The organism is Dehalococcoidia bacterium, assembly GCA_041653995.1.
In the GTDB taxonomy this organism is placed as follows: Bacteria; Chloroflexota; Dehalococcoidia; order GIF9; family UBA5629; genus CAIMUM01.
Genome location: JBAZEK010000004.1, coordinates 1 through 115,343, shown reverse-complemented (window position 1 = coordinate 115,343; position 115,343 = coordinate 1). Strand labels below are relative to the sequence as shown.

The following is a 115,343-nucleotide window of genomic DNA, read 5'->3' as shown; positions in this document are numbered from 1 at the left end:
TATCGGACTTCCATAAGCTGCACCACAAAGTGTTTTCCGTTAGCGCCGGAGACCAGCCGGTGGAGTTCGTTTACTGGAGGATCAAGGCCATCGGAAAACTGCTTAAGACGGATTTCCCGGCAGCGAAGGCCGTTTCAGGCGCAGCAAAAAGCAGCGGTACCAGGAAAGCCTATTTCAAGGAGCTCGGAGGCATGGTCGATACGCCCATTTATAAGGGGGAGGACCTGAAACCGGGCAACCACATATCCGCTCCGGCCATTATCGAAGAGCCGACAACCACCATACTGGTTATGCCCGGCTCCAGGGCATCCATCACAAAATACGGCAATTACCTGATTGAGATCGGGCAGTCTGCTAAATCGAACAAGAGTAAAAAATAATCCAGGAGGCCAATAATGAAGATACTTGTACTGGGCAGCGGGATCATCGGCGCCGGCGCGGTAAGGCAGCTGGTCAAATATAGCGACGCCGCCGTGGTCAATGCCGATATAGATCTGGCCAAAGCCGAAGCTGTGGCGGAAAAATATGGCAAGGACCGTGTCAAGGCCTGTCATTTGGACATCGACGACCATGCCGGCTTCGTGAAGTTTATTAAAGAGGAAAATCCGGATGTCGTGGCCAGCACCATCGGTCCCTTCTACAGGAATGCGGGCAAAGTATATAAAGCCTGCATAGCCGCCGGCAAGAACTGCGTGGATGTATGCGATGACATCGACGGCGTCAGCCAGGCCTTCGCAGTCGATGCTGAAGCTAAAAAGGCCGGCATCACCATCGTAAGCGGGCTGGGCGACAGCCCCGGCCTGACCAACATACTGGCTAAATACTGCTGCGATCAACTGGACAGTGTGGAAGATATCAATATCCTGTGGGTCGCCCCTTTAAGCGAAGTGGGTCTGGCGCAGTATTTCCACGGAATACACTGTTTCGCTTTTCCCCATCAGTATGTGAAAGGCAAACTGATCGACCTGGACGGCAAGGTCGACGTCGAGTTCGGCGAGCCGATTGGCAAGATCGAGTTGCTGTACTGCGACCATCCCGAGCCTTTTACGCTCCCGCGTTATATCAAAGGCGTGAAGAACGTGATCTGCGCCGGGGCTGTCTGGCCCGAGGTTCCCGGACTATCCATGTCGGCCATAGCCGGATTCAAGGACTACCTGATGCAACCGGTTAAGCTACGCGGCGCTGAGATAACCCCTATCGAAGTGCTCTCTCACATGGCATTCAACCTGGTGCAGAAGCAGATCGAGCAATGGAAAACGGAGGGCCGCGAGTACAGGTACGGCGGCACCATCATCGAGGTCAAGGGACTTAAAGGTGGCAAGAAGACGAAATTGACTTTCTCCGGTGTGGGTAAGGGGATGACCACCACACCGCGAACGCTGGTAACGGTGGCCAAGATGGTGGCTGCCGGCCAGGTAAAAGTAAAAGGAGCTTATGCGGCCGAGGGTTGCGTCGATCCGCAGGATTTCATGAAGGCCTTCAGCGAGGGCTTTGCCACCATAAAAACCATGCCTGCCGATAAGCCCGATGAATTCATCGTCGATATCGTGCCGGTTTAATTCATCTGCATACGTAAGAGGACGGGCCGCATGGCCCGCCTTCTTTATTTCATGTCGGGGTCGCCCATGCCGTGCTGTTTGAATTCCTGCGCGAGCTGGACGTAGGCCTGGTTGCCCGCCATGATGTATGCAAGCTTGTCATCGCTGAGCTGCTCTTTAACCTTGGCCGGGCTGCCCATGACCAGTGACCTGGGAGGTATCTTTGTATTGGGCGTAACCAGCGCGCCCGCGGCGATGAAGCATCTCTCCCCTACCTCAACGCCGTGTAGCAGGACAGCGTGTACGCCTATCATCGACCCGTCGCCAATGCTTTTACAGTGCAGCATTGCGCCGTGCCCGACCAGCACGTTCTCACCTATGACGCAGTCCCACGTATGGACGGTGCAGTTGTCCTCGATAGCGGAATTCCTGCCGATAGTGATGTTGCCGAAATCGCCGCGTATTACGGCGCCCGGCCAGACGCTGGCGTTCTCCCCTATTACGACGTCTCCCACAACATAAGCAGCCTCGCTGATAAACGCCGTGGGGTGTATTTGCGGCGTCTTGTCTTTAAAACTTCTGATCACGGGTCCTCCTGTGCGGCAAACGGGCATAGTTATTTTAGTCGGTGCCCGCACCTGGTGCATAAATGATAGCAGATAAATACCCATCGGTGGCAGCAACCTACCGACTGGAAATGCGGATGAATTGAGTTGTATGATTAGAGCACATTGAGATTCGATATGATTTATTTCCGGGGTGGCTGAGATATTAATAGGTGCTTGATATGGGCGGAGATTGTTAATGCAGGAGGTGTAAAGTTGGCTTCAGAAAATGCAACATTCAGGAGAGTCTGGATTGCCGTGCTGGTAATCCTGGGAATCGCACTGGTGCTCTGGTTGTGCTGGATATCTTTACCCGTGCTGATACCGTTCCTGGTGGGCATATTGCTGGCCTACCTGTTGTTCCCGCTGGTGACCTGGCTGGAGCGCATACTGCCGCCAAAAAGTAAAAGGAAGGCTTTTAAGAGAGTCATAGCGGTAATCATTGTGTTTGTCCTTTTTACCCTGTTGCTCATCGCATTCATCGTATATATCGGAGCCGCCATCGTCAGCGCTTCAACGGCGCTGGTGAGCAGGGCGCCTGAATTCGTCGATAACGCCATGGAGCAGGTCAACCAGTGGATGACCGTGATACAGACGACTGTACCGGCGGACACGATAACCACCGTCAAACAATCTATAACCAATGCCGGCCCCGCCATCAGCAAATTCATCCAGGACTTTATTGTGGGCAGTATAGCGGTCATCCCCTCCAGCATGCCGACCATACTGGGCTTTATTACCCTTCCCTTCTTCCTGATTTTCGTCCTGCTGAACTACGAGAGGTACGGGAAGTATTTCAACGAGATATTCCCGGCTAAAGTTGCCCGGCACAGCACTAAAATACTGACTATCTTCGGCACTCAGATGGGGCGCTACATCCGTTTTATGATTATCATGGCCGCCATCGAAGGCACTCTCGTGACCATCGGGCTTTTTATTGTCGGGATGGAGTACGCCCTGGCCATGGGCGCGGTGGCAGCCTTCACGCAGGTCATACCCATTATAGGTCCCTTCATCTCGGCGGCCGTCATCCTGCTGGTGACACTGGCGCTCAAGCCGGAGGCCATGTTGATGGTGTTTATCGTGCTGGCGGCGGCCTATTTGATCGTCATGGCGTTACAGGGATTGGTGCAGGAGAAGCACTTCCCTCTTGACCCGGGGGTGGTAATGGTGCTTATGACGGTCGGCGGCTTTATAGGTAGTTACTGGGGAATAATACTGGCACTGCCGGTGGGGGCGACGGTCTGGCAGATATATAAGTACTTCCGTGATGAATCCAAAGCGGATAAGCTGAAAACAGAGCAGACCTGAGCGGAAGCACTATTATTAGGATAGACGTGGAACTCAGTTTTAACTGCGGTGATCAGCGGCTACTGCAAGTAGCTATCGGGGCGACCGTTGAGCCCGCAGCAGTATGAAACCGCCCTGCTGGCCAGTCCGATGTAGCGATTGAGGTAGTAGTAGCGCCTGGTCTCGATAGTTATCAATTCGCCGCTGATCTCCTCTGCCACTGTTAAGACACCGTAACTTCGGTGCATGGCGGGAAAGCGGCCACAGACGCTGCCGGGATTGAAGAAGAGGATTCCATCTTCGACGGTGTTACGGGCGGAATGGGTGTGGCCGTAGAGGATGGCGTCCATCTTGCCGTCGAACTGAGTGAGAAGCCCCCATTTGAATCCAAAGGGAAAGACACAACCGTGCCCGTGTATGATGCCGACACGCTTATCACCTATCTCCACCAGGTCTTTCTCAGGCAGGCCCGGAATATGCGAATCATGGTTCCCGGCCACACCGTGGAAAACGCTGATCTCCTTGAGGTCATTGACAAGGTCTTCGGAATGAAAGTCGCCCAGATGAACCACCATATCCATCCGGGTAAGGGCATTTATTAAAGAAGACGGCAGTTCGCTGATGCGGTGGACGTGGGTATCAGATATTACACCTATTTTCATAATGGTTGATTATCATAGTCCGATGCCCGTGATAAGGGCTGAATACGCACACATTATAGCCTGTCCATGTAATGTTGTCCATCAAACTTAACTCTCGTAGCAGGATGGTATCGGTATGGTCATCCGTGAGATCCGGCGAGGTTTATACCCACCACGCCCGCTATGATAAGACCCATGGAGATTGCTTTGATCAGTGTAAATGGTTCTTTGAGCCAGAAAAGCCCGATCAGGGCGATGAGAAAGGTGCCGACACCCGACCAGATGGCATAGGCGAGGCTGAGATCAAGCTGTTTAACAGCGTAAGTCATCAAGGTAAAACTCAATCCGTAAAAAACGAAAATAAGCACTGAAGGGACCCATTTTGTGAACCCGTCGGAAAGCTTCAAACAGGTAGTTCCACAGACCTCCATACAAATGGCAGAAATAAGCAATACCCAGCTCATAGTTTCATCATCCTTATCAGCAATATTATGAGGGGATTATACATATATCATTGAGCTATTGCGAGGGGAGTGGTTACAGGATGAACGCGGAAGCGGTGACAATCACTGAGTGAAAGCGTATAATTTTTACCGTTTTGCGCTTATTTGATTATGAGGATGTACGTCGGTGATCATCAAGAACCGTGAAGAACTCATTACATCCGGTCAGCGCGCCAGGGCCATCGAGTTGATCGAGGCCGGCATCAGCCGGGTACTGCCCTCCAATCTGATGCGCGCTTCTGTGCAATATAACCGAAGGCGTAAACGGCTGTCCATCAATGGCCAAAGATATGACCTCTCGAAGGGCAGAATCTTTGTGGTGGGAGGAGGTAAAGCCTCGGGATCAATGGCGGCAGAGCTGGAAAAAATAATGGGTCCCGATTCCATAACCACCGGAATCGTCAACAGCAAGTCCGGCTGCGATGACCTGGGCAGGATTAGGGTCGTCAGAGCCGGGCATCCCGTTCCCGATGAAGCGGGTGTAAACAGCGTAAGGGAGATGCTGTCGATGAAAACCCGGTACGGCATCGGTAAAGGTGATCTGGTGATAAACCTGATATCGGGCGGAGGCTCCTCTCTGCTGCCCGGTCCCGTTAATGGAGTTACACTGGAGGATAAGCAGGCTGTTACACAGCTTCTTCTGAGATGCGGGGCCGATATCAGGGAAATCAACGCGGTGCGTAAACACGTATCGCTGATCAAGGGTGGTGGGCTGGCCCGCTTTTTCGCCCCGGCCCGGATCATTTCTCTCATAATCTCCGACGTGGTGGGCGATGACCTGGACGTGATTGCGTCGGGCCCCGCCGTGCCGGATCCGTCGACTTATCAAGATGCGTTTGATGTACTGCAGAAATACGACCTGCTGAACAAAGCGCCGCAGGCAGTTGTCGATTTCATACGCAGGGGCAGCGAAGGGTTGGAAGCGGAAACGCCCAAGAGGCTGCGTAATTGTAAAAATCACCTTATAGGGAATAATCGCATGGCACTGGAAGCTATGGCCGAGAAGGCCAGGGACCTCGGAATCAAACCGTGCATAATCACATCAAAAATGAGTGGCGATACCGTCGAATACGCTTACAGCATGGCTGCTAAAGTGGAGGAGGGCCAGTACAAGGGTTTCGGCGCCCTGCTGATCGGGGGTGAGACGACGCCGACGCTGCCCGAGCATGCCGGCAAAGGAGGCAGAAACCAGCATTATGCGGCAGTATCGATGCTGGCAATGCGGAAATATTCGTCACCCTGGGTGGTGGCCTCGGCCGGGACCGACGGCTCGGATTATCTGGCGGATGTGGCCGGCGCGATCGTAGACGATCGTTCCCTGGCTGCGGCTCAGACGGCAGGTCTGGACGTCGATGATTATATCGCCAGGTTCGACAGCAATACGCTTTTCACCAGAATGGGAAGGTCGTTGATTATTACCGGTCCCACGGGGACCAACGTGAGTGACGTTTTAGTTTACCTGCTCGGTTGAGACGGCCTTCTCCATGAAGCAGACCACAAAAGGCAGATGCTCGAATTGCTTGGCGCCGGTCTGAATGAAGCCCAGCGATTTGTACCAATCCTTTAAAATAGTCTGATTGTCTATCATACCCAGGGCGACTTTTATACCACCCCGGTCTTTTACATAGTCCAGCACGAATTCGGTTAGCTTCCTGCCATATCCGAGATGCCTGAATTGAGGCTTTACGGCGAGCCGGCCCAGGTAATAAGTGCCGCCCTCAGCTTTTTCGATGACCACAAATCCTATTTGGGCTCCATCCAGATAAAGGCCAAAAAAAGTCGCCCTTTTATGCAGCTCCAGCAATTGCTCACTGGTCGAGAAGAATGGATGGGTGGGCGCGTTCTCTCTGGTCAGATTGAACTCCCTGGCCACCGTGCCGAAGGCCTCCCGGATCACCTCGACGCTTTCCGCTATCTGGTCGTCGGTGGATATTTCCTTTATCTCAACCATACTACATTCAAGATTGCTTCGCTACGCTCAGCCGGTCATATTCAATTTATGATAGCCCTGCCAGTAGCGCCGATAGAGCCAGCCATGCTTGATTTTGGGCAGGGACTCCAGTTGCGCTCCCCAGTCGGCTACGATCTTCCTGGCCCGGCTGAAGTAGCTGTCGATGGCGGCCTGGTTCAAGGGAATGCGCTTCTCTTCGATGGCCTGGATCATCTCCTGCTCGTATTCCTGTATTTTGTGATGAGCAGCTTTCCGGGCTGCGGGGAAATGGTGTAGCGCTTTACGATGGATCTTTTCGGATTCCCACCAGTAGACTTCCGGGCTGTATTCGGCCCCGCCGTCCAGATAGCCAACCGGGCTGATCGTGCCGGAAGCGAAAATGGGGAAAAATGGACTGAGACAGGGATTGGAGGCGCCTGTAACATAGTAATACCGGCCTTTGCTGCTGACGTTTCCCACCATTGACCCCACCGTCTGGCTGCGCCGGATGAGCTTGTCGGCCGCATGCATGCATACCGTGCCGCCATGCTTATGCGGGAGAAAATCCTGCCTCCCACCATGATGGCGCAGGATGGCCATGAAATCAGCGGTCGTGAGGTCTCCTTTCTTCAGCGCCAGATTGTCCCTGGAGCAGATCTGCCTTGCTTTGCCCGCAGCGCCCCAGGTTATGATGGGATCCGAGTAGCATTTACGCAGGTTGAAGTCCGCCGCGCTTCTGCACCAGCCTTTTCTGACTGCATTTTCAATCAGTCCGGGCGATGCCGCGTCGAAGTCCTTCTCCAGCGAGAGAACGTTGGATATGCTCCAGTGGTCCGTTATCTTTTTCCAGGCCCACCATGACTTGACGCTTTCCAGCACATAGGCTTCGCGCTCATCGGCTATCAGCCAGCTGTTCATATAAAGGAACTTCTGGCGGTAGCCGCAGTTGCCGCCCTGACCGTGCTCCTCGAGCAGGCGGATAATGGTATCCATTGCCTCGCGCGCTGTCTTGCCCCTTTCCAGTGCCAGGCGCAGCAGGTCCATGCCGGTCAGGCCATTAGCGGAGGGTTTTTCACGCGTGAAAACGGCCTCATTGCCGATCATAACGCCGTATTCGTTGGCGCCCATCTCGGCGCCGTACATCCAGAACGGCTGTGAGAGCAGCACGCGTGCCGTTTCAGCAGCCTGCGGTATGGATATATAGGTACATTTGACCGTTTCGTCCGCCCTGTGCTGTTTGCGCGGGACGATGATAATATTCTGCACTTCATCAGGCTCCCGGTCGCTGTTCTTGCCGAAAAGTGTCACCCCTCCCCTGGTGGATGGGCCCAGGGCAACGATTGTGTCGCACATATGAAGCCACCTCCTTTTGGTTATCGCCGCTGCATCTTAGCAGAATGCCGACAGGCTTGACAAAAGACGGCAAGCTTCATAAAGTGGGATAACGCTTTTTTGCGATTTATGCGGAGGGAGTCTGAGATGGCGAATTTAAAGCAATTCTCGTTAGAGGGCAAGGTCACGGTGGTCACCGGCGCCAGCCGTGGTATAGGGCGCGCCACAGCGCTGGCCTTTGCCCGGGCAGGGTCCGATATCATACTGACCAGCCGCAAAGTCGAAGACCTGGAGAAAGCGGCCGCCGATATACGGGCTGAGGGCAGGCGGGCGCTGGTTATCAGCGCGCACCTGGGCAAGATGGCCGATGTCAAAAAGGTTGCCGATACCGCCAGGGCCGCATTCAGCCGAATCGATATTCTCATTAACAACGCGGGCACCAGCCCTATCTTCTCTTCATTCCTGGAGACCGAGGAAAGGCTGTGGGATACCGTGATGGGACTGAACCTGAAGGGGCTCTATTTCCTCAGCCAGGCTGTTGCGCGGGTAATGAAGGAACAGGGAGGGGGTTGTATCATCAACGTTTCATCCATCGACGGGTACCTGCCTGAGATGGACAACGGTGTATACGCTGTCAGTAAAGCCGGGGTTATCATGGCCACCAGGGTGATGGCCAGGGAACTGGCTCCCTGCAATATTCGGGTCAACACCATCGCGCCCGGATTTGTACACACAAAACTACTGGATTCCAGCTTTGAGGCGAGGGCCGGTCGACAGGAAGAATGCCGTAAAAGCATCCCCGTCGGTCGCATAGGTGAACCCGAGGATATGGTGGGCACTATGATTTATCTGGCCTCGGATGCCTCCAAATATGTGACGGGGCATACGGTCATAGTGGACGGTGGCCTGCTCTACGTTTAAGATTTTCCGGTGCCATTGAACTCAATGACGAGCATTGTGATATCGTCCGACTGTTCCGTGCCGCCGGCAAAAGTCTCGATATCCGCCCTCACACCGTGAATGATATCGACTACGTTCCTTCCGCACAGGTCGTTGAGACAGCTTAACAATTTAGCTTCGGAGTACAGCCGCCCCTGACTGTCCATGGCTTCGGTTACGCCGTCCGTATACATGACCAGCGTATCATGCGGTCTCATAGTATAGGTGTTTGATACGTAATTAGTGTCCGGCATAGCGCCCACCACCAGTCCTTTGGGCAGGCTGATATACTGGAATTCGCCGCCGGACGGACACAACAGCGGCGGATTATGGCCGCCGTTAGCGATGGTCAGTTCGCCGCTTTCGGTATCGAGCACCGCGCAGAGTCCGGTGAAAAACATGGAGGCCTCGTTGTCCGGATAGAGGGTATTGTTTACATTGAACAGCACACGGTCGGGCGAAGGCTCGTGCAGCGCTTCGGTTCGCAAGAGGGTTTTGCTGATGGCCATGAACAGGGCCGCCGGTATACCTTTACCGCATACGTCTCCGATGATCAGGCACAGTTTGGTGGGACTGATAAAGAAAAAGTCGTAGAAATCGCCACCTACCTCCCTGGCCGGCTGCATGGTGGCATAGAGGTCGAACTCCTCGCGGTCCGGGAAGGGCGGGAACAGCCGCGGCAGCATGCTGGTCTGGATTTCGGTGGCAACGCGCAGTTCGCTCTCAATCCTCTCCTTGGCGGAGGTCGTCTCCTGCAGGTCGCGGATGTAGACCTTAAGGTTCTCCGCCATTTTATTGAATGCCCCCGCCAGGTCCTGGATCTCGTCGCCGGTCGTGACAACCAGCCTGTGGTCGAGGTCACCCTGTCCTATGACCTGAACACCCCGATCCAGGGCTATGATGGGTCGCGTTATACGGCGGGCAAGCAGGTACGCTATTCCCGCTGCCGCTACGATAATACTAACCGACGCGATAATCAGGGTGGTCAGCAGTTCCCGGATCTGCCGGTTGATCTTATCCGAGAAGTCGGCAGTGGCGGTATCGATGCGTTCCCTGGTCGATTGCACCGGCGCGACTATTTCATCTATCGGCATGGCGATGCCGATCGACCAGCCGGTAGTTGAGATGGGGGCATAGGCTATGAACTTGTCGCTGCCGTCCAGCTGGCACCTGCCCACCCCCGCCATGCCGTCAACCATCTCCGCAGCTATTCGTTTCAACTCCGGATCTTTTGCGTTCAACAGGTTGCCGTTTTCAAAGGCCTCATCCCATTGCCCACCGGATACCTGCATACGGGGATGCGCGATGACATTGCCCTTGCTGTCGATAAGAAAAGCATATCCGTTCTTGCCGACCTGGGTGCCGATAATCTTCTGGTTAATAGTCTCAGTAGTGACGTCTGCGCCGACAACGCCTATCAACCTGCGCTTTTCATCGAATATCGGCCTGAAGCAGGTAACCTTCGGCTTGCCGCTGACCGCATCAATCACGGTATTGGTCCAGCCGCGCGCCCGGCTTTCCTTTGCTCGTAAATACCACTCGCGCTGCCGCGCGTCGAAAGTTGCGGGTATGTCCGTTGTCCAGGGATATATCTGCGTTATGCCGGATTCGGTACCCACGTAGAGCTGTGACAGGTTGTGGTCGGTCTGGAATACAGGAATATATATGCTGTTAAGGTTGGACAGCAGCCTGAGATCGGTGCTCACCGCTTCTGGCGTAACGCCCGGGGCCAGCGCGCTGACTGAAGCGGTGTAGATGGTATCCGGCTGTTCATCCTGAAAATATATGCGTCCGCCGGGGAAATCGTCAGGCCTTTCCCAGAGATCGGCTGTATAGCCGGCCACCAGCGCTGTTTCCGATTCCACCTTCTCGAAGAGCGCGTCGCTGATGACCGCTTGATCTATAGCCAGTGTCAGGAGCTGTTCCCTGGCCTGTTTCTCAAGGGCGGCGGTGCTGTCGCTGACGGCGCTGGCGCCTAAAGAGGCATTGCTCTCCAGCGCGTACCCGCCCATGTTGGCCATATTGCTGACGGCTACAGCTGATAGAAAAGTGAGTGAAAGAAGGGACAGCCCCAGCAGGATGAGAAGGATTTTACCTGTGATTTTCAGTTTGAATCTTGGCATCGGATTTATCATAACACAACGGCGCGATTATTTGAGGCGGCGTTCGTTGTATTCAACCACCATGCTGATCGCACGTGCTGCGCCGGGGAAAGTGTAGTAGAGCGCCACCTTCGAATTGATAAAACTCTGCAAGACCGGGAAGAGCTTACTATGCCGCTCGGGGATGACCGCGCTGTCGCAGACGAATGCCACCGGTTTGCGCGATTCGAGATATGCTTTAACAAGCGCCTCGCCCCACGTCATTACAATCTCCCAGGCCGGCGGTGGAAGCTGGCTGGGACGGAAGAAGCCCATGCAAAAATCGATGCCGTCCCATGCCGTGAGCACCTGTATGGCCCTGATCAGGTTGCTTGATTCCAGCATGTCCTGTGAGTAGTCTACCGGATTACGCAGCATATTCCCCGCCAGTTGCGAGAAGCTCATGAGCTCTTGCTGCACGTGATCCGGCAGCGGCGGCAGGCGCAAACCCTGGCGCTCGAAATCGTCTGTAAGTAACACGCTGGCGCCTCCGCCCAGGCCGATCAGCAGCGCATTTCTGCCGCCGGGGTCAGGCATGTAAGTGAGCGTGACCAGCACGTCCACCATTTCCTCGGCGGTGGAAGTTCGTATGACGTTGAACTGGCGGCAGAGCGCATCCCAGATATTGTCATCACCCGCCAGAGAAGCAGTATGGCTGGATGTTGCTCTGGCGCCGGCTTCGCCCAGACCTGATTTAAGCAGTATAACGGGCTTGCGCCCCGAGGCCCGGCCGAGAAGGCGAGCAAGACGCCGTCCGTCCTTTACCCCTTCCAGGTAGACGGCGATTATCGTGGTCTTGGGATCGTCGATCATATATTCTAGGAAGTCGCATTCATTGAGGTCGCAGGCGTTCCCGAAGCTGATTACTTTGCTGAACCTGATCCCCCGCCAGCCGGCCTCCCTGGCAACGTAGATTGAGTTGCCTCCGCTCTGGCTGATCAATCCTACGTTTCCGGCCTCTTTTTCAAAGCCTGTATCGTACGATAAGCGTGATTCCGGGCAATAGATGCCCATGCAGTTGGGGCCGATGATACGCACACCGGTCTCGCGCGAAAGCTGCGCCAGCTTTTGCTGCAGACCCTCGGACCCCACCTCTCCCGTCTCGTCGAATCCGGCGGTGCAGAAGTGTATGGCCTTCACGCCTTTGCGGGCACAGCTCTGTACAATCGCGGGGGCGACCTTCGCATTGACCGTGCTGATAACATAGTCGACCTCTCCCGGCACCTCTTCCAGCGAAGTATAGACCTTGTAACCATCGAGCTCGCCGCCGTGCGGGTTGACGGGATACAGCGGCCCCTCGAATTGAAACTCGCGCAGTGAATCCCAGAAGGTCCTTGTCCAGTGAAAAGGATTGCTGGTGCTGATACCCACGAAAGCTACGCTTTTTGGGTGGAAGATTGATTCGAGCTGTTCATGTAGGCCGGTCATGAGGTCGATAGTCCATATTTAATGGGAACAGCAAAGTATAACACTTACCAATCTGGATATAAAACAGATGCGCAGACCGGTTTGAATGGGTTGACAGTCCCCGGGCCTTCCTCTAAATTGTCGGTATGGCAAAGACCATTGTTCTTGCGTCATCTTCGCCGCGACGCAGGGAACTGCTTGAAAATATCGGGCTTACATTCACTGTGGATACGTCTGAGATTCATGAGGCTCAACCTGCCGGATCAAAACCCGCGGAGCTGGCCAAAACGCTTTCTCTGCACAAAGCACGGGCGGCGGCGTTGCGCCACGCGGACTCCATTATAATAGCAGCCGACACGATCGGTGTGCTTGAGGGCAGGATACTGGGCAAGCCGCTCGATGCCCCTCATGCGCGTAAAATGCTGGCAGAGATGAGCGGCACGTGTCACAGCGTGATCACGGGTTTCACCGTAGTCGATTCCGCCACCGGCAGGGCTGTATCGCGGACGGTGGAAACGAAGGTGTATTTCAGGAAGCTGAATAAATCGGAGATCGACAGATATGTGCGGACCGGCGAACCGCTGGACAAGGCGGGCGCCTATGCTATACAGGGGCTGGGGGCATTACTGGTGGAGAAGATCGAGGGTGATTACAGTAACGTGATAGGCCTGCCGCTGTGCGAGCTGGCTGTAGTGCTGAAGAGGTTCGGCGTCACACTGCCGGTCTGACGTCAGCGCGCACGTGCGGCGCATCCCCCCGCCAGATACCCTGTTGAGAAGGCTGCCTGCAGATTAAATCCGCCTGTGTCGGCATCCAAATCGAGCACCTCGCCGCAGAAATAGAGGCCGCGTACAATTTTTGATTGCATGGTGCGGGGATCGACTTCGTCCAGGGAAACGCCTCCCGCAGTCACCATGGCTTCCGCCAGCGGACGGACGCCTTCCACATTGAAAGCAAGCCCTTTCAATGCGCGTGTAATAGCCTGCCTCTGTATTGACGTCACCTGGCTGGCGCCGGTATCCGCCGATACGCAGGCTTTCATCAGGACGTCCAGCGTAATACGCTCCGGGAGTAGTTCATTCAATATACTTTTGAGCTGTCTGCTGCCATGTGCACGGATAATAGTCTTCAGATCCTCGGATAGCTGTGATAAGGTCTTGCCCGGTTGCAGGTCAATAGTCAGGCTTACCGGCCCCGACTCCAGCGCATCGGCCACGGCCAGGCTCATGAGCAGGGCTGCCGGTCCGCTGAGGCCGTCCTGCGTAAAAACAATGCCGCCCCTGCGGCTCTCCAGCATCGGGGGTCGGGATTTGCCTGTGCCGAGGCCACGTCCCCTGTCAGCCCGTGGTGTGGCCGCAACATCGACGTCTTCCGCCAGGCAGGTGAAGCAAGTAAGCCGCACATCGCTCAGGCTGATGCCCTGCAGGCCCGCCGCGGCCTGCCGTTCCTTCACCACCAGCGGGACGAGGGCCGGCCGCAGACGCACCATACTGTGGCCCAGCTGCGCAGCCATGCGATAGCCGTCGCCCGTTGAGCCGGTCTGTGGATATGAAGCTCCTCCCGTGGCCAGCACAACCGCATCGGCTAAATAATCCGCCGCAGCGGTTTTCACCAGCACGGCTGAATTATCAGCAATCTCGATCGCGGTCACTTTAACACCGGTAAGTATCTCAACACCGCGGCCGGACATATATTTTTGCAGCGCTTTAACCACATCGGTTGATTTTCCTGAGACAGGGAAGATGCGTCCATCCGGCTCAGCCTGCGTTGCGATTCCGGAACCGGCCAGCAGCTTGAGAAGATCGTCCCGGAAAAAATGATGGAAAGCGTGATAGAGAAATCTGCCATTGGGGCCGAACATCGCTATGAATTCGCCGATATCCCGGGTATTGCTGAGGTTGCAGCGTCCGTTGCCGCTGAGAAGGACCTTTTTGCCCGGGCGTTCCATCTTCTCCAGCAGAGTTACTTCAGCGCCCAGTTCAGCCGCTCGGCCGGCGGCAAGCATGCCTCCGGCGCCACCCCCGATAACCAGAACCTTCTTGATGCTCATGCTATGGAAAACTTCCAGGCGCAGAACCAGCCGCCGGGAAGGTCATCGGGAGGACAGGCGATGCATTCGGTCTTGATACGCGGATCTATAGCCTGCGCAAAGCTGCTGTATTCCACAACGCCGGCCGATTTACAGGGATAGTCATCAAGCCCCTTGCGCCTGCGTGCGTCCTGCACCCTGCATTTGACCATTTTAAAGACCAGGCTATTGCCCTGTCTTTCTGTGGTCTGAGTGTTGATTCTCGAGTAAAGTCGTAAGCCCAAAGCTGCTTCCAGGGCGTCCAGGCCGCCTTTGTCCGGAAGTTCGAGCATGGCTTTGATGCGTACGGCTTCGAAGGGTGAGAATTTTATCCAGCAGGTATCGTTGCAGCGCTTGGCTGTGTACATCTCCTGCCGGGACTCAACGGCCTGGAACCACAGGCCGTCACCGGCCAGCCAGTTGGCAGAGATAGCATCGATCAGAGAGATTATTTTTTCTCTCGGCAGCCCGGACAGCGACCGCGGCAGGCCGTCGTCTAAAGCAAATCCCAGTACGCCCGACAGGCGTTTAATAATCAGTGGACAAAGTTTGGCGAAGACCTCGTCTTCTATCTGCAGGGCCTTTTCCAGGCCCAGCTGGTGATCGACCTCGTTGAACCATATCCCGTAATGCAACAGGCTGCGTCTTAACAGATCGACAGCGAGCCTGCTCAGGGCGGGATTATCCATTCGCTCAATTCCTTTCATCTCTCCCATGGGACGCTCCTCATACGGACGTTGTATTTCTGACTTTCCCCGGAATCCGTATTATAATAACATCATTTGTACAGGGCTGGAATAAATACGGGATGATGAAACAACAGGGCGTCCTGACCAGACAGGACATACTGCTAATGCAGGGTAAAAAGCCTCCCCTCATTGCTGAAGCCGTCGACCTGGATGAGCAGATTCAGCCCAACGGCGTAGACCTGACCGTGAGGGACGTCGCCTATTTCTCATCGCGCGGAAAAATTGCTGCCGGCAACCGGGGACGGGAGCTGTCCACTCTTACACGATTGGAATTCGGCGTCGACGGAGGGCTGGAACTGCTGCCCGGCCCCTATCTGATCACTTTCAATGAGGTGATAACGCTGCCGGATAATGTCATGGCCCTGGGAAGGCCGCGCTCCAGCCTCAATCGCTGCGGTGTCAGCATTCACAGCGCTGTCTGGGACGCAGGCTACAGCGGACGTTCGCAGTCATTATTAGTGGTCTATAATCCCGATGGCTTCAAATTGCACAAGAATGCGCGCGTTATGCAACTCGTTTTCTTTTATACCTCGGCCGGAGTGGACAGGGGGTACAGTGGAAAGTACCAGAATGAAAATCTATGATATTTAATCAAGGAGAGCCTGCTGAAGTGAAAATAAATAGGTTACATATCTATATATTGATGGCGATAACAATTGCACTGCCCCTTCTCACAGGCTGCGTCGGCCAGCCTGCCGTCGAGCGGGCAGTGCTTTGTAGCGCAGTATCCAAAACCGGTGAGCCGCTGATGGTATCCGACAATTTTACGCCGGATGTGAAGACCATCTATTGCTCGATAAAGCTGAATACGCAGTCGGCGGAGTCTGCAATCAGGGCGGACTGGTACCTTGTCAAGAGCGACGAGGCTGATTTCAAGGATATGCTCATCGGCAGCCAGAAGGCTGCAGCGGATGCTCCTTATATAGTAGTTGCCTTTGCACGCTCGGACGCTTTATTGCCCCGCGGCGATTACAGCGTCAGCCTTTTCTATGATGATAAGCTGATGCAGTCGGTGCCGTTCGTTATCCAGGGTGAACCGGCTGCACCGTCTGTGAAGCTTGAAAGCGGCGCCATGTCGACCGTTATAGACGTGCTCAATGGAAAGCCTTTAAACAATGTCAGCGTTTTCCCTGAAGACAGCCCGGTCATATATGGCATCGTCAAAGTCAGCGGAGCTGATTTCAATGACCAGGTTAGCGCCCGCTGGATTTATGAGGGTGGCGAGCTGGGTGGCGACCGCGAGCAGAAGATAGCTGAATCATCCCTAAAAGTCGAGGGACGTGAATTTTTAATCTTTTCCATATCGCCCAGGCAGGGCACATCCTTTCCTATGGGGAGCTACAGCCTGAGGTTCTACGTGGGCGATATCGAACAATTAAAGCTGCCGTTCAGCGTGGTTGAAGCCGGCCTGCTGCCTGCGCTATACATCGGTGAAGCGAACGTATATGCATTTACAGACAAGGAGCAGAAAGAGGTCAATGTATCATCCCGTTTTTCGGCGGATACTCCCGAGATCCTCTTCAGGGCCAGGATCTATAATGCCCCCCCGGGTACCCGGGTGACTGTTCAGTGGATTATTATCAGCAGCGATGAAGCCGGTGTCGATGACTACCAGATTGCTGAAGACGAGAATACCTTTGTCGGCACAGTGGAGGTTGTAGCAAGGCTGACCACAAGCAAGGGGGAGCTGATTAAAGGTGATTACTCGGCGAGGCTTGTGTTCAACGGCGAAGAACGATTATTAATCCCCTTCAAAGTTCAGTAGGGCGAGCAGTTGATTTGACGAGTTGTGCTTCTCAAACGCAGTTTGCTCGTCCGGTCGGCCTGTGGTGTTCTCTTGTCATTGCTGAGACTCTTTTAGCGCCCGCTGCTCCAGTTTCCTGGTATATAGTTCCCACTCAGCTTTCTCCAGGCCGCCGGCCTTCCACAGTATAAATGTACAAACTTTAGCGCCTGCAGGTATGGTGCATGTGAACTTGACCTGCCAATCACCGCTGATCCAGCCGGTCTCAAAGAACGCATCCAGCATGCCCTGTACCAGATAACGCTGGACACGGCAGTCGAAGGCGGAATAATGGTCCTGGTGCGGGCACCAGATGATGTCGAAGCTGATCCTGTCGTCGGCGTCGATACGCGGCTCTTCCAGCGATGCATATACTATGCGATTGACGACCGTAGCAAAGAAGCTGACCAGCTCTGCTTCACTCAAGCCCTGCGGTTTACTCAGCCCGGTGAAAAGCTGCTCCCCCACTTCGTGGCCGACTCTGCGCAGAGCCCCGTTTACCAGTTGTTGCCCCTGCTCTCCGAACTCTTTTTCGCAGTCTTTCAGTATGCGGACAACGGACATGGCCTGCATTGTCCCCCATTGCCAGAGCACTGCCGGATCGTAGTCCGTCTTCTCCAGCACCTCGTCCCTCAGGCGGCTCAAACCCGGCTGATAAGGCTGGTTAAATCTGAATTTTGCCCAGTTGTTCTCACTGCGATGTTCCCAGTGCGCCATTTTTCATCTCCTTATTCGGGCGGAGTTAGATATATTACTACGGACAGCGGGTTTTTGACAGCCTGTGGATGTACGAAGTACACTCAAATATTATGTCAGGGCGAAAGAAAACAGGACCTTCCTGGTTCGATAATCTCAAAATAAGCGTTAAGCAGGCGCTGGGCATGAAGGTGATCCTGTGCGATTCCTGTAAGTACGACTGGCGAGGGGCATGCCATCAGCCGGCCCGGCCCAACGCGGTCTGGTGCCCGGATTACGCCCGGCGTGGTTCATAAAAGAAGTCAGCCGGGTTACTAATTCTGTGATTGTGCAGGTGGTTGGGCCACTCTAAGGGGTATCCTGCTCATCTCGTGCCCTTCGACCAGGACATGTATTGAGTATACGCCGTACTTGGGAAACTCCACTCCATCGAAGCGCATGGCTATACGGCCGGTGCTCTCAGTTCCCGCCGGAGGACGCGGTATGTTGAGCGTACCTTTGATAGGAGGAATGATCTGCTTTCCATCGTCGTCGATGAGGTGTACCTCGAAGTTTTTTTCACCCGCTTCAACGACGTTGGCGCGCAACTGGATGACCAGGAAGAAATTTGGGTGCCTGACAGGTACGCGGCCTGCCATAATGGTATCGAATCCTATGCCGAGCGCGTTGACCTTGTTGGTAGCCTCAGCATAGTCGCAGATAAAAGCGAAATCCACCTGCATGGCCCCATAATTCTATCACGTTTAGAGGGCGGTCTTTCACCGTACCAGTCCGAAGGGCAGGCATGCCGCAAACTTTGACTGTGCAGATAGCGGATGATATTATAGCTTTAGCCCGGCGCGAACGGGCATCATATGGATAGTGAACGTACCATATACTTCATATTAATACTGGTCTGCCTCCTTCTATCTGCTTTCTTCTCCAGCGCCGAGGTGGCCATTGTTTCGCTGAGCCGTATAAGGGTCAAGCATCTGCTCAGCCACGATGTGAAGTTTGCAGATATACTGGAGAGCTTCCAGAAACAGCCCGGCATGTTCCTCTCCGCCATATTGCTGGGGAATAACGTTGTCAATATCGCTGCAGCGTCTCTGGGCACGATTATTGCAGTGGGCTTTTTCGGCCCTAATATGGGCGCGCTGGTTGCCACAATATGTATAACAATATTGGTACTGGTGCTGGGCGAGGTAATCCCCAAGACTGTCGCGGCCCATAACGCGGAGAAGATGGCGCTGGCCTACAGCATTCCCGTGCAGCTTCTTATCTGGATACTTTACCCGTTTGTGTGGGTGTTGAATAAGATCGGCGCCGGCTTCACCCGCATGGTGACCGATAACGGCGAGGCAAGGATGACCGTGGATGAGGCTGAGATACGCACTGCCATAGATGTCGGCGAAGCCGAGGGGGTCTGGAAGGAGACGGAAGCCGATATGATACATAAGGCTTTTGAATTCCCCGACCGGCCGGTCAGCGACGTGATGCAGCCGCGAACGGAGATTTCGTTTATCGAGGAGGGCACTTTACTGGAGGAATTTCTCCAGACTTACAGCGAGCATCCCCATTCGAGGTTCCCGGTTTACAAGGAGAGTATGGATAATGTGATGGGAATGCTGACGGTTAAGGATGTGCTGATGGCTATAGCCCGGAGCGAAATAAAGGACAGTGATCCGATCGATGGTCTGGTACGTCAGGCCTATTTCGTGCCCGAGACCAAGCGGCTGGGCGAGGTGCTGGCTGAGATGAGAGACCATAACTTTCATATGGCAATCGTCATAGATGAGTTCGGCGGCGTGGCCGGCATTGCTAATCTCGAGCACCTGGCTTCTGAGATCATGGGAAGCATCGGAGACGAAATGGTGGCCGGCGAGAAAGAGATCATCCCCATAGATGCAAATACCTACGATATCGATGGGGGTCTCAGGGTGGAGGAAGCCAACGACGAGCTTGACCTGGACCTTCCCGAGGGTGATTACGACACTGTTGCCGGTTTTATCCTCAGCCATCTCGGGCGCATTCCGAGAAAAGGCGAACATTTCAAGTATCGTGACCTCAGGATCACTATTACGGAGATCGTCAACCGCAAAATCGAGCGCATCACCATAACCAGGGAAAAGAATGCACCGTCTGCGACTTAAGTTCAGCCGCGGCCTACAGCTTAAATTCCTTTCGCATCTCGACTTGATGAGGCTCTGGGAGCGCGTATTTCGCAGGGCGGGTGTGGAACTTGCCTACTCCGAGGGCTTCAGCCCCCATCCCAGGATCTCCCTGGCCGCTCCCCTGGCTGTGGGCGTGACCAGCAAATCCGAATTGATGGACGTTTTTCTAAGCCGACGCATCACTCCCGGCAATTTCCTTCAAAAAGTTGCCCCGCAACTGCCTGATGGCATTTCGATTATCGATGCCCAGCCGGTCAGCCTTGAAGCTCCATCGCTGCAATCACGTCTGCGCTACGCCGAATACGTGGTCGAAGTGGAATCACAGCAGGGGGCAGAGAACATCGAACGCTCGCTTAAATCGTTGCTGGCTCTGGAAACTCTGCCCTGGCATCATTCCCGCGACACGGGTGAACGTTTTTATGATCTACGGCCATTGCTCGACGACCTTTGGATGGCAGGGGAAAAAGATGAGGTATACATGATCGGTATGCGGCTGCGCTGCGATTCTTCCGGATCGGGCAGGCCGGAGCAGATCATCAAGGCCCTTGGATTCAGCGGATTCCCCTCATCGATTCAGAGGACGAAGCTCGTCTTTACGTAAAAAGCGGCGGGCGCACTTGAAGGACCTCTCTTGACGTGTTTACCATGCAGGCGCATTTTTTCAAAACGCCGGTAATTTTAAATTTCCAACTTGAAGCAATATAATAAGCCGTTATCCTGAATGGAGGAAAGACGAGATCAAGCTATACCTTATAAGGCACGGCGAGACTACCTGGAACCAGCAGCGCATCATCCAGGGCAGCGGCAGCGACACGGACTTGAGCGAGAAAGGTAAGGCGCAGGCTGAGAGGCTGGGTGAGGCCATGCGCGATTATTCGCTGACGGCCGTGTATTCGAGCCCGCTCAAACGCGCACTTGACACCGCCCACGCCGTGGCCGGTCCGCACAAACTGGAGGTCGTATCCGAGCCTGATCTGAGGGAGATACACGTGGGGGAGATGGAGGGTATGTCGCTTGATACTTTCGGTCAGAATTTCAGCCAGTTTCTGGTAGACTGGCAGACCAAAGGAGACGCCGTCGATTTCAAGGGCGGCGAGAATCTCGGCCAATTCAGGGATAGGGTGTGGGCGACCATCAAACGAATTGTGGAGGCCAATCCCGGCGGCAGTGCCGCAGTGGTCTCACACTACTTTGTAACTGCTACAGTAGTATGCACCGCGCTCGGGATGCCTCTCACTCACCTCGTACGAGTACGCATACAGCCCAGCAGCCTGACTATTCTGGATTTTAAACAAGATCATCCACCGCGACTTCTGCTGCTGAGTGATATCTGTCATTTAAAGGAGTTATAGCTTGCCTGCCGACAGCAACGCTCTCGAAAAACGCATAAGCGGTTTTATCAGGGAATACGGGCTGATATCGGGTGGCGAGAAGGTAGTGGTGGCGGTATCGGGTGGGCCGGACTCGGTATGTATGATGCATGTACTTAACAGTTTGAAGGAAGTACTGGATATTCAGGTGCACGTAGCCCACCTTGATCATGGACTGCGCAGCGAGTCCGGGGCAGATGCGGAATACGTTGCGAATCTGGCGTCTTCCCTGGGAATACCAACTACGATCGAAAAAAGAGACGTGGCTGAATGGCGAAGTAAGAGAAAAATCTCTCTCGAGGAAGCCGCCCGTGAGGTGAGGTATCGTTTTCTGGGCGATACAGCTAGGCAGACCGGGGCCAAGCGTGTGGTGGTCGGGCATACGCGAGACGATCAGGCCGAGACAACGCTCATGCATATTTTGCGGGGATCCGGCATACAGGGCCTGCGCGGTCTGAGGCCGGCGTCGCACATACCGTATGGCGCCGGAGAGGACGGTATCTGGGTGATCCGGCCTCTTCTCGAGATCACCAGACATGAGACCGAAGCCTATTGCACTGCGAATGGCCTGCAGCCGCGAAAAGACACCTCCAACGATCAGGTGCGATTTTTGCGCAATCGGATACGGCTCGAACTGATACCGCTGCTCAGACAGTACAACGCGGATATCGACGGTGCCCTGTTGAGACTGGCGGACCTGGCTGGCGAAGACACTGACTTTATCGATGAACAGGCTGCCGCTGTATGCAGGTCGCTGGTGACCGGCGAAGGACACCTGACATGTCTCGATTCAGGCAAGTTACGCGGGCTTCCGCTGGCGCTGCAGCGCAGGATATTTCGCATTATGATTGAACGTGCCTGCGGGAGCTTGAAAGATATCGAGTCCGTTCATGTTGACGCCCTGATCAGGCTGCTGTTTTCAAATACGGGCAGGAGCGTGTATCTGCCTGGAGGTGCGGTCGTTACCAACGAGCGGAATCGTATGGTCGTGACGGCTCCCGGTACGTCGGCCTGCCCCTGGCCGGTCCTGGACTGCGACTATGTGCTCAATATACCGGGCGAAACAAAGCTGCCCGGCTGGTTGGTGTCAGCCACCATAATGAGTGAGAATTTCTTTAAGGACGATGACATATTCAGCGCAAGCTTTGACCTGGCCAGGATCGGCAGGCGTCTCAGCGTAAGGGGGCGCAGAGCAGGGGACCGCTTTCACCCCCTGGGCATGGCGCACGGCCGCAAATTGCAGGACTTCATGGTCGACTCCTCCATACCGCGCTCATGGCGAAACAGCGTCCCCGTCGTATGTTCTCCCGAACAAATAGTCTGGATTGTCGGCTGGCGCATAGATGACCGCGCCAAGGTTACGACCTCTACTCAGGAAGTGCTCCGGCTGGATTTTCACAGGGCGGAATGAGGCTGGATGAAACATAAACAACGTATGGATTTTCAAAGGCACTCCACCCCGGAGGGAAAAGCCGGCGTCCATCCGGAGCTCGATCTGCATGCCTTAACTGTAGATGAGGCCCTTCCTATGATCCATGGATATCTCAACGATGCCTGCCTGGCAGGGTTGAAGGAAGTCAGGATCGTACACGGCAAGGGGACGGGCGCTCTGCGGCAGGTTGTGATGCGTGAACTGAAAAGCCACCCGCTGGTGAAGTCTTTCCGCACAGGTAGCCGATACGAAGGCAGCACCGGTGCAACCATTGTGGAATTGTAAATGCTGTTAAAGTAGACGATGCAGGGGCGGATCTTCAGATCCGCCCCTGCTCTTTTAACTGCCGAAAATCATTCAGTTGTTGTTGTTGTTACCGGAAGAGTACTGGTCACATTTGCTCCGGTCGTTGCGGACACCGGCGGGAAATAGCCTGCTCGTGTAATTGCAGCCCTGTAGCCGTCCTTGAAGGCGGCCAGCATATACTGGCCGGACGACGGGAAGCTGTACGAGACCTGGCCTGCGCTGTCCGTGTTGCCGACCAGCACACCGTTTTCTTTGACTCTGGCGGCATCGTTTCCTGCCCGGATCAGCTGCGCCTTAAAGTTATTGGTTGTGGGGGGCAGCTGTTTTATAGCCCTGTTGTTTTCTACTTTAAGTGAATAAACTGCGGCTCCCTCCACCGGCTGGCTGCTGCCTTTTTCTGTAACCAGTACGCCGGAAGACTGACCGGTTGTTAAGTTGATGGTTGCCTTTATCTCCAGCGACTTCGATGCCGTGTCAGATTGGACATTGATCCTGCGGGCACCCGGAAGGTAGCCGTTCTTTCTGGCCAGCAACATGTATGTGCCGGCATCCGTGAACGTGTAAACGACCTCCCCGGCGCTGTTGCTGCTGCCCAGTACTATCTCCCTTTTACCCAGCCTGCCGGCCAACGCGTCCTCCTGCTCGGTATCGATCATAATAGGAGCCTGCTGGCTTATGACCATCCGGGTGGTGGTGCCGTTTTCTGCCGGTATCGGCGCCGGCCTAACGACTGGCTTGATAATACCGCTTGTTTTAATAGCACTGATTGTGGCATTGTCCACTGCCGGGCCGGAGCTGCCGCCGGTCACTTTAACCGTGATCTGTTGACCTGCCGGGGTAGAGGTTGGAGCCTGCAGGATCAACCTGAGCTTCAGGTTTTCATTTTTCTGTTTGGCCTGCAACCTGGCAAAGCCGGGTGTATAGCCGTCTTTAGTGGCTATTAATATATACCGGCCGGCCTCGGATACCGTAGCTATTAGTCTGCCGTCGCTGCCGGAAGTACCGAGTAGTGTCCCGTTGGACTCCATCAGAGCTTCAACCTCGCCGACAAGGGTAGTATAATTGTCTGTGCCAGCCGGGCCGACCCTATTCTCCGTTTTTATGGCGTAGACCGGGGCTCCTGCAATTGTCTCGTGGCTGGGCCTGCTCAAAACGGTGATAGTTACCGGCTGGCCTACCACCACAGGATTATCAACCTTGATCGTCAGCGCATGTTTTTTTACGGAAGGGGGCACTTTATTTTTGCCTGAATCCGCCCGGACTGGAACAGCCGCGGGCAGGGCCATTGTTATCCCGATCAATAGTGTTAAAAGACCTGAAATAATGTATTTCAAATTACAGCCTCCTTTATAGATGATGTTGCCATGTCGGTCATGATCACTTCGTTTAAGTGCACATGTGTACCTCCTTCGACGTGCGTCACGCCTTATATAACGCAGGGTGCAACGAATTGTTTATGCGCAGGCGGGATGCTTGACAGGTCAACTTGCTCCTGCCATAGTATATGGATACAGGTTGCCTTTGCAGGTAGCAGAGAGTAATTTTGATGGATCCCGAGTCAGAAGGTTGTGAGCTTCACCGGCAATTCGATGTGCTGGTATGTACGGGCGAGCTGGTATTCAGCGGTAAAATGCGCTGCGATTTCAGCCAGCGTTTAATAGATGCCTTGAATGAAGGCATCAGAACGGAAACACGATCGCGCTTAATGGATTTTCTAACTCTGTCGGATGTCACGGTAGGTGATTTAAAGGGCGGTAAAACGACGGTATCCCACCTGCACATATCCAAAAACAACATAATATTCGTGGCTCAGGCCATGAGCGCAACTCCCGACAAACCGCTCACAACATATCCGTTCAGCCAGAAGCTGCCGGTGACGGTCATGGCCTATGCAGCCGGGGCCGCGACCATACAGTTCAAGATCAACGGCTGTATCTACATAGAATCCTGGGGCCATATAACCGATACACTGGAAACCGAGGAGCGTTTTATACCTCTGACACAGGCGAAGATAGAGCCGGCCATGCCCGGCAAACGGTCTCGCTTCGATTTTATCGCGCTCAATAAGGAGCGCATCGTAAGCATCGGCGAGATACCTGGCAAATGAATCGCATTCCCGCTTCATACACTTGATATCCTGAAAAACCTGTATTTCGGTAGTCAACGGACTTGAGACAGCTAAATGTTGTAAAATAGCCACAGGGCGCTGGATATGACCGATGACGAGGTTCAGTTAAAAAAGATACTGAGGGAGCTTTTCCGCAGCCAGCTGTTTGCTGCGATGGCCACGCAGCAACTGACACGCCCATACAGCAACCTGGTCGCCTTTGCCTCTACAGATGACCTCAAGAACATAATATTCGCTACCAGGCGCGCCACCAACAAATATTCCAACCTTCTATCCAACAACAACGTCTCGATGTTGATCGACAACCGCACCAACCGGGATTCGGATTTTCGCAACGCCATAGCGGTCACCGTCATCGGATCTGCGGAAGAGGTGAAAGGGAATGAGTTGGAGAGCCTGCGCTGCCTCTACCTTATTAAACATCATAACCTTGAGAAATTCGTCCATTCCCCTGATTCAGCGCTTTTTAAAATAAAGGCCAAAAGATACTATATTGTGCGTAATTTCCAGGAAGTAATGGAACTCAAGGTGGAGGGCTGAGATACATTGTCCACAACGGCCGGTGAATCGTCGTTTTATGCGGCGCCTGCGGGCAGGTCGAAGTGGAGATAATCGAGGGAAGGAATCCCCTGATCGAGGCCCTAAAAGCCGGCCGGCCGGTCAGTAAGATAATGCTGGATAGCAATATCAGAAGGCACGGGGCCGTGGAACTGATCTTAAACCTGTCAAGGGCCAGAGGAGTCCCCGTTGAATTCGTTGACAGACGGATATTGGAAAAGCAAAGCTCCACAGGCTCAAGCCAGGGTGTAATAGCCTTCGCCGAAGTAAAAGAATTAATCGACCTGGGCGAACTGATCGACATCTCGCTGGTAAAACCCGACAAGCCTTTGTACCTGTTACTGGATGGTATTGAGGATCCCCATAATCTGGGAGCCATATTGAGGACCGCCGAGGCCACAGGCGTTCACGGGGTCATTGTCCGTGAGCGGAGGGCTGCCGGCATTACTCCGGCGGTGGTCAAAGCGTCGGCAGGAGCTGTAGAGTATGTGAATATAGCCAGGGTAGCCAACATCGCCCAGGCTGTGGTTACACTCAAGAAAAACGGCATATGGGTTACGGGCATAGACATGGACGGGCAGACCGATTACCGCGCCATGGATTTCACGCTGCCGACGGCCATAGTGATCGGAGGTGAGGGGCGGGGCCTGTCGGATCTGGTACGCCGGAGGTGTGATTGGGTGGTCTCCATACCGATGAAGGGCAAGATAATGTCACTTAATGCTTCTGTGGCGGCTGCTGTGGTTATGTATGAAGCGCTCAGGCAAAGAGACGGTCCGCCGACACGGCAGAAACCCGGAATTAATATATGAGAACTGAATCATTGACTGCGAGCGGATAAGTCGCTACAGCTAAAGGCTAGAACGAGAAACCGTTCTCGCGGAACAGGCGAAGGCAGATGGCGGCAACGTCTCCGTCATATAGAACTCCGGCTTTTTCTGAGATCTCCTGCAGTGCCGCCTCTATGCCCAGGCCGGGTCGGTAAGGCCGGGGAAAAGTCATGGCTTCGACTACATCGGCCACCATCAGGATTCTGGCATCGATGCAAATCTCGTCCCCTTTCAGTCCGCGAGGATAGCCCGAGCCGTCCAGCCTCTCGTGATGCTGCAACGATACTTCGGCAATCGGCCAGGGGAACTCCACCGGCTTGAGCATTTCGTAGCTGCCCTGAGCATGTGTCTGGATAATCTGGCGCTCTATAGCTGTCAGCGTGCCCGGTTTGCTGAGAATCTCCATCGGCACGTAGACCTTGCCTATATCATGGATCTTTGCGGCTATCTCAATGCCTTCCAATTGATCCTGGGACATCCCCATTTCTCCGGCTATAGCGACGGCCAGCTTTGCAACGCGCTCCTGGTGGCCTGCGGTATACGGATCTCTCATCTCGATAATGCGTGCCATGGCCGCAACTATATCGCGCACCGTCTGATGAAGCTGTTCAAGGCTGCTCTCAACCTGCTCTTCTGTGCGCCTCAGGTAGCCGATCTCCTCATCCTGCGCCTCTTTTTCTGCGACCTCAGCCTTCTTATGCGTGGCGAGATCGATGATGGTTGCCGTTAATTGTCCCGTACCCTGCACCGGGCTCATATATACGACTACGTCCCTGGTAGAGCCGTCCCTGCAGGCGAATTTGAACTCGAAGGTGCTGGGGGCGGATTCGGGATCGATCTGGCGCAGCAGGTGATAGCGTTTAAGCCTGGGCTGGTCATCGGCGGCCACAAATTCTATCCAGCTTTTCTTCCCCTCGACTTCCTCTTTTGAATAGCCGGATAGAGCCTCAAAGCCGGTGTTGACTGCCGCTAAAGTTGTATCCTGGTTAATTAACATGACGGCAGTGGCAGCGATGTCAAACGGCATTGCCGACTGCGGCGGTTCTTGGCGTGCCGAGGTTGCAGGGCCGGTCTCCAGCGTCACCTTCGCAGATGGTTGTTCCGCCTGATCGTCAGACACCCTGAAGCTGAAGATCAGGCAGGCCGGCGTTCCCAGCTCGTTATCTATCCAGGCGATCCGCATGCGGCAGGGCAGTTGAGAGCCATCCTTTCGCTGCAGAGTAATATCCATCTCCTTATGCTGCTTATTGCTGACGCAGTCCATGATGCCGGCCCGGATATCTCGAGGCTGTGAGTCAGGTATAAGACTCTCAAGGCCGTTTCCCAGCAAGTCCCCCTTTTCGCATCCAAGCAGAAGTAGCAGCTTTCCTGATGTGTGTGTAATATGGCAGTCAAGGTCCGTTATGGCGACAGGTTCCAGCGAAAGGTCGACCACCTGGCGATAAAGACGCTCCTCTTCTTTTAAACCGTCCTCAATCCTTTTCTGCTCGGTTATATCCTGGAAATGGATGATGAAATACGACGGGCCGGCCTCATTATCTCCGATAAGCGATATGCTCATGGCCACCCATATAATTCGTCCGTCTCTGGCCTGCAGCCGCCTCTGTATCGGTAATTCCGGTTTATCCAGCGACAGGAAAAGAGACATGATATCGCCGCCTGCTTCCCGCTCCTGAGTCGGCAGCATATCATCATAACGGCTCTCAAGTATCTCCCTTTCCTCGTAGCCAACCATATCGCAGAAGGACTTGTTGACCTTGAGGAAGATACCTTCCATGCTGATAATGGTGAGGCCGGTGGAGAGATCCTCGAAAGCAAGCTGGAAGCGCCTTTCAGCCTCATGCCAGGCTTTTTCTACCGAGTGGTGCTCCGTTATATCCAGCCAGTGGCCCAGCGTCAGCCAGTTTCCGCCATATTTGAAATAAGTAATCTTTTCGGCTATCCATCGCTTCTTACCTTCGCGGGTGGTGATTTTAAACTCGTGGCTGGTGCCTTCGTCTTCTTCAAAGAGAGAGGCTATGTTCTGCTTCGGTTTCTGCCGATAGCGCGGATTGATCAGGCGCTGGTAGTCCTTGCCGGACAGCTCGTCCTGGCTGTAGCCGGTGATATGGCGGAACTCGATATTAGTGTAAATAAACTTGCCGTCGCGCGTGATATAAATACCTGCAGGAGAGTTCCTGAAAAGGGCGGTACAAAGTTCTGCCGCCGCCTCCGGCAATATTCTCAGGACATCTGTCCTGTCGGAAATCACGTCCATAAAACTGCTCCGGGTTACCTGCATCCGCCCTCCTGTGATCCCTTGCCCGTAATCGATACAGGGAATAACCAGACTTTACCCGACTATTTTACATTGATTGTCTGAATCAGTAAAAAATTGCATCTGATAAGCATGGTTGGGAAATGCTATAATAATGGCATCCACAGACAGAAACTGGCAATAAGTTTGCCCGGGAGTTTATTATGAGAACAACTTTCCTGACTCTGATTATAGTTGCGGTATTGGCTCTATGCACGATCCCGGCCTGTGTTCCCCAGCAGGAATTGCCGGCAGACATTCCCATCGGCTGCGTTTTATCTCTTACCAGCGCACCGGCTGCCGGCCCCAATTTGGTTAAGGCCGCCCAGCTTGCAGTGGATGAGATCAATGGGCGTGGAGGCCTGGATGGCAAAAAGCTCCGTCTTGTCATAGAGGACCAGGGGCCGTCTGCGGCCACCGCGCTTTACGCAATTCACAAGCTGGTTGAAGAACAGAAAATTCAGGTCATGGTAGGCTGCGACAACAGCGAAGCCGTGATGTCGGCAGGACCATACCTGGAAAGCAAGGGAGTACTGCTCGTATCGCCATCAGCAACGTCCAGCGCCCTCTCCGATTACAGCTGGTCTAAGTGGACTTATAGAACCTGCCCCAGCGATTCTTTGCAGGGGGGTGTTGTTTCCAGTCTAATTAAAGATAAAGGCTATAAAAAGGTTGCCATGCTTGTCCAGGATACGATCTATGGCAAAGGGATTGAGGCGATGGCCAGGGATTATTTAAAGGGAGATGCGGAGATCGTCGCATCTCTGGCGTATGACCCTGCCAAGCTAAGCTATCTGTCGGAGCTTAATACTATTAAGGAAGCCGGGCCGGATTGTGTACTGCATGTCGGGCTGTACGCCGATGGAGCCGTTGTCTACGCGCAGGCGCTCAAGACCGGCTTGGATAATCTACCCTGGATAACGGTGGACGGTTCTTACGACATGCCGTTGGATAAGTATCTCGACGCTACCAGGTTTATGGAAAAGGCTGTGACGGGAACTGTGCCGGTGCCGGACAAGCAATCCGCCGTTTACAAAGCTTTCGCCTACAACTTCAACAATGCATATCAATTCGCTCCCACCATTTATTGCGATACCATCTATGACAGTATCAACCTGATCGCATTAGCTCTGCAAAAGGCTAATACCTATAAAGGTGGCGCGATCAGGGATGCGCTGTTGGCTGTCGGAAACAATTATCCCGGGGCCAGCGGTTCCATAACTTTCAACCCGTCCGGTGAACGAACTGCAGGAAGCTATGGCATCTGGAAGGTCGTGGTGAAGGGCACACAGTACGAGTATAGCATTTCAGATGACATAATCAACCTGGGCCAGCTTTAAGAAGACCGATAATGCGGGATTTGATGGGCCGTATTTAGTGGCCAACGTATTTCTTAATGGCCTGTGCAGGTTGACTATCAGTGCGGCATGCCGTCAGCCGAGAAATGGGGATAGTCTTGGGTGATGACGAATTTTGCCCACTTTCCTATATGGCCGTATTGTAAGTGGCATTTCTGGCAGAGTATGACGCAGTTATGTAGCGAAGTATCGCCGCCCAGTTCAGCCGGCTTCTTAAGGTGGGCGTAGCCGGAATCTACTTCTATCGCGTTGCCGCAATACGCGCAGACCCTTTTCTGCCGTATGAAAGCCTTGTCTTTTACGTCCTGAGCGAATTCTTTGGGGCTCATTTTTCAAGTTTACCTTAAGCTGACTGCATCTCTAAATTAATCCAATTTAAGCATAACCGGCAGCCTATTTCAATCCGGCCGGTCAATCTCGCTTTTCACAGCCCGGATGACATCAGGTAATTTCGCTTCTATAACAGGTGAAAGGCGAAGGCCGTGAGATACATCGGCGGGCTCGATACCGATCACAGTTACCTGCGGAGGTTGCTGTCCGAGTTGTCTGATAAGTTTCAGGCTATCGAGTATGCCCATCCCGTGCAAAGAAGTGGTTGTCCCGTCAGCTATATTTTTTTCAGGCAGGTCAAAGCGGTAAATATCGCCGGGGAGTCCGCCGCCCCGTAGCGCGTCCACAATAATTAGCCTGTCAACATCGTCGTCCAATAGTGATATGAGATCCGGGCTGGTACCTCCATCTATGAGGCGGACGCCGCTGTATTTGCCCTGTCCCCGCATCTCCATAACGGTGCGAACGCCGATGCCGTCATCGCGGCAGAGCAGATTGCCGATGCCAAGTACCATTATGCCCGGCCTCTTCATATATTGCTCAACATATGCGCGGCAGTATCTCTCCAACAGGCATATCAACGATGCGCGATGATCCAATACGGGTCTTCATCACCACCCTGCCCCTGTGCTCGGCCGTTACTTGGCCGATGGCCACCGCATGCCGGGCGTATTTGTTCTTCTTCATAGCTGACAGGACTTTGCCGGAATCAGCTTCAGTCACCGCGGCAATTAGCTTGCCCTCGTTGGCTATATAGAGGGGATCGAGTCCAAGCAATTCGCAGGCCCCACGTACACCATCGTGAACGGGGATTTTTTCCTCTTCTATGATAATGCCGACATCTGACTGTTTGGCGAATTCGTTGAGAGTCGAGGCCAATCCTCCCCTGGTAGGATCGCGCAGGCTGTGAATATTTTTGCTGACAGAAAGCATTGCCGATACCAGATGGTTCAGGGGAGCACAGTCGCTGGCCACAGGTAGAGAAAGATGCAAACCCTCGCGCTGGCTCATCACGGCCATCCCGTGTTCGCCGATGCCCCCGCTCAAGATTATTTTATCGCCCGGCCTGGCATTGGAGCCGGATATATCTGTGCCGCCTTCGATCAAACCGATGCCAGCAGTATTGATAAACAGGCGGTCTGCTTTGCCGCGATCTACAACTTTAGTATCGCCCGTGACTATCTGGACACCTGCCTCCGCAGCGGTATCTTTTACGGATGCCATAATTTGCCGCAGGTCATCGATATCCAGCCCCTCTTCGATTATCAGCGCCAGGCTTATATAGAGCGGCCTTGCTCCGCTCATGGATAAATCGTTGACCGTGCCACAGATAGCCAGCCTGCCTATATCCCCACCCGGAAAGAAAATAGGACTGACTACATAGCTGTCGGTGGTGAATGCCAGTCTGCCTGACATCTCCAACACGGCTGAATCGTCCATATGTGCGAGCACTGGGTTCATAATAGAGGGCGCCAGCACTTTGGAGATGAGATCGTGGCTCAATCTGCTGCCGCTTCCGTGGGCCAGTAAAATCTTTTCACCCATCGTATACTCCGTACTGATAATAGGCGGCACAGCTTCCCTCCGAAGAGACCATACAGGGACCCACCGGATTTTCCGGCGTACATGCTTTACCGAACAGCCCGCAGTCCAACGGCCTGATGACGCCTCGCAGTATCTCCCCGCAGCGGCAGCCGGAGTGCTCTCTAACGGGGGGCAACTCGACCTCGAACCTCCGGGTGGCGTCGAAGCGGTCGTATCTGTTTTTCAGGCTCAATCCGCTTTGTGGGATGTCTCCTATACCTCGCCAGCAGGCATCTGCGGTATGGAAGACGCCATTCATTAAATCCTGCGCCCTGACATTACCCTCCGGCTTGACGCCGCGTGTATATGCAATGTCGACACGCGCGATGCCGTCTTCGATCTGCTGAACCAGCATCTCGACTGCCTGTAAAATATCTACAGGCTCAAAGCCTGCAACAACACATGCCACGCCGTAGTCCCTGGCATAGGCTTCATAAGGCTTCGTCCCTATAATCGTACTGACATGGCCGGGGCAGATGATGCCGTTCAGGCGGATCTCACCCAGGTCGAGCAATGCCCGCATGGCGGGGGGCGTCATTTTGAGATGGCAGAGGACGTAAAAGTTATCGATCCTCTCCCTTTCCGCCTGCAGAACAGCAGAGGCCACGGTGGGCGCCGTTGTCTCGAACCCCACACCCAGGAAGATCGCTGCCCTGTCAGGATTATCACGGGCTGCCTGCAATGCGTCCTGGGTGGAATATACAATGCGGATATCTCCGCCTGCCGCGCGGGCCTGCTGCAGGCTTGAATAGCTGCCCGGCACTTTTAGCATATCTCCAAAAGTCGTGATGATCACACCGGGGACCTGGGAGAGGGCGATGGCCCTGTCGATATCGCGATTGGCTGTAACGCACACAGGGCATCCGGGACCGGAAAGCATCTCGATATGCGGGGGTAGTAGCTGTCTGATGCCGTTTCGCATTATGGCTACGGTATGCCCGCCGCAGAACTCCATGAGACGTGCCGGCCTGGTGGAGATCCGTGCAATTTTATCGGCCAGCTTGCGGGCCAGATCCGGATCGCGGAATTCGTCGATGAATTTCATCAGGCCACAATTGTACTTGAACGAAATGGATAGGTACAGCCGATCTCATCCGGCAGGGCCAGGGCCCGTTGTAAGCTATCGGGCTCAGCGCCAGTCGGCTAATCCTGTATCACTGCATTCGCTACGCGTTATACGGGTTTGATTGCTGCCGTCGGCGTTCATTATATAGATTTCCCCGTTATCGTTGATGCAATCACGTTTGGAATAAAAGACGATCTTGCTGCCGTCCGGAGACCATGCAGGATACTTGTTATCGGTCAGGCCGGACGTTAAGCGGGTGCGTCCGCTGCCATCCGGATACATGACGTAAACCTCGAAATTGCCGTTTTCGTTGGATTGAAAGGCTATACGGTTTCCATCGGGCGACCATACGGGGTATGAATCGACCTGGGGTTTGTCGGTGATCCTGGTCTGGTTGGAACCATCGGAGCGCATGACGTATATCTCGGCGTTGCCGTCCCTATCGCTCATGAAGGCTATACGGTTTCCGTCAGGCGACCAGCAGGGGGCGGCATCTTTAAAAGAGTTATTGGTCAGTCGTACCTGATTGCTGCCATCGGCATTCATTACGTATAGCTGATCATTGCCGTCGCGGTTGGATGAAAAGGCGATCTTTTGGCTATCGGGTGACCATGCCGGGAAGGCATCGTCGGCATCGGTATTAGTAAGGCGTATCTGGTTGCTTCCATCCGCATCGATGGAATAAATGTGCCAGTACCCGTCCATATCTGTGAAAAAGGCAATTATTTTACCGTCGGGCGACCACCGGGGGAACCGTTCCCCCCCGGTCTTGTTTTTAGTCAGCCTTTGCCAGTTGCTTCCGTCTTCATTGGCCGTGTACATCTGAGGGCCCTCATCATCATTGGTGCCGGAGATAAATACCAGCTTGTGCAGGTTTACAGATTGACTGGCAGCTTCGGTTTTGCCCTCTATGGGCACGCTTTCAGGCGTGATATTTTCCGCCGGTGGGGTTGCGATGGTGGTCTGCTTGGGTATATCTGAGGGAGTCTGGTCAGGGACTGCTGCCGGCTCGATAGAGCAGGCCGTGACGACCATGCTGAAGGCTGCAATGATCAAAGCTGATGCTGCTAATAGTCTGTTGATTTTCATCGGATTCCCTCCTCACGAATTAAGAGCGGGCTGTTCCGGGCTCGCCTTATGCCGATCTACTGCAAGGCGCCGCCGCCGTCCGCGGCAACCAGGCGCTCGAGAATATCCAGCGTTTCCTTCGCTTCAGCTTCGTCAAGCACATTAATGGCATATCCTGTATGTAGCAGGACGTAGTCACCTATTTGAGCTTCCGGCGTGAGAGCGATGCTGACCTTTCGGCTGACGCCTCCGATATCAACATCGGCCTGTTCACCTTCGATGTGGGTTATCTTGACTGGAACAGCGAGGCACATTTGATAAAAGTATAACCCAAGGTCCTGGGGCTAACAAATCCCATTTGCCAGCAGAGCTGCAAAAAGCGGATAATATCCGGTTTGATTATCAGGCTATTAAAGGAGGAAATATGACCGGAGCACTGTCAGGAGTCCGAGTTGTGGACTTCAGCCGCATGTATGCGGGCCCATACTGTTCTATGATTCTGAGGGAGCTGGGTGCGGAGGTCATAAAGATCGAGTTCAGGGAGAGTGGTGATGCGTGCAGGACCATCCCGCCGATAACGGAAGGCGGGGAAGGGTATATATTTTCAATCCTGAACCGTGGCAAAAAGAGCATAACGCTGGAACTGAGGGAAAAAGAAGGGCAGGAGATAGCAGGGGAGGTGATCAGGAAAAGCGACGTATTGCTTGAGAACTTCACGCCCGGAGTTATGGACAGGCTGAACCTGGGTTGGGATGATGCCAGCAAGCTGAATTCGAAGCTGATCTATGCGTCCCTTTCCGGCTTCGGGCAGACGGGGCCCAACGCCGGCAGGGCGGCCTATGACACGGTTGCACAGGCCATGGGCGGGCTGATGAGCGTGACAGGCTTCCCAGAAAATCCGCCAACCAAGTGCGGACCGGCCATTGCCGATCTCTCCGGCGGCGCCTATACGGTCATCGCCATTCTGGCAGCCCTTCAGCATCGCAATTCAAGCGGACGGGGACAGCGAGTGGATGTTTCGCTGCAGGATTGCATATGGCTTATGACAGCGGTTGAGACCATTGCACCCTTCGTGCTGAGCGGCCATTCGGCTGGAAGGATAGGCAATATGCACCCCAGCATAGTGCCATGGAACAACTACCACGCTAAAGACGGCTATATTGTCCTTTGTGTGGTGACCATAGGCCAGTGGCAAAAACTGGCTGAGGTTATTGACAGGCCTGACCTGGTCGAAGATCCTGATACACTGTCTCTGGCCTCGCGGGTACAGCGCAGAGAGGAACTGGACAGCATCGTAGCTGATTGGGTTAAGGGCAGGACTGTGGCTGAGATACAGAGAATCATGGATGAAGCGTCATTGCCATGCGCGCCCGTCATGGATACCGAAAAGCTTGTCAGTGATCCGCATATACTCAGCCGCCGGATGGTGGTGGATGTGGAGCAGATGATTTCGGGACCGCTCAAGATGCCCGGCAGTGTTTTCAAGCTGTCAGCCACACCGGGTGATCCTTCAACGCCTGCGCCATTTTTAGGCGAACACAACAGTGATATATATGGCGGTTTACTCGGCTACAGCGAGGCGAAGATCGAGGAACTGATAGGAAAAGAGATTATATAATTTCTCTTCGCAGTCCCGCCATACCGGTTGTCCTGACCTATCGCACGGGACAGGTCAGTCGGCCTGACCGGCCGTCAATGATCTGCCGGCTATGACCGCCTGCCCGAGCGATATGCCCCCGTCATTGGCAGGCACGTTCCTGTGTGTGAGTATTTGAAATCCGCTATGCTTGAGAAGAGAGGTCACCTTGCCCAGTAACAGGCGGTTTTGAAAGCAGCCCCCGCTGAGCGCAACAGTGCTCAGCCCGGACTGAGCCTTTATCTTGAGGCAGACATCCCGTGTCACAGACGCAATTGTATTATGAAACCTCATGCTGATCGTGGCGATCCTGCATCCCCTCAGTATGTCGTTGGCCACACCGCCTATCAGTTCATGCAGCAGGATGATGGTATAGTTCTGATCGCCTGTAAGGGAAAATGGATATAGGCCCTGTTCATCGATTGCATCATAGGCCTGCATCTCCAGTTCGATGGCAGCCTGCGCTTCGTAATCGATAGTGGGGCGAATCGCGGACATGGCCGATACGGCGTCGAAAAGCCTGCCCATACTGGAAGTCAACGGAGAATTGAAGCCGGTTTCGACCTCTCTGCTCACAAGTTCTATCTCATCTCCGCTGATATGATTAAGGAACCCCATCCTGCCGTCGAAGGCGCTATTGCCCAGCAATACCAGCATATAGCTCAATGCCGTACGATAAGGTTTTTTTATAGCGGCTGAGCCGCCGGGCAGAGGGAGATACTCGAGTTGACCGGCCCGTCGAAAGCTTTTGTAATCCGTCACCATGAATTCGCCGCCCCAGATCTTGCCGTCGGTCCCGTAGCCGGTACCGTCGAAGGCCACTCCGATGACCGCCTTATCAACGCCGTTATCGGCAAGGCAGGAGGCTATGTGTGCGTGGTGGTGCTGTATCGGGATCGTCCTCAGGTTGTGCCTTTCCGCTTCTTCCAGTGCATATTTAGTGGGGAGATATTCAGGATGCATGTCGTGAGCTATGGCGACGGGTTGTATGCGGAAGAGCTGTTTATAGAGTTCTACCGTCCGGATGTAGTGCTCGAGGGTTTCAATGTTCTCCATATCGCCGATATGCTGGCTGACGAAAGCGTGATCATCATGGGTCAGGCAGAAGGTGTTTTTCTCCTCTGCTCCACACGCCAGCAACTGGGGTATTTTATGCTCCAGATGAATTGGATAAGGCGCATAACCCCTGGCCCGGCGAATAAGTTGCGGGATTGTGTCCACTACCATAGCTACGCTGTCGTCGTAGGTTGAGTGAATGTCCCTGTTATGCAACAAAAAATAGTCGGCGATCTTTCCCAGCCTGCGAAGCGCCTCGCTGTTCTGACCGGCGATGGGCTCCTCGCTGACATTGCCGCTGGTCATGACAAGCGGAAGGCTTGTTTCACGCATGATGAGATGATGCAGTGGGGTATACGGGATCATGACCCCAAGGTATTTAAGCCCCGGGCCCACCTGTCTGCATATACTGGAGTTCTCACTCCAGCGAAGCAACACAATAGGCGCTTGTGGAGATGAGAGCAGCCTCTCCTCCTCAGCGGTCGGGATACAATGTTTCTTGACCTCTGACATATCCTTTAGCATGACGGCGAAAGGTTTGGAAGGGCGGCACTTTCGCCGGCGCAGCCGAACCACGGCTTCAGCGTCTTCAGCATTGCAAGCCAGTAAAAAGCCCCCCAGCCCCTTGATCGCTACAATTCGACCTTCGCGCAGAAAATCCGACGTTTTTTCGATGATGTCCCGGCAATCCACAGTATGTCCCCGGTTGTCAGTCAGCTGGAGTTGCGGCCCGCATACCGGGCAGGCATTGGGTTGGGCATGGAAGCGCCGGTCCAGCGGGTCGGTGTATTCCTTCTTGCACTCCCTGCACATTTTAAATGAAGACATGGTTGTAAGCGGCCTGTCGTAAGGGATATCTCTGATGATGGTAAAGCGAGGTCCGCAATTTGTGCAGTTGGTGAACGGATAGTGCCGGCGGCGGTTATCCTGTGTAAAAATATCCTCGAGACAGGGAGCGCAGGTGGCGATATCCGGCGAGACAAGCTGATACTTACCGGGATGGGTGACGCTGCTGCGTATCTTGAAGCCGCGATAGCCGGCAGGCCTGTCGAATTCTACGGATAGACTCTCGATTTTGGACAGCGGCGGCGCCTCTGCCTCAAGGCTGGAGATAAAGAGGTCAAGTTTTTTTCTGGCACCCTCGACCTCGATCCTGACATCCTCCGAGGTATTGCAGACCCAACCGGTCAGTTTATATTTTTTAGCCAGACCGTAAACGAATGGGCGGAAGCCTACACCTTGTACCACTCCCCTGGCACTGATGCGGGCAAGCTGAGTTTCATTGATGGCCGGCATAGGGATCAAGTTGAATTGTACTTCAAGAGGTAAATGCGGGCAAGAAGAACCGCCTCTCAATATTTATACTTATTTACTTTTGGTTAAACCTGACTTATACTGTGGATAATTTTGAAGGAAACGGTTAGCGGCTGTACATAAATATTGAGACAAATCAAGTCTACCGATTCCTGTATATCACTTGAGAATAGATGCAGGGTAAGATCAGCAAACAGGTAACTGTTGAGAGAGACATCGGAGAATTGGAGCTCAACGATGTAATTGATATACGGGCTATTCAAGATCTTACAGATTATTTTTACGAGATCACCAATATCGGTATAGGAATCCTGGATATCAAAGGTAATATTCTGGTCTCGGGGGGGTGGCAGGATATTTGCAGCAAATTTCACCGCGCGCATCCTGATACCTGCGCCAATTGTCTGGAAAGCGATACACATCTGGCACGGGAAGTCGGGTTCGGGACGTTCAAGCTTTACCGCTGCAAGAACGGCATGTGGGATGCAGCCACAGCCATCGTTGTTGGTGGAAAACACCTGGGCAATTTATACTGTGGCCAGTTTTTCTTCGATGACGAAAAGCCTGATTGCGAATTTTTCCGCGCACAGGCCCGCCGCTGCGGATTCAACGAGGCTGATTACATGGCTGCACTGGGCAGGGTGCCCCGACGGAACCGGCAAACTGTGGACACCGTCATGGGATTTTTTATCAGGCTGGCAGGGCTGATATCGTCACTCAGCTACAGTAATATAAAACTGGCCCGTAGCATAGACGAAAGGGAGGTGCTGGCTGAGTCGCTGCGGGAAAGCGAGAAAAAATATCGCAACCTGGTGGAAAATGCAGGCGAGGTTATTTTGATTGCTCAGGATGGACTGATCAAATATGTGAACGATACAAGAGAATGGTACACCGGATACGCAAGAGGAGAGTTGATAGATACCCGTTTTATCGATTATATTCATCCGGACGACAGGTCTGTGGTTATGGAATATGATTTCGAGCGATTAAGCGGCCGGAAGGCGCCCGTTTCATTTGATTTTCGTATGATCGATAAAAGTGGAGAGATACGCTGGATCAATTTCAATGCGGCTTTGACTGAATGGGAAGGCAAACCTGCCACGCTGAATTTTCTCAGGGACATAACGCATCAGAAAAGAACGGAAAAAGAGCGTCAGGAGATGCAGGATAAACTACTGGGCGCCATGCACGCGGCGGTAGAGGCTATAGCAATGACTACTGAAAGAAGAGATCCATATACGGCGGGGCATCAGCGGCGGGTATCACAGCTGGCGGGCGCTATGGCGCTGGAGATGGGTCTGACTGAATTTCAGATTGAGGGGATTGAGCTCGCCAGCAGCATCCATGATATCGGTAAAATCAACGTGCCGGCGGATATACTCAGCAAGCCGCGCAGCTTGAACGAGCTTGAATTCGGTCTGGTCAAGGAGCATTCTCTGTCTGCTTACAATATACTTAAAACGATCGACTTTCCCTGGCCCATTGCCGAGATCGTGCTGCAGCATCATGAGAGATTGGACGGCTCAGGGTACCCGGCAGGTTTGAAAGGGGATGATATTTGTTTGGAAGCTAAAATTCTGGCTGTGGCAGATGTGGTGGAGGCTATGGCGTCACATCGCCCCCATCGTCCTGCACATGGCATCGATGTCGCCTTGCAGGAGATCCAAGGAAAACGGGGAACTGCATTTGACGCGACAGCTGTTGACGCCTGTCTCCGGTTATTTAATTTTGAGAGCTTTAAATTTGATTGACCTGTAACGGTGATCATTGCCAGTGAAAAAATAGATTAAAAGCAGGGAGGTTTAATGATGGAACAGGATTTCAGGGTTTATCGGTACAGGTGGGTGGTGCTGGCCATCTACATGTACGTTTCAGCATTGACGCAGCTTTACTGGCTGAACTTCGCAGCAATCGATACCTATATCGAGGATATGCTGCATATACCGGCCAGCAGCGTTCAGTGGTTGACGCTGGTCTTTCCACTCATACAGGTCATTCCCCCCATACCTGCTGGCATAATTATAGATAAGATCGGATTTAAATGGGGTGTGGGTATCGGCGCTGTCTTCACAGGCGTCTTTTCGCTGCTGAGATTGGCTGCGCCGGATTCGTTTAACATGCTGCTCATTTCCCAGATAGGGATCTCCCTAGGACAGCCCTTTGTGTTAAACGGGGTAACCAAGCTGGCTTCGGTATGGTTCGCTCCCAAGGAGGAGGCTACTGCTGTCGGTCTGGGCACCCTGGCGCTTTTTGTAGGAATGATGGTGGCACTGGGAGCCACTCCGGCCATCGTTGAAGGCCTCAGTTACACCGCAATGCTGTGGATTTATGGCATAGCAGGCATCTTCGGTACGCTGGTATTCGTCCTGATCGTCCGCTCAAAACCGCCCACTCCTTCGCGAGCGCCGGAAGCCGAAGTTTTAACCGGGAGCTGGGGAGGCCTGGGAGTAATTCTCAAGAACAGGAATTTCATATTGTTGGGATTCGTGACGTTCGTAGGCCTGGGCTCTTTTAACGGGCTTGCCACCTGGCTGGAGAAAATTCTGAATGAGCTTCACAGTATACCGATGGCCGACGGCAGCACTATATCAGCCGCAATGATCTTCGCCGGCATGATCGGTTGCATCGTAGTACCGATTATTTCCGACAAGGTCAGGAGACGCAAACCATTCGTGGTACTGGCAACCCTGATGGGCGCAATTTGCATTACAGCCATGATACTCATCAGGGGCTACACGCCAAATTTAATCAACTGCATGTTATTGGGCTTTTTCCTTCTTTCCGCATTTCCGGTCATTCTTACTATGTCAGCCGAGGTAACCGGACCAAAATATGCCGGCGTCTCAGTCGGATACTTGCAGTTGCTGGGAAACCTGGCGGCCGTGATTCTTGTGCCTTCCATGGAAGCCTTGGAATCTTCGACCGGCCAGTTTGTAGCTCCACTGGGCTTGTTGGTGGCGCTATTTATTGGAGCATTCCTGATATCTCTATGGCTTAAAGATACGCACCCGCAGGCGTGATACAAAGTCAGCGGTTCCGCCTGTATAAAAATAGCCTAACCGCGCTTTGCGAGAGATGGTTTTTCTAAACTTTGTGTTGAGATGAATCGTTATTACAGGTGTGATCTGAGTGTACAGGAGGCAGTGAAATGAAAACAAATTGGATCTTTGTGGTGTGCATAGGACTTATGCTGCTGCCTGGTTTAGATGCCTGTTCGCAGCCGGTTTCCACCGATGTTGTGAGTTCGGATAAGCAGAGAGCAATGGCTACGGCGGGAAAAGGCGATATAGCTTTGCTGGTCGACGGTAACAATATGTTTGCTCTCGATTTATACCGTGCGCTCAAAGGGACACAGGGCAACCTCTTTTACTCACCTTATTCAATCTCGCAGGCGCTGGCTATGACCTATGCCGGCGCAAGGGACACCACTGAGAAAGAGATGGCTGCCACACTTCATTTCACCTTGCCACAGAATAGTCTGCATCCGGCCTTCAACAGCCTTGACCAGCAATTGAAAACACGTGGTCAGGGTGCAAAGGGCAAGGACGATAAGGGTTTCCGGCTTAACATTGTGAATGCTATCTGGGGGCAAACCGGTTATCATTTTCTGGCTGAATATCTGGATATACTGGCGCAGAATTACAGTGCAGGATTGAGGCTTCTTGATTTTCGCACCGAGCCTGAAACCTGCCGGCAGACTATTAACAAGTGGGTGGAGGATCAGACCGAGCAACGTATCAAAGACCTTTTAAAGGAAGGAGATATAGAAACTTCGACGCGTCTGGTTCTTACCAACGCCATATATTTCAATGCAGCGTGGGCCAACAGCTTCGAAAAGAACCTGACCCGGCCCGCTTCCTTCCATCTGCTGGATGGTTCGACGGTGGAAGTTCCCATGATGCGGCAATCGGAACGGATGGGATACACAGCCGGGGAAGGATACCAGGCTGTATCGCTGCCTTACGATGGCGGCGAGCTGGAGATGGTGGTGATGCTTCCCGACCAGGGGAAGTTCGCTGAATTCGAGCAATCTCTGGATGCGGTCAAAGTAAAATCGATTATAGAGAGTATCGCGCCTGCGCAGGTTTCCCTGCGTTTTCCCCGCTTTAAAATAGAGTCCGAGTTCGGCCTGGGCGATGCTTTATACCATATGGGGATGCCTACAGCCTTTACCAGCCTGGCCGATTTTTCCGGCATGACAGGCAATCGCGAATTGGTCATATCCAGGGTTATCCATAAAGCTTTCGTAGAAGTGGACGAGGTCGGTACGGAGGCTGCGGCCGCTACGGCTGTGGTCATGCGCGCCACGGCTATGCCTGTCGAACCGATGGAGGTCACCGTCGACCGGCCGTTTATCTTCGTTATAAGGGACATACAGACGGGTTCGGTAATTTTCATAGGAAGAGTGGTTAATCCATTATTATAGGCCGATCTCAGGGTAGGATTTGTCAATCCCGCACGGAATTTAATTTGCAGGAAGAGTAGATACCGGCGTTGCCGGTTTTCCACTCCTGCTTTGTTTGGTCATCAAGATATCCCTGAACATATGCTTGCTGTGGCTGGTAAGCATGTAGTATATTAAACGGGTCCGACTCACGATAGATTAAGTGGAGGTGTACAGTATATGAGGACAGCAACAGCAATCTCACGCATCATCCAGTTTTCCATATGTTTAATAGTCATTTTCGGCCTGTTGGCCTGCGCTTCCCCCAAGCAGGCGTTTGAATACGAGTCGAACGCAGCGCTAAGACAGCAACTGGCGCAGGCGCCGGCCTACCCGGAGATCAGCTTCGTTGTGCTCAGCGACCCGCATATTTACGATTCATCGTTGGGAACAACGGGCGCAGCATTCGAGGCTTACCTGAATAAAGACCGCAAACTTCTGAGGGAGAGTCCCGAGATACTGGAATCAGCTATCTCTTCGATCAAGAATCTCAAGGGCAGCATCGTATTAGTGGCGGGTGACCTTACCAAGGACGGAGAGAAAGTCTCACACGATCTGGCCGCAAGCTATCTCGCACAGTTAAAAGCTGCCGGCAAGAAGGTATTCGTGGTGCCGGGCAACCATGACATATTGAATGGGCACTCATACAAATACTCTGGCGACATCATAGAGCGTGTGCCGAATATTACGGCCGACCAGTTTGCCCAGATTTATGCTGATTTCGGCTTCAAAGACGCTCTGCAACGTGATCCGAATTCGCTCAGCTACGTAGCCGAGCTTGAGCCAGGTCTATGGCTGCTGGCGTTGGATGCGAACCGTTACACTGAGAATGTTGAGGACAAGGAGTCGGTCACGGACGGCAAGTTCAACGCCCAGACGCTGGCATGGATCGAAAAGATGCTTGGCCAGGCGGCCAAAGAGAACAAGGCCGTTATCGTAATGATGCACCATGGCATCATGGAGCACTACGCAGGACAGGAGAAAAACTACGGCGAATATATCGTGGATAACTACGAAGAAGTCGCTAAATTGCTGGCCAATTACAATGCTCGCCTGGTGTTCACCGGGCATTATCATGCCCAGGATATCACCGAGAAAAAGTATGATAACGGCAAATTCATATTCGATATCGAAACCGGTTCGCTGGTTACCTACCCCTGCCCGTTCAGGGTGGTGACTATCGATAAAGACCAGGTGGCAACGATTGAGCAAGAGAGTGTAACGTACATAGCCTCGCACCCAGAAAATTTTCCGGCGTATGCCAAACAGTACCTGCAGGATGGCATCGCAACCATAGCCACAGGTGTGTTGACGGGATATAAGATCGATCGCCCCGAGGCGGAAAAGATAGCTCAGGAAATAGCGGTCGGCTTCGGCGCGCATTATGGCGGCGACGAACAGCTGGCGCCCGGACAGACGATGGTCACGGAGACCGGTTTAAGCCCACTGGCCTGGGCGGTCATACAATACCGCAAGGATCTTATCCTCGGCCTCTGGAAAGACCTGCCCCCGCCGGACAATAACCTGACGATTAACCTGAAAGACGGCAGCTGGAAATAAGTCGCAGCCAGGCGCTCTTAGTCTGCGGCAGACAGGCCGGTACTGATTAGTTTAAATCGGCAGTTATCAGTATGGACGAGCAGAAGATCTGGTTCCTCGTGATAAACTTGTTGGGAGGCTTTGCCGTGATTGCCAGTTGCGTGGCCGGTATGGTCAGCCATCCCAACACCGAGCAATTGATCTGGGGCCGTATCACTCCGGCGCTCAAGTTGATTTACCTGGTGAGCATGCCGCTGGCTGCCGCGGGTTATCTGCTCTTTCTGTACTTCATTCTATTTCATCTCGATGCAGGTGCCGTGCAGATATGGGGATCCGATGGCTTCCTTGTTCTGGATATTATATTTGCAGTGATACTGGTTTTCTCGGCCTTCTGGATGCCGCTCACATATAAATTGATCGAGACACAATGGCGTGGCTGGTGGGTTTATATTCGCATGGTGCTTCTATTTGTCGCCCTGGGCTCGCTGGCCCTGCTGTGCGCATTACTGATGATCAGTCAGAGGGAGCCGGCCTGGAGCTACTGGCTGGCAGTATCAGGCGCAGCGGTGTTTTTTATTCAGACCGGCGTCATCGATGCCTTCGTCTGGACGGCCATGTTCCCTTACAAATAGGCCCGACTGAAAGTTTTTATAAAAAACGTTAAAATATCCTTTGAACCCGGCGTTCTACAGCTAGCAAATCTATTCCGGATTCTACAGGAGATACTATGTGGCGTAAAGGATGGCGCGAACAGGCTATATCACACATCGACCAACCTTGGGACCTGATCATTATAGGCGGTGGAATCACAGGGGCCGGGGTGCTGTTTCAAGCAGCTGCGGCAGGACTTAAAGCCCTGCTGGTGGAAAGCGGCGATTTTTCCTCGGGTACCTCGAGCCGATCCTCGAAGCTAATCCACGGTGGCCTGCGTTATATTTTAAACAAGCAGTATAAGGTGACTCAGGAATCGGTGCGGGAAAGGGAATGGCTGCTGAGGGAAGCCCGAAATTTAGTGACCAAGCTGGGATTCATATTTCCCAACTTCGAGCGCTACCATGTGAAAACCAATCAGATAGGACAGATAATCGCTATATATGACCTGCTGGCGCCCAAATGGGATCACCGTGCCTACAGCACGGAGAAAATACTGAAAGAGTATCCCATTTTGAAAGCGGAGGGTATGCTGGGTGGGTACCTTTACTATGACGCAGCCATGGATGATAGCCGAATCGTCCTGCGCGTGTTGAAGGAGGCGGTCAGGAATGGCGGCACTGCCATCAACTACCTTAAAGTTGAGAAGCTTCTGCTGGACAGTAGCGGCCAGGTCCGCGGCGTCGCTATAAAAGATACATCATCGCCGGACGGCAGGACCTTCGAAATAAATGCCAGGGCCTTTGTCAATGCTTCGGGGCCGTGGGCTGACCAGCTGAGAGGCCAGGTAGGCCAACCCGCCCGGCTGCGCAGGCTGCGCGGCAGCCACCTCATCTTCCAGAGGGAGAAGCTGCCTATGAAGGATGCGCTTACGCTTTTGCATCCGAAGGACAATCGTGCCATGTTCGTTATCCCCTGGGAGGGGACCACTATGATCGGGACTACCGACATAGACCATGATCCGGCGCTGGATGCAAACCATAGCGAACCGTTCGCCAGCCAGGACGAGATAAACTACATTCTGGAGGCCTCGGCGTTTCTATTCCCCGGCCTTAACCTCACCCGGAGCGACGTGATTTCGTCGTTCGCCGGCCTTCGTCCCATAATAAAAGGCGGCGCCGACACGCCCGGCAAAGAATCGCGCGCACATGCGCTTTGGGAAGAGAACGGACTTATCACTATCACGGGCGGCAAGTACACAACTTTCCGTATAATGTCGCGCCAAACACTGGCGGCTGTGCTTAAAAAACTGGGTAAGTTACCCGTAGTTAAAAACAAGCGTATCTTTCCCAAACTACCATCTGTGAATGCGCCTAATATTGATTCAACTACACTGGCTCATCTACTGGGGCGGTACGGCAATGACACGGCTGAGCTGATTAAGACGGCGGGCGCTGGAGAGCTCGAGCGTATAGGCAGTTTGCCCAATGTTTGGGCTGAGCTGCGCTGGGCGGCGCGCGCGGAGGGTGTGGTACGCCTGTCTGACCTCTTGCTCAGGAGGGTCAGGATTGGTATGCTGCTGCAGGGAGGTGCGGAGGACCAGCTCGCGCGTGTGCGTAAAGCGGTGCAGGCTGAACTCGGCTGGAGTGATGATAAGTGGCAGGATGAAGCAGCTGCTTACCTGGATACATGGCGCAAATATTACAGCCCCAGCCCGGCTTAAATACTGCCCGACGGTATATACGTACCTGAAATTATTAATATGCCTGTCTCAAGGAGGAAACCATGGCACACAAAGACCAGTTTTATCCAAGTTGGTGTGAAGAGGAAGCCCCGGCCGGCTCGTATCGCAGCCTGATCAAGTACGGCGATCCGAGGGGTTTCAAACATCCCAATCCCGGTATGTTTCACCTGATCAAAGAAAATTTCGGCATGACGGACGATGATTTCAAAGAGCCCAGCCTGTGCACAGAAAAGATCGATATTGAAATACCTCCAAAACTGCCGGCATCGCAGATAGAAGCCCTCAAGAATATAGTCGGCGCCGGGAATTTCTACACTGACACGTACAATCGTGCGCGTACATCCTACGGGTCGTCTATTTACGACGTATTACGTCTGCGCAACAAAATAATTGAGAACCTGCCGGATGTTGTCCTCTGCCCGCGCAACCGCGAGGATGTGCAGGCCGTCGTCAGGTTCTGTGATGAAAACCGCATACCCCTGTATGTAGTCGGCGGCAATTCCAGTGTTACACGGGGTAAGGAAGCTGTGAAGGGTGGTGTCTGCCTGGATATGAATGTTCACATGAACAAGATCATCTCGATCAATGAAAATAACCAGACCGTCACGGTGGAGGCCGGCATTATGGGCCCGGACCTGGAGAGGATATTAAACAATGCGCCTGACACGCTCAAAGCTAAAAGGCGCTATACCGTGGGCCATTTTCCTCAGTCCTTCGAGCATTCTTGTGTGGGTGGTTGGGTGGTTACCCGCGGCGCCGGCCAGAACTCCACTTATTACGGCAAGATAGAAGATATGGTGATATCCCAGGAATATGTCACGCCCATCGGCGAGTTTAAAACATTGGAATTTCCGCGGTCGGCAACCGGGCCTGATTTCGACCAGATCATGATCGGCAGCGAGGGGACATTCGGCATCCTGGTAAGTTGCACATTGAGGCTATGCCGCTATATGCCGGAAAACAGGCGCAGGTTCTCTTACCTGTTCAAGACATGGGAAGGGGCACTCGCGGCCTGTCGCGAGGTTATGCAGGGCGAGTTTGGATTCCCCTCTGTCTTCCGGTTGTCCGATCCCGAGGAGACCGACGTGGCCTTGCGTATGTACCACATCCACGGCACGCCTGTAGATTCAGTGCTGAGGGCGCTGGGCTATAAGCCCATGCAGCGCTGCATGTTCATCGGCATGTCCGAAGGAGATGGTGATCTGGCGCGGCTGGTGGCTAAAAAGCTGGATAGGATATTCAGGAAGTACGGCGTCTTCAACCTTAGTATAGCCAAAGTCACTCAATCCTGGGAGAAGAGTCGCTTCACCGATCCTTTTATGCGCGAAGACCTGATGGATTATGGTGTGCTGATCGATACTCTGGAGTGCGGCGTCACCTGGGATAATCTGGCTAAGGTGCATGCGGATGTCAGGGCTTATATTAAATCGCGACCGAAAACCATTTGCATGACACACCTTTCACACGCCTACCCGCAGGGCGGCAACCTGTATTTCATATTTGTGGCCAAGATGAAGGAGATCAACGAGTATCTTGAACTACAATACGGCATACTTGATGCCATTCAGAAGGCCGGTGCCACTATGAGTCACCACCATGGCGTGGGCAAACAAACGGCGCCCTGGCTGGAAGGCCAGATCGGTAAAGCTCAGGTCGACGTAATACGTGCATTACGCGACCATTTCGACCCGCACCATATTATGAACCCCGGTGGAACGTTGGGGTTGGATATGTCAGAGGAACAAATGGCAAAGCGCTGGGGCTTCAGGAAGTAAATTGTATAGACAGGATTTCAGCCCCGTCCGCACGATTTAGATAATTGAATACAAAGGGGAGGTTTGCCATGGCTGAGAACTTGCTGGCTATCGATGTAGGGACACAGAGCGTACGTGTATTGCTGTTCGATCCCAGGGGTAAGCTGATTGCCAAACACCGGGTGCCTTATGAACCTTATTACTCCGATGCTCCGGGATTGGCTGAGCAGAGGCCGCAGCTCTGGTGGGAATCCATGGCGAAGGCCTGCCAGGGCCTTTGGCAGAATCCTGAGGTCAAGAAAGACAGTATCGCTGCTGTGGCGCTCACCACACAGCGTGCGACGATGATAAATGTCGATGAGAACGGCGAGCCTCTCAGGCCGGCCATCCACTGGCTTGACCAGCGCCGCACCATTGGACAACCGCCACTGGGAGGCTTCTGGGGTGCGGCCTTTGCCGTGGCCGGAGCCAGTGAGACCGTGGCTTATCTGCAGGCCGAGGCGGAGGCCAATTGGATACGCATGCACCAGCCCGAGATCTGGAAGAAGACGCACAAATACCTTTTCGTCTCAGGCTACCTGACCTATCTACTGACCGGAAGATATGTCGATTCGGTGGGCTGCCAGGTAGGGTATATTCCTTTCGATTACAAGAGCCAGAATTGGGAGGCCAAACATGGCTGGAAATGGCAGGCTATCTCAATGGATCCCAGGATATTGCCCGACCTTGTACCGCAGGGTAAAGTGCTGGGCGAGATAACTGTCAAAGCAGCGGAGGCTACCGGAATACCGGCGCGGTTACCTTTAATCGCCGCCGCAGCTGATAAAGCCTGTGAGGTATTGGGCTCGGGCGCTCTTGAACCGAACGTAGCCTGCCTCAGCTACGGAACAACTGCCACCATCAATACTACTCACGATAAATACATTGAAGTTATACCTCTCATACCTCCTTACCCGGCTGCTGTGCCCAGGCTCTATAACTTCGAGATACAGATTTTCCGCGGCTACTGGATGGTGAGCTGGTTCAAGCAGGAGTTCGGCCTGCGGGAGCAGCGTATATCAGATGAAAAGGGGATGGAGCCGGAGGCCCTGTTTGACGATCTGGTCAAAGCGGTCCCTCCCGGGTCACAGGGGCTTGTGTTGCAGCCCTACTGGTCTCCCGGACTGCGGTTTCCCGGCCCTGAAGCTCGTGGCGCCATAATCGGTTTCGGCGATTCACACACACGCGCACATATATATCGTGCCATACTGGAGGGATTGGCCTATGCGCTGAGAGAGGGCAAAGAGAAAACCGAGAAACGCAGCGGTGTGAAGATCAACGACCTGCGTATCGCAGGCGGCGGAAGCCAGAGCAATGCTGCCATGCAGCTTACTGCGGATATCTTCGGCCTGCCTACCGCCAGGCCACATGTATATGAGGCATCGGGTCTGGGGGCTGCCATGGATGCTGCGGTGGGGGTGAATATCCACAAGGATTTCAAATCGGCCGTGAGCGAGATGACGCATCCGGGTGATTGTTTCGAGCCCAACGAGGACACACATGCTGTCTATGAAAGGCTTTATCGCGATGTCTATCTCAAGATGTATAACAGGCTCAAGCCTCTCTACCAGGAGATAAAAGATATCACCGGCAGGGCCGGCGCAGGGGGTTGACGGATACCACGGTTTGCGAGGCCCTGCAAAGGGAGATACTCGCAGCTTCATGGTTTGGTAGTAGCAGGTCTGACGATGAACACGAGGGCGGTGGCTACAGCCAATCCCGCAGCTGCAGCCAAATATGAAATCTGATAGGTGCCTGTGGCGTCGTAAATATTGCCCGCTACCCAGGGGCCGATACCGAAGCCTATGCCGTCCGAGACCATAAGGGCGCTGAACACAGATCCCAGCGCCTTGCCCCCAAAGACCTTGCGTGTAATGCTTACCATCTGGGTGACGAATCCACTGTAAGTGATGCCGTAGATGGCGGCGAAGATGTAGAAGGCCCAGGATTCTTGGCAGAGAGCTATAAAGGCTATATTCAGACCCAATAACACTGTGCAGAATACCATGATCGGCTTAATACCGATTCTATCGGAAAGGACACCGGAAACCAGTCTGCCGGCGATACCGAAGACGCCGATCAGTGTGATTAAAACGGCAGCCTGTATTGAGTCTATACCTGAATCTACCGCATAAGGCACAAGGTGAAGCATAACCAATCCCAGGCTGGAGAGAACGAGCAGAAACATGGTGAAGAGCATCCAGAACTGGCCTGTGCGGATAGCTTGAGAGACTGTTAATCCTATATCCAGGTCTGAATAAACAACATTCTGCGCCGTGGAGGATTCGGCGCTGTTCACAGAATCGGTTGCCCGGATATTGCGTGGAGGGCTTCGCATCAGTAGTGTGGCCGGTATGCAGAGGATAGCCGTGGCTATACCAGCCTGCAGCAACGCCGGCCGCCAGCCGGCTGTACTGATGAGGTAACTCATAAGCAGCGGGATAGTGGCTGTTCCCAGGCTGATGCCGAGTGTGGCAACACCGACAGCCAGGCCCTGCTTTCTGGTAAACCACAGGGATACCAGCGCAACAGGGATGGCGAAGGATGCGCTGATACTCAGTCCCACCAGCAGACCCGTGAATACGTACAGTTGCCATAGCTCCTGGATCTGCGAGCTCAGTATCAAGCCCAGGCTGAGGAAGCCGGCCGAGGCGGCCAGCACCCACTTATAGCCGAAACGATCGGCAAGTATGCCTGTGAAAGGTAGGGTGGTGGCGTATGCGATACCGGCAACCAGCATGACAGCCGAGGCCAGCCCGCGCGACCAGCCGAATTCATTCACTATGGGCAGGAAGAAAACGCCGTAGCTGAAATTCACCCCGCATGTAATGAAGGTGATCACAAAGGCGGAGGCCACCACCACCCACCCATATTGCAGGCTTTTAGTATTTGTCATGCGCTGTCCGCCCGATATTCTTAATGAAAACGATGCGGTCTTTGCCCGGACCTGCATAATCTTTGATGGTTGGCACACCTGTGGGACCCATTTCTCCGACAGGCCTCATGCCTATATTTCTGTGAAAGTTGACTGAAAGTGTATTGACAGGACTGGTGATAGCCTTCAGCCGCAGGCAATCGCGCTTCATGGCATATTGCTCGAAATGATAATACAGCTTCTTGCCCAGGCCCTGTCTACGGTAATCCTGGCGCACTGCCAGAAGGTTAATATAGCCTGTCGGTTCTGTTTGTGAGATGAAGCCGAAAAGATAAGCAACGACTTTGTTGTCATGCTTTATAATAAATGCTGAATTGCCGAACTCATAAAGCAGTGTGGGGTGATGCAGGGCAAGTGCTCGTTCATGCTCCCAAAACTGGCTGAAATCAGTCAGAATCTGATCAAAATCTTCTTTGCTGCAATTAGATATTCTCATTTGCGGACGGTTAGGATGCTGATTTTAGAAGAAAGTATACCCGATAGAGGATATGAACAATAAATTAATTGAACTGTACGAAAAGTAGGATAGGGCTAAAGAAGCTAGTCTTCTCGCGTATGGCGAGGGCGCCCTTCGCTGGGGCCGTGGCGTTTGATGTTATACATGGCGGCATCGGACTTGCGCATCAGAGCCTCCATATCTTCACCGTCATCGGGGTATATGGCCAGTCCCATGCTGGCTGACATATTCAAACGGCTGCCCTGTATGGAGAACGGCTCCTTGAAAGCAAGCGCTATCTTGTCGATGATTTTATTGGCATCCTCTATCATGTGCATCTCCGGCATGAGTAACAGGAATTCGTCACCTCCCATGCGGGCCACCGTATCACTTGAACGGACGCTTTCCTTCAACCTGATGGCTATGGCCTTGAGCAGATCGTCACCGGCCTGGTGCCCTAAAGTGTCATTGACCGATTTAAAGCGGTCCAGGTCAACCGCGATAATAGCCAGCCTGTGCTTGTTGCGGTGGGCCTGCGCCAGCGCCATGGTAAAGCGGTCGTTAAGCAATATCCGGTTAGGCAGTCCGGTCAGGAAATCGTGCGTGGCCATCTCAGATAGCCGCTGTTCGAACATTTTCCTCTCCGTTATATCGCGGGCGATTCCCTGAATGGCATAAGGTTTGCCCTCACGCCTGATGAGCGAGGACTGAGCCTCAATATATACCTGGCTGCTGTCCTTGCGGCGCAGTTTGAATTCCATCATCTCCTTGTACAGCCCCGGCACTCCGGCCTTATTTAACATCGCCAGTACATCGGGCAGGTCCTCAGTATCAAAAAGTGAAGCTACGTTCAGTGTGCTGATCTCCTCTTTACTGTATCCTATGAGTTCCAGGGTAGCGCGGTTGGCATCCAAAAAATTTCCTTCGAAATCGAGTATATAGACAAGTTCGAGCGAGCTGTCGAATAGTGCCCGGTAGCGTTCTTCGCTCCGTTTTAAATCCTGCTCGGCCTGTATGCGCTCTGAGATGTCTATACCCATACCGATAACATATGGCTTGTCTCCGATATCTACTCGGGCACCGGTCAGCAGGTATCTCATTTTTTTTCCGTCTTTCGATAAAATCAGGGTTTCGACCGATGCATAGCCCTGCGAAAAAACATCGGCTATCTTCGATGCCACTATCTCCCTTTCTTCCTCGGCTATAGTGTTCAGTGCATTCATATTATGCAGTTCCGCGCTCGAATAGCCGGTCACCTTCTCCTCGTTTTTATTCCATCTTATGAGTCTTCCATTTTCGTCCAGTGCGTAAAAGATGCCAGGCATACTGTCCAGGACTGAGTCCGTGAAGTTCTTTTCCTCCAGCAGGGCTTCTTCAAGTTGTTTCCGCTCGGTGATGTCGCGTGAGATGCTGCGGAAGCCGATGGGCTGGCCCGTCTCGTCCCTGCGCAGGTCGATAGAGCTTTCCGCATATAGGATTTTGCCGTCACGGCGCAGTATCTTGTGTGAGAACGCTTTGTTGGGTTGACCGGCCCTGAATACCCGGTTGAAGGCCAGGAACATATTCTTGATTTCATCCGGTGGGACACAGAAATTAAAATTTTTCCCCAGCAGCTCTTCTTTAGAGTAAAGAAGGTTTGAGCAAACAGAGTCGTTGACGAATGTAAAAGTGCCTGCCAGGTCTACCTCATAATAAGAGTCGTACATCTGCTCGAGGATGGTGCGGTGCAATTCCTCGGATCGTAAAAGAGCTGCCTGCAGCCGCCTGCTCTCTGTGACATCGCGGCTGACGCAGATAAATCCTGTTATTCTGCCCGAGGGCTCCCTTACCGGTGAGACAGAGGTTTCAACCGTCATCACGATGCCGTCCTTGCGTTTGACCCTGTGTGTGAAACCTGTGTTGGTCTGGCCGGATTTAAAAACATGGTTAAAGGCCTTACCGACTAGCTCTCGATCTTCCTCCGGTATAATGATATCGGAATGTTTGCCATCGAGTTCGAGGAGATTATAACGCAGGCTGACGCACATGGAATTGTTGGTGAAAATGAAGTGGCCGGACAAATCCACCTCAAAACAGGCGTCGTACATCTGTGAAAGCATAGCGCTGTGCAGTTGTCCTGACTTTGAAACGGCTTCCTCAAGCATTTTGCGCTGGTGGATATCCATGAAGCTGCCCAGAGTAGCGCGCCGACCTTTGTAATCAATCGGTGATACCGTCTCCATCACCCACATCACATCACCGTTCTTTTTCAGGAAACGGTATTCAAATGGATTTTGCTTGCGACGCTGTTTCAGCATACTGATGGCTGCCCTGCGTACCATCTCGCGGTCATCTGGATGGACGAGTTTGAGAGATTCCTGCCCAAGCAGCTCTTTAATAGAATATCCCGTCAGGGTTTCGAAGAAGGGGCTGAGGTAGACGAACTCACCGTCCTGAACTATGTAGATGCCAGCGCTGGTGCTCTGGAGCAGAGCCTGCCCCAGAGCGGCCTGGTCAGCCTGGTTGGCAGTAATTTTCCCGCTGCTTACACATTTCTTTTGGGTCGGTTTACGCGGGTTTGCCATGTATTGCCTCTATAACTACCTCATACCTAAACTTCAACCTGCATCACGGACCGGCATAAATCGTAGTAAGTTATCAGCTGTTTATACACACAGGCTAAGAAATAACCTTCTGATTATAACATATTGAGCCGTACTGTTTGAACATGTGGTTTCAGGCAGCAGCTAATCGTAATAACCAGCCTGGATCTCTCCGACGGTCTTGAAAAGGATCCTCAGGTTATCCTCAGGCATGGTGTACTGTATTTCATGTGTAGTTCCCAGTATGTGGCGATTTTTAGCCCTGCCGATGCGATAGTATGCTAGAATATCCTGCTTGTACTCCTCCGGCGTCATAGACTCTCCCTTCTGAATATCGATGCCTGTCACGAAACACAGTTTATCACCGTATTTGTCCACAGCGAGCTTGAAGTCGTTGCCGGCGGCCGGCTGAAATGATTGCAGCATGTCGATACCCATTTCCACGTAATATTCGAGGAACGGCATCTGGTAACCGCACGAATGCAGGCATACCAGGGCGCCATCTTCATGGGCGGCATCAATTTGTTTTTTCAGCCTGGGGTACATGAATTCTTTCCACATTTTCATCGAAATAAGAGGGCGGTTGTTATAGCCGTAATCATCGTAGATAAATATAACGTCCGCCCCTGCCCTTATGCTCCTGCGGGCGATCTCAATCTCGTGGTCGATGAACCTGTCCATGAACGACTTGATTTCATCCGGGTATTCCACCAGCCAGGTCATATATTTTTCCAGGCCTATCATCTGGTTGCTGGTCCAATCATGTGGACCCCATGCCTCTGCGGCAATGCTGTGATGAGGGTACTGCTTCCTGTACCGCCGAAACGTGTTGTATAGACTATTTTTAGTGGCATCGGGAAAAGCGAAATTCTTGAGGTCATCGAGATTCTTTATGGGGGGATCAATCATATCGGGATAGATTCCTCCGCCTATCTTGCGGCCTACATTGTAGATATCAACGATGTCGATGTGGCCCTTTTTATAGCTCCATTTGCTGTAATCAGGTGTTGCGTAGGAGGCGAGGATCATGTCCGCTCCCAGATTAATGCCATAGGCATTGGCGAAATTATAGCTATGAATATCCCAGAGCAGTGGCAAGAATCTCCAAACCTCAGCGGCCTGCATATATCCGCCCTTTTTCAGCCTGTTCCAGAGGAATTTTGCTGCCAGGTCCCTGTTCCAGTGACCTGATGGCCGGTATTCGGCCATTAACCTGCAGCCTGTGTGCGCTTCGATCCAATAAAACACGGGCACCCGATCGGAGGGCAGTCCCCTTGCTGCCGCATGAATCCTCTCTTTGGGCGTCATTGCGCCTTTGCTTCGACTTTTCATGGTGTGACTCATGTGGTTGGATCGACAGCCTGTCTAATTCTTATGGGCGACAATAGCGCGCGCGTAATCTCTGCCGGCGATACAGTCCGGGCCGTAAAAATCCGCTCCTATCTTTTTAGCGTAGTCATCGTTGAGAGGGGCGCCGCCTACCATGATTTTTACACCCGCGTGTAATCCCTCCCTGTCCATGGCTTCAATAACGTCCTTCATCATGTACATCGTAGTGGAGAGCAGGGCCGACATGCCCATAACATGGGGTTGATGCTTTTTAACAGCCTCCACGAACTGCTGCGTTGAAACATCCGAGCCGAGGTCCACCACTTCGAAACCGGCGCCTTCTAACGCCATGACAAGCAGGTTCTTGCCTATGTCATGCAGGTCACCTTTGACTGTGCCAACGACTGCTTTACCGCTTTTGGTAACTGTCCCGGTAGTTGAGCGCTGTTTGATAACCTCCACACTTCTCTGCATAGCCTTGGCCGATACCAGTAGTTCAGGCAGGAAATACTCGCCGTCCTGGAAAAGCTTACCTACTGTGTCCATGGCTGGTATCAATGCTTGTTCCATCAGCACGTCGGCAGATCCGCCTTCGTCCAGTAACCTGGCAACCAGAGCTGCCGCTCTGTCAGATTTGCCGTCTATCACGAGTTGCTTCAGTTCTTTCATGCACTTTCCCCCAGTTATATTAATGGCCTGCGACTTCATCCGATTGTGCATTATGACAACAAAAGAAACATTTTACAAATGCGGAGTGTGACTTTCAATCCGGCAACTTTTCGTATGTGAGTATGCCTGCTGCTTGACTGATCGGTGCAATGGCAGTTTAATAGTACTCGTAGTTTTAGCAGGAGTGAGTAATGCCTTTTTCGCAATGGATCCTTATGACTTACCCGTCGTACGCCATATGCATCGCAATAATAGTTATAGCGGTAGCTTTTGGCATATGCGGCGTGTTGATTGTACGTCGTTATGTCGATCGGTCGAAGTTGAAAAGTCACCATGATATTGCAGGGCCGCTTTTCGCAACACTGGGCGTGATATACGCCGTTTTACTGGGCTTCTCCACCATTATTCTCTGGCAGCAGTTTGAAGATGCTAATATCACGTTGAACAAGGAGGCAAATTACTACGCCGATATCTATCGGGACATGAACGGACTTTCACCCGAATTCAGGGAGAAAGGCGAGGCGGCAATGGATGAATATATAAAGGCAGTCATAAATGAGGAATGGAAAGTGATCGGCTACGGGAAGCGCAGCGAAAAAGTTCAGGCCCTGGCAGCGCGGATCTGGGAGCTTTACAGCAGTTATCAACCGCAAACTGAGACACAGAAAATATTTCTGGCCGAGTCTGTGCGGAAAATGAACGAGGCCGGTGAGATGAGGCGGCAACGTCTAATGGACGCGAACAATGGACTGAATCCTGTTCTCTGGCTTGTCCTCATCATGGGCGGATGCATTACCATCAGCTTTACCTTCTTCTTCGGGTCCGATAACCTTACCCTCCAGTTGGTTATGACCACCCTGCTGTCGGCGTTGATTGGTCTTCTGCTTTTCACCATACTGGCTATGGATCACCCCTACTCGGGCGATGTGAGCGTAAAACCGGATGCCCTGATTCAGATGTTGTCGTACATTAAAGATTAGTAGTACGGCCGGTCCGTATTTAATTCAGTATATATGGCAAAGGCCTTCAGTGACCGAAGCGCTTAAAAGAAACTGGGTTCATATCTTCGGCCGTGAGATTTATTCGATGTAATAACTTTCAGTTCTAAAAGGGACGATTGCTTTGCTTGCATTTAAGCGCGGTTGTATACTTACTGCAAATCCGCCGGGATATATTTGCATTGGATTCGATTAAGATACTGCTTGCCGAGGACCATGCCGTTGTGCGGGAGAGTATCCGGGAGGCGTTGACACGCGAGCCGGAGTTCACGATTGTTGGTGAAGCGAGCAACGGCGATGAGGCCGTCAGTCTGGCCCGGGGATTGAAACCCGATGTAATAATCATGGACGTAGCTATGCCCGGGCTGAACGGGATTGAAGCTACCAAACAGATCAAGTCATTTCAACCGGGCGTATCTATTCTGGTGCTCACGGCTTATGATGATGAGCAGTATATTTTTTCAGTGCTTTCGGCGGGCGCCGCCGGCTACCTGTTGAAAGATGTCGGTGTGTCCGATCTGGTAGAAGCTATTAAGACCGTATACAGAGGCGAGTCTGTGCTGCATCCCAACATAGCCAAGAAGGTTCTGCAAAAATTCCGCACGGGTAAAATCGATGCTGTGGAAGAACCGTCGGCGGATCTGCTCAGCGAAAGGGAGATAACCGTACTGAAACTGGCCGCCGGAGGCCTGAGCAACCATGCTATTGCACAGGAGCTCCACCTGAGCGTGAGCACTATCGAGAGCCACCTCAGGACTATTTTCAGCAAACTGGGTGTTGGTTCGAGGACAGAGGCGGTGGTCGAAGCCATGAAGAGGAATTGGTTGAGCCTCAAAGACCTGAGTTGAGCGGGCGGCCATGTCTTATATTAACGTTATCTTAATACTGTTGATTGCCCTGGCTATCACGGCAGGGCTGCTCATTTTTTTTATAGTCAAACTTTATCTTAACAGGGAGGACCTGCGAACCAGCTCAGATGTTATTTTGGCTCGCGTGCTGGGCCGCTTCCCCCTTCCGGTGTTTGCCGTAAATAAAAAGCACCATGTCATTCAATGGAACAAGGCCCTGGAAGTGCTTTCGGGTGTCAGCAAGGAAGATGTGATGGGGACGAACAACCAGTGGAAAGCCTTTTATGGGAAGGAAAGGCCGGTACTGGCTGACCTCATAGCGGATGGAGCTTCGGAAGACGAGATATCGGCTCGCTATCATGGCAGCGCCAGAAAGTCAGCACTGATCAGGGGCGCCTATGAAGCTGAGGATTTCTTTCCGTCCCTGGGCGAAAACGGCAAGTGGTACCATTTCACGGCCAGCCCGCTTGTTAGCCGGGGAAGGGTAATAGGAGCCATCGAGATACTGGAGGATGTAACAGAGAGGCATATAGCCGAGCAGAACCTGCGCTATTATGCCAGGCAGATCACCCGGGTGCAGGAGGAGGAGCGAAAATACATCGCCAGAGAGCTCCATGATACAACCGTGCAAACGCTGGTGGCATTGATCTACCAGATGGACAATTTCCGGTCGGGCAAACCTGATCTCACGGATGCGGAGAATGCAAAGCTCGATGCCATATATCAGAGAATGAAATCGGCGGTTGAAGAGGTCAGGCGATTCAGCCGCCAGCTGCGCCCGCCGGTTCTGGATGACCTCGGCCTGCTTCCGGTGCTGGAGTGGCTTAAAGGTGAGCTCAAGAAAATGTATGACATGGAAGTTGAGATTAAGGCCGCAGGTAAACAAAAACGGCTCCAACCCGATACGGAGCTCGCGCTATTTCGCATAATCCAGGAAGCTCTTATCAATGCGGCCAAGCATGCCAAGGTTTCATCGGCCACTGTACTGATTGAATATCTTGAACATAATATAAAAGTCAGTGTGATTGACCGTGGAGTAGGATTTGACCACGCAGGGAAGATTGATTTATTGCCCAGGGATGGCAAGCTTGGCCTGGCTGGCATCGTAGAGCGTGTACAGATGCTCGGTGGAAAAGTAGACATCGATTCGGTCAGAGGCAGGGGCACTACTATCGACGTGGAAATACCGCTCTGAAATTATTCTCGAAAAATCTGCAGGCGCAAATAAGTGTCCGCCCATCAGCCGTGTTCTGGGACGGCCCGTCAGTGCGCGGAAGATTTAAAAATTACCGCTGCCAGCGGCGGAAGTGTGATACTCAGCGAATACGGCCTGCCGTGAAAGAACTTTGATTCGGCTTCGGCTGCACCGAGATTACCCTGACCGCTCCCACCATAGTCCGCAGCATCACTATTGAATACTTCTTTCCAATTTCCTCCCCGCGGAACACCCACACGGTATGCGTAATGCGGCAAAGGAGTGTAGTTCAACGATACCAGAAGAAGGTCCTCTGTGGAGTTTCCACGGCGCAGATAGCTTACCACGCTGTGTATCGAATCATTGCAGTCCACCCATTCGAATCCGCCGGCATCGAAATCCAGCTCGTAAAGCGCCGGTTCACTGCCGTAGAGGCGTGCGATGTCCCGCACCAGTTTCTGCAGTCCGCTGTGTGGTGCGTACTGCAAAAGATGCCAGTCCAGGCTTTTCTCGTGGTCCCACTCCTTCCATTGGCCGAATTCGTTTCCCATGAAAACCAGCTTTTTACCTGGTTGTGTGAACATGCAGGAAAATAGCAGGCGCAGGTTGGCAAACTTCTGCCAGTCGTCGCCGGGCATTTTACCTGCCAGCGAGGACTTGCCATGCACCACTTCATCATGGGATAGGGACAGGACGAAGTTTTCGCTGAAGGCGTAGAGCATGCGGAATGTCAGCTTGTCGTGGTGATACTTCCGGTAGACAGGGTCTCTCGAGAAGTATTCCAGCGTATCATGCATCCATCCCATATCCCATTTCATGCCGAAGCCCAATCCTCCCACATAAGTAGGCCGGCTGACCATAGGCCAATCCGTCGATTCTTCAGCAATGGTCTGCACGTCCGGATAGTTGCGATAGATCTCCTCGTTGAAGCGGCGTAAAAAGGAGATTGCATCGAGATTCTCCCTGCCTCCGAATGGATTTGGTACCCATTCACCCTTTTTACGAGAGTAGTCAAGGTACAGCATAGAGGCCACGGCATCCACACGCAGCCCATCCACATGGTATCTATCCAGCCAGAACATGGCGCTGCTCAGAAGGAAGCTGCGCACCTCGTGGCGGCTGTAGTTGAAAATATAGCTCTTCCAGTCGGGATGAAATCCCCTGCGCGGATCGGCATGTTCGTAAAGATGCGTGCCGTCGAAAAAGCCCAGTCCGTGAATATCATTGGGGAAATGTGATGGGACCCAGTCGAGTATTACTCCTATGTCGTTCTGGTGCAGGTAATCCACCAGATACATGAAGTCCTGGGGAGTTCCATAACGGCTGGTAGGCGCGAAATATCCTGTCACCTGGTATCCCCAGGAACCATAGAAAGGGTGCTCCATGATCGGCATCAGCTCTACATGTGTGAAGCCCATGTTATTGACATAATCTGCCAGCCTTGGAGCGAGTTCCCTGTAGCTGAGATGCCGGTTGTTATCTTCGGGCATGCGCATCCATGATCCCGGGTGTACTTCATAGATTGATATGGGGGCATCCAGCCCGTTAGCCTTGCCTCGCCCGTCCATCCATCCGTGGTCTTTCCATGTGTAGGATAAATCCCAGACAATGGATGCTGTTTTGGGTGGTGTTTCGTAGTGAAAGGCAATGGGATCGGCTTTATCAACCTTGAAGCGACGTATATCGGACTCGATATGGTATTTGTAAAGGGCGCCCTTATCGAGGCCGGGGACCAAGCCTTCCCAGATACCTGAGTTCTCACGTGGAGACAGTTTGAAGCCCTTCTTGTCCCATCCGTTGAAATCACCCGTGACATAAACGTGCCGGGCGTTAGGCGCCCACACGGCGAAATATGTGCCGTCATACCCATCCCGGTGGATGGGATGTGCCCCCAGCTTTTCATAAAGGCGGAGGTGGCTGCCCTCGTTGAAAAGATAGAGATCATCTTTGCTGAGCAGACTGAAAGCCTGACTATTTGAATTCATAATTTTAAAGCAAATACAATTCTATTGACTGCTATTGGTCATGGGCGGCAGGAGGTTTATTTCCTGGCCGCTAATCCCGGAATTTAAATCCCTTTTCGCTAAACAGAAGCAGGCAGGCGTCCACTACCTGCGCATCGTAAAGGGTGGAGCGGTTCCTGGTTATCTCTTCCAGTGCTTTCTCCACACCCAAAGCGGGACGATAGGGGCGGTGAGAACTCATGGCCTCTACCACGTCAGCCACCGCCAGTATCCTCGCCTCCAGCATGATCTGCTCTCCGGCAAGGCCCTGAGGATATCCCGAACCGTCGATCCTTTCATGATGCTGCCATACTATGTGCGCGATCGGCCCCGAAAATTTAATCGACCTGACGATGTTATAGCTGGCTTCTGCATGGGCCTTGGCCAGACCAAGCTCGAGATTGGTGAGTTTACCCGGCTTGCTCAGTATCTCCGAGGGGACGTAGACCTTGCCCACATCGTGCAGCAGGCCTGCCACGGCCAGGTCCTGTACACGATTCTGCTCCAGGTCGAGCTCCTCCGCAATAGCTACGGCAAGCTGGCTGACCATACGCTGGTGGCCGGCGGTATAGGGGTCGCGCAACTCGCTCATCATGGCTATGGCCTCAATGGTACCCTCCAGCGTGGAACTGGCCTTCTCAAGGGCCGTTTTCAAATCTTCCGCCGCCTTCTTGCGCCCGGTGATATCCTCGGTTATACCGTAGACCCCGATCACTTTGCCGTCGATAATTATAGGTATTCCGGTAACATGGACGTCTATCTTCCTGCCGTCCCTGGTGATGAAGGCAGCCTCGTAGGACTGAGGCTCGCCGTTCAACGATCCGGCAAAATGCTGTTTGACTACCTCCATATACTCAGGGGGTATGAGACGGCTGAAAGGCATCTTCAATGCCTCTTCCTCCGAGTAGCCGGATATCCTGACTGCAGCGGCGTTGATGCTGGTGAAATTACCCTGCCGGTCAATGGCATAGGTCATAGCTGGATTATAGTGGAATAACGAGCGGTAGCGTAGCTCGCTCTCCTTGAGCGCTTGCTCAGCCAGTTTCAGCGAGGTAATATCCTGGATGATCACGCTGAAGCCTGCCAGCCGCCCTTCTATTATCAGGGCGCTGGGACTGGTGAACAACCAGATGACGGAGCCGTCTTTTCGCAGACCGCGAAACTCGATCGCCGGCAGTGTCTGACCCTTCGCCACCGCTTCCATGAAATCATTGATTATTTTGTCTTTATCATCCGGGTGAATAAAATCAAAGAACTGCCTGCCCATCACATCGTCCCTGCTGTAACCGTAGATCTGGCACAGCCTGTCGTTGACCATGGTCAGGACGCCTGTTTCATCGGCCACGGCCACGCCTGAGGACGAAGTCTCGATCAGGCTGCGGTATTTCGTTTCGCTTTCGATCAGAGCCCTCTCAGCCCGTCGGCGCTGTGTGATATCGCGTGAAATACCCATCACGCCGCTGAACTTGCCCTGCTCATCGCCTATGACCGTGAATGATGTCTCTGTCCATTTTGTCGAGCCATCCTTGCAGTAGACCTCCATCTCGCCCGTGTATGTGACCGGGCCGCCTCCCGGATCGCTTTCAAATCGCGATATGGCGCCTGCCACTCCGCTTACCACCGGCTCCAGTGATGAAGCTGTGATGACCTGTTCCATCTTTAACTGCAACATCTCCTGCGGTGTATAGCCCCTCTGCGTATAAACCGAAGGGCTGAAATAGGTATAGTGGAGGTGTTGGTCCGCGGACCATATTACATCGCTGGTGTTTTCAGCGATAACATTATAGCGTTCTTCGCTTCTCTGCAGTTCCCGCCTGGTTCCGATGCGTTCAATCACTATGCCTATATCTGCTGCAATTGCCTCCAGCGAATTGCGGACGACATCGGGCATGTTGTCCAGAGAATGTGAATAAACTCCCAGGGATGCCAGGATCCATTCCCCGTGCTTGACAGGTATGGTTGCGTTGAATGTCAGCCCCTCGGATTTCAGCTCCTCAGCAAAGGGCGGAGTGAATTCCTCGGCTTTTGTATAAATGGGAGATCCTTTCATAAGCAGGCGTGCCCATATGCTATCAGCAGGCAGGGACGACAATTTTTCAACCAGGGCAGGAGTTATATTTTGGTGACAGATTGCATGAAAATCGCCCGTCTCTTGATTCTTTAGATAAACCACCCCGGAATCGAAGCCTGAGATCCTGATAGCGGCATCAAGGCACAGTTCGGCTGCCGTCTCGATGTCGGTTATGCCGATCAGCGATAGAGCCAGGTCGCGGCGTATTTTCCCCCGTTCCCCGGATTGTCTGCGTTCTGTGATATCCGTAATGAAATTGAGCGTGGCCGGCAGTCCCTCCCATTCAATCAAGACGGCCCGCAGCTCCGCCCAGCGAACCTGGCCGTCTCCTCTGATCACGCGGAATTCGGATACTTCCTCGATAGGTTCACCTTTAAGGCGGCGCAGGTGCCTGCTGACGATATATTCCTTGTCATCCTGATAGATGAAATCTACAAAGGGAATTGAGAGCAGGTCTTCCGGCCGGAGCAGCATTATGCTGGCGGTGTTCTGGTTGGCGAATTTAATCATGCCATCCTGCGTGATGAAGATGGCCTCATGGGCATTTTCCACCACCAGGCGATATTTCTCCTCGCTGTTACGCAGGGCCTGTTCCGCTTGCCTGCGGGTCGATATATCACGGGAGGTGCCCAGCATACCGATGATTTCACCTGAGGCATCGGTTATCAATGCCATTGAAGTCTCCATCCAGACTGTGGAGCCGTTTTTATGATACGTCTCCATTTCTATAGTGAACCAGCGCTTCTGGCCCGGGGTACTGTCAAGGATGGGGATACTGCCGTTTTCCAATGCTCCGGCTATTTTATCCAGGGACTCAGGCGTCATTCGCTGGGCTATCCCGCGTGACATGGCTTCTTCCACGGTAAATCCGTTCAGCCTGGTAACGGATGGGCTGATAAATGTGTAATTAAGGTATTTATCCAGCATCCAGATAACATCCGCCGTGTTTTCAGTGATAAACCGGTAGCGCTCCTCGCTGGCCTGCAGCGCCTGTCTGGAGGACAGGCGATCGATGATTATGCCTATATCTGCGGCAATAGCTTCCAGTGAGTCTCGGATTACCAGCGGCATATTGTTCTGTGTATGAGAGAGGATACCCAGTGCGCCGATCACTTGATTCTGGAATAACACCGGTATCATCGCGTCGAAAGTGAATCCTTCATGTTTTAGCTTTTGATCAAAAGGCGGCTTGAACTCACCGGCGCTCAGGTAATTGGGCCTGCCTTTTTTAATATGGCGGGCGTCTGCGGAATCGGCTTTCAACACGAAATAATGCTCTTCAGTATATGCTGAAGAGCCATAATTACAGGCGGTCTTGAGATCGCCGCTCTTCTCATCTAATATATAGATTACCCCCGTGTCGAATCCTGAGATTTCAATGGCGGCGTCCAGGCAGTATTTAAGCGCCGTCTCCATGTCTATACGGCCGGCCAGCTTCAAGGCCAGATCGCGGCGTATCTTGCCCCTGGCCTCGGACTGCCTGTGTTCAGTGATATCGACGCAGGCGCCCACTGAATGTGCGATCCTGCCGTTTTCGTCATAGACGGCCAGCCCGCGGTCTATCCAGTTGCGCTGCGATCCGTCTTTGCGCAAAATGCGGTACTCGACGTTATAAGGTTCACCTGTTTCAGCGTGACGGTTCAACGCCTCCGTAACGCGGTCGCGGTCATCCGGGTGCAGCGCATTTTCCCAGGCATCCAGAGTTCGAGGGAACTCGTCGCGCTGATATCCCAGCATGCCGTCGATGTCCCCGAACCATGTCACCAGGCCTGTCTGGATGTCCCAGTCCCAGACGATATCCGTTGTGCTCTGTACGGCCTTGCGGAACAACTCTTCGCTCTTCCTGAGGGCTGACTCCGCCTCTTTAAGCCGCACGTGCTCACGCAACGCGGAAATGCCATAGGCCAGATCTTGGGACAGCTCATTCAGCAGTGAGATGTCGTCTTCCTCAAAAGCGTTTTTACGATCCGCATAGATGTTTATCGAGCCGAAGACCTGATCACGGTACTTGAGCGGTAGCGAAATAGTCGATCGAATGCCAGCCTCTTCCACCAGGCTGAGCCAGGGTTTATACGCCGGATCGAGTGCTATATCCTGGATGACAGCGATCTTTCCTGTGCGGATAGCCCGTCCGGCCGGCCCCTTGCCCAGGTCACTATCGCTCCATGTTATACCTGCGCTTTCAATTCTACCTGCGTCGGCCCCGCTGATGGCCACAGGCTTAACTGTCTTGTTCTCATCATCCTCAGCATAGCCTGCCCAGGCTATGCGATAGCCGCCTGTCTCAGTCATGATTCCGCATATGTTCCGTAGCAGCTCTATTTCACTGGTGGCATGTACCATGGTTGCGTTGCACAGGGAGAGCATTTTATGGAGGCGATTGGCCTTTTCAATAGAAGCCTCCATCTGACGTCGTTCGGTGATGTCGGACTGTACTATAAGCGAGGCCGGGCGGCCCTCCCATTCAATGGTGTTTATATGGGCTTCCACCCAGCGGATTTCACCATTCTTATCTATCACCCTGTAGATCTGCTCTGAAGGCGCCTGCTCTCCCCCCGCCCTGCCGAAATGGTTGTCCATAACGGATTTGACATCATCAGGGTGGATGAGTTCCGCCAGGGACTTATTCAGTAGCTCATCCCCGCTGTAGCCTGTGATGGCCGAAACGCCGGACTTGCAAAATTTGATCCGGCCGTCCTGAATCACGTAGATCGATTCCGATATATTCTCCAGCACCATGCGGTGGTGTTTTTCGCTCTCATTTATCTGCTGCTCAGCCTTTTTACGCTCCGTTATATTCCTGGCTGAACATACAGCGCCAACAGGTCGACCTGACGCAGAGAATATGGGGCTGAGTGAAAACTCGTAATAAGCGGGGCCGTCAGCAAATTCATAGCTCCTTTCGAGCGCAACCTTCTCCCCGTTCAGCACTCGCCGCCCGACAGTGCTCCAGAAGTCATTATTTTCCTGAGGCATGGCGGAACGAATATCCATTCCTTCTGTGAGGGTGGCGCCGTAGACCTGCTGATAGAATTTACGGGCGCTGCTGTTGGCAGCGATTATGTGATAACCGCTGTCGACCGACCACATGGCATCCCGGGTATTTTCCAGTATGGCCGACATGCGTGATTCGCTCTCCTGCAGGGCCTTGAACGCAAAGAAGCGATCGGTTATGTCAGCGAAAGTGGCGTAGACCTGGTAAGGCATATCTGCGCCCGGATGGAACTGAGGTATGGCGCTCATGCGGATCCAGCGGATTTTATTATCAATTCCTCTGAAGAACCCGATAGTTATCTCCCTTACCAGTTTGCCGGTTTTTGCTGCCACGGTTACGGGGAAATCGTCCGGATAGAAATCGCTGCCGTCCTCATGGAAGAAGTTCCATACAGGATCGGTGGCTGCCCGGCCGACCAAGTCATCCATCTCCAGGCCCATTATTCTTGCCGCCGCCGGATTAGCCGATATCACCCTTCCTTCAGCCCAGCACGTCACACCTTGATCCATCGTCTCAAACAACAGGCGGTATTGCTCCTCGCTTTTGACCAGGGCGTCCTCGGCTCTCTTCCTATCGGATATCTCCTGTTCCAGCGCCTCCATCTTTCGTTCCAGCTTCTGCATGAGAGCAGCATTGTACAGGTCGCCGTCAGGTCTGTTTTTATTCTCCTTCGGTTTACCTGTTCCCTTTTTCGACCTGATTTTACGCGCAAGCAACTCTGATACAATGCGCGTCAGTTCGTCCGGTTCAATGGGTTTGCGCAGGAAAGTATCCGCACCCAGCTTAATCCCGAGCTCCTCGTCTTTTGTATCGGTAAAGGCGCCGGTGAGGAAAATAAACCGGATACTGCTCAGGATCGGATCCGCTTTGCATTCCTGCAGGAGCCGGAATCCGTCCATCACAGGCATTAGGATATCCGATAATATTAAATCGGGCTTTGCTTTACGCAGCTTCTGCAGGGCCTCCTTGCCGTTTGCGGCAGACGTGATACGGTAACCGGCGTTTTCAAGGATTGTACAGAAGAGGCGCAGGTTCTCCCCGCTGTCGTCCACGATGAGGATTTTCGGCAGCTTCCTGATCTTTCTTGCCGCTTTTGAAGCGGCTGAACGTCCTTCTTCTTTCACGTCACAATGCTTGCGCTAATTAATATCATCTTGGTTATGCACCTTGATGTCAAGTTTTTCGTAGCTGAAGGGCCTTTGATCATTGCATCGTCGCCGATGCTCCGGGCAGTTTGCCGTAAAGCCGGCATTTGATATGCTATAATCAATTTATCACAGGTGAATACATGGGGATTCGCTATATTAAAGAGCCCGGACTGATCGATCCGGTGATGATCGCGGCCTGGCCGGGCATAGGCAACATCGGTCTGATTGCACTGGACACGTTGCGCAGGTCGCTGCAGGCTGAGCAGATGGCTTATATAGAGCCCGATGATTTTTTCTATCCCAGGAAGGCCATTATACGTGATGGCGAGCTGGTGAAACTGGATTTCCCGGCCAGCGACTTTTTCTACCATACAACTGGAAAGCATGACCTGATATTATTTCTCGGCGAAGAACAGCCGGCCGAGGGAGGAGGAGTCTATGCAGCCGGCAGCATGGCCTACGATATGGCCAATATGGTATTGGATGTGGCGCAGAAGTATGGATGCAGGCGTATCTACACCTCCGGGGCGGCGGTGGCGCCCATGCATCATACTGCCAGGTCACGGGCCTGGGCTGTGCCCAATTCACCCGAACTTGTCGCTGAATTCAGGGGCTACGATAACACCGTGCTGATGTCGGATATAGAAGGGCGTGGAGGTGAGGGTAACATTGCCGGCCTTAACGGGCTTTTGCTGGGCATAGCACGTAGGCGTGGCATTGATGCGGTCTGCATCATGGGGGAGATACCCATATATCTGCAGGGTTTTCCCTTTCCCTATCCCAAAGGGTCCAAGTCGGTGCTCGAAGTGCTTTCTACGGCACTTGATCTATGGATCGATATGGAAGTGATAAATGAGCTGGCCCGGCAAAGTGAGAGTGAACTGACACGGCTCTATGAGAAACTTCCTGATGAGATCAAGCAGCAGCTCGACCGGCTCAAAGAGTCCACTGTGGCTGCGGCCGAGAGCGGAGATTTGATAACCGAGGACGATAAGAAAAAGATACTTGAAGATATAGATAAGTTCTTCAAGCATGATGTGGGGGGAGAGCAGAAGTGAGCGGCGAAGAGGCTATTAGATTAAGCGGCAGCCCGGGCCTGAAAGGATCAGTCTTGATAGTAGCCTGGGCTGAGGATGCCGGCAAACTGGGAGTGCGGGCCGTTGATTACCTGTTGCAGTCTCTGGGCTGTAGTGAGTTCGGCGAAGTGCTGCCTGAGGGCTTCTTCCCCATGGGCGGGGTGAATGTAGTGGACAATGTAGCCCGCTTTCCTGAAAGCAAGTTCTATGTGTGTGATCGCAATAACCTGGTAATTTTCAAGAGCAGTATTCCCAGGATGGGCTGGCACAGGTTCCTTACATCGGTGCTTGATGTCGCTGATCGTGATTGCGCTGTCAAGGAGATATATACCATGGGAGCCATGATCTCCACAGCCGCTCACACGGTCCCGAGATCGCTCATTTCGATTGTGAATAACAAAGAAATCAAGCCCACGCTGGATCCGTATAATGTCATTTCAGACAACGATTACGAGACTCCCTCCGGCCAGAAGCCCACACTGAGCTCATATCTGTCATGGCTGGCGGGGCAGCGCAACATACCGGCGGTCAATCTCTGGGTGCCGGTTCCATATTACCTGGTGTCCACGGATGATCCCCGCGCGGTAAAGCGGCTTGTATATTTTTTCAACAGCAAGTTTGATCTCGGGGTTGACTTCACGGCTCTGGATTCAGTCATCGCCCTGCAAAACAATAAAATCGCCAGGCTGTTCGACAAGTCTCCCGAGATAAAAAATATGGTGCGCAAGCTGGAAGTGGGTGATGGATTGGATGGCGAGGAGAGCGAGAAGCTTGCACGCGAGATGGCCGAGGCGCTCAAGTAAGGGCGTCGTCTGCCGGTCCATTATATGTGTATCTTGGGTGCGCTATTTTGATATAATTTGGCGTTTATCAATCGACGAATAAGGAGGACTTCTATGGCAGTAGGCTATCAGAAAGAGGGCAGGCTGGCAATCATCACGCTCAACCGGCCGGAAGCTCTGAACTCATTCGATCCGCAGCAGATAAGCGAGATCAACAAATGTTTCTACGATTTCAACGCTGATGAGGAACTATGGGTGGCCATTCTGACCGGATCGGGCGAGAGGGCTTTCTCCGTGGGCGCCGATATTAAAACGACTCTGCCGCTGATACAGCAGAGCGCTCACCGCGGTGAAATGCCTGCGCCAGCTATCTGCGAGGATATGCAGATATGGAAACCCATTATAGCCGCTATCAACGGCGCCTGCCTGGGTGGCGGTTTCGAGGTAGCCCTGGCCTGTGATATAAGGATCGCGGCCGAGAATGCCACGTTCGGCTTTCCGGAGATCAACCTGGGCCTTATCCCGGGCTGGGGCGGCACACAGCGCCTGCCACGGGCTGTAGCGCAGGCGAAGGCAGTTGAGATGCTTACTTCAGGCCGTCCCATCGATGCTCAGGAAGCTTATCGCATCGGCCTGGTCAACCGGGTCGTGCCGGCCGCCGAACTGATGAATGAGGCTAAGAAGATGGCAGAAACACTTCTCAAACCTGCGCCGCTGGCCGCCCGGGCTGCCAAGCAGGCTATGATGACGGGCTTAAATACCACTCTTCTGAACGGGCTTGATATCGAGTATCAGATTGAGAGGATTGTCACCAGTACGGAGGATTTCAAAGAGGGGCGGCAGGCGTTCATCGAGAAGCGCAAGGCGAATTTTAAAGCTAAATAACACTTTGCAGGAGGAAGACCATGACAATAAAGAAAATAGGTGTTGTGGGGTTTGGATTGATGGGCCGAGGCATTGCCGAGGTGAGCGCCAAGGCGGGTTACGATGTGGTCGCATCCGAGATCAGCAAGGATTTGCTGGATAAGGGTATGGCTGCCGTCAGGGTTTCGCTTTCAAAGGCGGTGGAGAAGGGTAAAATGGCACAGGCTGATATGGACAAGACGCTGGCCAAGATCAAAGGTACCACGGAAATGACGGATTTCAGGGACTGCGATCTCGTCGTGGAGGCTGCCATTGAGAACCTCGATCTCAAAAAAAAGATATTTATTGATTTGGACCGCGTCTGTGGTCCGGGCGCCATACTCAGCACGAACACATCCTGCCTGTCGGTTATGGATGTGGCGGCGGTAACCAAGCGCCCGGACAAGGTATTGGGCTGCCATTTCTTCAATCCCGTGCCGCTGATGAAATTGCTGGAACTGGTGAAGACCATAACCACCAGCAAGGAGACTCTGGAGACCGCAGTGGAGTGGGGAAAATCGCTGGGCAAGACCGTTATCACTGCTCCGGACAGGCCGGGTTTTATCGTCAACCGCTCATTTCTGCCATATATGGTGGAAGCTTTCGAGATGTATGAAAACGGCGTGGCTACCAGGGAGGACATCGACACGGGAGTGCAGCTGGGGCTTAACCATCCCATGGGGCCGCTTACGCTGGCCGACATGGTCGGGCTGGATACCTTGCTCTTCGTCATGGATGCAATCTATGCCGAAACTAAAAATCCCAAGTTCGTCGCTCCCGTTCTGCTGCGCAAGATGGTAACCGCCGGTCATCTGGGACGCAAGACCGGAAAGGGTTTTTACGACTATAAGTAAGCGTGGATTCAGATCCGCACGGTTTAGACAGGGTGCGCCTGAAGGTAAGTCCCTGAGGGTGACCTGTAAAATATATGGCGCTATAATCTACGCTATATGAAGATAGAGAAGGCCCGCGAGCTCGGCTTCTGTTTCGGTGTGCGGCGCGCTCTCAAGATCATTGAAAGCTCGGCCCGCCGGGGACAATCTATAGCTACGCTCGGGCCGATTGTACACAACAAGACGGTCGTTGCGCGGCTCAAGGCCCTGGGGGTGAGTGTCGTGGAGGATGCCGACAATCTGGAGAGCGGCACAATTGCGGTCTCTTCACACGGTCTCTCTCCGGCGGTGCTGGAGAAGCTCCTGGCGGCGGGGGCAGAAGTTATCGACACGACCTGCCCGATTGTGCGCAGCGCGCAGAAAGCGGCTCGACGGCTGGCCAACGCAGGCTTCGGGGTCATTATCTTCGGAGAGGCCAGCCACCCCGAAGTGCGCGGGCTTCTGGGTTGGGCCGGCGACAAGTCCATTGCCTCGATGGATGCGGGCCAGGTGCCGATTGAGAGCCTACCAACACGTATCGGCATCATGGCGCAAACCACGCAGAGCAGGGCGGAGTTCATAGCCTTCGTCAACCGGCTCAATCAGCGACTGCTTCCCCGTGCAAGGGAGATCAGGGTAGAGAACACGCTCTGCCAGGAGACGCAGAAAAGGCAGCTGGCAGCCGAAGAGTTGGCCGGGACCAGCGACCTCATGATAGTCGTCGGCGGGCACAATAGCGCCAATACCCGCCGCCTGGCGGAAGTCTGCCAGCATATTGTGGAGACGCATCATATTGAGAACGCCGGCGAGATAGATATTGAGTGGCTTAAGGGCAAGAAGGCTGTGGGTATAACTGCAGGCGCTTCCACGCCGGATGAGGCTATTGAGCAGGTTATAGATCGAACAGTCTCGCTTTCGGCGGATACTTAACCCAGTTTCTCCGATAGCAGGCGTCCGCCCAGTATGTGGAGGTGGAGATGCGGGACGACCTGCGTGCCGTCCGGGCCGCAATTGAATGTCAGGCGGTAGCCTGATTCCGCGATGCCCTCCTTTTCAGCTACCTTTCCCGCTGTCAGCAACATCCGGCCGGCAAGTGATTGGTCGGAGGCGGAGAGGCCGTTTACCGACTCGATGTGTTTCCTGGGTATAAGGACATCGTGGACGGGCGCCATCGGATGAATATCGCGAAAGGCGATCAATTCCTCATCGCTGTAGACAACATCCGCCGGTATGGTTCCGGCAGCGATCTTACAGAATATGCAGTCCATGGCCGGGCTTGTCAGGCGATCCTGATCGTCTGGCAGGTAGTTGTGCGCTCGATACCGCTGATCTTGTGGAACTGCTCGGTAATCAGCTTGCCAACATTATCCACCGATTCCCCTTCCACTACAGCGATGATGTCGTAAGGTCCCATCACGGCGTCCACGCTCTTTATGCCGTCGAGCTTCTTGAGATGAGTGAGGACCGACTTGGTCTGCCCCACCGATGTTGTTACCAGTACGAATGCTTTGGCTGCCATATTCCCACCTCCTGTATCTCAAATTTTAGCCTATCGCGTTAGCTTTGCGCAAGCTTTCCATATCCTGTTTGGCATAGCCCAGCGACTTCATCACCTCGTCCGTGTTCTCGCCCGAGTAAGGGGCCATGCTCCTCACGCTGCCCGGAGTTTGAGAGAGTTTGATGGCTATGCCGGGCTGCCTGACCTTGCCCAGCTTGGGATGATCGAATTCCAGCAGCATTTTGCGGTGCAGGAGCTGCGGGTCGGTGGCCACCTCGTCTATATCGTAGACCTTTCCGGCCGGCACGTCATATTTGCACAGTATCTCAAACCATTCATCGCGCGTCCTGGTCAGGAAGACCTTCTTGACCTCCTCCGTAGCCTGTTGCCATTTTTTATCCTGTTGAGGTTGTATGAAATGATCGGGTGTGAAGCTGAATTCCTTCAGATCTTCACGGTTGATCGCCCGGCACAGGTTTTCCCAGAACCATGGCTCCACGCAGCCGAGACTGATGAGCTTGCCGTCCGATGTCTCGTAGGTCTGATAGTATGGATATCCCCCGGCCAGACCCCACTGCCCGCGGGGGAACTTCATGCCGGCAGCGAAATGCTGTTGCAGGAAAAAGGTCATGAGCGTGATTACACTGTCCGTGTAAGAGATATCGACGAATTGCCCCTTGCCCGAGGACTGGCGCGCGAAAAGCGCCAGCAGGATGCCCATGACACCATGCAGCGAGGCGCCGGCGAAGTCGGCCAGGAAATTGAGAGGGATGGCCGGCGGGCTGCCGGGCCATCCTATCAGGTTGAGAGCCCCGGCTATGGAGATGTAGTTTATATCGTGTCCCGGATTCTGGCTGTAGGGGCCGTCCTGCCCGTATCCGCTGAGTGAGCAGTACACGATGCGTGGATTGATTTTATTTATCGTCGCGTAGTCCACGCCCATGCGCCCGGCCACGCCGGGACGGAAGCCTTCGATGACCACGTCGGCCTGTTGAGCCAGCTTGTAAAAGACCTGCTTCCCATCCTCTGACTTAAGGTTCAGTCGTATGCTCTTTTTATTGCGGTTGACGGCGTTGTAGGCCATAAACGACTTGAGGGCCTCGGCCTCGGCGGGGTCGATCAATTTTCGTCCGCCGGCCTGCGGTACAGCCTCCACTTTAATGATATCGGCCCCGAAATCTCCCAGGATCATACTGCAGAGTTCGCCCGGAGGCATATGGACGAGCTCGATGATCTTGATACCTTCTAATACCTGCATGTAACCTCCCTTTCGTATGTGTAAAATATTTGTGTGATTTATTGGATCAAGTCAGTGCGGAAGATAGATTATTCAATATTTTTGCCGCCGGCTCGTCCCGGTTCAGCGTGTAAAAATGTAAGTAACGCACACCGTTTTCCAGCAGGTCCAGGCACTGCTCGGTGGCCAGGTCGATGCCGGCCTTAATAATCTCATCCGGATCGTCCATCTCTTCGAATTTGGTGACGATGGGCACGGGTATCTCCACGCCGGAGAGCTCGCTGAAGCGCTCGACCTTCTGAAAGTCGGTGATGGGCATAATTCCGGCAATAATGGGTATGTCGATACCATCCTGCTCGAAGCGGTCCATCATCTGATAGAAGTGGAAGTTCTCGAAGAACATCTGCGTAATGCCGAACTCCGCTCCCTGGTCGATTTTCTGTTTGGTGTAGGCGGTGTCCAGCCCGAGGTTAGGCGATTCCAGGTGGCCTTCGGGATAAACAGCCACGCCGACGCAGAATCTCTGGTAAGTGGCCAGGAAGCGCACCAGGTCGGAGGCGAAGCGGAAGTGCTCCTGGCCGTCGAACACATCTGCTCCGTATTCTTCGGGATCGCCGCGCAGCGCCAGTATGTTCTCGGTGCCCAGCTGCCGGTAGTAATTGATCACAGGTTCAAGTTCGCTTCTGCGCGGATCGGCGCAGGTGATATGCGGCATCACGGTCAGCCCGGTTTCATCGTGGAGCTTCCTCACGATATGCTTGGTCTTGCCCAGCGTGTCAGCCCCTGCATGCTGTGTGACCGAGATAAAGGACGGATTGAAAACCTTCAGGTTTTCAATCCGCTTCAATAGCCTTTCCTCGCCGGTGGGCGTTTTTGGCGGAAAGAACTCAAAAGAGAGGCATTTGCCCTGCCCTCTTATAATTTCACTTATCTTCATCCGCTTGCCTTAAAAACAGCCCGATTGAGGCCAAAAACAACGTTAATCTTACATGCGCCGATAAAGGAAATCAAGCTATGGCTGGGCTTGGGCAAGGATTGACAAACAGCGGTACGGGCCATATCATGTTGGCCTTATGGATGATCCTCTTTCGACCGCTAAAGTGCTTGTAGATATACAGGAGGGGGAACGGCGGATTATTGCCCGCGAACTCCACGATAGGCTGGGGCAGTCGCTGGCTGTGCTCAAGTTGCTGCTGGGCGATGCGATGAACTCCTCCCCGGATAAGGCGCGCTATACTTTGAGTGAGGCGCAGTCGTTGGTTAATGAGATGATGTCGCTGGCGCGCGAGCTTTCCCTGGAGCTACGCCCCAAGATGCTGGACGACCTGGGGCTGCTGCCGGCTCTGCTCTACCTGTTTGAGAGCTTCACTTCGCGCACTCACGTGGCCGTTCAGTTCGAGCACCAGGGGCTGCACAAGAAAATACCTGCCGAGACCGGACTGGCCGCTTATCGCATCGTTAAAGAAGCGCTGGAAAACGTAGCGGCGCACGCGGGCACGGGCGAAGCCAGGGTCAGAGTGTGGTCCGACCGCTGGATACTTTCCGTACACATCGAGGACAGTGGATGCGGCTTTGAGGCCGATAAGCTTGCCGACACCTGGCCCGGGGGTATTAACGGCATGCACGGACGCGCCCTGATCGCAGGCGGCAGGTTTTCCCTTTCCTCTGCACCCGGTACGGGGACGGTAGTCACGGCTGAGCTTCCCCTCCCCGTCAGATCGAGGAAGGTGATCGAATAAAAAATGATCAGTGTTATTCTGGCTGATGATCATCATGTGGTGCGCAAGGGCATCAAAGCCCTGCTCGAATCCGAAGCGGATATTCGTGTGAGTGGTGAGGCGGGCAGCGGCGCTGAGGCCGCGCTGCTGGCCGGGCAGATAAAGCCCGATGTCATGATAGTCGATCTGATGCTGGCGGATATGAGCGGGCTGGCGGTCATCCGGCAGATCAGGAAAAAGTCGCCTCATACCGCCGCTGTCGTACTGTCCATGTACGGGAATGATTGTTATGTGGTTGAAGCGCTGCAGGCAGGCGCCTGTTCATATGTGTTGAAGGACTCCTCCCCCGAAGAGTTGGTGCGCGCTGTGCGGGAGGCGTCGCTGGGAAGGCGCTACCTGGCGCCACCTCTCTCGGACCGCGCTATAGAAGCCTATCTGCAAAGGTCTGAGGAGAGCCGGCTCGAACCCTATGATATGCTCACCTCGCGCGAGCGCGAGGTGCTGCACCTGGCGGCGCAGGGGTTCACCAGTTCAAATATCGCGGAGAGGCTTTTCATCAGCCCTCGTACGGTAGAGGTGCATCGGGCCAGGGTTATGCAGAAGCTGGGATTGCGCAACCGCACCGAACTCATACATTTCGCTATCAGGCGCGGGATTATACCTGAAAAATAGTTTAGGACTCACCGTAGGGGCGTACCTTCAGGTGCGCCCGCAGCTTAATGCATGTGTCGAGCGGGTTTAAAAACCCGCCCCTACATCGCTTTGTTTGCAATAGCGCCCAATCCTGAACCACGCTTTTTCTTCAGGTAACGGTCGCGGATCACGTAATAGATGACGCCGATAATCATCCAGACTATTAAGATGAGGAAGGCGGTCAGGCTCTCCATGACCAGCGCGGCGATGAAGAATGCGCCGAACAGCAGCGCCAGCGCAGAGACTATGTAAAGCCATGCGCCCTTGAGTTTAAAGGGGGCTCTGGCGAAGGCTTCGGGCATTTTGCGGGGGAAGCGCATGGCTGAGATGAGGATGGGGAAGAGCAGCACGATGGAACCGATGGAGGCGGTGTAGGCCAGCACCTCGAAGGACGATGACCCCAGTGGCAGGGTGGCCAGGGAGAGCACGAACATAACGAGTAGACCCCAGTGGGGCGTGCCGAACTTTTTATTGATGCCCGCCAGCGCCTGTGGAAAGACCCCGTCCTCGGCGAAAACCAGTATATAACGCGAGGCGAACATGAAAGTGGCGTTGATGGTGGTGGCCAGGGCCAGCAGCCCCCCGCCTACCGTGAAGAAAATGGCCAACCCGGGCGGCATGAAGTAACCGGCGGCAATGGAAAGCGGCTGGTTGGCGCAGACGCTGGACGGCGCGGCGCCCACAGTCACCAGTCCCATCAGTGTGTAGATAGTGATTATGATTGGCATGCTGATGGCGAAGGACAATGGAATATTCCGGCCCGCGTTCTTGATCTCGGCGCCCAGGTCGATGATGAAGTTGGCGCCCATGTAGGCGAAGAAGAGCGTGCCGGCGGCAATGGCAAGGCCGACCGCCCCGCCGGGGAAAAGTGGTGTGAGGTTGGCGGGATCTATGGCCGGTATGCCCCAGATAATGTAGACCACCAGCGCCACCAGCAGCACGAAGAACATGCCTACCTGCACGGCGCCGGCGGCCTTAACGCCCACCAGGTTGATCACAAAGAAGAAGGACAGGGTTATCACGGCCACCAGGTTACGGTCGAAGGTGGGGAAGATCACGCGCGTATAGTCGGCGAAGTTAAGGGCATACATGGGCATGCCGCCCAGCATGATGCCCATCATGATGCCCCAGACGCCGATGAAACCCCAGAAGGGGCTGAGTATACGGCTGGGGTAGCGGAAGCTGCCGCCTACGGTAGGAAGGATTGAGGCCAGCATGCCGATGGGCAACAGGGCCAGCACCATGGGCAGCGCTGCGATGATGAAGGCAATGGGCACGCCGGGGCCGCATTTCGCCACCGCCAGGCCTGTCAGAGCGAAGATGCCCGCCCCGATGATGGCGCCAACCTCTATGGAGACGATATCAAGCAGCCCCAGTGATTTCTTAAGGCCCGGGCCGGATGAACCTTCTTTTTCCTGCATACTCATCCTCCCAAATAGAATCCCAAACTCCAAACAATATTAAACTCTAATATCTAAATTCTAAATCCTAAATAAATATAAAACTCAAATGTTCAAATACCGGAATCCTATGAATTTTGATCATTTGATATTGTTTAGAGTTTAATATTTAGAATTTTCCCTCTTGTTCAGGTTCGCTCGCAATCTCCTATTTCAGATAGGGTATCAGGTTCTCCTTAAAGGCCCACTGCGCGCATTTGGGGAGTGTTTTGAAGCCGCCGCACTTTTTAATGGTCTCGCTGTAATCCACGCTGTTGTAGGTGTTCCAGAATAGCAGCGGAGCGCCGTCCGGCGACCTGCCTTTTTTAATGAAGTCCAGCATGGCTGCCAGCGCCTTGCCCGTGTAGGTGGTCTCCAGCTTGATGCCCTCGGTTTTCTTGATCAGGTCCACGGCGGCCCTGCCCTCCGGAGTCACCCTGCCGTACTCCCCCCCGAAGAAATCCTGTTCCAGGTCGAAATCGGAGTCAGTGAACTTCATATCCGGCACTGAAGGATCGTACTTACGCATTAATTTAATAGTCTTATTGCACAGCGATACGATGCCCTTTACGTTGGAATAGGCGTCCATAGAGACCTTGACCCCCGCGATACGGCTTTTCAGCCCGGCAAGCCTGCATCCAACGATCAATCCGGCCGTGGTGCCCATGGAGCCGGTGGCGCCGAAAATGTATTTGGGCTCGGGCAGCAGGCCTGCGCCGATTTGCTGTTTCAGTTCCAGGGCGGCGTTAACGTACCCGAAGGTGCTGAGAGGAGATGTGCCTCCGGCCCAGAGCAGGTAGAAGTTGGGGTGGGTCAGTATCAACCAGGCCGCCCGCAGGTAGGCTTCCATGGTGCTGCGCCCCACGTTTATATCGGCGCCGAAATGCTGGTCCAGTAGCAGGTTCTCCTGCACTTTGTCGGTGATCTGCTGGGGGATGAGAACCAGCGCCGTTTTGATGCCGGCGCGGCCGCAGTGAATGGTGGTGGCCAGGCCGTGGTTGGTGCCGATGCCGCCCACCGTGATCATGTATTTCTTCTTCTTGCGCAGGGCGTCGGCGATAGCGAATTCCAGTTTGCGTATCTTGTTGCCCCCGTAGACGTCCGACGACTTGTCATCGCGCTTTATCCAGATTTCGGGGTAGCCTATAGTCTTGCCCAGGTTTTCAAGCTTTTGCACGGGCGTGGGATACTGGCCCAGAGATATCCAGGGCACACGCTTCTCCAGGGCCGGGTAGGCTTCAAATAGAGGTATCGTCATTTTCTGGTCCTTATTAATATTTTTAATATTTGCCGCCGGGCGGGTTTAAAAATCCGCCCCCGCATTTTTCCTGTAGGAGCGTACATTCAGGTGCCCCCGCGTTCCGGTGGATGGGCTAATTTCCTGCAGGCGCCGCCGCCGTTGCTTTGGACTCCGCCCTGCTGGCCGTAAGGTGCTTTCCCAGCCGTTTACCCAGGCACAGGATCGAATAGACCGGGGGCCGGCCCCACTCGGACGGTATCACCGAGCAGTCACAGACGTAGAGGTTGTCGATCTCCGTCTTGAGGTTGGCGTCCACGATATCATTTATCTTGCAGGTTCCGCCCGGATGCGAGGCGATCCACCAGGTCTTGAAAATATCTTTGGCGCCGGCGTTCTTGAGAATCTTTTTGGCGCGCTCAAATCCGCTCATCAGCTTGCCGCGCTCTATCTGTGTAAACGGTTTCCTGATGCACCCGGATTTGCTGATCTTGCCTCCCAGGCTGTCGCGCGCCTTAATCATAATAGTCAGCTGGCTCCTGTTCGACAGTTTGTCGAAGCGGAAGACCTCGGCGGTGAATACGTCGTAGATCAGCCAGGGTAGAGTCATGTCCGTCATCAGGTAGTCGTCCTCCACCATGTGCTGCCCCATGGCCATGGGGAACTCCTTGCCGTCATCCAGTCCTTTCACCGTCCCGAACACCGCGATCAGCGGATCGTAGAAGAAATTGGCGCCCGCCTGCGGGATGCCGCTGTTCTCCAGTATGATGGGCGAGCCGATCCCGCCCGCTGCCACTATCACTTTGTCTGCGCCGGCGATATACTTCTTGCCCTTGCGCGAGAACTCCACGCCCGTGGCCTTTTTGTTTTCAACGATGATCCTGTTTACACGCGCCAGGTCCAGCAGCTGCGCGCCCTTTGAGGCGGCGTCCTGGACGAACATACGCGAGTTCCACTTGGCGCCGTAAGGGCATCCCAGGTCGCACTTATCACACTTGGCCCGGCATTTGTCGAGGTACACGAACTTGTTGAGCTTCTGCCAGTTGTAGCCCAGGTCGCGTGCGCTCCGGGCGATCATTTTGGCTGAGGGTCCGATCAATTCGTCCTTAAGAGGATTGATGGGGACCTCTTTTTTAATCTCGGCCGCCTCGTCGCGCAGGTTTATGCCGTATTTATCCCAATAGTCGAAAGGCGGCTCCCAGGCGGTGGCATAATAGACTATTGAGCTGCCGCCCACCGTGATGGCGCGCACCAGTCCCAGGAAATTGTCGATGAAATACAGGCTCTTATAGGGCATGCCGATGTACCCGAGGGCCTGCGCGTTGCTGCCCTGCACGGGGGCATTGGAACCCCAGTCCAGCATCAGCACCTTCTTGCCGGCGTTGGTCAGCTCTCTGGCCACGGTGGCCCCGCCGGGACCAGTACCCACAACTATAGCGTCGAATTTCTCTTTCAGAGTTTCAACCATCTGCCTTCCTCCCGCCGTATTAATCATGAACCGGTCGTTTATCGAAATTAGCATACTCCAAAAACAGGCCGCTTTCAATATAGAAGTCAGCATCAACCGGCCTTTTTCAACCATGCCATGTGACGCGTCTCTCTCTTTGTTATACTTGAAACAAGATGATCAGGCTTTATATTACGTCGATCTTATTCGCGGCTGTAATCCTGGCAGGTTGCTCACCGGCGGATCAGCCTGCAGGGGAGCCGGTTGCCGAGAATACCACGGTCGACGTACCGGCTGTAGAAGTGAAACCCTGGCCGGTGATCAACGATTTCTCGGCCGGGGCGGATGTAATCATGCCGGGTGAGAACGTTACACTGCGCTGGAGCGTGTCTGACGTCGCGGCGGTGACCATTGACAACGGACCGGGCAGGGTTCAGCCCGTTGGATCAGTCGATGTATCGCCGCAAAAAACCACCAGGTATACCCTCACCGCTTCCGGGCAGAGGGGAGTATCGACTGCCTGGGTTACGGTTGATGTGGTGGAGAGGAGCGAATTCCTGCCGGACCTGGTCGTCACGGGCGTGACGCATATCAGCGGGCTGCTCTACTATAAAATCAAAAACATCGGCGCCGCCGATGCCGGCCCCAGCGAGACCTACGTCTATGACCAGAGCAACATGCTTCGGGACACGAGCTGGGTGAGCGGACTCAGGGCTGGTGAGGAAAAGATGCTGCCTTTCACCAATTACGACTGGGAAGGAAACACGATTAAAATATGCGCCAACGGAGATAATAAGGTGGAAGAGGCCGGTAAAGAAAATAATTGCTATGTGCCGACCTTTGGCTTCAAATACAAATACGATTTCGGCCAATATGCTTCGCGGGCGAGCTGGAGGGGCAGCGCCGGTCGGATCGAATACTCGGATGGCGATGCGGCTACCGGACGCGCGCAAAAGCTGCTCGAAGTCGTTGCTGCGGACAATCAGACCTATCGCAATGCCATCGAGATGATACCGCCCGGCGGCGGCTATGGCTGGATCGAAGGGATCTTCGGCGATTGGCGGGAGCAGTGGCAGGCGGGAGGCTATATGCTGCCTCTGGAGTTGCCTTACAACACGCGCTTTACTGCCAGGGTGGGGCTGTCCGGGGAAGCAGGGGATGGCGGAAGCGCGGCCTTTCTCTTCGGCATAAAGGATGACAGGGGTGGCATCGTCTGGTGGCCGGCTATCGAGGCTTCCGGTGACGGCAGTTTGCATGATATAGATATCGATCTCTCGGCCTATGGAGGCAGGAAGGTCATGCCCGTACTGAGGGTGGAGGGGGGTGCGGTGCCGGGCAAAATCCACGCCCTGTGGATAGATCCCGGGATCAGCCAGTGAAATCAGTTCATTTTATTCCCGGGGCGACAGCAATCCGTTGAAAGCCCTCAGAGCTACGTACTAATATAGCTCGATATGGTTGAGCTTCTTAAGTATGCCCTCAGGCTGGAGAGGTATGACGCCGCGGCCTATGCTATCGTTTACGGATTGCTGGTTTTCAAGATAAAATATGGCGAAAAAGCAGGCAAAAAAAGACGCAAAGCGGGACTTCTACGGCCCCGCCCTGGGTGAAGCCCGCAGCCTGATGCTGGAGGAGGCAGGTGGTGTGGAGGGGCTCGACCAGGAGATAGCCTTGCTCAGGCTCAAGCTGCGTGATCTGATCAGGGATTATCCGGATAAAATCGAACTGCACCTGCGCACGGCCAACGCCATCGCCGACATGGTGAAGATAGGCTATGCGATCTCCAGGGAACAAAAGAAAAGCCTCAGGGAGGCCATTACGAAGGTGCTCACCGAACTGGCCATTCCCCTGGGGGTCAGGGCTCTCATCAAGTAGAGATATTTATACACTCGTCATTGTGAGCTTTTTGCCTCTGGTCATTGCGAGCGAAGCGTGGCAATCTTGTGCATACAATCAGGGTGACAGTAGATTGCCGCGTCGCCTTCGGCTCCTCGCAATGACCTGATAGAATAATTATGGAATTACGTCCCTATCAACTCGAGATCGCGCGCGCCGTGCTGAAAAGCATCGAGGACCGGCGGGGCCTGACCTTCTCAGTGGAGATTGCCCGGCAGGGTGGGAAAAACGAGCTGTCCGCGCACATCGGCGTGCTGTTGCTCACCATGTTCATGCTGCGCGGGGGCAGCGCCGTAAAATGCTCGCCCACTTTCAAGCCGCAGACCGTTATCTCCATGATGCGCCTGAAGCAGCGGCTGGATGAATTCGGCTTCCGGGGATTGTGGGAGGCTGAGATGGGATACATCATACGCCTGGGGGAGGCCTGCCAGGTCTTCCTCTCGGCTGAAGAGACATCGTCGGTGGTTGGGCACACCGCCGACATCCTGCTTGAGATCGACGAGTCGCAGGCCGTGGACAGGGACAAGTACACGCGTGATTTTCGACCCATGGCTTCCTCCACCAATGCTACCACCGTTCATTACGGCACGCCCTGGGACGATTCCACCCTGCTGGAAGAGGTCAAACTGATGAATCTTGAGCTCGAGAATCATGATGGACTGAAGCGCCACTTCCGCTTCGACTGGCAGGAGGTGGCCAGATATAATCCCGCCTACCGGTCCTTCGTGGATGCCGAGCGCGCCAGGCTGGGCGCCGACCACCCGTTGTTCCTGAGCCAGTATGCGCTGCTGCCCGTACGAAACACGGGAGGGTTCCTGTCGCGCGCTCAAATAGCCCTGCTGCAGGGAACGCATGAAAGGCAGGCGCGCCGGGATTCGAAGAGCAAGATATACGTGGCCGGCCTCGACCTGGCTGGTGAGGCCGAGGTGTCCGACGAGCCGGGGACGACGCTGCGCGGACGGGACGCCGCGGTGCTGACCATCGCCGAAGTGGGAAACCCGGCGGATGGTCCGGTCGTGGATGGGCCGCGCATAGAGGTGGTCGAGCATTACTGCTGGGTCGGCAGAAAGCATCCGGAGCTGTATCGAGAGCTGGTCCACATACTCAAGGATACCTGGCGCTGCAGCAGCGTGGTCGCGGACGCCACGGGGGTCGGCGAGGGAGTGGTCTCGTTTCTGCGCAACGCGCTGGGCGGTTGTATCGTGCCTTTCAAATTCACACAGTCCTCCAAATCGGCCCTGGGCTTCAGCCTGCTGGCGGCCGTCAATTCAGGCAGGCTAAAACTCTATCGGGCTGACGGTTCGGAGGATTGCCGGGAGATGACGTTCCAGCTTGAGCGCGCCCGCAGCGTCAGCCGTCCCAACCGCACCATCAACTTCTTCGTCGATCCCTCCGCCGGGCACGATGATTACCTGATCAGCCTGGCGCTCTGCGTAGAGGCGGCCGCGCGCCTTGCGCCCCGCAGGGCAATTGGATCGATTACAAACATGTAGGCGGGTTTTCAAACCCGCCCGGGAAGAGCGGGCACAGCTAAGGCAACGCCCCGACGTTATCCCAATTTATAGTGCACGATCCACTGCACCCTGCGCATCCCGGGGATTTTTCCAAAGAAGAGCGCCGGGCCAAGCTTTTTTTCAGCAGAGTCGAAATAAGACCATTCGTCCATCAACCTGATGCCCGGCGACCAGCTCTCTATCTCCTTGCCGTCCTTGATACCGGACAGGAAGGTGACCCCGCCGCCCACGTGTAATTGCTTATGCATCCGCATGTTCATGGCGCCTTTAAGCCAGCCGTGGACCATAGACTCGTTGACCACCTCGCACACAAGCTCAGAGCCCGGAAAAGAAGACTGCAGTTTTAAGACCAGTTCCCTGACATCTTTCTTTTCCAGGTACATGAAGAGCCCCTCGGCTAAAAATAGAACGGGACCGTTGACCTGCGTTTTCAGCAGCGACAGCCAGTTATAGTCCAGTGCCGACGATGCGATCATATGATAACGTTCGGACTCCCTGCAGAGCTTCCTCTTTATCTCGATGACCTCGGGTAAATCGAGATCGTAAAAACCCGTCTTCCCGTCGTCGATCCTCCAGAATCGTGTATCCAGCCCGCAGCCCAGGTTAACGATAGTCCCGCCGGGATTGCCCGGCAGGAATGCCCGGGCGTAGTCATCGAATCGCCTGGCTCTCAGGGAGATAAACATGACCAATTTCTTGTCCAGCTTCCCCTGTGCCAGCTCTCTGTACAGCCTGTCCTCGGAGCCGGCCAGCCGGCTGTTGATGGCATCTACTATCCTGACGGCTTGGGGATCGTTTATGATGGGATTTCGTGACCGGCTCTCCAGCGCGCGGCAGTACAGGGTGATCAGCATGGTGGACGAGATGTCGCTGATCTTTACGTCGAACAGACCTGAGTTTTCCATCGTTACCTCCGGCAACGCGCTAAATAAGAAGAGGGGGCAGTTTTAACTGCCCCCTCTTTGCTTTTGAAAAACAGTGTTTATATCAGGCTGGGCAGGCCTTTGGCGGCGTCTTCCATGTCGCGCAGGCGGCCCGTGGTTTCCTTCAGGCGGTCCTTCTGGGTCATGGCGAAGGCCGAGGCCCTGTCGTAGTAGTCGCGTATCTTCTGTACGAATGCCAGCTGCGAGAAGAGGATGGTGACATTCACCGATCCGCGGTCCCTGGGGAAGTCGCCGGCACGTATGACGGCGTTCTCGGCCAGCTCGCGCAGGTAGTCGCCCAGGCCTTTGGCGATATCCATGCTCATCTCCTTGGTGGGGGCGGCCAGCAGGTAGAGCGCGCGGCCGGCGTCCTCCGGATTGAGCGCAATGGATAGCTCGCTGACGGCGGCGTCCATGGCCTGCATGGCGCGCAGGGTCTCGCTGCTCTTCTCGCGGAAGCCGGTCTTGGAGAGCTCCCAGGGGAAGCGGAAACCGCGAGGGATGTCCGTGCTGCCGCAGCCGATGGCGGTCCAGCCGTCGATGGACTGCATGATGTCGCCGGCGTCCATAGTCTTGGCGCCCACGTGGCGCACGTTGGTCACCTCTCCGGCGCACATCAGGTCGTAGAAAGGCTCCACGATCTGGCGGTTGATGCGTTGCAGGTTCATGGCCAGGCTGGCATCCTTGCGCACGTAGCGCTGGTTGTCCGCCAGGAATACGCCGTCCGCCACGGAGTGAATGGATTTAAGGCAGGTGGCGGTGTTGTATACGCTGCGCAGTTCGGCCACTTCCTCGTGTTCGAAGGGCAGCACGCAGAGGGCGTAGACCGGCTTGCCGATATAGCGTTCCTTGAGCATTTGTGCGATGATCGAGATCGCGCCCGAGCCGGTGCCGCCGGCAGTCCCGGCGATCAGCAGGAAAGCATGTGTCTGGTAGAAGAGGGGAGATGTGCGTACGGCGTCGATAACCTTGTCGCCGTCTTCGCGAGCCAGCTCGGCGCCCATCTCGTTGACCTTGCCTACTCCGTGTCCCCAGGTCTTGCGACCGCCGATCAGAATTCTGTGCATGTAGTCTGAGCCGATATGAGATAAACCGGTCAGGTCGGTCTGGTCGGTGTTGACGGCAAAGGTCCCTGTAACGATGGTTGTACCGCGTTCACCATGAGCCCTCTGGCCCAGGCGGGCAAACTCGTCGGCGACACGGGAGCCGCATTGCCCCAGCCCGATAACCATTAATTTCATTGTGTAATACCTCGCTTAACTATTTAGTTTTATATATAGCTGAACGCATTAATACTGTTAGGTTTAACTCATATTAAAGCCGCATGGTCATTTTGTCAAGATTGTTAAATTAGGATGACGACCAGCCGCCTTTCTTGCTGATGGCCCTGACGCGCCATATGATCAGCCCCACCACGACCAGTCCGGCAATGATCCCCACGATGGGCCAGAAGTCGAAGCCGGTGAAAGAGATGAATTGCGACTGGCTCCATTCACCGGCGTTTCCGGCCAGGTCGATCGCCTTCACGCGCCAGAAGTAATCCCCCGCCTGAGGCTTCTCGCTGGAGGGCATGATGTACTCAGGTTCGGCCAGCCCTTCCTTGCGCACCACCGAGCCGGAGAAATCTGCCTTCTGGCTCATCTCGAAGGAATAGGTGACGCCGCTGGGGTCCTCGACGACGGACCATTTGAAGTCTATGGGCTTGTTTTCGAAGAGTCCTATCTTGGTGCCGGCCGCGGGCGAAACCGGGGATGGGGCCGCCGGGGCGATGGATTCGATGGTGAAGGTTGTGGAAGCCACGGCCTGAGTGGCGTCGCTTACAGTCACCAGGTGGCTGCCCGCGCTGCTGGAAGGCGGTTTGAAGCTGGTACTGAAGCTGCCCTTGCCGTCCGTTGTGGCGGAGCTTTCCACCTGCCTGGCGTCGTAGGTTATGGTCAGTGCCTGGCTGGCGCCGAACCCGCTGCCCGTGAGCAGCGTGTTTTCGCCCACCGAGCCGCTCACCGGATTTATCGCCAGCTCGGGTGTAATGACGACAATATATTGCGAGACATCATCGGCCCTGGTGGCGTCGCCGAACGCGTCGACCACATGCTCGCCTTTGGTAGAGGGGGGCACGGTGAACTGGGTTGACCATGAGCCGTGCGCGTCCGTGGTGATACCGCCCACAGCCTGCGTGTCGTCGAAGGTGACCTTGATATTGGTCTCATTCTCCTGGAAGCCGACTCCGTTTACGTAGAGCGTGTCCCCGACATTGATGATGTCGCCCAGCCTGCCGCTGGCCTGTTCGACCTTTATGCCGGGCGATACCGTAAATACGGCGTCGGGGACATCCTCCAGGGTGGTGGTTGCGCCCCTGGCGTCCACCTGGTGCGTGCCCTTGGAGGACGCAGGGATGGAGAAAGAGGACTGCCACGCGCCGTTGAGATCGGCTGAGATATTAGTCTTGACCACCAGGTCGTCGTAGATCACGGCGATATTGGTCTCGCCGCCGCCGAAGCCGGCGCCCGAAACAGTGACCACGCGTCCTACCCAGCCCGAGTTGGGGTTGATGCTGAAGGACGGCGTTACCGTGAAGATCTGCTCCTTGATCTCAGTGGAGGGTGTGGTGGCCCCGCTGGCCGAGACAGAGTGGTTGCCCTTGCTGCTGGCGGGGATTTTGAGCGTATACAGCCAGCTCCCGCCGGCGTTCGCCTCGATGCCGGAGGCGACTTCGTTGCTGTTAAAGATTATTTTAATGCCTGTTTCACGGGCGTCGAAGCCGTCACCCTGGACGGCCACCTCGCTGCCCACCATGCCTTTTTTAACGCCCAGGGAGATGGTGCCCTTGACCGTGAACTCTTTCTGGAAGGTCTTACTGCCCATCTTGAGCGTGACCAGCTGTTTGCCGCGCGGCGACTGGGGCACCTTGAAGGTCAGGGGCTGGCAGCTGGACTTTGACATGGTGCCCTGCTGGATAAGCTGGTTGGAATCTCCCCAGTAGAGGAAGTACTCCCCCTCGCCGTACTGGCAGAAAGCGGGTATATTAACCTCCGAGCCGACTGTCCCGGAGGTCGGGGTCAGCACCAGCGATTCCGCGTGCGCAACGGCCGGCAGTATCAGTGCTGTTAAAAAGGAAAGTGCAAGTAAAGCCGCCAGCACCTTTACTTTCATCTCTTAATCCTCCGAATTGCTTTTGAGTGTATCATAACACAAATAAATCAATTAATAACGTGGGGCAGCATTTATACATCTAATCAGCGGGAGCACGTCATTGCGAGCGAAGCGCGGCAATCCTGTGTAGCGCAGTCATGCACAAGATTGCTTCGTCACTCCGTTCCTCGCAATGGCCCGTGAATGCGTCATTACACGTCCTTCGACGTCAGCTTGTCCAGGAACTCCTGGTTGGTCTGCGATTTATTCAGCCGTTCGATCACCCTTTCCGAGGCGTCGGTGGGGCTGTTGGAGTCATCTGCGAGCATGCTGACCATGCGTCGCAGCAGCCAGACCTTGGCCAGCGTGGCCTCGCCCAGCAGCAGCTCCTCTCGGCGCGTGCTGCTGCGCATGATGTCGATGGCGGGGAAGATGCGCTTCTCGGCCATCCTGCGGTCAAGGTGCACCTCCATATTGCCTGTGCCCTTGAACTCCTCGTAGATGAGGTCGTCCATGCGGCTGCCGGTATCCACCAGGCATGTGGCCAGTATGGTCAGGCTGCCGCCCTCCTCGATGTTGCGGGCGGCGCCGAAGAACCGCTTGGGCGGATAGAGGGCCACGGAGTCGATGCCGCCGGAGAGCGTGCGTCCGCTGGGGGGCATGGCCAGGTTGTAGGAGCGGGTCAGGCGGGTGATGCCGTCCAGCAGAATGACAACGTCCTTGCCGATCTCGGCCAGGCGCTTGGCCCTCTCCAGGGCAAGCTCAGCCACGCGCGTGTGGTTCTCCACCGGCTCATCGAACGTAGCCGAGATCACCTCTCCGTTGACCGAGCGCTTCATGTCGGTGACCTCCTCGGGTCGCTCGCCGATCAGGCAGACCATCAGGTGCACCTCCGGGTAGTTGGTGGAGATGGCGTTGGCGATATTTTTGAGCAGCAGCGTCTTGCCCGCCTTGGGGGGCGATACGATCAGTCCGCGCTGGCCGCGCCCGATGGGCGCCACCAGGTTGATCAGCCTTGCGGAGAGGTTCTTGGGGTTGCCTTCGAGGTCGAATATATTGTCCGGGAATATGGGCGTGAGCTGGCCGAAGTGGGGGCGACCCTTGGACTGGTCGGATTCCAGGCCGTTGACCGTCTCGACGCGCAGCAGGCTGCAGTATTTCTCGCCCTCCTTGGGCGGGCGCGCCTGTCCGCTGACCGTGTCGCCGTTGCGCAGACCGAAGCGCCTGATCTGCGAGTTGGAGATGTAAACGTCGTTGGGGCCCGGTAGCAGAGTCTCCTGTCTCAGGAAGCCGTATCCTTCGTCCATGATCTCCAGTATGCCGCCCAGGCTCATATAGAAGCCGGCCTGGGGCTCGGGTGGTGTGGAGAGGGGCTGGAGTTTGGCGATCAACTCCTCCTTGGTGAGCACATCGAAGTTCTCGATGTTCTGTGCCTTGGCCAGGGCCATCAGTTCCTCAAGCGGCTTGTTTTCAAGGTCCGGTAAATTCATCATAATGACACCTCGGGTAAAAGATTTTTCCTTCATTATCGGGCGGGTTTGAAAACCCGCCCCTGCTTAATCTCAATCTCAATCTCAATCTCAATCTCAATCTCAATTATATATTCTTCGTATCTCCCATCACCTTCTTCCAATCGTCGGCGAAGCGGGTGATGCCGCTGTCGGTCAGCGGGTGCCTGGCCATCTGCATCAGCACGGCGTAGGGCACGGTGGCGATGTGCGACCCGGCCCTGGCTGCCGCCAGGCAGTGCTGGGGATGGCGGATGCTGGCCGCGATGACCTCGGTTTTGATCTCAGGGTACTGGCGGTAGATCAGGACGATGTCGCGTATCAGCGAGATGCCGTCCTCGCCGATGTCGTCCAGCCTGCCCACGAACGGGCTGACATAGGCCGCGCCCGCCCGCGCAGCCAGCAGCGCCTGGTTGACCGAGAAGCACAGCGTGTAGTTGACCTTTATGCCCTCTCTGGACAGCGCGGCGGTGGCCTCGGTGCCCTCCGGGCCGGCCGGTATCTTGACCACCACGTTTTTAGCCCAGGTGGCGATCACGCGCGCCTCGGCCACCATGCCCGCTACGTCCTGGCTGATGACCTCGGTCGAGACCGGGCCGGGAATGATCGAGCATATCTCCTGCACCAGCTTTTTATAGTTGACCTTTCCTTCCTTCGAGACCAGGCTGGGGTTGGTGGTGACGCCGCTCACGGCGCCCAGCCTGGCGCCGTGCCTGATGTGTTCCAGGTTGGCCGTATCAAGAAAGAGGCGCATGTAATTCTCCCTGTATTGATTTTATTAGGCGATTATCCCTTGACACCACGTAATTATTATGGTATACTACGTGTGAGAGGGTAAAGAAATGAGAAAACAAAAGCAAATCGAATACACGATGAAACACTTTGAGAGAGAGTTTCCGACCGATGATGCCTGCTTGGAATGGCTTAAGAGCTATCGTTTTCCAAACGGTATTGAATGTCCTATTTGCAAGCGAGTTACCAAGCATCACAAGATAACCAAACGACCTTGCTACAAATGTGACTTTTGCGGACATGAGATTTACCCGACTGCTGGAACTATCTTCCACAAGTCCAGTACCCCATTTAAGACATGGTTTGAGGCTATGTTCTGGATGGCTACCACTCGTAGTGGACATTCGGCTAAAGAACTTCAACGCAGAACTGGCGTTACTTACAAAACGGCGTGGCGTATGTTTAAGCAAATCCGCAAACTTCTTGACGAGAGCGAGGGTATGCTCACGAAAGAGGTTGAAGTTGACGAGACTTATATCGGCGGCAAACGTCATGGCAAACGTGGACGTGGGGCAGAGGGAAAGACCGCTGTGATCGGCATTGCTCAAAGGAAAGGCAAGATCACAACTAATATCGTTGCGGATACCAAACGTTCTACGGTCATGCCTCTTATCAATAAGAATGTTGCCAAAAGGACTATCGTTTACACGGACGAATACCCTGTCTACGATACTGTTGAAGCCAATGGCTTTACTCACAAACGCTGCAATCATGGGGCTGGCGAGTACGTTGTTGGGGATGCCCATACAAACACCATTGAAGGCTTTTGGAGCCTTGTAAAGCGTGGAATAAGCGGTGTTTATCATGCGGTCAGCCCTAAATATCTCCAGTCTTATCTAAATGAGTACGAGTTTCGTTACAACCATCGGAACGACCTTCAGCCGATGTTTGTGAGTGTCCTGAATCATATTCGGTAGACTTGCCCACAGGCTGCGAAGCCTTCTTAACCAAGGCATGGAATTCATCTCGTGTAATGGCATTTTTATTCTGTTTTTGTTTCTGATTCATTGTTATCATTCCCTTGCACTATCTTTCTTTCAATATTAGAAACTCTTTTTTCTATAGTTGTTACTTGTTCTCGAACCTCTTGCATTTTATTATCTCGTATATATTTACGATTAGTTCTATTTATCCAATTGGAAACAACAACTACTACTAAGATAATGAAAACTACTGCCGTGACAACTGCGAACACTGCAAAAGTATTCTCTGCAATTAAATCATCTGTCATATTGCTGCCATCCATCTTGGCATTCCCCAATTTAATTGCAAGTCCTCGAACCAATAAAGTATAGTGGGGCAGTATACTCGATATTGCCCAACCAGTGGCGATACTAACGCACGATATCCAAATGATATTCCATACCCAAATTGATATAGGATTTGCTTTGATAGAATCAAACAACATTTTAACCTGTCTAAATAATGACGCAACTGCTCGTTTAACTGAAGATGACATATTAATAACCATTGTTGCACATTTTGAGTATGCCCTATTGTAAAATTTAAGGATAACGTTATTAAGGCGATGAATTGTTTTATGTGGCCACATAATATACTTCCATTATATAATAGGCTATCAAATAAGTACCTACGTGGTGTGAGGGTATAGTTGCCTTTTATTATTATGGAAGCGCCGCCCTGCCGCATCATTTTATGGGCAGGGTGACCTGGTCGCCCTCGACGAGGGTCTCCCTGGCGGCGCCGATGAAACTCACAAACAGCGGGTGGGGGCGGTTGGGGCGCGAGCGGAACTCGGGGTGGAACTGGCAGGCCACCATCCATGGGTGGTTCTTGACCTCTGTTATCTCCACCAGCCTTTTATCGGGCGAGAGCCCGCTTAATACCAGGCCTTTCTTCTCGAAAAGGTCGCGGTAATCGTTGTTGAACTCGTAGCGATGGCGGTGGCGCTCGTAAACGAGCTGCTCCGCGTAGGCCCGGGCGGCCAGTGTGCCTTCCACCAGAGTGCAGGGATAGGAGCCCAGCCGCATAGTGCCTCCCATGTCGTTGATCTTGCGCTGCTCCGGCAGCAGGTCGATCACCGGATAGGGCGTGCCGCTGTCGAACTCGGTGGAGTTGGCCCGTTTGTTGCCCAGCGCGTAGCGTCCGAACTCGATCACCATGACCTGCATGCCCAGGCACAGCCCCAGGTAAGGTACATTGTTATGCCGCGCGTACGAAGCGCTGGTTATCATGCCCTCGATGCCGCGATTGCCGAAGCCGCCCGGCACGATGATGCCGTGCACCGATCCCAGCACGTCCTGGTGCAGCCCCTTCTCCAGGTCCTCGGACTGCACCCAGATGATGTTGACCGTGCGGTTCTGGTAGAGCGCTGCGTGGCAGAGCGATTCGCGCACCGAGTAGTAGGCGTCCTCCAGCTCGACGTACTTGCCCACCAGTGCGATGTTGATGCTCTCCCTGGGCTCCTTCATGCGTGTCACCATCTGGCGCCACTCCGCCAGGTCGGCCCTGGTGGCGTTGAGCCTGAGGCGGCTGATGATGAAATTGCTCATTCCGAACTCTTCCATGATCAGCGGGACCTCGTAGATGGTCTCGGCCGTGACCATGGGAATGACGGCCTCCTTGTCCACGTCGCAGAAGAGCGAAATCTTGTCGCGCAGCCCCTGCGAGATGGGGTAGTCCGAGCGGCAGAGAATGACGTCGGGCTGGATGCCGATGCGGCGCAGCTCGTTCACGCTGTGCTGCGTGGGCTTGGTCTTGAGCTCCTTGGTAGTGGCGATGAAGGGCAGGTAGGTGACGTGAATATAAAGGGCGTTGTCGCGGCCTACCTCGTTGCGCATCTGGCGGATGGCCTCCAGGAAGGGCTGGCTCTCGATATCGCCCACCGTACCGCCCACCTCGACGATGATCACCTGCGCCTTGGATATCTGCGCCACCTCGCGTATGCGCCGTTTGATCTCGTTGGTGACGTGGGGTATGACCTGGATCGTGCCGCCCAGGTAGTCTCCGCGCCTTTCGCCGGCGATGACCGAGGAGTAGATCTGGCCGGAGGTCACGTTGGAGGCCGCCGTGAGGTTGGTGTCGATGAAGCGTTCGTAGTGACCCAGGTCCAGGTCGGTCTCTGCGCCGTCGGTGGTGACGAAGACCTCGCCGTGCTGGTAGGGCGACATGGTGCCGGGGTCCACGTTGAGGTAAGGGTCGAGCTTCTGCACCGAGACGGAGACGTCGCGGCTTTTCAGGATACGGCCGATGGAAGCCGTAGCGATGCCCTTTCCTACCGAGGAAACCACGCCGCCTGTAACAAAAATATATTTAGCCATAGCTATACAAGGATGCGATTATATATGTCTGCGATTGCATAACTAATCATGGATTCTGTGTCTGCGGGAGATTTGAGCTTGCCGGAAAAGCAGGGTTTTTTTAAACCCTGTAGTCATTATAGATACACGTATTTCGGTATGTCAAGTCTCCCTGTAAATCCCCTGATGATTTACCAATGTTTAAAAATATGGGAAATTTGAATACACTACGAAATAGTAATGCCGGAGGTAAAATTTTCATCAATCCACTTCAGCTGTGAACCGAGAAAGATGGACATATCTTCCCGACCTTAGAGTTTCTTTATGAAACCGTTTTAACAACCGCGTAGCCAACAAAGTGGCAATTTAAGTTGATTGGGCAAATCAGGTCATAAGGGGCGATCGCAGAGGAGAATATCGCAGATATACATTTTCCCAACGTTAAAAGGTGGCACTACGTCGGCAGCGATGCTGATTGATGAAACCTTGGACCGTCGATCTTGCTGAACGAGCCATACTGATGGCAATTCTGGCCAAACTAACCACAAATTGGCTACGGTTTGAGTAACGTTGAGCCGGCCCAACCGCAAATGCGAATTGGCGCAAGAATGGCTGAGCTAAATCAACGACAAATGGGATACTTTGCGAGAATTGTTGAGTTAAGTCGCCCACAATAGACACTGCGTTTGTCCGACACAACTGATTGATGACATGCGCTATGGTTTCCCTTGGTGGCGCCATGTGACCACTTCCCCAATAGCCAACATGTAGATAGAGATTATCAGTTGCGAGGTCCTTTCCCGTCCAATCAAGCCCCCAGGCTTTGAGAAACGGAATAGTATGTATCATGATACTTGGATAGTCAGCCGAGTTTTGAAGGAGAATAGTCGGTGCCTTCTCTTGCATATAGTGTCTGCATAGGTCATAAGTTATATCACCGATAGCGGACTGGATACTTCCTTTGGTCCATCCGAAACATACCCTGGCAAAACGTTCAAGTTCTGGGCGGTAGTAATTGCAGATATTGGTTTGTGGATTATAAGCGACAACTGTAGCTGGCTGAGAGGTCCTGGTCGAATAGTAAAGACTGGCAAACCCGCCGCCAGAGCCACCTGTCATTATAGTGCGGGAAGCACGCAACAAGGTCACCCTGTCAATCACGGCAGGAAGGATTGATTGCAGGGGTAGTACCCTTGAGCCAGTATACCAGGCGAGGTTTATTTGGCGGTCCAGATAAAGACTTGGATCGTTAATGGCCATAAGCGAGCAATTGACATGATCAAATAACCGTATTCCTGAAAAAAACGGAGGGGCTCCATCACTCCTGCGAGCAGCACCGCCAAAAACAACCATTAAATTTTCACATGGTTTCCCCTTGAAAAAAAAATCAAGGAGGTGCCCATTGATCGAAATAGAGTGAATCCCGTTCTCTATCTGCCTGTGATCAAAAAAGGCCTCCAGAGATGGGTATGAGTGAATGGGGCAATCCCATCTGCTATAATCAGGCTCAATCAAAGAAATACCCTCTGAATTTCATGAAGAATATCACATGTGAGAAGACTCTTCAATAAGTATAAAAAAGAAATTGCCTGGATGTACAATATTTCAGCCATTTTACTCGCTTTATCATAGGCGCCTCTTAAAGAGTGAAAGTATACTCGCAATCACGTAAATTGAAACTCGCCTGCCGTTTGGTTATCATCTAAGCGGTATTAATATGGAAAAGACCAGAGGCTATCTGACACTTTGCACCATAGCATCGCTGGTTCTCATCATGGCTGTGGCCTTCTATTATCGCGTTATTCTCCCCTTCGGCGCGGTCTTTGACGGGCCCTGGATCAAGCTGACCGGCATCGACGCCTATTTCTACATGCGCCTGGTGGACAACCTCGTTCACAACTTCCCTCATCTGATCAGCTTCGACCCGTATTCCATTTACCCGGGCGGCGGATATCCGGGCGATATCCGCTTTTTCGCCTTCATGATAGCCGGCATAGTCAGGCTGCTGGGTGGCGCCGCGCCCGCCCAGCAGGCGGTGGACACCATCGCCGTATACGTGCCGGCCGTCCTGGGCGTGCTGACGGTTATCCCTATTTATTTCATTGCCCGCGCGCTGGCCGGCCGCTGGGCCGGGCTGGTGGCGGCCGCGGCGTCGGCAATCCTGCCGGGCGAGTTCCTCAACCGCTCGATGCTGGGCTTTACCGACCACCATATAACCGAGGTGTTCTTTACCACTTTCTTCGTTCTTTTCTTCGTGCTGGCGCTCCAGCACAGCCGGCAGTTCAGCTACCGGTCGTTGAAGGAAGGCCGCTTTCCACCGCTCAGCCGCCACATACCCTACAGCTTTATCGCCGGCATTTTCATGGGACTCTATCTCATCTCCTGGCGCGGGTCGCTCATGTTCTTATTAATGGTATTCGTCTTTTTCGTTATACAGTTCGTCAGCGACCATTTGCGCGGCTTCCCCACCGACTACCTGAGCAAGGTCGCTATAACCTGTTTTCTGATCGCCCTGCTGATCTATGTGCCCGTCTTGCGCGATAAGGCTACGCTGCTGGCTCTGGGCGCCGTTATCCTCACGCCCATCGTTTTGAACGTCCTCTCCTTTGTCATGTCCGCGCGTGGTGTAAAGCCGGTTTGCTATGCCGTGGCGGTCGCGCTGATGCTGGGCCTGGGGGTGCTGGGCGCCTGGCTGGTCTTTCCTGATTTTCTCAAGCAGGTGGCGAGAAATACCGGCAGCGTATTTTCGTGGAAATTCACCCAGGTCACGGAGAGCGAGATGAAGTCCCTTTTCCTGCCCGGCGGCGTCTTTTCATTTGAGTCAGCCTGGGCGCAGTTCGGCCTGGCTCTTTACCTGGGGCTGGCTGGATTGGCCGTATTGCTCTACCGCGCCGTGCGCCGGGGAATTCCCGAGCTGATCTTCACCGCCGTATGGAGCATTGTTATGATGCTGGCCGCATTCGGCCTGACGCGATTGTCGGCCTATCTATCCGTCTGCCTGGCAGTGCTGACCGGGTACCTGGCCGGCGTAATCATCGAGGCCGTTTATGCCGGCCGCAGTCAGGCGGTGGTTGCGAAGCACACCAGGAAAAAGCGGAAGGCTGAGACTGAAAGGAGCACAAACACCAGCCGGCTGGCGCTGTCGATAGTTACTGTCGTGGTTCTATTGGCCATGCTCGTGCCCGGGGCCTCTATCGCCGCCGCGCAGGCGGGTAATCCCTCCCATGCGCCACAGGAGGCCTGGATGGAGGCGCTGGACTGGTTGAGGGCCAATTCGCCCGAGCCCTTCGGCAGCGCGGACTATTACTATGCTTTATACAACGAGCCATCGGCCGGCAAACCCTATGTCTATCCTGATACATTCTACAGCGTAATAATATGGAGTGATTACGGGTACTGGCTGACGCGCGCCGGGCGGCGCGTGCCCATGGCCAATCCCGGCGGCACCAAAGGCCGCGCAACCAGGTATTTCGCCTCGCAGGACGTCGGGGCATCGTCCAAGCTGGTGAAGGGCTGGCGAGCACGCTATGTTATCGCCGATAACCGCATAGCCAGCCCCAACGACAAGTTCTATGCGTTGGCCGGCTTAAGCGGCAGGCAGGAGAGCGATTACTACGAGCTTTGCTGGCAGCAGAAAGAAGGTAAATACGTTCCGCTGCTGGTCTTCTATCCCGATTACTACCGCACCATGGTGGTCCGCCTCTATAATTTCGACGGAAAAGCTGTCACGCCTGCCTCCACCCTGGTGATGGCCTGGCAGGAGCGGCAGTTGCCCGACGGGCAGAAGTTCAAGGAGATAACGGAGCTAAAAAAACTCCGCAGCTACACGGAGGCGGAGGCCTTTATCAAAGGGCAGGTACAGGGCGATTACCGCATAATTGGAACGGACCCGCTGGTCAGCCCCGTGCCGCTGGAAGCGCTCACGGCCTACCACCCCGTCTATCAGTCAGAGGAGACAGCCGGCGTCGGCTCACCGGCGCAACTGCCGGCCATCAAGATCTTCGAGATAAAGAAAGATTGAGAATTTAGATTTAGATTCAGATTCAGAGTAAGATTCAGGATTCGGGCTTTGCTGCCGGCCTGGCGGGCCTTCTCTTCTCGATGTACTCGGCCACGAATGCGGCGATCACGCCCAGTATCAGGCCCAGCACCAGGGCGATACCGATGTTAAACAGGCGGTTGGTAGGAACGGGGTACTGCGGCGGCATGGCGTTATATAGCACCCTTACAGGACTGATCATGGCGCTGCGCATCATACTGATCTCCTGAGAGTTCTTCAAGGCTGTGAGGTAGGCGTTCCAGGCGGCGTCCCTGGAGTTGATCAGCTCCCTGCTGCGCTGGTTTTCCCGCTCCAGTTTAGAGGACAAAGTGTTGATTTCGTTGAACATATCGCCGGCCGTTTTACCGTGTATGCCCGACCTGTCCTCCAGTTCGCGGACGAGATTATCTACGTCCGCCTTACTGACCGGCGGAGCGGCGCCGGCCGATATCTGTGTACCCTCAGGTATGACGGTGTATGATCTCAGCTTGATCAGCAGATAGGCCAGGCTGGTGGCCTGGTCGGTGCCGGATGAGCCGTAGTTGGCATTCAGGCTTTCCTGCAGTGTCAATGCCTGGTATTGAAGGCGGGCGGAAGCTATCTGGTTGCTGATCTTTTCGACGTGGCTGGTGCGGTTAAAGGATTCGTAGGAGGCCTGAGTTTCCTGGAAAACGGCGTAAGCGGACTCGATTTGAGTCTGCAGGTCCGATGCCGGGAGCATTGAATTCAGTGAGACCTGGGCGGCATATTTGGTGAAGGCGGTGGCCCAGGCGTTGGCCAGTGTGGCGGACCTTTGCGCCTCTGCGCTGCGCGCCGTGCAGGTGATGAGTGTGCCGGACGTTTCAATTTTAAATATGTTCTTCACGGCGGCCAGGTTGCTTTCGTCCGGTGTGAGCCTGTCGGTAAGCTCCCCGACCATGAATCTGGCGGTCTCGCTGGATTGGGCCAGCTCGCTCATGCGGTTGGGTGTTGCTTCGTAGGATTGCAGCAGCACGGTGGCCTCGTATGTTGGTGGCGCGGCGAAGCTGACGATACCTGCCGTGACCACGGCCGCAAGGGTGATGCCCACTACCAGCTTCCAGTGCTTGAATATTGTTTTTACATATTGCGCCAGGTCTATCTCATCTTCCATCTGCGGTACCCCCTGAGTGGTTTCACGCCCGGCTTGCTGTGTGTCATAATATGATTCGTATTTTAGCATACCCCACAGGGTCTCTGCATAAAGCTCAATGACGATATTACAGGGCCTGATACTGGGCGCGGTCCAGGGCATTGCCGAGTGGCTGCCCGTCAGCAGCAAGGGCATCGTTACACTGATACTGATCAACGCCTTCGGCATGCAGTTCAAAGAGGCCTTTTTTCTGGCAATCTGGCTGCACCTGGGTACCCTGCTGGCCGCCGTCTTCTATTTCCGCCGCGAGCTGTGGGAGATAATCAAATACCTGCCCGCATATATCCGCGACATACGCCGTCCCGCCGCCACACAGCAGGGCAGGCTGATAACATTCCTCATCATCGGCACTATAGTAACGGGCGCCGTGGGCGGGCCGCTGATACTGTTCAGTCTCGACAACCTGCAGCTGGGCGGCGCCCTGTTGACCGCCCTGATCGGCCTTTTTCTCATCATCACCGGCCTCGTGCAGAGGTTCGCCATAAAATCGGCGGGCGACGTGGATAAGCCGCTGCGCATCATCGATGCCCTGTGGGTGGGCCTGGCGCAGGCGCTGGCGGCCTTTCCCGGCTTCAGCCGCAGCGGCATGAGCGTGTCCGCGCTGCTGTTATTGCGCTACAGCGGCAGGCAGTCGCTCAGGCTGTGTTTCCTGATGAGCATACCCATTATACTGGTTGCCGAAGTCGGATTGGGGCTGATACAGGGGGTATCGGTCAACGAGGCTTCCATTGCCGGGCTGGTTTCGGCTGCGTTCTTCGGCTTCCTGACTATCAAGGCGCTGATGAAGGTGGCCCTGGTCCTGCCCTTCTGGATATTCTGCATAGCGCTGGGCCTGCTCAGCCTTGTGCCGCTGCTGCTGGGAATGTAGGTCAACCGACCTTGAAGTTCAGGTGTTGCGCCGCCATGTTGCGCAGGCAGTCTTTGGCCAGCCCATGGTTGCATGCTTCCACCGCCTTTTTCAGTCCCTCCAGGTCGCTCTGCAGTGCGGCCTTATCAGGCCCGGCGTTGCGCACCATGAATATCTTGGCGTGCTTTGTACGCAGTCTGTCCTCGTTGTCCCACGTCAGCTTCTCGTACAGCTTCTCGCCCGGCCTGGCGCCGATGAACTCGATGGGTATATCCTTTTCCGGCTCGAGCCCTGAGAGCCGTATCATGTTCCTGGCCAGCTCCACGATGGATACCTGCTCACCCATATCCAGCACAAAGATCTCACCCTTCTCCCCCAGCGCACCGGCCTGTATCACCAGTTGCACCGCCTCGGGTATGGTCATGAAGAAGCGAATCATATCGGGGTGGGTCACGGTCACCGGTCCTCCCCGCGCTATTTGTTTACGGAAGATGGGCACCACGCTGCCGCTGGATTCCAGCACGTTGCCGAAGCGCACCGACATGAAGCGCGTGACAGCGTTATCAGCGTAGGACTGGACCACCTTCTCGCAGATGGCCTTGGAGAGCCCCATCATGCTGACCGGCTCCACCGCCTTGTCGGTGGAGATGAAGATGAAGCGCTCGGCTTCGTTTTGCACGGCCAGTTCGCAGAGTATTTTAGTGCCGAATATATTGTTCTCCACCGCTTCTAAAAGGTTGGCCTCCATCAGCGGCACGTGTTTATATGCCGCCGAATGAAATATGATGGCAGGCCTGTATTGAGTAAAGATGGCCGCTATCCTGTCGTGGTTGGTGACGTCGGCTATCACCGCCGCCGGTTTGAATGGGAGCCTGCGGCCGGCCAGCTCCTGCTCGATCGTATATAGGCCTTCCTCGTCCTGGTCCAGCAGCACCAGCGAGGCGGGTTTCATGCGGCTGAGCTGGCGGGACAGCTCCGAGCCGATGGAGCCGCCGGCGCCGGTGACCATTACCGTCCGTCCGTTGATATATTCAGATAGTTGGTCCAGGTCCACCTGCACCGGCTCTCGTCCCAGTATGTCGTGCACTCCTACTTCCCTGATCTGCTCCACGCCCACCGTGCCGTCGATTATCTGGTAGATGCCGGGCAGCGTGCGGCACTTCACGCCGGCCGCCTGGCACTGGAAGAAGATGTCGCGTATGATCTCGCGCGAGACGTTGGGCATGCAGATGATCACTTCCTCGATGCCGTAATCAGCTATAATACGGCTCAACTCGCGCCGAGTGCCCAGCACGCGGACGCCGTTTACCTGGAGTCCCTTCTTGGATGCGTCGTCGTCGATGATGCCCACCGGCTGGAAGGCAAGCTCCGGACGGCTCTGCATCTCGCGTATGATGGCGGCGCCCGTATCGCCTGCGCCTGCGATCAGTATGGGCCTTGTTCTGCTGGCCCACAGGGAGCGCGACCCGAGTGTGCGCAGTCCCCGCACGCCGAACCTGACACCCGTCGTCAGCGCCAGCGTTAGAAGGCCGTCCAGCACCAGTACGCCGCGCGCTACATTCAGCCGGAAGACGAAATAGAACAACACGACCAGTACGGTTGAAGCGACGACGTTGGCCACAGCCAGCCAGAAGAAGTCTTTTACGCTGGCGTAGCGCCATAGCCGGCGGTAGATACGCATCAGGTAGAATACTGCAAACTTCAGGACGATCACAGGCAGCAGCCAGAACTTGAGGATCTCCAATTGTTGCGCCGGGATATGTATATCGTATCTCAGGAAGAAGGCGCCGGCGAAAGCCGCGGCGAAGAACAGCAGGTCCAGTGGTATCTTTAGATAGTTATAAAGGCCTAATCCAATTTTAAACTTCATTTAAATGATTCTGGTTATAACCTTAGTGAGGCACATTATATGCGCATGACCAATTCATTTCAAAAGTAATAACATTTCAGCGCGCTCCTTTACCTGTGACTAGCACCACCCACAGGGTGGCAAAAAGAATCTTTAAATCCATGGTAAAGCAGCGGTGTTCAACGTAATAGATATCCCAGTCGAGCGTTTCCTGGACCGTCAGGTCGCCTCTGCCCTTGATAATGGCCAGGCCTGTTATTCCAGGTTTGACTTTGAGCCTGATCTTTTCTCTTTCAGAATACAGGTTTACTACATCCGGAACCTCGGGACGTGGCCCCACTAAACTCATATCTCCTCTCAATACATTGAGCAAACCCGGTAGTTCATCGAAACCCCGCCGGAGGAACCGGCCCAACCTGGTTATACGCGGATCGTCTTTTTGTTGAAAGCTTACTGCGGATAATTCCACCTTGGACAGGGGTTTTCTCAGCATGTCCGCGTCCTGTATCATGCTGCGGAATTTATACAGGGGAAACGGTTTGCCGTTCCTTCCAACCCTTGTCTGCGAGAATATTGCGGGCCCCGGGGAGTCGAGCCTGATCAGCAGCGCAACCACCAGGAAAAATGGAGACAGCAGGATCAGCCCCATCAGCGATACTATAATATCGAGTGCGCGCTTCAGCATAATGGTCGATATAACTACCGTGCATATTTATTCGCTATATATTTGACCGATCTTACGACATCATTGATATCTTCTTCGGTCATAGCCGGATACAGCGGCAGCGAGACGGCCCTCTCGTACACATATCTGGCATTGGGGAAATCATCGGGCTTGTAGCCGAAAGCCCGGGCGTAATACGGGTGCATATGCAGAGGGATAAAGTGCACGCTGGTTCCGATATTCATCTGTCTCAAGGCCTCAATGAACCCGGCCCTGTCTACGGAGAGCCCTTCCAGTCGTAACTGGACTATGTACAGGTGCCGGCTGTGCTCGATATCCCGGTCAACATATGGAACGTCGATGAAATCCATCCCGTTGAATTCCCGGTTGTAGATATCGGCGTATTTGCGCCTGATCGACTGAAACTCATTCAGGCGCTTCAGCTGGTGAATGCCCAGCGAGGCCATGATGTCCGAAAGGTTGTCTTTAAAGCCGGGCTCTTCGATCTCATAATACCAGGAGCCCGAGGCCCCGTAACGTTTCCAGGCGTCCTTGCTCAGGCCGTGCAGGCTGAGTTTGCGCACCCTTGAGGCGAACTCCTCATTATCGGTGGTGAGCATGCCGCCTTCTCCGGTGGTAATGTTCTTGGTGGCATAGAAGCTGAAAGCCGTCATGTCCCCGATCGAGCCTATCGGTTTGCCTTTGTATTTTGAAGCCAGCGCGTGGGCGGCGTCTTCGATGACCGTTAAATTATGTTGACCCGATATCCTCTTGATAATGTCCATATCGCAGGGATGGCCGCCGATGTGCACGGGCATTATGGCCCTGGTTTTTTTTGTTATAGCCGCTTCGATGAGCTCGCAATTGATATTAAAAGATCGTCTGTCGATGTCTACAAATACGGGCCTGGCTTTAAGCCAGATAGCCACGGCGGCGGTGGCAGCAAAAGTATAGGGAGTCGTTATGACCTCATCGCCTTCCCCCACACCGGCTGCAACAAGCGCCAGGTGCATGGCGGCGGTGCAGGAATTAAGGGCAACTGCATATTTTGATCTTGTGTAGCGGGCAAAATCGTTTTCGAACCGGTGTGTCTTTTCCCCGGTGGTAATCCAGCCCGATTTAAGGGTATCGACCACCTCGGTTATCTCGTCCTTGCCGATGGAGGGAAGGTGATACGGCAAAAACGTTTTTCTTGTTTTCACTTTCTGCCGCTCCTTATCACTTTTTCTATCATCTGCATTAATAATATCTCATATCCAGTTGAGGATTTCATTTCACAGTTTTATGATGTACCTGTTCATCCACCGGCCTTCGGGCGTCCTGTCAGTGCCTGCCAGCGTGAATCCATTGCGCAGGTAAAAAGCGTTGACTCTCTCATTATTATCGCGGTCCGTGTCCAGTGTCATTTCAGTACAGCCCGATGACTTCATTCTCTGCAGGAAAGCTGTGAGCAGGGCCCGTCCCAGTCCCCTGCCTTCCCACTCCGGATCGACGGCGATGGAGGATAGCTCACCAGGTATACTAATATCTTTATCGAACCCGGGTCTGGTGATTATAGCCCGCATCAGGCGCACTGCTGTGGAAGGTTTTTTCACAACAGAGGGCAATGCAGCGAGTGAAAGATTCAGCCACCGTGTTTTTATAAAGTCCCTGTAAAATGCCGATATCTTGTAGCTTCCGCAGGCCAGGCCAGCGACCTCATTTTGGCAGCATACCACGATAGCTACACCGAACGGTGAATCGACCATGTTGCGGTAGAACTCTTTGAGGAAGGAGGGGCCTAAAAAGGACAGAAAGAAGCCTGGGAAACTTCGCAGGTGAATCTCTGCGGCTGCGGTGACATCGTCCGGTAGCATATCCCGTATCTGGGATCCCGGCGGATGGTGTAAATTTTCAATACGGACTTTCATTTATTACATCCAGCAGCTTTTCCGCCAGGACAGGCACGGAATGGTATTTCATCACGTAGTCGTAGCCCCGTTTGCCCATTTCCTGGCGCTCCTCCTGGCTCATATTGCACAGCTTTACAATAGCCTGTGCCATGGCTTGGGCATCCTCCGGAGGAAAAGACAATCCGCATCCTGCATCTTCTACAGGATTATTGACCGAATTTGTGCTCCAGACTATTGGTTTGGCACTGGCCATGTAATCATATAGTTTATTCGGGCTGACACCATAATCTCCTAATCCTGACTTTCTCCCCGGTTTTACAGCAATGTCAGTCATATTCAGCAGCGCAGGCATGATGTATTTGGGGACCGGACCGCAAAAGCTGATATTATCCAATCCCAATGCATGTGCTTCATTGGCTAATATGCTCTTTTCGGGCCCATCGCCAACCAGTAAGAAATGTACCTTATCAATTCCTTTTGCCTTGATCAGCCCGGCTGCTTCCACTATTGTATTCAGTGAGTTCGCTATTCCATGTGCACCGGCATATATTATCAGTAGCTTTCCCTTTGATTTTACGTCGGATACAAGTTCGGATATCTCTTCGGGCAGCCCGGCAGAGGTGTTTGAAAACAATTCAGGGCTTACCCCGTTGGGTATATATACGATTTTATGGTCTGGAATGCCCAGCGTTGCCAGATACTCCGCGCCTTTGGGCATGAGGACAATTATCCTGCTGGCACGGTCGCAGAGGAACTTTTCCAGAATACCGATCAGCTTTACTGAAGGGCTTCTGCTGCTGTAGCCGCCAATTTCCACGAGATTCTTCGGCCACAGGTCGTGGATTTGAAGAATAAACGACACTTTTTTCGATTTTGCGAGAAACCACCCGGCTAGACCAACGAATGGATGTGGCCATGTAGCCAGTATAACATCAGGTTTTTCACGAGGTTTAAGTCCCAGAGAAATAACACGGGCAGCGTAACTTATCATGTTCAGCACACGACGCCAGTCGTTGCGACTGTAGCGCGGCGAGGTCTTCAGCCAGATGAAGTCCACTCCATTTACCTTTTCCGCGTAATAGCCTTGTTTACCGATGTTTCTTTCCTCTCGCATAGTGCGGTGGTTGAAGCTTGAAGCGAGGATGGAGACCCTGTGCCCCAGTTTGACAAGCTCCCTGGCAAAATCATAATTTCTGGTGCTTCCGGGGGTATCCGGAGGTGTAGCGTAGTGGTTAAGCATCCAGATATACATGATGATTTATATGGTTAACCTTCGTGTCTTACATTTTCAGGATACCGGTTGACGGTGTCAATGGGCCTCTTTCTAATTGCGATCTTTGCTGACAGGTTAGGGCATTTCTCTGTCCGCTTATCTCTATTCTATCCAGCACCACTATGTTATACAAGAAGAATAGTCGTGCAAATGATTCTATGGGGCAACAGAGTAATAATGTTAGCCGGCAGTCAGGCTGTTTAAAAAAGTATATATCGAGCTGCCTGTTTACCATGCGATATATATCGCATGGTAAGTGGGACAGAACTTGCATCAGGATTCATATGCTCAATGCGATTTATTGGGAATAATCAATACTCATTTAATAGCATTTCAATTCATTCAAAAAATGGATCCTGTCAGCTGATATTTAGGGGATATGCAATTTTACTTACCGAAGCCTATCCATTTTGGCAAATATTTCTTCAACATATCCTGGTCGAATTCATAGTTTTTATAATTGGCTGGCTTTTTTAAAACGTAGGATGGATCAATATCCTTCAATTTACGCACCGGATTACCGCCGTAAATTCCTGGTTCCACTACGTCCCTAATAACATTGGATCCCGCAGCGATCACAATGTTGTCGCCAATTGTGAGTCCGGCGATAAGTGATGCCATGCTGCCTATTACTGCTCCGTAACCGATGTTAGTTATGAGCTGCACTTCCTTTAAATTTCGCTTATGCATCACGTTTTTAGTATGGTTCGTCATGATTCCGGGACCGATGAAGGCATTATCATTGATTATGACGGATCGCGATATGCAGGCTGCAGTTCGAATGCCGACACCATTTCCGATTATACAGATACCCGTCGTCATAACATAATCGGCTATTTCAACATCGTTCATCACCCGTGTGCCGCTTTTCAAGGTGACATTATGGCCCAGTGTAACATTATCACCGACAATCACGTCTTTCTCAATAATGACATTGAATCCGTATTTAAAATTAGTACCGTGAATAAACGAATCGTGGATATTGCTCATCACTTACCTCCTTGGGTTCATTTTGCATTTCTTTCAGCGGCATATCATTATACAGTTATCTGCCTGCTGTATCACCTTTGATCTTTGCAGGCACACCAAATACGATCTTCCCATCGGCTACGTTCTCGGTTACCACGGCACCCATTCCAACAATTACACTTTCACCTATAACGACTTTGTTTCTGATACAGGCGCCGAATGAGACCTGAGAATAGTCACCTATACGGCTGCTGCCTCCCAGCATACTCATAGATATAATCAAGCAATACTTTCCAATGACGGCGCTATGCCCCACGTTGCACAGATGGCCTATTTTTGTCCCTCGCCCGATAATTGTATCGCCCATGGCGCCCCGCATTATGCTGGCGTTTGAGCCTATCTCCACATCATCCTCGATTACAACGCCGCCAAGCTGGGGAAACTTTTCCAATTCGCCCTGTTCAATTCTCTCGAAACCCATTCCCTCGGCTCCGATTACCACACCGGCCTGGATAGTGACGTTTTTCCCGATTTTTGTACCCGGATAAATGTATACGTTGCCATGAATCACTGTGCCTTCACCTATCCGGCAATTCCCTATATATGAGTTTGGTCCTATGTGGACAGAGGGATGTATCTTGGCTTCTTTATCGATCGTTGAGCCGGGTGAAATTCCCGGCTTTATTTTTGATGTGAAGTGAACTTGTATTATTCTAGAAATTGCCAATCTGGGATTAGGGACTAATATAAGCGTCTTTTGCTTGAAATCGTCGCCGGTGAACTCAAAGCTATCATGGCAGATAACAATCCCGGCCTGCGTATTGCGCACCATTTGCAGGCCGTCATTACCTTTTTTGTTGCAGAACGTTACACACTGGCTATCTGCATCATCAATGCGTGATACATCTGTCACGGTGCTATCCTGCCTGCCCAGAATTTTATGCTGCATAGCCATGGAATTAACGAGTTCGTTCACGCTAATCTTATGCTGCGATGGCATAACCCACCTCTTTGTGTAAAGAAATATTCTCTCCGATAGCTCTTTTCATGTTATCACCCAGCGTATCACTTCGAATGATTCGGCATACTTGACGCCGATCTGAGTGCCCCTGACCCTGGCCAGGCCGGTTATGAAATCCGGTGTGGCGTAGGCTCTGTCGGCCTGTGACCTGTAGCACTTCAGCGCTTCTGTCTTTTTTCGAACATGCTTTGACTGGAGCACCATAAAAAGGCTGCTGCTGAAGTTCAAATTGTTGTATGGCATCTCATAACCAATTATGGAAATCTTCTTAAAGGCGCGGAAACCCTCCTGTGATACTGTTTGATGATCCTGGTGTGTATCGTTTGTAGATGGAAGCAACACCATTTCAGGCCTGAGCTCATTTCCCAGGCGAATCATGTCCTCCAGTATTTTTTGCCTGTAGCTTGGGAATTCCCTCACCGGGTAATTAAGCAGGATCAAATTCTGCGGTGAAATACCCAGAACCTTTGTGGCCGCGCGGACCTCTTTCTCCAGTATATCTTTAGGCATGCCCTTAGGCACTGATTTCTTGGCTGACGAGAAAGCAACATAATATACCTCATTACCTTCGGTTACCCACCTGTTTATAGAACCACCACAGCCAAATTCACCATCATCGGTATGGGGTGCGAGAACCAAAAATCTGCAATGCATTGTGCCTCCCGAAATTGATTCTTCTAAATATAATTTGATAATCCAAACTCTTTAATTTCCCAAAACGAACTTTCTTCCCCATAGCTCCAGTATATAGAACCGAAAGAAGTACTCACTCTGGTATATGGATTTACCGGATATATATTGATGAAATGCCTTTTGTACCCTATTTATATCAACGTATTCCCCGACAAATAAAGGTGTCATGAAAGCATCATTCATTCCCTTGCTCAAAGTAGTCCTGTACCATAAATCTTTAGGAGTGGTGAATCCCAGCTTGCTTTTTCTTAATCTGATCTCCTCGGGGAGTACACCTCTCATGGCGTTTCTGAGCACATACTTGGTCCAGCCACCGCGCATCTTCTGATTTAGGGGCATGGATGCCAGCTTTTCAACTAGCCTGTAGTCAAGAAAGGGGAGCCTTGCCTCGACGGCGTGAGCCATGGAATTCTTATCTTCGTATCTAAGCAGAACAGGTAGACTGAACTCAAGCAAATCATTCTTCAGCCTTACTCCCAGATTGTTCTTGTATCTGATATCAGTTGTTCTGTCATTGAACCTATCAAGGAATGACTTGCGTAGCAGATTCTCTATGCCAAGCATATTCTTGCCGAAGTTCATATATCTCAGGCCACCTTTTAAGCTGAGCCTGTTTATCATAGCCGGGGACGACAGAAAGTGCAGGGTTTCTGATAGCCCCGTGCAGTATATCCCGTCTTTTAAAAGCTGCACCAGGTAGAAAACGTAGAACTTTAGATAACCGGCCAGCTGTTCGTCGCTACCCTGTCCATCCAGTATGACCTTTACGCCCCTATTCGCTGCCGTTTTCATCACCTCCCACTGGGCGTATATACCGCTTCCAGGGAATGGCTCTTCCTGATGCCATAAAAGGTTGTCAAGCGTTGATGAGAATCCACTTGCAGTAGGGAAAACGTAATTAGCCTCAGCGCCTGTTGCATCAAGCACCTTCTCTATATAGTATCTCTCGTCGAATCTTTTGTCCTCGAAGCAGGCAGAGAAAGTTTTTTGCTTTGCTGATACTGATTTTTTATCAGAGGGGAAAAGCAGATTATTAGCTGTCATGACCACCGAGGAAGAGTCGAGGCCACCGCTGAGGCATGAACCTATCGGCACGTCACTTCTCAGCCGTATTTTAACTGAATCAACGAAGAGGTCATAAAAATCCTTGGCGTATTCTTCATCGCTACGCTCGTTTTTTACCTCGTTTGATACGTCAATATGCCAGTATTTGTGCAGGCTGAGGTTACCAACCCGGGTAACTTTGAGGTAATGGGACTGAGGTAGTTTTTTTATTTTATTAAAAAAACTGCTGTCAGTGTGGTCGAGTATACCAACCTTTAAGAAATCATAGATAAGCTCACTATTTGGTTCTGCTTGTATACTTAATTGAAGAAGCCCCTTGATCTCAGAGGAAAAAGCAAATATGTGACTATCGAAATAATAGTAAAATGGTTTAATACCCAGACGGTCGCGCGCGCAAAATAGTTCCTTTTTTACAGAGTCCCAGATGGCGAATGCCCACATACCGTTAAATTTGCACAGGCAGTCCGGCCCCCATTCCATATAAGCTCTGAGAATGACCTCTGTATCGCTGTTGGATTTAAAATGATGCCCTTTCGCTCTCAGCTCGTTTCTTAACTCAATATAGTTGTAGATTTCACCATTGTGTATTATCCAGATGTCACCCGTATCATTGCACATCGGTTGATGCCCTGCAGGAGAAACATCAATAATTGAGAGCCTGCGGTGTCCGAAGCCAAGGTTATACAGCCCGGGTATATCACTTATGTCCGAGCGGGGTGTGTACACAAAGTCCGAGCTAAGGACATCAGTGTGAGTTTCCTTTCCCATAGCCGAAATATGTTCCCCTGTACTGAAATTGGCCAGCACATAACCCTCGTCATCCGGTCCTCTATGAGAAATAGCGTTAGCCATTCTGACCAGATCATTCGTCCTGATACCAGTAGATTTAAAATCGATAATGCCGACAATGCCACACATCAACCGGCTCCTCTGGAGAGACATCTATTATATACATCCAACAATTTTTTTTCTTCAATCTCCCAATTATACTTTTGCATTACTGCCTTTCTACCGTTTTCACCCATGTGTCGGGCTTCCTCAGGGTGATCAAGCAGATGCAGGATTGCATGAGCATGCTCTTTAGCATTATATGGATCTACCAGGATGCCACATTCAGATTCCCGGATGATGCGGGAAATAATTGAAACATCGGAGGACACAACCGGTATTCCACAGGCCATATATTCAAGGGTTTTTGTACTGATGCCCTCCTGAAATGGCGGGCCAGGCCTCCAGCCTATACTGGAAAGCCTGATATATTTGAATACTTCATTATGTGGTACACGCTCCAGGATCTTCAGTGTACCAGCTGCCACTAATTCCTTCATTGTTTCTCTCTGATTATTGTTTAGCCATTCCATATTGTCGGATTTAGCCAATATAAGGCAGGTTACAGCAGGTTGGCGTTGGGACAGCAAAGTAAGTGTATCCAATATAATTGGGAATCCCATTTCCCTGGTCATATTGCCGGTATAGATCAATGAGTATTGATCATTTTCAGCAGATGGTCCATATTTTTCATATGATTTCGAAACATTTAAGTCAGGGAAGTTATGTACAGCAGTGCAAACCGTCTGGAAACCGGCAAATCTTTTAGTCATCGGCTCTGAGACCGTTATAATGGCGGCAAGTCTGCCGGCAAATATTCTTTCAGTTCTGGTGAATATCCAGGCTACGGATTTTCGCAGGTATTTCGGAAGCCAGTCACGTAAAAGCAGGGTTTCTGCATAATTCTCGTGCACGTCGTAAATTACCGGTTTACCACTGAGTATTTGAAGTAACCACCCCCAAAACAATAATTCCGGATCATGGAAGTGATATATATCGGCTTTTTGTCTGAGTGCCAGCTTAAAAACGCGCCATGTTCCTGTTATCCTTTGGATCCTGTTTCTTGCTCTTGGAAGGGCAACCAGTTCTATATCATCAACAAGCTCATTCCCATTGTGCTGGGCTATGATTGTCAGCTTATAACCTGCCTTTTGCAGGCACCTGGCCTGCTTGAAGAATATACGGTGATCAAAGGGTGAATGGACTGAAGTCAGTATGCAAACCTTTTTCATTTATAGACGATCCTTGAAGATTAATCTCCGCCCGGATTCAATCGAAGCTTCACATGCCGCCCGCGCCTCTTTTTTGGGTGCTGAATCTGGGCCGCTCTTCGGCAGAAAATAAAGCATTACAATAACCAGCCACAGGCCTCCGGTCAAAAAAGCTGTTGTCAGTGCACCGTTTGTGAGGCTGATCGTGGATGCAGCTATTGCAGCCACTCCAAGTCTCAAATCCAATCGCCTTGAGCAAAGGTCCACTATTTTGAAAATGATGCCTAATATGATGCTGTATATCGCAAGGCCTGCGAAGCCAAAATTCATGTATGCGTCGCCGTATATACCTGTATTTGCACTGGTATTTGGATTGCCGAAGTAGATTTTACCTATCAGGTAAGGTGGTGGAAGCTCGTAGGGATAGTCAGCGAAGAATCCCAGTCTGCTGTCCGAAAGATATACAAGCTCGTTATGTGAGAAAAAATCGTAATAGTCGAAAGATATCTGGGCCGGAAGTAATAAAGTTCTATTGGTAATGAGTGATGATATCCATATATGCCCTGTCCACCAGTAGGCCAGTATGCCTATCGCGATGATGCCGGTTAACATGATATTTATGTTAGATAAAGCATTTTTGCGGGTGACTATCCACATCAGAACAAGGACGAAAGGCAAAATATAAAAATATGTCTTGTGGCCCGTGGCGGAATAAAGCAGTAGTTGAAGCAGCACGGTCAGCGCTGCCGGGGCCCATTTCTTTTTAAGGATAAATATGGCGAACAATACAGGATTGATAACTTTGGCCATCCAGCTGAATAAATAGCCGGCCATGGGTATCTGTGCCTGCTTGTATGCAGATCTTATATCATAAACACCCGTGAGATCGAACTTCAAGGATAAACCAAGGTATTGCCAGATCAAATAAAGGGTAGTTAAGCCGAAGCAGATAAATAATAAATACATGATTATTGTAGATTGTCTTATCGGGCGCAGCCGTATACCGGGTACCGGCAGCCGGACAATGAATATGGTTATCAACCAGAAGAAAGATACGGCATAAATATATAGTCTATCCCCATTTGCCAGGGCGAAATACGTTAGCATGGGTACGTATGATAGCAGCATCAACAGCCATACGAATATAGTGGATAATTTGTTCAGTGACTTGGGTGCAGCGACAAAAAGGATAAAGAGCAGAATGTATGATTCAATAAACTTTGAAATGTCGGGCGCCAGAGTAAACCCCATATAGCGCCAGATATCGGAAATCACAAAATAATACGCTAAGTCAAGTGCGGCTTTGTAAAGAAAAACGGTTAACAAAGGCCACAACGTGCTTTTCTTTAACCGTAAATGCAGGTTTCCTTTTTGAAATTGTCCGGTTTCTGCCGCGTCCATATGAACTATACGTTTTTTCAGTATTCTAATCCAGCGTTTGCCCTACTGCTGTTTCCCTATTATAAATCTTGAAGCCACATCTTTAAATAAACTCAGTTCATTGCGGGAGAAGCTTCTCATTAGCCAGATAAGAATTAAGTATATGAAAGCGCCAATGATAATTGCCATGATTACCTGCAGAATACTATATGGATGCAGAAGCCAGATAACAAGTGACATGACCACTGATGCGAAAATACTTTTTACGATGAAGGAGTAACTAAGATCGAACTTGAAATACCTGAAACCGATGATGATGGTCAGTATTCCCGTAACTGCATATGCTATCAAACTGGCTATTCCGGCACCTATAATGCCCCATAGCGGAACCAGAAGAAGGGTAAGGGCTACATTTAGCACCGCAGTGATGATTAGCAGCCAGAGAATCCAGTGGGTCTTCTTTACCAGGTAAAAAATATGATTACCAATTGAGTAGAGTTCGAAAATAACCAATCCTGAAGCTATGAAAGGCAACACCGTACTACCGGACATGAATTCTGTGCTTGTCAATATCCGGATTAACGGCGCTGCCAGTACAGACATGCCAAAGGCAGCAGGTACACTCAGCAATAGTGTGTATTTCAGGGTGAATTTAAAATAATTCTTTGTGCTGGCTGTGTCACCATCGTCATATGATTTTGAGACCGTGGGAAGAAGTAGTGCATTCGCCGGTCCCAGAAAAAGAGAAATTATATTGGCTATGGTGTAAATAGCGGAATATATTCCCACATTTTTAACATCCATAAAGTAGCCGATAATATAGCGATCGCTGGAGTTGATGATCCATAAGGTAACGGTGGCCGGAACCAGTGGCAATCCGTACCTTAGATATGTCCATATCCCGGTAAATTTGGGGAATTGGAAACCCGTTTGCTTCAAGGTAATAATGAAGGCAGCGGTAAAGCACAGGACATCACTGATAAGAACTGCTATTACTGCGCCTGTTAGCTGCCAGCCCGCAAGCATAAAGCAAAGCATCAAACCGACCTGACCAGCGGCGCGGACCACCATAAATATGGCATAGCGCAGCATTTGCCTGAAGGTGCGGAAGTAGGCAATGCTTATATTGCCGAGCGCCTGGGTCAGCACCATAAAAGACGCCAGAACTATAGTATTTGAGTTGTTGATGTCTCCGAGAACGGGAAGATCGCTGAACGACACAAATAGGGCCAGCAGCAGGGATAAAGATATCCCGGAGGCCATGATGGTCAACATTATCGATAAATAAGCTTCACTTATCTTTGACCTGTCCCTTTCTGCGGCTATGAAACGAACCATTGCCATACCCAGACCCAGGGAAGCTACTGACGTGATTAAAGTAATGGTTACCCAGATAATAGACCAGGTGCCATAAAGTGAAGCGCCAAGCCATTTGGTCAGAATTGGTAATCGTGCAAAATTAAGCAGTGCTACCAGCACCTGCGCCATCACCACGAAGCCCACGTCTCTTGCGTACTCGGTATAACCTTCAAGGCGCATATCGCTCATGGTTGTTGTCACAGGCTGTTAATTGCAACAGGAAATAACGGAGGTTGTGAATATGGGGTGAGCTCTTGTACCAACGCCCTATTATAGCTTATTTTAACGCGACTGCGCATTAAAAGTGGGGGAACGATTATCAGGATCTGCGGGAACTTGGTCCGGCTTTCCGGGGTGGTTAATAATATGATTATCGGACTGACTAAATCAATCGTCGGTCTATTCTGCTTCCGCTGCTTCAGAATATGTTTACGGGCCGTTGGTGAAGCTGCGAGGGGTTGTGTTCCATGGGCCCCAGACGGTGGCGTTGCCGGCCCTGGTCCTCCAGTAGTAGACGGTACCGTCGTTGGGGAATCTGTTCATAGTGAAGGAGGTGGCGGTGGTTCCGTTGTGTCTGTAGATGGTGGCGAAGTTGGACTGTGTGCTGACCTGCACCTGGTATTTTGAGGCGCCGGAGACCGTTCCCCAGGAGAAGGTGATGGAGGTGCTGGGAACATAGGCGCCGTTGGCCGGGGAGGACATGGAGGGAGATGTAGCAGGAGCTGAGGCAGTGCCGTTGGTGAAGCTGCGAGGGGTTGTGTTCCATGGGCCCCAGGCGGCGGCGTTGCCGGCCCTGGTCCTCCAGTAATAGACCGTGCCGTCGTTGGGGAATTTGTTCATAGTGAAGGAGGTGGCGGTGGTTCCATTGTATCTGTAGAGGGTGGAGAAATTGGACTGTGTGCTGACCTGCACCTGGTATTTGGTGGCGCCGGATACCGTTCCCCAGGAGAAGTTGACGGAGGCGCTGGAAACATTGGTGCCGTTGGATGGGGATGACATGGCAGGAGAAGTGGCAGGAGCTGCGGCTGTGCCGTTGGTGAAGCTGCGAGGGGTTGTGTTCCAGGGTCCCCAGCCAGCGGCATTGCCGGCCCTTGTTCTCCAGGAGTAGACAGTGCCGTTATTGGGAAAGCCGGTCATGTTGTAGGAAGTATTGGTGGTTCCATTGTGTCTGTAGACACTGGCAAAATTGGACTGTGTGCTGACCTGAACCTGGTATTTTGTGGCGCCGGATACCGTTCCCCAGGAGAAGTTGACGGAGGCGCTGGAAACATTGGCGCCGTTGGATGGGGATGACATGGCAGGAGAAGTGGCAGGAGCTGCGGCTGTGCCGTTGGTGAAGCTGCGAGGGGTTGTGTTCCAGGGTCCCCAGCCAGCGGCATTGCCGGCCCTTGTTCTCCAGTAGTAGACAGTGCCGTTATTGGGAAAGCCGGTCATGTTGTAGGAAGTATTGGTGGTTCCATTGTGTCTGTAGACACTGGCAAAATTGGACTGTGTGCTGACCTGCACCTGGTATTTGGTGGCGCCGGATACCGTTCCCCAGGAGAAGTTGACGGAGGTGCTGGAAACATTGGTGCCGTTGGATGGGGATGACATGGCAGGAGAAGTGGCAGGAGCTGCGGCTGTGCCGTTGGTGAAGCTGCGAGGGGTTGTGTTCCAGGGACCCCAGCCGGCGGCGTTGCCGGCCCTGGTCCTCCAGTAATAGGCGGTGCCGTCATTGGGGAAGCCGGTCAT

98 protein-coding genes (1 of these 98 running past the window's edge) are annotated in these 115,343 nt (G+C 53.2%); 42 read left to right on the top strand and 56 right to left on the bottom strand.

The genetic code is table 11. From position 1 onward, the window contains the following. Positions 1–380, top strand: the final stretch of a protein-coding gene (locus tag WC359_11260) for a hydantoinase/oxoprolinase family protein (GenBank protein MFA5401012.1). Its footprint begins 1,729 nt before the window's first position; only the last 380 of its 2,109 coding nucleotides appear in the window; its start codon lies off the left edge, out of view; the stop codon is at positions 378–380. A gap of 15 nt (positions 381–395) precedes the next feature. Beyond that, on the top strand, positions 396–1,559 hold the full coding sequence (locus WC359_11255) for a saccharopine dehydrogenase NADP-binding domain-containing protein (GenBank protein ID MFA5401011.1): 1,164 nt from the start codon (positions 396–398) through the stop codon (positions 1,557–1,559). Positions 1,560–1,603: 44 nt separating this feature from the next. On the opposite strand, the gene WC359_11250 is transcribed toward WC359_11255, so the two are convergent. Next, entirely contained in the window at positions 1,604–2,125 is a 522-nt protein-coding gene (locus tag WC359_11250; protein ID MFA5401010.1) for a gamma carbonic anhydrase family protein, read from the bottom strand. Between the two features lie 234 nt (positions 2,126–2,359). On the opposite strand from WC359_11250, the gene WC359_11245 reads away from it, so the two are divergent. Further along, a complete protein-coding gene (locus WC359_11245) occupies positions 2,360–3,454 on the top strand; it encodes an AI-2E family transporter (protein MFA5401009.1) in 1,095 nt (364 codons plus the stop codon). Between the two features lie 59 nt (positions 3,455–3,513). Here WC359_11245 and WC359_11240 read toward each other — a convergent pair whose 3' ends face one another. After that, positions 3,514–4,095 (bottom strand): metallophosphoesterase, encoded by a 582-nt coding sequence (locus tag WC359_11240; GenBank protein MFA5401008.1) that lies wholly within the window; start codon positions 4,093–4,095, stop codon positions 3,514–3,516. A gap of 119 nt (positions 4,096–4,214) precedes the next feature. Continuing rightward, positions 4,215–4,538, bottom strand: coding sequence for a multidrug efflux SMR transporter (locus tag WC359_11235; protein MFA5401007.1), 324 nt, complete (start codon positions 4,536–4,538; stop codon positions 4,215–4,217). Between the two features lie 166 nt (positions 4,539–4,704). Between WC359_11235 and WC359_11230 the strand changes: the two genes are divergently transcribed. After that, positions 4,705–6,048, top strand: coding sequence for a DUF4147 domain-containing protein (locus WC359_11230; GenBank protein MFA5401006.1), 1,344 nt, complete (start codon positions 4,705–4,707; stop codon positions 6,046–6,048). Here the strand turns inward: WC359_11230 and WC359_11225 are convergent. Together WC359_11225 and WC359_11220 are read right to left on the bottom strand one after the other, a co-directional pair. Continuing rightward, a complete protein-coding gene (locus tag WC359_11225) occupies positions 6,028–6,528 on the bottom strand; it encodes a GNAT family N-acetyltransferase (GenBank protein ID MFA5401005.1) in 501 nt (166 codons plus the stop codon). The two genes, WC359_11230 and WC359_11225, sit on opposite strands and share 21 nt — an antisense overlap. Positions 6,529–6,555: 27 nt before the next feature. Next, on the bottom strand, positions 6,556–7,860 hold the full coding sequence (locus WC359_11220) for a peptidase U34 (GenBank protein MFA5401004.1): 1,305 nt from the start codon (positions 7,858–7,860) through the stop codon (positions 6,556–6,558). Between the two features lie 126 nt (positions 7,861–7,986). Here WC359_11220 and WC359_11215 point away from each other — a divergent pair, with 126 nt between their 5' ends. After that, a complete protein-coding gene (locus WC359_11215) occupies positions 7,987–8,760 on the top strand; it encodes an SDR family oxidoreductase (GenBank protein ID MFA5401003.1) in 774 nt (257 codons plus the stop codon). Here the strand turns inward: WC359_11215 and WC359_11210 are convergent. Beyond that, entirely contained in the window at positions 8,757–10,901 is a 2,145-nt protein-coding gene (locus WC359_11210; protein MFA5401002.1) for a SpoIIE family protein phosphatase, read from the bottom strand. The genes WC359_11215 and WC359_11210 overlap by 4 nt on opposite strands. Positions 10,902–10,928: 27 nt before the next feature. Beyond that, positions 10,929–12,347 (bottom strand): CoA-binding protein, encoded by a 1,419-nt coding sequence (locus WC359_11205; GenBank protein MFA5401001.1) that lies wholly within the window; start codon positions 12,345–12,347, stop codon positions 10,929–10,931. A 125-nt stretch (positions 12,348–12,472) separates the two neighbouring features. On the opposite strand from WC359_11205, the gene WC359_11200 reads away from it, so the two are divergent. Continuing rightward, on the top strand, positions 12,473–13,054 hold the full coding sequence (locus WC359_11200) for a Maf family protein (GenBank protein ID MFA5401000.1): 582 nt from the start codon (positions 12,473–12,475) through the stop codon (positions 13,052–13,054). A 2-nt stretch (positions 13,055–13,056) separates the two neighbouring features. Here WC359_11200 and WC359_11195 read toward each other — a convergent pair whose 3' ends face one another. Next, a complete protein-coding gene (locus WC359_11195) occupies positions 13,057–14,376 on the bottom strand; it encodes an NAD(P)/FAD-dependent oxidoreductase (GenBank protein ID MFA5400999.1) in 1,320 nt (439 codons plus the stop codon). Beyond that, positions 14,373–15,110 carry a DUF6125 family protein gene (locus tag WC359_11190; protein ID MFA5400998.1) on the bottom strand — a complete coding sequence of 246 codons (738 nt, stop codon included), beginning with the start codon at positions 15,108–15,110 and terminating at the stop codon, positions 14,373–14,375. Before WC359_11190 ends, WC359_11195 begins: the two co-directional genes overlap by 4 nt. 92 nt (positions 15,111–15,202) lie before the next feature. Here WC359_11190 and WC359_11185 point away from each other — a divergent pair, with 92 nt between their 5' ends. Together WC359_11185 and WC359_11180 are read left to right on the top strand one after the other, a co-directional pair. Next, positions 15,203–15,727, top strand: a complete 525-nt coding sequence (locus WC359_11185) for a deoxyuridine 5'-triphosphate nucleotidohydrolase (protein MFA5400997.1) — start codon at positions 15,203–15,205, stop codon at positions 15,725–15,727. 26 nt (positions 15,728–15,753) lie between these two features. Next, positions 15,754–16,908, top strand: a complete 1,155-nt coding sequence (locus tag WC359_11180; protein ID MFA5400996.1) for a hypothetical protein — start codon at positions 15,754–15,756, stop codon at positions 16,906–16,908. A gap of 75 nt (positions 16,909–16,983) precedes the next feature. On the opposite strand, the gene WC359_11175 is transcribed toward WC359_11180, so the two are convergent. Together WC359_11175 and WC359_11170 are read right to left on the bottom strand one after the other, a co-directional pair. Next, on the bottom strand, positions 16,984–17,643 hold the full coding sequence (locus WC359_11175; GenBank protein MFA5400995.1) for a hypothetical protein: 660 nt from the start codon (positions 17,641–17,643) through the stop codon (positions 16,984–16,986). A gap of 293 nt (positions 17,644–17,936) precedes the next feature. Further along, a complete protein-coding gene (locus WC359_11170; GenBank protein ID MFA5400994.1) occupies positions 17,937–18,338 on the bottom strand; it encodes a hypothetical protein in 402 nt (133 codons plus the stop codon). A 138-nt stretch (positions 18,339–18,476) separates the two neighbouring features. Here WC359_11170 and WC359_11165 point away from each other — a divergent pair, with 138 nt between their 5' ends. From WC359_11165 to WC359_11145, 5 genes are all read left to right on the top strand, one after another. After that, entirely contained in the window at positions 18,477–19,754 is a 1,278-nt protein-coding gene (locus WC359_11165) for a hemolysin family protein (GenBank protein ID MFA5400993.1), read from the top strand. After that, positions 19,735–20,376, top strand: a complete 642-nt coding sequence (locus WC359_11160) for a TIGR03936 family radical SAM-associated protein (protein MFA5400992.1) — start codon at positions 19,735–19,737, stop codon at positions 20,374–20,376. The genes WC359_11165 and WC359_11160 overlap by 20 nt, the downstream gene beginning before the upstream one ends. A 100-nt stretch (positions 20,377–20,476) precedes the next feature. After that, complete coding sequence (locus tag WC359_11155) at positions 20,477–21,127, top strand: histidine phosphatase family protein (GenBank protein MFA5400991.1); 651 nt, start codon at positions 20,477–20,479, stop codon at positions 21,125–21,127. A 1-nt stretch (position 21,128) separates the two neighbouring features. After that, a complete protein-coding gene (gene tilS, locus WC359_11150; protein MFA5400990.1) occupies positions 21,129–22,556 on the top strand; it encodes a tRNA lysidine(34) synthetase TilS in 1,428 nt (475 codons plus the stop codon). A gap of 6 nt (positions 22,557–22,562) precedes the next feature. Next, the gene (locus WC359_11145) at positions 22,563–22,862 is read left to right on the top strand and encodes a Smr/MutS family protein (GenBank protein ID MFA5400989.1); all 300 of its coding nucleotides are present in this window, start codon (positions 22,563–22,565) and stop codon (positions 22,860–22,862) included. Positions 22,863–22,930: 68 nt separating this feature from the next. Here the strand turns inward: WC359_11145 and WC359_11140 are convergent, their stop codons facing one another. Next, positions 22,931–24,217, bottom strand: a complete 1,287-nt coding sequence (locus WC359_11140; GenBank protein MFA5400988.1) for a hypothetical protein — start codon at positions 24,215–24,217, stop codon at positions 22,931–22,933. 212 nt (positions 24,218–24,429) lie between these two features. Here WC359_11140 and WC359_11135 point away from each other — a divergent pair, with 212 nt between their 5' ends. From WC359_11135 to rlmB, 3 genes are all read left to right on the top strand, one after another. Next, on the top strand, positions 24,430–24,990 hold the full coding sequence (locus tag WC359_11135; GenBank protein MFA5400987.1) for a hypothetical protein: 561 nt from the start codon (positions 24,430–24,432) through the stop codon (positions 24,988–24,990). 105 nt (positions 24,991–25,095) lie between these two features. After that, the gene (locus WC359_11130) at positions 25,096–25,551 is read left to right on the top strand and encodes a pyridoxamine 5'-phosphate oxidase family protein (protein MFA5400986.1); all 456 of its coding nucleotides are present in this window, start codon (positions 25,096–25,098) and stop codon (positions 25,549–25,551) included. 62 nt (positions 25,552–25,613) lie between these two features. Continuing rightward, positions 25,614–26,381, top strand: a complete 768-nt coding sequence (rlmB, locus tag WC359_11125; GenBank protein ID MFA5400985.1) for a 23S rRNA (guanosine(2251)-2'-O)-methyltransferase RlmB — start codon at positions 25,614–25,616, stop codon at positions 26,379–26,381. Between the two features lie 46 nt (positions 26,382–26,427). On the opposite strand, the gene WC359_11120 is transcribed toward rlmB, so the two are convergent. Beyond that, positions 26,428–28,680 carry a PAS domain S-box protein gene (locus WC359_11120; GenBank protein MFA5400984.1) on the bottom strand — a complete coding sequence of 751 codons (2,253 nt, stop codon included), beginning with the start codon at positions 28,678–28,680 and terminating at the stop codon, positions 26,428–26,430. A gap of 179 nt (positions 28,681–28,859) precedes the next feature. On the opposite strand from WC359_11120, the gene WC359_11115 reads away from it, so the two are divergent. Then, a complete protein-coding gene (locus WC359_11115) occupies positions 28,860–30,035 on the top strand; it encodes an ABC transporter substrate-binding protein (protein ID MFA5400983.1) in 1,176 nt (391 codons plus the stop codon). A 77-nt stretch (positions 30,036–30,112) separates the two neighbouring features. On the opposite strand, the gene WC359_11110 is transcribed toward WC359_11115, so the two are convergent. The 6 genes from WC359_11110 to WC359_11085 all read right to left on the bottom strand — a co-directional run bounded on the left by WC359_11110 (position 30,113) and on the right by WC359_11085 (position 34,415). Beyond that, positions 30,113–30,382, bottom strand: a complete 270-nt coding sequence (locus tag WC359_11110) for an HNH endonuclease (GenBank protein ID MFA5400982.1) — start codon at positions 30,380–30,382, stop codon at positions 30,113–30,115. A 69-nt stretch (positions 30,383–30,451) separates the two neighbouring features. Next, positions 30,452–30,916, bottom strand: a complete 465-nt coding sequence (locus WC359_11105; protein MFA5400981.1) for a hydrogenase maturation protease — start codon at positions 30,914–30,916, stop codon at positions 30,452–30,454. A gap of 7 nt (positions 30,917–30,923) precedes the next feature. Beyond that, positions 30,924–31,928: a hydrogenase expression/formation protein HypE gene (gene hypE / locus WC359_11100; GenBank protein ID MFA5400980.1), complete on the bottom strand. Its 1,005-nt coding sequence runs from the start codon at positions 31,926–31,928 to the stop codon at positions 30,924–30,926. After that, positions 31,921–33,012: a hydrogenase formation protein HypD gene (hypD, locus tag WC359_11095; GenBank protein ID MFA5400979.1), complete on the bottom strand. Its 1,092-nt coding sequence runs from the start codon at positions 33,010–33,012 to the stop codon at positions 31,921–31,923. Before hypD ends, hypE begins: the two co-directional genes overlap by 8 nt. An 84-nt stretch (positions 33,013–33,096) precedes the next feature. Next, entirely contained in the window at positions 33,097–34,122 is a 1,026-nt protein-coding gene (locus WC359_11090; GenBank protein ID MFA5400978.1) for an LpqB family beta-propeller domain-containing protein, read from the bottom strand. Between the two features lie 56 nt (positions 34,123–34,178). Next, positions 34,179–34,415 (bottom strand): HypC/HybG/HupF family hydrogenase formation chaperone, encoded by a 237-nt coding sequence (locus WC359_11085; protein ID MFA5400977.1) that lies wholly within the window; start codon positions 34,413–34,415, stop codon positions 34,179–34,181. Between the two features lie 110 nt (positions 34,416–34,525). Between WC359_11085 and WC359_11080 the strand changes: the two genes are divergently transcribed. Further along, on the top strand, positions 34,526–35,719 hold the full coding sequence (locus WC359_11080) for a CoA transferase (GenBank protein ID MFA5400976.1): 1,194 nt from the start codon (positions 34,526–34,528) through the stop codon (positions 35,717–35,719). 54 nt (positions 35,720–35,773) lie between these two features. On the opposite strand, the gene hypF is transcribed toward WC359_11080, so the two are convergent. Beyond that, positions 35,774–38,089, bottom strand: coding sequence for a carbamoyltransferase HypF (hypF, locus tag WC359_11075; protein ID MFA5400975.1), 2,316 nt, complete (start codon positions 38,087–38,089; stop codon positions 35,774–35,776). Between the two features lie 191 nt (positions 38,090–38,280). On the opposite strand from hypF, the gene WC359_11070 reads away from it, so the two are divergent. The 8 genes from WC359_11070 to WC359_11035 all read left to right on the top strand — a co-directional run bounded on the left by WC359_11070 (position 38,281) and on the right by WC359_11035 (position 49,831). Further along, on the top strand, positions 38,281–39,858 hold the full coding sequence (locus WC359_11070) for a PocR ligand-binding domain-containing protein (GenBank protein MFA5400974.1): 1,578 nt from the start codon (positions 38,281–38,283) through the stop codon (positions 39,856–39,858). 54 nt (positions 39,859–39,912) lie between these two features. After that, entirely contained in the window at positions 39,913–41,127 is a 1,215-nt protein-coding gene (locus tag WC359_11065) for an MFS transporter (protein ID MFA5400973.1), read from the top strand. Between the two features lie 128 nt (positions 41,128–41,255). Beyond that, a complete protein-coding gene (locus WC359_11060) occupies positions 41,256–42,533 on the top strand; it encodes a serpin family protein (GenBank protein ID MFA5400972.1) in 1,278 nt (425 codons plus the stop codon). A gap of 198 nt (positions 42,534–42,731) precedes the next feature. Beyond that, positions 42,732–44,111 carry a metallophosphoesterase gene (locus WC359_11055; GenBank protein ID MFA5400971.1) on the top strand — a complete coding sequence of 460 codons (1,380 nt, stop codon included), beginning with the start codon at positions 42,732–42,734 and terminating at the stop codon, positions 44,109–44,111. Between the two features lie 71 nt (positions 44,112–44,182). Next, positions 44,183–44,722 carry a hypothetical protein gene (locus tag WC359_11050; GenBank protein MFA5400970.1) on the top strand — a complete coding sequence of 180 codons (540 nt, stop codon included), beginning with the start codon at positions 44,183–44,185 and terminating at the stop codon, positions 44,720–44,722. Between the two features lie 95 nt (positions 44,723–44,817). Continuing rightward, positions 44,818–46,404, top strand: a complete 1,587-nt coding sequence (locus tag WC359_11045; protein MFA5400969.1) for a glycerol-3-phosphate dehydrogenase/oxidase — start codon at positions 44,818–44,820, stop codon at positions 46,402–46,404. A 62-nt stretch (positions 46,405–46,466) separates the two neighbouring features. Continuing rightward, the gene (locus WC359_11040) at positions 46,467–48,200 is read left to right on the top strand and encodes an FAD-binding oxidoreductase (GenBank protein MFA5400968.1); all 1,734 of its coding nucleotides are present in this window, start codon (positions 46,467–46,469) and stop codon (positions 48,198–48,200) included. A 68-nt stretch (positions 48,201–48,268) separates the two neighbouring features. Beyond that, positions 48,269–49,831, top strand: a complete 1,563-nt coding sequence (locus WC359_11035; protein MFA5400967.1) for an FGGY-family carbohydrate kinase — start codon at positions 48,269–48,271, stop codon at positions 49,829–49,831. Positions 49,832–49,878: 47 nt separating this feature from the next. On the opposite strand, the gene WC359_11030 is transcribed toward WC359_11035, so the two are convergent. The 5 genes from WC359_11030 to WC359_11010 form a co-directional block, all read right to left on the bottom strand. Further along, entirely contained in the window at positions 49,879–51,114 is a 1,236-nt protein-coding gene (locus WC359_11030; protein MFA5400966.1) for an MFS transporter, read from the bottom strand. Beyond that, entirely contained in the window at positions 51,101–51,589 is a 489-nt protein-coding gene (locus tag WC359_11025) for a GNAT family N-acetyltransferase (protein MFA5400965.1), read from the bottom strand. Before WC359_11025 ends, WC359_11030 begins: the two co-directional genes overlap by 14 nt. Positions 51,590–51,693: 104 nt before the next feature. Next, complete coding sequence (locus WC359_11020; GenBank protein ID MFA5400964.1) at positions 51,694–54,153, bottom strand: PAS domain S-box protein; 2,460 nt, start codon at positions 54,151–54,153, stop codon at positions 51,694–51,696. Positions 54,154–54,315: 162 nt separating this feature from the next. Then, complete coding sequence (locus WC359_11015) at positions 54,316–55,503, bottom strand: uroporphyrinogen decarboxylase family protein (protein MFA5400963.1); 1,188 nt, start codon at positions 55,501–55,503, stop codon at positions 54,316–54,318. Between the two features lie 33 nt (positions 55,504–55,536). Beyond that, positions 55,537–56,169 carry a corrinoid protein gene (locus tag WC359_11010; GenBank protein MFA5400962.1) on the bottom strand — a complete coding sequence of 211 codons (633 nt, stop codon included), beginning with the start codon at positions 56,167–56,169 and terminating at the stop codon, positions 55,537–55,539. 191 nt (positions 56,170–56,360) lie between these two features. On the opposite strand from WC359_11010, the gene WC359_11005 reads away from it, so the two are divergent. From WC359_11005 to WC359_10995, 3 genes are all read left to right on the top strand, one after another. Then, complete coding sequence (locus WC359_11005; GenBank protein MFA5400961.1) at positions 56,361–57,149, top strand: hypothetical protein; 789 nt, start codon at positions 56,361–56,363, stop codon at positions 57,147–57,149. Between the two features lie 200 nt (positions 57,150–57,349). Continuing rightward, complete coding sequence (locus tag WC359_11000; protein ID MFA5400960.1) at positions 57,350–58,015, top strand: response regulator transcription factor; 666 nt, start codon at positions 57,350–57,352, stop codon at positions 58,013–58,015. Positions 58,016–58,025: 10 nt separating this feature from the next. After that, entirely contained in the window at positions 58,026–59,210 is a 1,185-nt protein-coding gene (locus tag WC359_10995; protein ID MFA5400959.1) for a histidine kinase, read from the top strand. A gap of 68 nt (positions 59,211–59,278) precedes the next feature. On the opposite strand, the gene glgB is transcribed toward WC359_10995, so the two are convergent. Further along, positions 59,279–61,195, bottom strand: a complete 1,917-nt coding sequence (gene glgB, locus WC359_10990) for a 1,4-alpha-glucan branching protein GlgB (GenBank protein ID MFA5400958.1) — start codon at positions 61,193–61,195, stop codon at positions 59,279–59,281. Positions 61,196–61,265: 70 nt separating this feature from the next. Beyond that, positions 61,266–67,403: a PAS domain S-box protein gene (locus tag WC359_10985; GenBank protein MFA5400957.1), complete on the bottom strand. Its 6,138-nt coding sequence runs from the start codon at positions 67,401–67,403 to the stop codon at positions 61,266–61,268. 164 nt (positions 67,404–67,567) lie between these two features. On the opposite strand from WC359_10985, the gene WC359_10980 reads away from it, so the two are divergent. The 5 genes from WC359_10980 (at position 67,568) to ispH (ending at position 71,990) form a co-directional block, all read left to right on the top strand. Continuing rightward, entirely contained in the window at positions 67,568–68,485 is a 918-nt protein-coding gene (locus WC359_10980) for a PAC2 family protein (GenBank protein MFA5400956.1), read from the top strand. Further along, positions 68,482–69,306, top strand: a complete 825-nt coding sequence (locus WC359_10975; GenBank protein MFA5400955.1) for a PAC2 family protein — start codon at positions 68,482–68,484, stop codon at positions 69,304–69,306. The genes WC359_10980 and WC359_10975 overlap by 4 nt, the downstream gene beginning before the upstream one ends. 93 nt (positions 69,307–69,399) lie before the next feature. Next, a complete protein-coding gene (locus WC359_10970) occupies positions 69,400–70,170 on the top strand; it encodes an enoyl-CoA hydratase-related protein (protein ID MFA5400954.1) in 771 nt (256 codons plus the stop codon). A gap of 20 nt (positions 70,171–70,190) precedes the next feature. Further along, the gene (locus tag WC359_10965; protein MFA5400953.1) at positions 70,191–71,042 is read left to right on the top strand and encodes a 3-hydroxybutyryl-CoA dehydrogenase; all 852 of its coding nucleotides are present in this window, start codon (positions 70,191–70,193) and stop codon (positions 71,040–71,042) included. 96 nt (positions 71,043–71,138) lie between these two features. Next, positions 71,139–71,990 (top strand): 4-hydroxy-3-methylbut-2-enyl diphosphate reductase, encoded by an 852-nt coding sequence (gene ispH / locus WC359_10960; GenBank protein MFA5400952.1) that lies wholly within the window; start codon positions 71,139–71,141, stop codon positions 71,988–71,990. Here the strand turns inward: ispH and WC359_10955 are convergent. From WC359_10955 to metF, 4 genes are read right to left on the bottom strand one after another with little or no spacing between them, the layout of a single operon-like run. After that, complete coding sequence (locus WC359_10955; protein ID MFA5400951.1) at positions 71,987–72,328, bottom strand: histidine triad nucleotide-binding protein; 342 nt, start codon at positions 72,326–72,328, stop codon at positions 71,987–71,989. The genes ispH and WC359_10955 overlap by 4 nt on opposite strands. Before the next feature lie 11 nt (positions 72,329–72,339). Then, positions 72,340–72,579 (bottom strand): Lrp/AsnC ligand binding domain-containing protein, encoded by a 240-nt coding sequence (locus WC359_10950; GenBank protein MFA5400950.1) that lies wholly within the window; start codon positions 72,577–72,579, stop codon positions 72,340–72,342. Positions 72,580–72,604: 25 nt separating this feature from the next. Then, positions 72,605–73,816 (bottom strand): CaiB/BaiF CoA-transferase family protein, encoded by a 1,212-nt coding sequence (locus WC359_10945; GenBank protein MFA5400949.1) that lies wholly within the window; start codon positions 73,814–73,816, stop codon positions 72,605–72,607. A 46-nt stretch (positions 73,817–73,862) separates the two neighbouring features. After that, complete coding sequence (gene metF / locus WC359_10940; GenBank protein ID MFA5400948.1) at positions 73,863–74,732, bottom strand: methylenetetrahydrofolate reductase [NAD(P)H]; 870 nt, start codon at positions 74,730–74,732, stop codon at positions 73,863–73,865. Between the two features lie 136 nt (positions 74,733–74,868). Here metF and WC359_10935 point away from each other — a divergent pair, with 136 nt between their 5' ends. Then, complete coding sequence (locus tag WC359_10935) at positions 74,869–75,534, top strand: histidine kinase (GenBank protein ID MFA5400947.1); 666 nt, start codon at positions 74,869–74,871, stop codon at positions 75,532–75,534. A gap of 3 nt (positions 75,535–75,537) precedes the next feature. Then, a complete protein-coding gene (locus tag WC359_10930; GenBank protein MFA5400946.1) occupies positions 75,538–76,185 on the top strand; it encodes a response regulator transcription factor in 648 nt (215 codons plus the stop codon). Between the two features lie 80 nt (positions 76,186–76,265). On the opposite strand, the gene WC359_10925 is transcribed toward WC359_10930, so the two are convergent. The 3 genes from WC359_10925 to WC359_10915 all read right to left on the bottom strand — a co-directional run bounded on the left by WC359_10925 (position 76,266) and on the right by WC359_10915 (position 80,350). Further along, the gene (locus WC359_10925) at positions 76,266–77,627 is read right to left on the bottom strand and encodes an APC family permease (GenBank protein MFA5400945.1); all 1,362 of its coding nucleotides are present in this window, start codon (positions 77,625–77,627) and stop codon (positions 76,266–76,268) included. Positions 77,628–77,814: 187 nt separating this feature from the next. Continuing rightward, on the bottom strand, positions 77,815–78,903 hold the full coding sequence (locus WC359_10920; protein MFA5400944.1) for a pyridoxal-phosphate dependent enzyme: 1,089 nt from the start codon (positions 78,901–78,903) through the stop codon (positions 77,815–77,817). Positions 78,904–79,018: 115 nt separating this feature from the next. Continuing rightward, on the bottom strand, positions 79,019–80,350 hold the full coding sequence (locus WC359_10915; GenBank protein MFA5400943.1) for a GMC family oxidoreductase: 1,332 nt from the start codon (positions 80,348–80,350) through the stop codon (positions 79,019–79,021). Positions 80,351–80,505: 155 nt separating this feature from the next. On the opposite strand from WC359_10915, the gene WC359_10910 reads away from it, so the two are divergent. The 3 genes from WC359_10910 to WC359_10900 all read left to right on the top strand — a co-directional run bounded on the left by WC359_10910 (position 80,506) and on the right by WC359_10900 (position 83,718). Next, positions 80,506–81,708 carry a CARDB domain-containing protein gene (locus WC359_10910; protein ID MFA5400942.1) on the top strand — a complete coding sequence of 401 codons (1,203 nt, stop codon included), beginning with the start codon at positions 80,506–80,508 and terminating at the stop codon, positions 81,706–81,708. 169 nt (positions 81,709–81,877) lie between these two features. After that, on the top strand, positions 81,878–82,204 hold the full coding sequence (locus WC359_10905; GenBank protein MFA5400941.1) for a hypothetical protein: 327 nt from the start codon (positions 81,878–81,880) through the stop codon (positions 82,202–82,204). Positions 82,205–82,344: 140 nt separating this feature from the next. Beyond that, positions 82,345–83,718 (top strand): hypothetical protein, encoded by a 1,374-nt coding sequence (locus WC359_10900; GenBank protein MFA5400940.1) that lies wholly within the window; start codon positions 82,345–82,347, stop codon positions 83,716–83,718. A gap of 56 nt (positions 83,719–83,774) precedes the next feature. On the opposite strand, the gene WC359_10895 is transcribed toward WC359_10900, so the two are convergent. From WC359_10895 to fsa, 5 genes are all read right to left on the bottom strand, one after another. Then, positions 83,775–84,644 (bottom strand): class I SAM-dependent methyltransferase, encoded by an 870-nt coding sequence (locus tag WC359_10895; protein MFA5400939.1) that lies wholly within the window; start codon positions 84,642–84,644, stop codon positions 83,775–83,777. 77 nt (positions 84,645–84,721) lie between these two features. After that, positions 84,722–85,903 (bottom strand): tubulin/FtsZ family protein, encoded by a 1,182-nt coding sequence (locus WC359_10890; GenBank protein ID MFA5400938.1) that lies wholly within the window; start codon positions 85,901–85,903, stop codon positions 84,722–84,724. 109 nt (positions 85,904–86,012) lie between these two features. Beyond that, positions 86,013–87,812 (bottom strand): IPT/TIG domain-containing protein, encoded by a 1,800-nt coding sequence (locus WC359_10885; protein ID MFA5400937.1) that lies wholly within the window; start codon positions 87,810–87,812, stop codon positions 86,013–86,015. 191 nt (positions 87,813–88,003) lie between these two features. Beyond that, positions 88,004–89,284 (bottom strand): transcription termination factor Rho, encoded by a 1,281-nt coding sequence (gene rho, locus WC359_10880; protein MFA5400936.1) that lies wholly within the window; start codon positions 89,282–89,284, stop codon positions 88,004–88,006. A 103-nt stretch (positions 89,285–89,387) separates the two neighbouring features. After that, on the bottom strand, positions 89,388–90,053 hold the full coding sequence (gene fsa / locus WC359_10875) for a fructose-6-phosphate aldolase (protein MFA5400935.1): 666 nt from the start codon (positions 90,051–90,053) through the stop codon (positions 89,388–89,390). An 88-nt stretch (positions 90,054–90,141) separates the two neighbouring features. Between fsa and WC359_10870 the strand changes: the two genes are divergently transcribed. Then, positions 90,142–91,008 (top strand): IS1595 family transposase, encoded by an 867-nt coding sequence (locus WC359_10870; protein MFA5400934.1) that lies wholly within the window; start codon positions 90,142–90,144, stop codon positions 91,006–91,008. Positions 91,009–91,073: 65 nt separating this feature from the next. Here the strand turns inward: WC359_10870 and WC359_10865 are convergent, their stop codons facing one another. From WC359_10865 to WC359_10855, 3 genes are all read right to left on the bottom strand, one after another. Next, positions 91,074–91,643 carry a hypothetical protein gene (locus WC359_10865; GenBank protein MFA5400933.1) on the bottom strand — a complete coding sequence of 190 codons (570 nt, stop codon included), beginning with the start codon at positions 91,641–91,643 and terminating at the stop codon, positions 91,074–91,076. A gap of 97 nt (positions 91,644–91,740) precedes the next feature. Beyond that, on the bottom strand, positions 91,741–93,372 hold the full coding sequence (locus WC359_10860) for a CTP synthase (GenBank protein MFA5400932.1): 1,632 nt from the start codon (positions 93,370–93,372) through the stop codon (positions 91,741–91,743). 420 nt (positions 93,373–93,792) lie between these two features. Then, on the bottom strand, positions 93,793–94,866 hold the full coding sequence (locus WC359_10855; protein MFA5400931.1) for a hypothetical protein: 1,074 nt from the start codon (positions 94,864–94,866) through the stop codon (positions 93,793–93,795). A gap of 202 nt (positions 94,867–95,068) precedes the next feature. Between WC359_10855 and WC359_10850 the strand changes: the two genes are divergently transcribed. Beyond that, positions 95,069–97,372, top strand: coding sequence for an oligosaccharyl transferase, archaeosortase A system-associated (locus tag WC359_10850; protein MFA5400930.1), 2,304 nt, complete (start codon positions 95,069–95,071; stop codon positions 97,370–97,372). A gap of 34 nt (positions 97,373–97,406) precedes the next feature. Here WC359_10850 and WC359_10845 read toward each other — a convergent pair whose 3' ends face one another. Then, complete coding sequence (locus WC359_10845) at positions 97,407–98,522, bottom strand: Wzz/FepE/Etk N-terminal domain-containing protein (protein ID MFA5400929.1); 1,116 nt, start codon at positions 98,520–98,522, stop codon at positions 97,407–97,409. Between the two features lie 97 nt (positions 98,523–98,619). Here WC359_10845 and WC359_10840 point away from each other — a divergent pair, with 97 nt between their 5' ends. Then, positions 98,620–99,429 (top strand): undecaprenyl-diphosphate phosphatase, encoded by an 810-nt coding sequence (locus WC359_10840; GenBank protein MFA5400928.1) that lies wholly within the window; start codon positions 98,620–98,622, stop codon positions 99,427–99,429. A 1-nt stretch (position 99,430) separates the two neighbouring features. Here WC359_10840 and WC359_10835 read toward each other — a convergent pair whose 3' ends face one another. From WC359_10835 to WC359_10775, 13 genes are all read right to left on the bottom strand, one after another. Further along, positions 99,431–101,278 (bottom strand): nucleoside-diphosphate sugar epimerase/dehydratase, encoded by a 1,848-nt coding sequence (locus WC359_10835; protein MFA5400927.1) that lies wholly within the window; start codon positions 101,276–101,278, stop codon positions 99,431–99,433. 76 nt (positions 101,279–101,354) lie between these two features. Continuing rightward, positions 101,355–101,942 carry a sugar transferase gene (locus WC359_10830; protein ID MFA5400926.1) on the bottom strand — a complete coding sequence of 196 codons (588 nt, stop codon included), beginning with the start codon at positions 101,940–101,942 and terminating at the stop codon, positions 101,355–101,357. 14 nt (positions 101,943–101,956) lie between these two features. Then, entirely contained in the window at positions 101,957–103,123 is a 1,167-nt protein-coding gene (locus tag WC359_10825; GenBank protein ID MFA5400925.1) for a DegT/DnrJ/EryC1/StrS family aminotransferase, read from the bottom strand. A gap of 72 nt (positions 103,124–103,195) precedes the next feature. After that, complete coding sequence (locus WC359_10820) at positions 103,196–103,831, bottom strand: GNAT family N-acetyltransferase (GenBank protein MFA5400924.1); 636 nt, start codon at positions 103,829–103,831, stop codon at positions 103,196–103,198. After that, a complete protein-coding gene (locus WC359_10815; GenBank protein MFA5400923.1) occupies positions 103,815–105,053 on the bottom strand; it encodes a glycosyltransferase family 4 protein in 1,239 nt (412 codons plus the stop codon). Before WC359_10815 ends, WC359_10820 begins: the two co-directional genes overlap by 17 nt. Before the next feature lie 420 nt (positions 105,054–105,473). After that, positions 105,474–106,076, bottom strand: coding sequence for a hypothetical protein (locus tag WC359_10810; protein ID MFA5400922.1), 603 nt, complete (start codon positions 106,074–106,076; stop codon positions 105,474–105,476). Between the two features lie 55 nt (positions 106,077–106,131). Further along, positions 106,132–107,055, bottom strand: a complete 924-nt coding sequence (locus tag WC359_10805; GenBank protein ID MFA5400921.1) for an LpxD N-terminal domain-containing protein — start codon at positions 107,053–107,055, stop codon at positions 106,132–106,134. A 45-nt stretch (positions 107,056–107,100) separates the two neighbouring features. After that, on the bottom strand, positions 107,101–107,730 hold the full coding sequence (locus WC359_10800; protein MFA5400920.1) for a PIG-L deacetylase family protein: 630 nt from the start codon (positions 107,728–107,730) through the stop codon (positions 107,101–107,103). Between the two features lie 51 nt (positions 107,731–107,781). Then, positions 107,782–109,752, bottom strand: coding sequence for an asparagine synthase (glutamine-hydrolyzing) (asnB, locus tag WC359_10795; GenBank protein MFA5400919.1), 1,971 nt, complete (start codon positions 109,750–109,752; stop codon positions 107,782–107,784). Then, entirely contained in the window at positions 109,752–110,894 is a 1,143-nt protein-coding gene (locus WC359_10790; protein MFA5400918.1) for a glycosyltransferase family 4 protein, read from the bottom strand. The genes asnB and WC359_10790 overlap by 1 nt, the downstream gene beginning before the upstream one ends. After that, entirely contained in the window at positions 110,895–112,124 is a 1,230-nt protein-coding gene (locus tag WC359_10785; protein MFA5400917.1) for a hypothetical protein, read from the bottom strand. Between the two features lie 192 nt (positions 112,125–112,316). After that, complete coding sequence (locus WC359_10780; GenBank protein ID MFA5400916.1) at positions 112,317–113,801, bottom strand: flippase; 1,485 nt, start codon at positions 113,799–113,801, stop codon at positions 112,317–112,319. Between the two features lie 240 nt (positions 113,802–114,041). Beyond that, a partial coding sequence (locus WC359_10775; GenBank protein MFA5400915.1) for a hypothetical protein occupies positions 114,042–115,343 on the bottom strand: 1,302 nt, incomplete at its 5' end.

Bases quoted from the DNA above. Each gene is read 5' to 3' on its own strand.
- WC359_11255 (MFA5401011.1), top strand. From the start codon at position 396: ATGAAGATACTTGTACTGGGCAGCGGGATCATCGGCGCCGGCGCGGTA.
- WC359_11240 (MFA5401008.1), bottom strand. From the start codon at position 4,095: ATGAAAATAGGTGTAATATCTGATACCCACGTCCACCGCATCAGCGAA.
- WC359_11235 (MFA5401007.1), bottom strand. From the start codon at position 4,538: ATGAGCTGGGTATTGCTTATTTCTGCCATTTGTATGGAGGTCTGTGGA.
- WC359_11225 (MFA5401005.1), bottom strand. From the start codon at position 6,528: ATGGTTGAGATAAAGGAAATATCCACCGACGACCAGATAGCGGAAAGC.
- WC359_11220 (MFA5401004.1), bottom strand. From the start codon at position 7,860: ATGTGCGACACAATCGTTGCCCTGGGCCCATCCACCAGGGGAGGGGTG.
- WC359_11215 (MFA5401003.1), top strand. From the start codon at position 7,987: ATGGCGAATTTAAAGCAATTCTCGTTAGAGGGCAAGGTCACGGTGGTC.
- WC359_11210 (MFA5401002.1), bottom strand. From the start codon at position 10,901: ATGCCAAGATTCAAACTGAAAATCACAGGTAAAATCCTTCTCATCCTG.
- WC359_11205 (MFA5401001.1), bottom strand. From the start codon at position 12,347: ATGACCGGCCTACATGAACAGCTCGAATCAATCTTCCACCCAAAAAGC.
- WC359_11200 (MFA5401000.1), top strand. From the start codon at position 12,473: ATGGCAAAGACCATTGTTCTTGCGTCATCTTCGCCGCGACGCAGGGAA.
- WC359_11195 (MFA5400999.1), bottom strand. From the start codon at position 14,376: ATGAGCATCAAGAAGGTTCTGGTTATCGGGGGTGGCGCCGGAGGCATG.
- WC359_11190 (MFA5400998.1), bottom strand. From the start codon at position 15,110: ATGGGAGAGATGAAAGGAATTGAGCGAATGGATAATCCCGCCCTGAGC.
- WC359_11185 (MFA5400997.1), top strand. From the start codon at position 15,203: ATGATGAAACAACAGGGCGTCCTGACCAGACAGGACATACTGCTAATG.
- WC359_11175 (MFA5400995.1), bottom strand. From the start codon at position 17,643: ATGGCGCACTGGGAACATCGCAGTGAGAACAACTGGGCAAAATTCAGA.
- WC359_11165 (MFA5400993.1), top strand. From the start codon at position 18,477: ATGGATAGTGAACGTACCATATACTTCATATTAATACTGGTCTGCCTC.
- WC359_11160 (MFA5400992.1), top strand. From the start codon at position 19,735: ATGCACCGTCTGCGACTTAAGTTCAGCCGCGGCCTACAGCTTAAATTC.
- WC359_11145 (MFA5400989.1), top strand. From the start codon at position 22,563: ATGAAACATAAACAACGTATGGATTTTCAAAGGCACTCCACCCCGGAG.
- WC359_11135 (MFA5400987.1), top strand. From the start codon at position 24,430: ATGGATCCCGAGTCAGAAGGTTGTGAGCTTCACCGGCAATTCGATGTG.
- WC359_11130 (MFA5400986.1), top strand. From the start codon at position 25,096: ATGACCGATGACGAGGTTCAGTTAAAAAAGATACTGAGGGAGCTTTTC.
- WC359_11120 (MFA5400984.1), bottom strand. From the start codon at position 28,680: ATGCAGGTAACCCGGAGCAGTTTTATGGACGTGATTTCCGACAGGACA.
- WC359_11115 (MFA5400983.1), top strand. From the start codon at position 28,860: ATGAGAACAACTTTCCTGACTCTGATTATAGTTGCGGTATTGGCTCTA.
- WC359_11110 (MFA5400982.1), bottom strand. From the start codon at position 30,382: ATGAGCCCCAAAGAATTCGCTCAGGACGTAAAAGACAAGGCTTTCATA.
- WC359_11105 (MFA5400981.1), bottom strand. From the start codon at position 30,916: ATGAAGAGGCCGGGCATAATGGTACTTGGCATCGGCAATCTGCTCTGC.
- hypE (MFA5400980.1), bottom strand. From the start codon at position 31,928: ATGGGTGAAAAGATTTTACTGGCCCACGGAAGCGGCAGCAGATTGAGC.
- hypD (MFA5400979.1), bottom strand. From the start codon at position 33,012: ATGAAATTCATCGACGAATTCCGCGATCCGGATCTGGCCCGCAAGCTG.
- WC359_11090 (MFA5400978.1), bottom strand. From the start codon at position 34,122: ATGAAAATCAACAGACTATTAGCAGCATCAGCTTTGATCATTGCAGCC.
- WC359_11085 (MFA5400977.1), bottom strand. From the start codon at position 34,415: ATGTGCCTCGCTGTTCCAGTCAAGATAACCCACATCGAAGGTGAACAG.
- WC359_11080 (MFA5400976.1), top strand. From the start codon at position 34,526: ATGACCGGAGCACTGTCAGGAGTCCGAGTTGTGGACTTCAGCCGCATG.
- hypF (MFA5400975.1), bottom strand. From the start codon at position 38,089: ATGCCGGCCATCAATGAAACTCAGCTTGCCCGCATCAGTGCCAGGGGA.
- WC359_11070 (MFA5400974.1), top strand. From the start codon at position 38,281: ATGCAGGGTAAGATCAGCAAACAGGTAACTGTTGAGAGAGACATCGGA.
- WC359_11065 (MFA5400973.1), top strand. From the start codon at position 39,913: ATGATGGAACAGGATTTCAGGGTTTATCGGTACAGGTGGGTGGTGCTG.
- WC359_11060 (MFA5400972.1), top strand. From the start codon at position 41,256: ATGAAAACAAATTGGATCTTTGTGGTGTGCATAGGACTTATGCTGCTG.
- WC359_11055 (MFA5400971.1), top strand. From the start codon at position 42,732: ATGAGGACAGCAACAGCAATCTCACGCATCATCCAGTTTTCCATATGT.
- WC359_11050 (MFA5400970.1), top strand. From the start codon at position 44,183: ATGGACGAGCAGAAGATCTGGTTCCTCGTGATAAACTTGTTGGGAGGC.
- WC359_11045 (MFA5400969.1), top strand. From the start codon at position 44,818: ATGTGGCGTAAAGGATGGCGCGAACAGGCTATATCACACATCGACCAA.
- WC359_11040 (MFA5400968.1), top strand. From the start codon at position 46,467: ATGGCACACAAAGACCAGTTTTATCCAAGTTGGTGTGAAGAGGAAGCC.
- WC359_11035 (MFA5400967.1), top strand. From the start codon at position 48,269: ATGGCTGAGAACTTGCTGGCTATCGATGTAGGGACACAGAGCGTACGT.
- WC359_11030 (MFA5400966.1), bottom strand. From the start codon at position 51,114: ATGACAAATACTAAAAGCCTGCAATATGGGTGGGTGGTGGTGGCCTCC.
- WC359_11025 (MFA5400965.1), bottom strand. From the start codon at position 51,589: ATGAGAATATCTAATTGCAGCAAAGAAGATTTTGATCAGATTCTGACT.
- WC359_11020 (MFA5400964.1), bottom strand. From the start codon at position 54,153: ATGGCAAACCCGCGTAAACCGACCCAAAAGAAATGTGTAAGCAGCGGG.
- WC359_11015 (MFA5400963.1), bottom strand. From the start codon at position 55,503: ATGAAAAGTCGAAGCAAAGGCGCAATGACGCCCAAAGAGAGGATTCAT.
- WC359_11010 (MFA5400962.1), bottom strand. From the start codon at position 56,169: ATGAAAGAACTGAAGCAACTCGTGATAGACGGCAAATCTGACAGAGCG.
- WC359_11005 (MFA5400961.1), top strand. From the start codon at position 56,361: ATGCCTTTTTCGCAATGGATCCTTATGACTTACCCGTCGTACGCCATA.
- WC359_10995 (MFA5400959.1), top strand. From the start codon at position 58,026: ATGTCTTATATTAACGTTATCTTAATACTGTTGATTGCCCTGGCTATC.
- glgB (MFA5400958.1), bottom strand. From the start codon at position 61,195: ATGAATTCAAATAGTCAGGCTTTCAGTCTGCTCAGCAAAGATGATCTC.
- WC359_10980 (MFA5400956.1), top strand. From the start codon at position 67,568: ATGGGGATTCGCTATATTAAAGAGCCCGGACTGATCGATCCGGTGATG.
- WC359_10970 (MFA5400954.1), top strand. From the start codon at position 69,400: ATGGCAGTAGGCTATCAGAAAGAGGGCAGGCTGGCAATCATCACGCTC.
- WC359_10965 (MFA5400953.1), top strand. From the start codon at position 70,191: ATGACAATAAAGAAAATAGGTGTTGTGGGGTTTGGATTGATGGGCCGA.
- ispH (MFA5400952.1), top strand. From the start codon at position 71,139: ATGAAGATAGAGAAGGCCCGCGAGCTCGGCTTCTGTTTCGGTGTGCGG.
- WC359_10955 (MFA5400951.1), bottom strand. From the start codon at position 72,328: ATGGACTGCATATTCTGTAAGATCGCTGCCGGAACCATACCGGCGGAT.
- WC359_10950 (MFA5400950.1), bottom strand. From the start codon at position 72,579: ATGGCAGCCAAAGCATTCGTACTGGTAACAACATCGGTGGGGCAGACC.
- WC359_10945 (MFA5400949.1), bottom strand. From the start codon at position 73,816: ATGCAGGTATTAGAAGGTATCAAGATCATCGAGCTCGTCCATATGCCT.
- metF (MFA5400948.1), bottom strand. From the start codon at position 74,732: ATGAAGATAAGTGAAATTATAAGAGGGCAGGGCAAATGCCTCTCTTTT.
- WC359_10935 (MFA5400947.1), top strand. From the start codon at position 74,869: ATGGATGATCCTCTTTCGACCGCTAAAGTGCTTGTAGATATACAGGAG.
- WC359_10930 (MFA5400946.1), top strand. From the start codon at position 75,538: ATGATCAGTGTTATTCTGGCTGATGATCATCATGTGGTGCGCAAGGGC.
- WC359_10925 (MFA5400945.1), bottom strand. From the start codon at position 77,627: ATGCAGGAAAAAGAAGGTTCATCCGGCCCGGGCCTTAAGAAATCACTG.
- WC359_10920 (MFA5400944.1), bottom strand. From the start codon at position 78,903: ATGACGATACCTCTATTTGAAGCCTACCCGGCCCTGGAGAAGCGTGTG.
- WC359_10915 (MFA5400943.1), bottom strand. From the start codon at position 80,350: ATGGTTGAAACTCTGAAAGAGAAATTCGACGCTATAGTTGTGGGTACT.
- WC359_10910 (MFA5400942.1), top strand. From the start codon at position 80,506: ATGATCAGGCTTTATATTACGTCGATCTTATTCGCGGCTGTAATCCTG.
- WC359_10905 (MFA5400941.1), top strand. From the start codon at position 81,878: ATGGCGAAAAAGCAGGCAAAAAAAGACGCAAAGCGGGACTTCTACGGC.
- WC359_10900 (MFA5400940.1), top strand. From the start codon at position 82,345: ATGGAATTACGTCCCTATCAACTCGAGATCGCGCGCGCCGTGCTGAAA.
- WC359_10895 (MFA5400939.1), bottom strand. From the start codon at position 84,644: ATGGAAAACTCAGGTCTGTTCGACGTAAAGATCAGCGACATCTCGTCC.
- WC359_10890 (MFA5400938.1), bottom strand. From the start codon at position 85,903: ATGAAATTAATGGTTATCGGGCTGGGGCAATGCGGCTCCCGTGTCGCC.
- WC359_10885 (MFA5400937.1), bottom strand. From the start codon at position 87,812: ATGAAAGTAAAGGTGCTGGCGGCTTTACTTGCACTTTCCTTTTTAACA.
- rho (MFA5400936.1), bottom strand. From the start codon at position 89,284: ATGATGAATTTACCGGACCTTGAAAACAAGCCGCTTGAGGAACTGATG.
- fsa (MFA5400935.1), bottom strand. From the start codon at position 90,053: ATGCGCCTCTTTCTTGATACGGCCAACCTGGAACACATCAGGCACGGC.
- WC359_10870 (MFA5400934.1), top strand. From the start codon at position 90,142: ATGAGAAAACAAAAGCAAATCGAATACACGATGAAACACTTTGAGAGA.
- WC359_10865 (MFA5400933.1), bottom strand. From the start codon at position 91,643: ATGTGGCCACATAAAACAATTCATCGCCTTAATAACGTTATCCTTAAA.
- WC359_10860 (MFA5400932.1), bottom strand. From the start codon at position 93,372: ATGGCTAAATATATTTTTGTTACAGGCGGCGTGGTTTCCTCGGTAGGA.
- WC359_10850 (MFA5400930.1), top strand. From the start codon at position 95,069: ATGGAAAAGACCAGAGGCTATCTGACACTTTGCACCATAGCATCGCTG.
- WC359_10845 (MFA5400929.1), bottom strand. From the start codon at position 98,522: ATGGAAGATGAGATAGACCTGGCGCAATATGTAAAAACAATATTCAAG.
- WC359_10840 (MFA5400928.1), top strand. From the start codon at position 98,620: ATGACGATATTACAGGGCCTGATACTGGGCGCGGTCCAGGGCATTGCC.
- WC359_10835 (MFA5400927.1), bottom strand. From the start codon at position 101,278: ATGAAGTTTAAAATTGGATTAGGCCTTTATAACTATCTAAAGATACCA.
- WC359_10830 (MFA5400926.1), bottom strand. From the start codon at position 101,942: ATGCTGAAGCGCGCACTCGATATTATAGTATCGCTGATGGGGCTGATC.
- WC359_10820 (MFA5400924.1), bottom strand. From the start codon at position 103,831: ATGAAAGTCCGTATTGAAAATTTACACCATCCGCCGGGATCCCAGATA.
- WC359_10815 (MFA5400923.1), bottom strand. From the start codon at position 105,053: ATGCTTAACCACTACGCTACACCTCCGGATACCCCCGGAAGCACCAGA.
- WC359_10810 (MFA5400922.1), bottom strand. From the start codon at position 106,076: ATGAGCAATATCCACGATTCGTTTATTCACGGTACTAATTTTAAATAC.
- WC359_10805 (MFA5400921.1), bottom strand. From the start codon at position 107,055: ATGCCATCGCAGCATAAGATTAGCGTGAACGAACTCGTTAATTCCATG.
- WC359_10800 (MFA5400920.1), bottom strand. From the start codon at position 107,730: ATGCATTGCAGATTTTTGGTTCTCGCACCCCATACCGATGATGGTGAA.
- asnB (MFA5400919.1), bottom strand. From the start codon at position 109,752: ATGTGTGGCATTGTCGGCATTATCGATTTTAAATCTACTGGTATCAGG.
- WC359_10790 (MFA5400918.1), bottom strand. From the start codon at position 110,894: ATGAAAAAGGTTTGCATACTGACTTCAGTCCATTCACCCTTTGATCAC.
- WC359_10785 (MFA5400917.1), bottom strand. From the start codon at position 112,124: ATGGGGTTTACTCTGGCGCCCGACATTTCAAAGTTTATTGAATCATAC.
- WC359_10780 (MFA5400916.1), bottom strand. From the start codon at position 113,801: ATGAGCGATATGCGCCTTGAAGGTTATACCGAGTACGCAAGAGACGTG.